Genomic DNA, 115,343 nt, shown 5'->3' with positions numbered 1-115,343 from the left:
ACATAGAACTTCACCACGGGCCCGACGTGCCCGGGCTCCGCGTATTGGCCGAAGCGTTCAATGTCGGCCAGTGCGTCCTCGACCTCGAAGTGGACGCGGTAGGCCGGAGGGAAGGCCTCTGCCCACCTGTTGGACAGTGCAGTGCCTTCCTCGGCTCCGTACTGCTCGTTGGCCGCGACGCTGACGCCTTCGGACCAGGAACGAACGGCCGCGACCAGCTTGGTCTCCAGTGCGGCGCGATCCACCACGGGGGTAAGCCCGTGGCGCTGCAACCGGATCCGGTAGAACAGGCGCACCAGCGCGGACTCGCTCATGCGTACGTCGAAGTCCATCGACTCGGCGTTGAACGCCTTGGTGAGTTCCTTCTCGATACGCAGGCGCACCCCGGTGGTGTACCGATCACGCGGCAGGTAGACCAAGGCGGACATGAATCGACCGTAGACATCGGGGCGAAGGAAGAGCGAGGTGCGGCGGCGTTCCTGAAGCCGCAGAATGCCCAGCACCGTGTCGGTGAGCTGCTCGACGGAGATCTGGAAGAGCTCGTCGCGCGGGTAGGTCTCCAGGATCGTGACGATGTCCTTGCCGGAGTGGGAGGCGGGAGCGAATCCTGCGCGCTTGAGCACCGCTTCGACCTTCTCGCGCACCACCGGGACGCTGCGCACCGATGAGGTGTAGACACTCGAGGCGAACAGGCCGATGAAACGACGTTCGCCGTTCACGTTGCCCTCTGCGTCGAAGCGCTTGACGCCCACGTAGTCGAGGTAGATTCCGCGGTGCACGGTGGAGCGGGAGTTGGCCTTGGTTATTACCAGGGCGCGCTTGTCCCGGGCCATTGCCCGTCCTCGCTTGGTGAGGTGCTGGGTGTCGCGTGCCGGGACGGCATTACGCATCATTCCCAGGCCGGAGTCGATCTGCAGGCGCAGCACGTCTTCGTTGTTTTCGGTGATCAGGTCGTATTCGCGGTAGCCCAAGAAGGTGAAATTACCGGCATCGAGCCAGTGCAGAAGGTCAATGGCGGCGTCAAGGTCAGGGATTTCCTCGGCCCCGACGACGGTGGAGAGCGAATCGGCGATCTCGTGGGCCTTGTTGCGCATCGGGGCCCAGTCCTCCACCGCGGCGCGCACGTCCTTCAGGATACGTTCGAGACCGGAGATCAGATCGGCCACCGCTTCATCCGAGGGATCCCCGCCGAGTTCCACGGAGATCCAGGATTCGACCGCGGCGTTGCGGTTCTCGGCGATCAACGCGGAGATCTGGGGCAGTGCGACGGTGTCGCCGCTGGCCACGTGGTCGTTGGCAGACACCGAGTCCAGCGAGGTGAGGTGTCCGTCTGCGCCATCTCGTCCGACCAGGAAGGTGGGGTGGACCACGACGTTGATGGCAACTTTCTGCCTCACGATTTCCGCGGTGACCGAGTCAACAAGAAACGGCATGTCATCGGTGACCACGTAGACCATGGTCGTTCCGGCATGCCGGGTGACTGCCACGCGGGCCGTCTTGGGCTCTCTTTCCCAACCTACGGTCAGGTGGGCCGCCACACGAGCTTCGAGTTGCTGGGGCGAGTAGGCCACTGCATCTTCTGGTGCCAACTGGCCGTAGTAGTTTGCTACCAAATCGGCAGTTAGCGTCTCAGCGATGAAAGTTTCGGACATGCTGGACTCCGACGAGTTCAAAAAGAACGCCTCCGTGGATCGATGTGCGTTTCGCACCATTGCGCAACGCTTGTGTTACAACACTATCCCGACGGGTTACGGACGTCACCTCGAAGGAGCCAAACGCCGCAAAAGCGTCTGTTTGGCCCGAACCTGATGCCCGGCCAGGGCGGCAATGGCCACCCGGAGGCCGCAATGCGGTGCAATCTCTGCTAGCGCGCTTCCGGCCAGCAGCGCCGCTTCCACCGCTGCGGGATCGTTGGGAAGGTAGCAGGAAACCGGCAGCTCGGGCCCGAAGCGTTCCCAGGTCTCTGCAAGCGCGTGGCGCGGGGAGGCTCCGGCGTTGGCCACGGAAACCTTGTTGAACAGCACCTTCACCGGAAGTTCGCCAAGTACCTCGTGCATTTCCTCAAGTGCCCGGATCAATCGCGGGACCCCGATGCTGTCGGCGGCCCCGAGCGCAAAGACCTCATCGGCAATACGCAGCATGGCTGCCGTGACGCCGTTGCGCTGCGGGGCGGCGGTGTCGAAAGTCAGGTCCTCGTCGAGCTCCAGGGGCGCTGCGACATCGATGACAATGACATCGCAGCTTTCCTGCAGCGCCAACACGGCGCGGCGCAATGCCGTGGGGCGCAGTTCGGGCCACCGGCTGGCCCGCGGCAGGCCGGTGGCCACGCGCATGCGTGCCCCTGCGATCACCACCGGCGCACATATCCGCTCGAGCGTGGCTGCATCGAACCTGCCGGTATCCACGGTGCGGCAGAGCTGTGCGATGCCTGCGGCCTCGTCGAGCAGCCCTAGCTGGACAGCTTGGGACGCCCCGTAGGTGTCGGCGTCCAGCAATACCACTTCGGCATTGGCCAGCGCGCATTCCACCGCGTAGTTCAGCGCAACCAACGAGCGGCCCGGGGATCCGACGGGGCCCCAAAAGACCACCACGCGCGCCTTTTTCCCAGGTTCCGCAGTTGCTTGGTCCCCCGCACTGTCGGGATCGGTGCCGTGTTCCCGGTGTCCCAGTTCGGTCCGCGCACGGGTGAGAAGGATACCCAGTTCCACGGCCGTGGTGCCGGTGCCGGCCACGTAGGCACCTGCTGCAGCCAGGCGCCGGCCTTGGGAGGCATCGTCGCAGAGCACCACCACCGGCACCCCGCGTTCGATCATCGCATCGATGTCTTGAGTTTCGGCTTCCTCCGCGGCTCCGGCCAGGATCACGGCGTCTGCCAGCCCGGTTTCGCACAGCGCGATCACCTCGACGATTTCCGTGCAACTGCGCGCCACCGTGAGCACCCCGCGGTGGCTTTCGAGTCGGTCCACTACGCTCCCGTCATCCCCATGCAACACCACAGAGATATTCATGAGGCACTGGCCGCTGGATTGAACACCACGGTGATGCGCGCGTCGTTGGCCATGGCCTCGAGCAGGTCGGCCAGGGCGGTATCGACCACCAAGACCTCGACCAGGGTGCCGGCGGTTCCCCCGAAGCCCGTGGCACGCTCGGAGCGTGCGGTGACCTCTGCCGAAGGCAGCAACAGACTCGGAGGCGCGTAGGCATTCGCGTTGCGGTCCTTCAGCGAGACCCAGACATCGACGTGGGAGCCCGAGGAGATGGCGGCAGGTAGCGCGTCGGGCAACTCGATTGACACCGGACGGCGGTTGGTTCCGTCGACCAGGCCCAAGGCGCTGCGTGGCAGCAACTGTCCCGCCCGGATCAGGGAGTTGGCTCTGGTTCCATCGAGCAATCCCGGGTCGGCGGGAACATAGCCTTCCTCGAGTATGTCGAGTTTCACATTCACGACGTTGAGCTTGTCGGCGCTGATTTCCTCCCCCAAGGAGATATCCGATTTTGCCGAATACATCGGGGTGGTCCGGTCCACTGAGCTGGTCAGGGAGATAACCCCGACGCAGGAAGCCAACACGATCAGGATGCCCAACAGCAACCTAGGGTCCTTCCAGCTCGGCCGTGCCAACCGGCCGGCCGGCGGACCGGCTTCGTGAGCCTTGTCCATCTCGCACTCCCCACTTCGCCATGAGCACTTGCGTGCGCCATCTCCGCCCGGCTCCAACGGTGCGAGCCATCGCGCGATGTTCCATGCACGGGCGCAACTGCCCCCGGCTACGTTCTGGTGGACACCATACGCCGCCCCGTGGCCGGCCGATAGGGCAGGCGACATGATTGTGGATGGCCTCGGAGCGCGACTACTCCTCTCGGCGCACTCTGGCGATGGCGGAAAAGGGGATGAGCGAACGGCCCAGGACGGCAGGACCGCGGCGAAATTCGTCTTGCTCGTGCAGTGCCACTTCCACGAAATCCTGACCCACTTGGTCCAAGGTCCCGGTGGCTAAAAGCTGCCCGTCGATCCCCCCGATTCCCACCCTGGCACGATCGCGCACCAGCATTCGCAGGGCCTGGGAGAAACCCACGCGCCGCTGTCTCGTTTCCGGGCCCCGCCCGGCTTCCAGTCCCCTCCACCAGGCCAAGGCCCGAAAAGGAATCAGTTCCTCCCTACCGGCATGGGCCAGCATCAACCAGTCCCTCCCGATGGCGGAAAGTTCTCCTGAGGGGCGCTCGGCACCCAGCAGCTGTAGATCAACGCGTGTGCCCAGATGCCGTTCCAGGCGTTGGAGCATTGTTTGCCGTGCACGTTCGATTCGCACGATTTCCTGGACTTCGCTTATCCGGTTCCGGGCAGAATCGGCCTCGAATTGAGCTTCCAAGTCAGCAAAGAGCGATTCCCATCTCATGGTGCCAACCCTAGATCCCGGAAACTCTTCCGCCTACCCCTAGCTTCTACGCGCATCAGGTGTCATTATAATTGAACAAATGGTATCAAGTGATCACAAATCACATGAAACGAGATCCAAATGTGTTCGACAACATTTTGTGACAAGTTGGCGCTTGGAGCGGTCACGACACTTTCCCTGGCCATGCTCGGCTCTAGCTACGTCGTGTGGCGCAGGCTCCAGGAGCGCGCCGTCACCGGTGCCCCGCTGGATGCCTGGTCACTGGAACGGCTGACAGGACTTACCCTCGGCCTCTTGGGTGCGGCGATCATCGCCTGGTTGTTGCTTTGCGTGGCGATTGCCGCACTCGCCCACCTGCTCATTTCGGCTGGAGACCGCTTAGGCGCCGCGGCAGCTTCCTTGGTACCGGGGTTCATCGGCCGCTTGGTCATTGCCGGTCTCGGTGGTTCCCTCGCGCTTGCCGGTTGTGCCTTGGGTGCGGCCCCGGCCGGCGCCGCCGTTTCGGCTGCTGCCCCGTTGTCACCGCCGAAGTCCGCACCGAGGCCTATGGCCGAACTGAAAGGACCAGGGGTCATCCCCAACCCGGCCCGTGCCGGGGAACCAAACCACCCGAATCCCGAACTGCTCAGTCCGGGATTCATCCCGCATCGCGTGCCGTTGCCCCTGCCCAGGCTTGTCGGCGCAACCACCCGATCATCGAGCGAGGTCGTGGTGCAACGAGGCGACAGCCTCTGGGCGATTGCCGCCCGGCACCTTCCCGGTGACGCCGGCATCGAGGAAATCGCGTCTGCGTGGCCGCACTGGTACCACGCCAACTGGAAACTCATCGGCCCGGACCCCGATCTCCTGGAGGTGGGAATGGTTTTGCAGAAACCTGAACCGTCAACACCGAAACCCTGAGGGCTGATACCGGATAGCCCAATCCCGCCCCATCAACCCAATCCCAGCTGCAGGGACAATCACCAGCCCGCCAGGAGTCCACCATGTCCATCACCGCCATCGACCCGGCACCGGCAAGAAACATGCCGTTGCACACCCTTGAAAACGTCTATGCCTCACCCGATGCGCAGGGCGTGTTCCCCATCGAGGTACGCCGTTTCCCGGTCACGCTTCGCCGCGGATCGGCAACGCGCAGGCGCCGCTGCCTGCAGCCGGTGCCTGACGGTGAAGCCCCAAAGCCCCGGAGCCCGTCACCGCAGGAATCCAAGGCCGCCACCCGGGCTGAACCCGGCCGCCGGCCGGGCAATGTTTCCCTTCAGAGGAGCCCGAGTCCGGCGGCGCAAGCCGTGGCCGAACGACTCTTCCCCTCCAACGACGACCTCCTGTTTCCTGCCGCCTCTGTCGCAGCGATCGTCCATGCCGCTGCCCCGGCAATGCTGGAGGTGCTTGCCGGAGCACGGTCAGCGCACCAACTGGTTCGCGCGCTGAGCCCCGACTGCATGCTCAAGCTCGAATACCATGTGCGGCTCGGCGCGGCACAGAGGCCGGACCCCGACTCCTGTTGCTATTCCAACCCGAGGGTCATGGCGATGCGCGTCACCCAGATCATGCCCCTGGTCTTTGAGGCCGCGGTGGTCCTGCGCGACATGCAAAAAGTCCGTGCCACTGCCCTACGAATAGAGCGGTGGCACGGACGATGGCAGGTGACTGCCTTGGAAATCGGTTAGCGGCGCTTGCCCTTTTTCTTTTTGTTGCCGCCCTGCTTCGGTGCCGCGGCACCGGCAGTGCGCTCGATGTGGGTCGAGGCCTCGCCGCTTTCCTCCGGCGCCGTATATCGCAAGGTCGACGGGCGCTGCGGTGCATCGAGCCCTGGTGTGTTCAATGTCGGTTCGGTGGTCACCGAGCGCGCATCGGTGACACCTGGGAGCGAGATCTCCGGAGCCGCCTGGGTTTCGACTTCGATGTTGAAGAGCATCCCGATGCTCTCCTCGCGAATGGATTCCATCATCGTCTGGAACATCAGGAAGCCTTCGCGCTGGTACTCTACCAGCGGGTCGCGCTGGGCCATGGCACGTAGCCCGATGCCTTCCTTGAGGTAGTCCATCTCGTAAAGGTGTTCCTGCCATTTGCGGCCGATCACCGAGAGTACGACCCGGCGTTCGAGCTCGCGCATGTTCTCTTCCCCGACCGCTTCCTCGCGTGCAACGTACTGCAGGCGTGCGTCCGAAAGGATCTCGCGCTCGAGCAGGTCCGGGGTGATCTCGTCACGGTGGCCGGCTTGCTCTGATACTTCCTCAAGGGTGATCGAGATCGGGTAGAGCTGCTTGAGGTTGTTCCAGAGTCGCTTTAGGTCCCAGTCCTCGGAGTGGCCCTCCCCGGTTGTCTCGTTGACCATGGCCTTGACAACGTCTTCGAGGAAGTGTCCAACCTTCTCTTCCAGGTCTCCGCCTTCGAGGATGCGCCGGCGGTCTCCGTAAATGGCTTCACGCTGGCGGTTCATCACATCGTCGTACTTCAAAACGTTCTTGCGCTGCTCGGCGTTGGTGCCTTCCACTTGCGCCTGCGCGGTCTCGATTGCCTTGGAAACGATCTTTGACTCCAGGGCCACGTCGTCGGGCATCGAGGGGTTGTTCATGATCCGCTGGGCGGCACCGGCATTGAAGCGACGCATCAGCTCGTCGGTCATCGAGAGGTAGAAGCGCGATTCGCCCGGGTCGCCCTGACGACCGGAACGACCACGGAGCTGGTTGTCGATACGGCGCGATTCGTGGCGCTCGGTGCCCAGAACATAGAGTCCGCCGGCGTCGGAGACTTCCTGCGCCTCGTTCTGCACCTGCTTCTTGGCGTTCTCGAAGACCGAGTCCCAGACACGCTCGTATTCCTCGGAGTTCGTTTCCGGGTCAAGCCCGCGGTGCTCCATTTCGGCCACCGCGAGGAACTCGGCGTTGCCGCCGAGCATGATGTCGGTACCACGGCCTGCCATGTTGGTGGCCACCGTGACGGAGCCCTTCTTGCCGGCCTGGGCGACGATCGAGGCCTCGCGGGCGTGCTGCTTGGCGTTGAGGACCTCGTGTCTGATGCCCTGCTTGGCCAGCAGGCGTGCCAGGTACTCGCTCTTTTCCACGCTAGTGGTTCCCACGAGTACCGGCTGGCCGGTGGCGTGGCGTTCGGCGATGTCCTGGACCACGGCGTCGAACTTGGCGATCTCGTTTTTGTAGATCAAGTCCGCCTGGTCCTTGCGCACCAAGGGCTTGTTGGTGGGGATTTCCACCACGCCGAGCTTGTAGGTGCCCATGAATTCGCCCGCTTCGGTCTGCGCGGTACCAGTCATGCCAGCGAGCTTCTTGTAGAGGCGGAAGTAGTTCTGCAGGGTCACGGTAGCCATTGTCTGGTTCTCGGCCTTGATCTCCACCCCTTCCTTTGCCTCGATGGCCTGGTGCATGCCTTCGGAGTAGCGGCGTCCGGCAAGGGAACGGCCCGTGTGTTCGTCAACGATCATGACCTCGTCGTTGATCACGACGTAGTCCTTGTCGTTCTTGAATAGTTCCTTGGCCTTGATGGCGTTGTTCAAAAACCCGATCAGCGGGGTGTTGGAGGCTTCGTAGAGGTTGTGGATTCCCAGGTAGTCCTCGACCTTTTCGATGCCTGGTTCCAGCACACCGATGGTTCGCTTCTTCTCGTCGACTTCATAGTCGGTGTCCAAGGATAGCCGGGTGACCAGCTTGGCGAACTCGGTGTACCAGCGGTTCACGTCCCCCGAGGCCTGTCCGGAAATAATCAGCGGGGTACGGGCCTCGTCGATGAGGATCGAGTCGACCTCATCGACGATGGCAAAGTTGTGTGCGCGTTGGACAAGCTCATCCGAGCTCCAGGCCATGTTGTCGCGAAGGTAGTCGAACCCAAACTCGTTGTTCGTCCCGTAGGTGATGTCGGCTTCGTATTGCTTGCGGCGCTCGGCGGGATCCTGGTTGGAAATGATGCAACCGTTGGTCAAGCCCAGGAAGCGGTAGACACGGCCCATAAGGTCGGACTGGTACTCGGCGAGGAAGTCGTTTACGGTCACCACGTGGACGCCCTTGCCGCTGAGGGCATTGAGATAGGCCGGCGCGGTGGCCACCAGGGTCTTGCCTTCACCGGTCTTCATTTCCGCGATGTTGCCCAGGTGAAGGGCTGCACCGCCCATGAGCTGGACGTCGAAGTGGCGCATGCCCAAGGTGCGGTCCGAAGCCTCGCGCACCGCGGCGAAAGCCTCGGGCAACAGGTGTTCCAGCGACTCGCCGTCGGCGATACGGGCCCGGAACTTGTCGGTTTCACCACGCAGCTCCGCATCGCTGAGAGCACGGAATTCGGCATCAAGCACGTTGATGGCGTCGGCGTATCCGCTCAACTTCTTCAGCGTCTTTTTGTCGCCGGTACGCAGGATACGTTCAAGCAGTGATGCCACGAGGCAGCTCCCAAATCTCTAGCACAGGATTTCTGGCCTGTTCAGTCTACGGGAGACTTTCCTGTCACCCGTGGCTTTTAGCAAATTTCGGGCGAGCTTAGTGAAAACTCCAAGGCTTCTGCCAGATTCCCGTTGGCCGAAACACTCACTTCGAACAGTCCCAGCCAACGGGCCATGGCCCACAATTCGTCTGCCAACTCCACTGCTGTCTCCTCCGGTGCTCCCGGCTCCACGAAGGCGCCTCGTACCAGCAGCCGCCCGCTGGACCTCTCCGCCTTCAGGTCCACCCTGGCCACCAGGTCCTCGCCCAGCAGGAAGGGCAGCACGTAGTACCCATGGACGCGCTTGGCCGCGGGCGTGTAGATCTCCAGTCGATAGGTGAAACCGAAGAGCTTCTCGATTCGCCTTCGGTTGAAAACCATGGAATCGAACGGTCCCAACAGGGCCCGGGCATGGGATCGGCGAGGCACGACGGTGCCGGGCAGCGAGTAGAAGGGGTCGCTCAGCCCTGCCACCTGGACCTTTTCCAAGGCCCCGTGCTCGCACAGTTCCACGAGTGCTGCCGAGGATTGGCGTAGCGGGAGCCGAAAATAGTCCGCCAGGCAGTGCGCTGTCCCGATCCCGTGCGCTTTGGCAGCGGCAAGGAGCAACCGGTCCATCCCCTGGCGACGCTCATGTGCATTTGCCGGGGCGGCCGGCTTCGGAAGGACGCTCCGCAGGGAGGTGTACCGACGTTCGAATGCGCTGTTCCGCCCTTCGCTACTAATCATGCCCTCGGCAAACAGTGCCTCGAGGGATCGTTTGGCAGCCGACCAGTTCCAACCCCATCCGTCGTTCGACTTGGGCTCATCGTGGCCCAGCTCGGCAGCAATCTCGCGCGAGGTACGTGGTTTGTCGTCCAGGAGCAGCCCAAGGATCCGCTGTGCCAGGTCACGTTCGTATTCATCGATGGTCTCCATGCTGCCGGGCCAGGAACGCCGCTGCCAGGGAACCAAGTCGTTGAAGTGCTCGCTTCGCACCAACGAGGCTTCGTGCGCCCAATATTCCACGACGCGACGCGGTTTCCTTACCGCCAAGGCGTCAAGCAGACCGGGGTCGTAGGGACCAAGGCGAGAGAAGATCGGCAGGTATTGTGCCCTGGCCAAGACATTGACCGAATCAATCTGGATCAGTTCGAGCCGGGCAAAGGTACGGCCCACCGCCCCCATCGTGATGGGGGCGGTGGGCCGTACTTGGTTCAAGCCTTGTGCTGCGATGGCCACGCGGCGAGCCTGTGCTGCTGAGAGTGTCTTCCTCATTGGCCCGTCGTCTGCGCCGGCGCCTTAGGCGTTGGCTGGCTGTGAATCATGGTCGCGGTATCGGCGGGTCTCCAGGGTCGACTCGTCGGTGGCTTCCGGGTCCAGGGTGATCGTCCCGTAGGAGTACTGCTGGTCTCCCTTGCCGTTGCGGGTGTAGACCACCGAGTGGGCTCCTGTTTCCGCATCCACAAAGAGGTAGAAGGGGTGGCCGATCATTTCCATGCGGTCCACGGCGTCATCGACGCTCATCGACTCAGCAGGGAAGACCTTGCGGCGGATTTCGATCGGAGGGGCCCCGTTCTCTGAGGCTTCGGCGGCCAACCGGGCTTCCTCGTCCAGCTGCGCCTGGCGAGTTGCATCGGCCAACGGAATCGAGCTGTCCGCCGGCTCCAGTCCGCTGGTTGCCTGGTGGACTGCCTTTGGTGTCTGGCGCCCGTGGTGGATCTTGCGACGGTCCCGGGCCTTGCGCAGACGCTCAAGAAGCTTGGCGAATGCAGTGTCGAAGGCCGCGAACTTGTCGGCGGCCTTGGCCTCGGCGCGGATCGCTGGTCCCCGTCCCAGAACCGTCAATTCGACGGTCAGAGCAGTTTCGGCGTTGCGCGCGTGCTGCTCCTTGGTGACCTTGATGTCCAAGCGCTGGATCTTGGTTGCAAGCTGGTCGACCTTGTCGACCTTCTCATCCACGTACTCGCGGAACCGATCCGTAACACTGACATTGCGTCCGTTGATCGTCATCTCCATGGTGTCCTCCATCATTACTCAGGTGACACATCAGCGACCGAAGAATTCACTCCTCCCGGCCGCTGAAGATGGGCTACTTTCCCCTCAAGGGGTGCCCATACTTCAGCCTATGACAGATGCAGTGAAAGGCAAGGATGTTGGCACCATTACTTCGATCGCGCTGAGCGAACACCCTGTTTCGGGTCCGGTGCGGGCGTAGCAGCCAACACCACGGCCCCGCACACCAGCAACCCGGAATCCGCCAGCGCACGCTGGGCTTCCGCCAGCGTGGCACCGGTGGTCAACACGTCATCGATGAACAGCACCTGGGCCTCCAACGAGAGCATCCGGGCCAATCCGCGCGTGTCGGGCGCGTCCAGGGTGCCCCGCACCACGGACCGCGCCCGCTTGCCCCTGCCCTTTTGTGCCGAGGCGAACTGGCCAGAGGCCCTGTATCGCACGAGGTGCTCCACCAACACCCTCTCGGGCAGCACCCGTGAACGGTTCATCCGCGCCAGCAGCACGCCCAACGGGAAATACCCACGTTTGGCCTTGGCACGCAATCGCGTGGGCACCGGCACCAGCACCACCGGGCGGCCGGGATCGGCAAGTTCCGCCACCGCGGTGAACACGGCTCGCGCCAGCGCCGGCACCAACACCTTGCCCAGGGCAGGCATCTGGTGGTTCTTGAACGCCAGGATCACCGCCGCCAATTCATGGTCGTAGATGCCAGCGGCAATCACCGGCAACGCTTCGCCGAGCTGGTTCACCGGAAGGGCATCGGCCCGGTGCTCCACGCGTTGCGGGTGCAGGCACGCAGTGCGCATGGCCTTGGAACACGTTGGACACAGCGTGGAATCGGGGCGTTGGCAGCAGACACAGTCAACCGGCAGCAACAGCGCCGCGGTGCTTGCCAGCGCGGCCCGCACCGCGCGTGCGCCGCGCTGGCACCAGAGCGCATCAAGGCACCGGGGCAAGCGGGGCCCGCTGGTGGTTCCAGCCGGAGGCTTCCTCCGGTAGATGGCATCCGGATCCTTGCGCTTCCAAGGTTTCATGCAGACCAGTGTGCATCGGCCACGCGCGATACGGACCAGAAGGCCTCCGGGCTGTGGAGGCGACCTGCTGGCCCAACACCGAGTGGAGATCACCCGGGGTAGGCGAGATCCCTGACCTTGGACTTCATCGGGTGCCAGGAGCTACCTACCCTGGTGTACGTCTTGTCCTTGATTTCTGCATATACGGCACGGCGATCCCCTGCCCCGGCCGACAAATTGAGCATGCCCAGCAACGGCAGGTACTTCACCCGTGCCCCGGCAAGGCTGATTTCCTCTGCCTCGACCTTTTCGGTGGCACTGGTGGTGGAAACGATGATCGAGACATCGGAGTTCCACAGCGCCTGCGTCGCCGGAACCTCAGGGTAGATCCGCTTGGGCGGGGCAAAGCCTCGCGGGGACCCGTCTGCATCGCGCAGGATACCGCTGAGCGACACGCTAGTTTCCCCGTCCTTTGAGGAAACGATCACCACACGGGCCCCGTCGCGCGAGACGCGCAAGGAGGAAACATCAGCATCTGCGAGCCAGACGGCCGTGATCGGCCTGACTTTCCCGCTCAAGGCGATGTCGGCTGGTACCGCCAGCACACTGGTGGTCTTGGAATTGTCCACTGTCCAGGTCCACCCGTGGGCGTCCATGCTGGGGCGGACCAGATCCGTGCCGGTGGCGACGACCGAGCTTCGGCCCTCTTCGTCCACGGCGACCAACTCGGTGCGCTTTCCGTTCAAGAATGCATAGCGGTTCCCCAAGGGGCTCATCGCCGGCAGCCGAGGGTTGTACCTGGAAATGTTCCCGATGCCGCCAACCAGCCGTGAGGACTTGCCCTTGAGGTAGTACAAGGACTTGTCTAGCACACCGATCTGGGTGTCGGGCACCGACGGATCCACCTCGGCGACCAAGAATTCGGGCGCCTTTGGACCGATGTTGATCTCCGATTGCTCATCGCTCATCACCACCGAGCGCACGCTGGCCAGGCCGCCAAGCGTCAGCTCAAGCTGCTGCTGCATCTGCTGGCGGGAAAGTTCGGTCGAGTCAAGGAAGGTCCCGGAATTCAAGTCAACGGTTGCCCGACGTGATTCGATGGGCACGGAAGAACGCACCAGCGAGCTGCCAGTGGGGAAGGCGGAAACCACCGCGTTTTCCAGGTAGGGCGCAGGACCGGCCAGCAGCGCCTCGACGATGGATGCCGCCACGCCGGTGCGCGTCGGGAACCAGCGCACATCCGGAACCGCATAGGCGTAGCTGACGTCGTAAAAGTAGAGGGTCTGCGGGGCGAAGACGTGGGTGAACCTCTCCTGGTCGAGCATGATCCCGTCGGGTAGCGAGGAGATGCGCCACTGTCCTTCAATTTTCTCCAAGCCCACGTCCACCGCACGGGTGGTGTGCGGGGCCACATCTGTCCTTGTGCCCAGGTCATCGATTTCCGCCACGATCTCCAACTGGACGGTGAAGGTGTCGGTCTTGGCCCCGGGCAGCACCGAGGGCTGCCCGCCGTAAATCAGGGTCCGCACCGACCCCTTCCAGATCCCTGCCTGCTTGGGATCCAGGAATTCGCGGGCAACCTTGTAGTCGTCTTGGGAGGCGATGCCCGCCTCAATGAAACCGTCGACGATATCCATTTGGCTGGAATCCGCCTTGGGCCCCTGCGGGGTGAACTGCACAGTTCCGTCGGGATTGCTATTGCCACCGTCGAGGTCGATGGACTGGACCGGGGAATTGCTCGGGATCGCCGAGCACCCGGTGAGCACCAGCATCACGCCCAGGAGCGCGGCCAGCAGCGTGGAAAGCTTCGGGCGGTTCCTAATCATGCGGGTCCTTCCTTCCAGGGGTGTGCTCTCCGGCGCCGCGTGCCGGGGTTCCGTGGGCGCGCGGCTCATCGCTCAGAAGCGGCGCTGCGGGCTTGAACCCGATCGCGGGGATTTCCCCGGTGAGCGGGAAGGAAACGATCATCCCGCGGTCCAATACGGCGTCGGCCAGCACGATCGGTTCAAGGGGCAGCGGCGAGGCGATGATCGCCTCACCCAGGATCCTGGGCAGCGTCAGGCGGAAGCAGGAACCCACGCCGCGTTCGCCCCAGGCTTCCAGACGGCCACTATGCAGCCTGGTGTCCTCCATCGCAATGGAAAGCCCCAGGCCCGAGCCTCCGGTGGTCCGCGCACGGGCGGGGTCACCTCGCCAAAAACGGTCAAAGACCCGGGTGCTGGCTTCGTGGCTCATACCGATGCCGCGGTCGCGCACCGTGATCGCCACGGCATTCTCGTTTCCGGCCACGGTGATGTCGATCGGATTTCCCTCGCTGTGTTCCACGGCGTTCATGACCAGATTGCGCACCACGCGTTCGATGCGCCGCGGATCCATTTCGGCAACGCAACCACCGGCCGGGGTGCTCAAGCGCAGGACCGAACCCAGTGCCTCGGCGTGCGGGGTGGCGGCATCTATGACGCGGCGGGCAATCGAGACAAGGTCCGTGGGCTCTGGGTCAAGCACCGCGACACCTGCATCGAACCGGGAGACCTCCAGGAGGTCGTTGAGCAGTATCTGGAAGCGTTCGACCTGGGCGTAGAGCAACTCCGAGGAACGCTTATTGATCGGGTCAAAGTCTTCACGGGCATCATGCAGCACCTCGGCCGCCATCCGCACCGTGGTCAGCGGGGTGCGCAACTCGTGGGACACATCCGAGACGAAGCGCTGCTGCATCTGGGAAAGCTTCGCCAGCTGGTTGATCTGGTCTTGCAGGGATTTGGCCATGTGGTTGAACGAGTTGCCCAGCCGGGCGATCTCGTCCTCCCCGGAGACCGTCATGCGTTCTTCCAGCTCGCCTGCGGCAAGCTTCTCCGAGACCTGCGCGGCGGCGGCGACCGGACGGACCACGGCGCGGGTGACGTACCAGGTGATGCCGCCTACGACCAACAGCAGCAGTCCGCCGACAAGTCCCATCGCCCTGTTGATGAACTCGAGGGTATTTTGCACCGAGCTGAGGTCATAGACCAAGTAGAGCCCGTATTCGCGTCCCGGCGGCAGCGTCACCTTGGTGCCGAAGATGAGCCCGGGTCCGGACTTGGCCCCGGGATTGACCTCTATGGACTGCCAGAAGGTGCCGTTGGATTCCCGGACCTGGGTCGCCAGTGCCTCGGGCACGATACGCGAGGTCAAGTTTCCGCTGGCGGTGGGTCCCACGTAAATATTGTCGTCCCCGGGCAACGGGACCAGCACGAAGTCGCGCGGCACCAGGGCGGTGTCGCCCTCGAGGATCTTCAAGGTGCTGGTCACCAGCGTGTGGGTGCTTGAGCGGTCTGTGGTGGCCGCCGAATCAAAGATCGACTTCACCTGGCCCAGCCCCCGAACCGATTCGGATTCGACCTGGTTGAAGCGTTCCTGGAATAGACCGGTGGCGATCTGGTTGGACAGGAAGGCACCGGCCCCCATCAGGGCCACGGAGGTGAGCAGCACCGCCGAGGTCACTGTGCGGAAAAGCAGTGAACGGGTCCACCGCGAGCGGACGGCTCGGCGCGCACGGCGCAGCCCGTTCAGTGCCCGGCGGGGCCAGCCGGGTTTACCTCCGGCCCCCGCCTCGGGGGCTTCTTCCGCCTTTGCCGGCTCGACGGCGTTCATGCTTCCCGTCTTCTCCAGGCTCAGGCCTGGCCCGCCTTGTAGCCGACGCCACGCACGGTGAGCACGACCTCGGGGTTTTCCGGATCCTTCTCGACCTTCGAACGCAGGCGCTGGACGTGAACGTTGACCAAGCGGGTGTCCGCCGCATGGCGGTAGCCCCACACCTGTTCAAGCAGTTGCTCACGGGTGAAGACCTGCCATGGTTTGCGGGCCAGGGCCACCAGCAAATCGAACTCCAACGGGGTCAGTCCTATGGCTTCGGCCTCGCGGGTCACCCGGTGGCCGGCGACGTCGATGCTCAGGTCCCCGATCTTCAGGGTCTCGGGGGCATGGAGTTCACCGGGGCGCAGGCGGGCACGCACGCGTGCAACGAGCTCCGCGGGCTTGAACGGCTTGGGGACATAATCGTCGGCACCGGATTCCAGACCGCGAACCACGTCGGCGGTGTCCGCCTTGGCGGTCAGCATGACGATCGGGACATCGTCCTCGGCGCGGATGAGTTTGCAGACCTCGATCCCGTCGAGACCCGGAAGCATCAGGTCAAGAAGCACAAGATCGGGCTTGACCTCACGGAAAACACCCAAGGCACTGGCACCGTCGTAGCAGAAGACCGCTTCGAAGCCGTCGTTCTGCAACACGATGCCGATCATTTCGGCCAGCGCCTCGTCGTCGTCGACAACCAGGATGCGTGCCTTCATAATCTGCCCTTCCGTAGCCTGACGCTGGGCTCAGCAATAAGCAGACACCCGGATACCTCAAGGATACATGAGCGAACCGGCGAAATTGCCGCGGAAACGGCAATCCACCTCACTGATTAGCCGTTTGCGCACCGGGGATAAACTGGGGCAAACCCGTGGACAGGCTGCTTCGTACTCCATACTGCTGCCCCCGCCGAGTCCGCGCCCATGAGAGGTAACACCCCGCCATGTCGCCGCAGCCCGACCCACCACCAAACCCACCCACGGATCCCGCCCGGGATCCGGGTGCTTCCCCTCACGGTGTCCCGGAGGCCGATCCCGGAGCGGCCAGCAGTGGCTGGGGTCCTCCCCCTCCGGGATGGGACCAGAGGCCGCCACCCTCCGGAGGCTCTGCCCATGCCGGGGCACCTTCCCGGACAGGTTCGCAGCCAGGTGCGCCCTTCGCCCCGGCGGCCAAGCCCGGGGTGCTGGAACTCAGGCCGCTGGGCTTCGCGGATTTGTTGGATGCGACATTTGCCGTGGTGCGCCGCGCCCCGTTGCCAACCGTTGCAAATGCGATTCTGATCCAGCTGGTTCCGGCGCTGCTCTGCCTGTTCCTGGTCCAACGACTTGATGGTTCGGTGCTAGGCATCGAACGCCTGCTGGGCGATGCCGCGGCGATTCCAAGCTCCGCGGCTTGGGAACCGGGCACGTGGGCCGGGATCTTCGAGGAGTCCTGGCAGTTCTACGCCGGTGCCGGCGCCGTGTTGCTGGCGGTGCAGCTGCTGGCCAACGTACTGGTCGTGGGTCCCACGACGGTGGCTGGAATGCGCGCGGTGCTCGGGCTGGGCACCGGCTGGGGCCAGGGCCTTGCCCTCTGCGGTGCCGCGATGCTCCGCATTGCCGGCTGGAACCTGTTGCTCGGCTTGGGCGCGGTGTTGCTCCTTGGGCTGCTGGGCGCCGGCGCGTTCCTGCTGGCCGGAGCCGTGGGGTTCCCCGCAGCAATCCTTGCATTGCTTGCCGTGGTCCTGGTGCTGATGGTTGGGGGACTGTGGATCGGGATCAGGCTCTCGCTGGTCCCCACGTTGCTGGTCGCACGGGGAACGGGAACCCTGCGCGCCATCAAGTCCTCATGGTCCTTGGCCCGTGGCTCCTGGTGGCGCATCCTGGGGATCCTGCTGGTGGTTGTGGTGGTGCTGGGGATCCTGGAGGGGTTGCTCTCGCAGCTGGTCTCGGCGGTCGGCGCTGAGTTGGTCGGGGCCAACGGGACCTTGGCCACCTGGATCACCCTAGGCGTGGTGGCCAATGCCCTGGTGGGCGCGCTTGGCCTGGTGTTGGGCCAGTTGATGCTGGTGATGCTGCAGGTGGACCTGCGTATCCGCAACGAACGCCTGGACCTGGCGCTGGGCGCCGAAGCATTGGACCCGGCATCCCATCCGATACCGGGCCGCTTCGCCCCGATGCGCTAGGCGTCCACGCGGACCTGGTTCAGCGCCTCGGCGTAGCCGGCAAGGCGCCCCAGCACGGTGGTGGCCATCGACGGGGAGACCATGGCCAGTCCGCCGGCCGGAGTCAGCACTAGTGCCCCGAGGCCTGCATCGCCGAGGCCAAGTTGGCGCCATGGCCGCCGGATGGCGGCAACGCCGTCAACGATCCCGGGCATTGTGCCCACCGGGTCGAGGCATCCGAGCCACAGCCTCTTCCCCGACTCCACGGCGGAGGCCACAAGCTCCCATCCGGGGACACCCAAGGAGGAGGCAGCAGCGCCGACGCCGTCTGCTCCGGCTTCCAGTGCGGTTGAAGCCAGTTTCGTCCAACTTCCGGGGTCACAGTCCGCACCGATGACGACCTCGGCGGCGCCTGCGCCATGAAGCGCCTCGATGAGCACGCTCCACCAGCCTCGGAGCTCGGCGGCCGGTACCGAGCGCAGCGTGCGGTAGCCGCTGGCGGTGGGCAGGGAACCGGCCAATACCGCTGCGGCGTCGGGCTCCTCGATATACACGGTGATCTTTTGGCCCCCGGTTGCCCGGTTGAGGGTTTCCAGGTGCCGCACGGCGCCCAGCGCCAGTGATTGGGCTAGGTCGCGGCGCGCCCCATGGTCCCCGACCGCGCGCTCACCGTGGTGCAGGTACAGGTTGGCGGCCAGCGTTGCGGGGCCGGGGAACTGGATCTTCAGCTCCGTACCGCCGGATTCCTCCGCGCCAAGGGCGTCGCTGAGCACATTCATATCTGTGCGCAGGGCCGATGCCGCGCGCTTGGCGTCGATGCCGGGGGCAGCGGACAGTCTCCAGCCGTGCGGTTGCAGGTCAACGGGAAGTGCCTCGAGCAGCTGGGCCCCGCGGCCAATGGGACCGGAGCCGATCCCCCGCTCCGGAAGCTGGTGCAGGTGCGGCAGGTTCGGTGCCCCCAGCTCGCCACGGATCACCAGCACTGATTCCATTGGATCGGTGCCCGGCATCGATCCCAGGGCGCTGGCTCGTACCCGGTGCTCGGTTGCTGCCTCTTTTCGGGGCTCCATCTAGTTTCCCGTTTCCGCGTGCGTCGCCGAGATCGTCTGGTGGTGCCGGATGACCTCGGAAATGATGAAGTTCATGAACTTCTCAGCGAATTCCGGGTCGAGGTGCGCCTCGTGGGCCAACCGGCGCAGGCGTTCGATCTGCGCTTTTTCCCGTCCCGGGTCACTCGGCGGCAAAGAATGGACCGCCTTGAGGTGCCCCACCCGCTGGGTGGCCTTGAAACGTTCGGCCAACAGGTAGACAAGCGTCGCGTCAAAGTTGTCGATGCTGCTGCGGATGGCCAGCAGCTCGTCCATGACGGAATCCTCAACGGAGCCGGACATGGAGCTGGCGGTGGGGTCGTAGTCGCCACTCTCAGCGTTGTCGGTTCCCGGCGCGTTTCTCTGTTGGCTCATGTCTCCAAGTCTAGGGTTGCGCGCTTGTTTGCGCCCAACCATGACACGCAACCCAAGCCGTCCGGCACGGGGCCGCAGGTGCCAAACGCCGGTGGGGCGCCCCACCGGCGTTTGCGGGTGACCGGGTTCCGGTTCCCCGGGCTTAGAGCGCCTTGAGGAATGCCTCCCGGCGAACAGCCTGTTCCACAGGGTCGGGCACCGGAAGCGAGGCGATGAGCCGCTTGGTGTACGGGTGCGCCGGGCTGCCCATGATCTGGTTGCCGATGCCTTCCTCGACAAGTTTGCCGCGGTAGAGCACACCCACCCAGGTCGAGAGCATGTCCACTACTGCCAGGTCGTGGGAGATGAACAGCGTGGCGAAGCCCAACTCGGTCTGCAGTTCCTTAAACAGCTCGAGCACCTTGGCCTGCACCGAGACATCCAGCGCACTGGTGGGCTCGTCGGCGACGAGCAGCTTCGGGTCAAGGGCCAGCGCCCGCGCCAGCGAGGCCCGCTGTCGCTGCCCGCCGGAGAGCTCGTGCGGGAAACGCTGGGCAAAGGCCTTGGGCAGCTGCACCGCCTCGAGCAGCTCGTCGACCCTGATGCGCGCGGCGCGGGCATCGAGTGCCTTGTGCACCAGCAGCGGCTCGGCAACGCACTCCGCGATGCTCAACTGCGGGTTGAAGCTTGCCGCCGGGTCCTGGAAGACGAACCCGATGTCCTTGCGCACCTTCTTGAAGCTGCGCTCCTTGAACCCGAGCATCTCGTGGCCCAGGACCTTCAGCGATCCGGAACTGATCCGGTTCAGCCCGGCGATGGCCCGGCCGATGGTGGTCTTGCCGGAACCGGATTCACCCACCAGCCCATATACCTCGCCGGCGCAGATCTGCAGGGATACCCCGTCCACCGCGGTGAACGATGGTGCGCCCATGCGCCCGGGATAGGTGATGTTCAGGTCGGTGGCTTCGACCAGCACCTCCTTGTCCTGGCCGGAGCGAACACCCATACCCTCCGAGGCCGAGTTGCGGCCCAGGTGTGGCACCGCTGCCAGCAGCGCCTTGGTGTATTCCTCGCGCGGGTTGGTGAACAGCACGTTGCTCGGCGCGGTTTCCACCACTTCGCCCTGGTACATCACCACTACCCGGTCCGCGAGGTCCGCCACCACACCCATGTTGTGGGTGATCAGTACGATCCCGGTGTTGAAGTCGTTGCGCACCTCGCGCAGCAGCTCCAGGATCTCGGCTTGCACCGTGACATCCAGTGCCGTGGTGGGCTCGTCGGCGACGATCAACGACGGGTTCAGCGCCAGCGCCGCGGCAATGATGACGCGTTGTTTTTGCCCGCCGGAGAATTGGTGCGGGTAGTAGTTGACCCGCTTTTCCGGTTCGGGGATGCCGACCTTGGCCAGGACCTCGATGGCCTTGGCCTTGGCTTCCTTCTTGGAGACCTTGCCGTGGGCACGGATGCCCTCGGCGATCTGCCAGCCCACCGTGTAGACGGGGTTCAGCGCGGTGGAAGGTTCCTGGAAGACCATCGAGACGTCTTCGCCGCGTACCGCACGCAGCTCGCGCGGGCTCAGCGTGAGCATGTTGTTGCCCTTGAGCACCACGGCCCCGCGGGCCGTTGCCGTCTCGGCCAGCAGCCCCAGGATGGTGCGGGCCGTTACGGACTTGCCCGAGCCGGACTCCCCAACGACGGCCACGACCTCCCCGGCCGCGACCTCGAAGCTGACCCCACGCACCGCGGGGATCTCCCCGGCATCGGTGGTGAAGGTTACTTCGAGGTCCTTGATGTCCAAAACGGTGGCGCCGGCGGCGCCGATTTCCTTGGTTCCTTGGTGGCTCATGCTGTGGCCTTTCCGCTGCGGCGCTTTGCTTTTCGGCGCAACCGCAACCGCGGATCTGCCAGGTCGTTCATGGATTCGCCCACCAGGGTCAGGCCCAGGACGGTGAGCACGATGGCAGCGCCCGGGAAGACACCGGTCCACCAGATGCCGCTGGTCGCATCGCTGAGGGCACGGTTGAGGTCAAAGCCCCACTCGGCGGCGGCCGTCGGCTCGATGCCGAAGCCAAGGAAGCCCAACCCGGCAAGGGTCAGCAGCGCCTCGGAGGCGTTGAGCGTGAAGATCAACGGCAAGGTGCGCGTCGCGTTGCGAAAGACGTGCTTGTACATGATGCGCGGGCTCGAGGCTCCGACGACCTTGGCCGACTCGACGAAGGGTTCGGCCTTCAGGCGCACCGTTTCGGCGCGGATGACGCGGAAGTACTGCGGGATGAAGACCACGGTGATGGAGATCGCCGCGGCCATCACCCCTCCCCAGAGACTTGATTGGCCGTGGGAAATCACGATGGACATCACGATGGCCAGCAGCAGCGAGGGGAAGGCGTAGATGGCATCGGCCAGTACCACCAGCACCCTGTCGAGCCAACCACCGATGTATCCGGAGACCAGGCCCAGGATGACACCGAGGAAGATGGAGAAGACAACGGCGACCACGATCACTGCGAACGCGGTCTGCGCGCCCCACAGGGTACGGGACAAGACATCGAATCCACCCACGGTGGTGCCCCAGAGGAACTTGCCCCCGGGCGCCGCCTGGGTGGGGAAGTTGCCATCGGCATCGGAGATCTGCGAGAACCCAAAAGGTGCAAGGAGCGGGGCCAGTGCGGCAGCGAGCACGAAGATGGCGCTCAGGACCAGTCCGGCGACCAGCATCCCGCGTTGCAGCCCGGCACTCATCCGGTAGTGGCGGATGATCGGAAGCCTCGTCCACAATGCGCCTTTGGCGTCCTTGGCGGGTTTCAGTGTTGTAGCCATGGTCTAGAACCTCACTCGGGGGTCGATGAGTGCGGCAACGATATCCACAAGGAAGTTGGTCAGTGCGACGATGACGGCCAGCAGCACCACGATGCCCTGCACGGCCACGAAGTCGCGTGCGGTGAGGTACTGGGCGAGCTGGAAACCCAGGCCCTTCCATTCGAAGGTGGTCTCGGTGAGCACCGCACCGCCGAGCAACAGCGCGATCTGAAGGCCCATCACCGTGATGATGGGGATCAGCGCCGGCCGGTAGGCGTGCTTGGTGAGCAGGCGGTACTCGGAGACCCCGCGCGAGCGGCCTGCCTCCACGTATTCGCGGCCAAGGGTGCCGATGACGTTGGTGCGCACCAAGCGCATGAACACCCCGGCGGTGAGCAGGCCCAGGGCGACGGCGGGCAGGATCGCATGTTGGATGACATCGCCGGCCGCGGAGAGGTTCCCCGAACGCAGGGCGTCGAGCAAGTAGATCCCGCTGGGGTTTTCCAGGCGCGTCAGTGCCAGCTCGGTCTTGATGTTGGCGCGCCCGGCAATGGGCAGCCAGTCGAGCCAGACCCCGAAGATGAGCTTGAGCAGCAGTCCGGCGAAAAACACCGGGGTGGCGTAGGCCAGGATCGCGAAGACGCGCAGGATCGCGTCGGGCCAGCGGTCGCGCAGCTTGGCCGAAATCAGTCCGAAGGGGATGCCGATGACCAACGCGATGAGCAGGGAGTTGAAGGCCAGTTCCGCGGTGGCGGCGCCGTAGGTCAGCAGGACCTCGGTGACAGCGCGGTTATCGGAAAGGGTTCGCCCGAAGTCACCGGTGAAGATCTGCCCGAGGTACTCGAAGTACTGGACCATCACCGGACGGTCGTATCCGGCTTCGGCGATGCGCTCGGCCAGCTGGCCTGGTGTCAGGCGGCCGCCGAGGGCGGCGGTGATCGGGTCGCCGGTGACGCGCATCAAGAAGAAGACGAGCGTGACCAGGATGAAGATGGTGGGGAAAATCAGCAGGAAACGCGTGACGAGGTAGCGTGCAAAACTGCCTCCTGCCTTGCCCGGCGCTGCTTTCGGCGCCGTGGGTGCCGGTGGGTCACCGGCGATTTCGGTAGTGATTGCCATGGGGTGGTGGAGTCCTAGCTCAAGAGTTTAATGGGTGCGTGCCCAACGGGCAGCGCCGCGGCCGTGCCCACCGTCCCTGTTGGCGGTGGACACGGCCGCGGCGGCCCAAGCGGGCAGATGCAGCGCAGGTTGCCCGGTAAGGGGAACCTACTTGGCCAAGACGCCCAAGCGGAACTTGAACGAGGCGTCAAGGGTCTTCTCGACCCCGGTCACGTCGGCTCCGGCCACGGCGACCTGTGCACCCTGCAGGATCGGCAGGGTCGAAAGATCCCCGGCGACCTTGGTCTGGATGTCCTCGATCATTGTCGTGCGCTTGTCACGGTCGGTTTCCACGCGCTGCTCATTGATCATCTTGTCGACGTCGGCGTTGTTGTATCCGTTGCCCAGGAAGTTGTCCTTGGCAAAGAACGGCGTGAGGAAGTTATCGGCATCGGAGTAGTCCGGGAACCAGCCGAGCTGGTACGCAGGATAGTCGGTGACGCGCGACTTCTGGTAGGTGACCCACTCGGTGGACTGCAGGTCGACCTTGAACAGTCCGCCCTTCTCCAGCTGGTTCTTCACCATGGCGTACTCGTCACCCGAGCTCGGGCCGTAGTGGTCCGGGTTGTACTGCAGCTTCAGGTCCACGGGGGTCTTGACCCCTGCATCCGCGAGCGCCTTCTTGGCCTTGTCCGCCGACGGTCCGCCGTTCTCGCCGTACATTTCCTTCAGCGGCTCGATGGCGCCGGTGAATCCCTGAGGAACGTAGGAGTACGCCGGGATGTAGGTGTCCTTGTAGACCTGCTTGGCGATGGCTTCGCGGTCAAGGAGGTTGGCGGCAGCCTGGCGCACGGCCAACGACTTGGCATCGTCCGCGTCCTTGGTCTTGGCACCGTAAGGCATGATGTCGAAGTTGAACACGATGTAGCGCAGCTCGCCGCCGGCACCCTTGTGCACCTTCACCTTGGAGTCCTTGGAGAGGTCCTCGACATCCGTGGGCGAGAGCGAGCGCCAGGCGACATCGATGTTGCCCTGCTGCACGTCAAGCTTGAGGTTGTTGGCGTCCGCGTAGTACTTGATGTTGGCATCGGTGTTCGCGGGCTTGCCAAGGAGTCCCTGGTAGCCGTCGAAGGCCTTGAAGGAGATCAGCGAGTTCTTGGCGTAGGACTCAATGGTGTACTGGCCGGCGAATGCCTTGCCGGAGATGATTTCCTCATCATCGAGGACCTTGTCCGCAGGGAAGACCTCGTCATCGATGATCGGACCGACGGGGCTGGTGAGCACCTGCGGGAAGGTCTGGTCGTTGCCGCTCTTGAGCTTGAAGACCACGGTGGTGGCATCCGGGGCTTCGACGGAGGCGAGGTTGCCCAACAGGGAAGCCGGACCGTTCGGGTCGTTGATCTTCACCTGGCGGTCGAAGGAGTGCTTGACGTCCTTGGAATCAAGGTCATTGCCGTTGGCCCACTTCAGTCCGGCCTTCAGCTTCACCGTGTAGTCGGTGGGAGTGGTGAACTCGGCGGATTCGGCGATGTCATTCTTCGGCTCCGCTCCTCCGGGCTCGGAGTTCAGCAGGAACGGGTAGATCTGGTTCATGACCATGAACGAGCCATTGTCATAGGAGCCGGCGGGGTCAAGGGAGGTGACCTTGTCCGTGGTTCCCAGGGTGATCGGGGCGCTTGTGGCGCCGCCGTCTCCCCCATCGCTGCCATCGGTGTTCGAGGCCGGGCCTGTGCAACCGGTCAGGGTTAGGGCGGAAATGCCAATAACGGCTGCGGCTAGGCGCATCCCGTTCTTCTTGCGGGCCATGAGCAATCCTTTTCTGTCTGCGAGCAGGTGCGTTGCGAGTAAACGCACGTGCCATCCACCCTAGGTGATTACCGTCACTAAAGGCCACTACCGGCGGTCGTGCACGGCCAATGAAATCGAAACGTGATCTTTGCACGGGCCGGCACCCTTCCGGCAGCAGCAAGGGGCCGGCGCCACGGCGGGTCCACGGGCGCGGCCGATGTGGCCTAGGGTTAAGCACGATGATGACACGTAGAGACGCAGCGATTGCGTTGGATATCCCCACGGAAATGGCCAAGCGCCACGGCATTCCGCCGCGCCTGAGCGAAGCGGCGTTTGCCGAGTTGAACTCCAATCCCCCGGCCTGGCTCATCCAGTCGCGCGCCAACCGGACCTCCAAGCGCCCCGTGTGGGTCCAGCTGACGTGTGCCGTGTGCGGCTTGGCGGATGCCGAGCGGCCCAAGAAGTGGTGGCCGGAATTCGACTTCGTCCACTGCTCCGAGCATGGCCCCGCCCAGCTGCCACGCCTCGAAGAGGGCAAGGCACGGCTGGAATACCCTGATATCTCCACCCGCATGTACGGCATCGTGGACGAAGACAAGGCCTAGCCACACCCCTGTGCCAGGCAAGGATCCCGCCCCTTCCGCTTTTCGCGGTTGGCAGGCGGGATCTTTGCGTTTGCGGTGCCCCCGCAAGGCCACCCTTGGGCAACCGGCCGCTTCTCAGTGACCCGAAGCACCCTGGTAAACGAGGGAACCACGCTTGTAGGTACGCACGATGCCGATGTCCTTGATCGCGTCGGTGGATACCTGAAGCGGGTTGGCATCAAGGACAGCAAGGTCGGCGAGCTTTCCGACCTCGATCGAGCCGCGGTCCCCGGCGCACCGGTGCTCGTGTGCAGCGTTGATCGTCAAGGCCCGCAGGCCCTCCAGCGGGCTCACGCGCTCGTGCTCCCCCATGACCACTCCGCCGATCGAGGTACGCGAGACCGATGACCACAGCAGCAGCAGCGGGTTGATCGGTGTGATCGGATAGTCCGAGTGGTTCGAGGGACGCAAGCCCCGGTCCAGCGCCGATCGCATGGGCGAGATCCCGAAGGCTCGCTCCTGGCCGAAGTTCTTCAGGTGCGTATCCCCGAACAGGTAGGTGTGCACGGTGAACATCGATGGCTCCATCCCCGCGGCAACATAGTCATCGAGTTGCTCCAGTCGCATCACCTGGGAATGTATCGGAACCGTCGGGGCCGTCGGGGACGCTCCGGCGCCGAGTGCCGCCCGGTGCGAGGCAACCAGCCGGTCGATCGCAGCATCCCCGTTGACGTGTGCGAAAACCTGGAATCCGTGCCGGTACGCCTTTTCAACGACTTCATCGGTGAGTTCCTGGTCCATGTTGGCTAGGCCGTGCCAGTGCTCCTGCTCCCCCGGGCCGCCTTGGCGGTACTCGGTTGTCATGAACGCGGTACGTCCCTGCGGGGAGCCGTCCACAATGAGCTTGACACCTTGCAGCGTGTGCCCGCCCACCGTGCTGTCCACCATCCCGGAGTCGATGGCCGGATCCAGGTCCGTGTAGGTGACCAAGGACCGCACATCGATGGGCAACGTGGCTTCCTGTGCGAATCCGCGGATCTTGCCGATTTGCTCCATGGAGGCGGCCCCGTCCTGGACGGTTGTCATCCCCCACGAGGCATAGGTCGCCAACATCGCCTCGAATTCGGCCCGCCCGTAGTCCGGAAGGTTGGCCAGCAGCGGCATCCACGCCTGTTCCCACAACACGCCGTTTGGCTTCCCGGTTCCCGGGTACCTGCCGATGCTCCCGCCCTCGGGGTCCGCGACGCCGTCCGCGTACCCGGCGTCGTTGAGTACCATGGAGTTCACGATGCCGCCGTGGCCCGATACATTCACGATCATGACCCGGTGCTCGGGAAACTCCTCGTCCAGCATCCCGGCGGTGATGGAGCCGCCGTCACTCATCGATTCGGGATAGTACCCCCAGGCGAAAACGTAGTCTCCGGGGGCGGTGCCGTTGGCTTGCACCACATCGTGCAGCTTCGCCATGACGTCCTTCACGGTCAGCGTGTTTCCAACCGGCGGGGTCTGCAGATCCGCCTTGCCGATGTAGGAGGCCCCGATGGAGATGTGGCTATGCGCATCGATGAAGCCGGGCACCACCGTCCGGCCTCCGAGATCCACCACCTCGGTTCCCGGCCCGGCCAGCGCCTCGATCTCGCTGGCGTTGCCGACGGCGCTGATTAGTCCGGCAGTGACCGCCACTGCCTGCACGATCGTGTCCGAATCATCGACGGTGATGAAGTTTGCATTGCTCAGGATGAGGTCCGGGGTTTCCACAAAACGCCTTTCGTCAGTTGGGTGGTACCCTTCCTTGCCTGGTCGCTCGCGGGCTTGCGGGGCGGTTTTCAGCGTCCGCGCCGCGGTTCTTCACGCGATGGCCGGCATGGCACCGAACTCAGGGAAACAGGGTTCCCAGTGGTGGGCCCTGCCTTACAGCTTCAGTCCCCGGTGGGTCCACCGGGTTCCGTGGTGGGGCCGTGGCGCCTGGTCTGCTCATAGACCTCCGGCTGGTGGACCACGACCTGCGGCCGGCTTCTGCTGAGGTAGTCGCGGAACCAAGAGACGACGGCACCGATTTTCTGCTGCCAGCCAGAGAGCAGCATGACGTGGACGCCAAGCCATGCCAGGAACGCCAGCGGTCCTTGGAGCTGGTACCGGCGGGGAGTCAGCTCGGCCACGGATTTTCCGCGGCCGATCATGGCCATGTATCCCATGTCCAGGAACTCAAAGTCGCTGCGCGGCTTTCCGCAAAGTTCGGCCTGGATGTTCTTCGCCGCCCAGTTCCCTGATTGCTTGGCCACCGATCCCAGTTGGGGCAGGCCGCGTCCCTTGGCGTCCGTGATGTTGGCGGTGTCCCCCAGGACATATACCCCGGGAAAGCCCTGCACCGTCAAATCCGGATTCACGTCGACCCGCCCGCCACGACCGGTGGTGAACCCGGCGGGCCCCAGCAGGTGCGAGGCCTTTAGCCCGCCGGCCCAAATGACGATACCGGCCGTGATGGTGGTTCCGTCGGCGAGCGTTATCTCCGTTGCGGAAACCGAGGACACTGCGCTTCCCAGGTGCAGATGCACACCAAGGTTCTCCAGCTGTGTGCGGGTATATTTCTGCGACGCCTTGGAAAACGGTGGCAGCACGGTGTCCACCATGTCCACCAGATGCACTTCGCAGGACTCGGCGGCGAACCGCTCAGAGTGGTATTTGGCGACCACGTACCTGATGTTCTCCGCGATGGCCCCGGCGGTCTCGACGCCATTGGGACCGGCACCAACCACGGCAACGGCCAACTTGGCTTGTTCGTTTGACGCATCGCGTGTGGCCGAAGCCCGCTCCAATGCTCCGAGCAGTGCGGAGGACAGCCTGGTTGCATCATCAATCGAATACAACGGGTAGGCGTGTTCCTCGGCACCGGGAGTGTTGAAGAAGTTGGGTTCGGCCCCTGAAGCGACCACCAGGAACCGGCCCCGGTAGGTGAGCCCGTCAACGGTCGTGACGGTCTTGTTGGCCGCGTCGATGGCATCGACGCGCGCCGCCCTGATGCTCACGTGTTCCCGCTCGCGGCGGAGGATCGATCGCAAGGGACGGGCCACGGTGGAGACGGCGATCTGGGATGTGGCCACCTGATACAAGAGCGGCTGGAACTGGTGGTAACTGTTCTGGTCGAGCAGGAGCACATCCACGCCTGCCCGTCCGAGGCGCTTGGCTACTGCCACGCCGGCAAACCCGCCCCCGACTATCACCACCGCATGGTCCTTGGTCACGTGCAAATCGCTTGTTTCCTTTTCGACATCAGGGATTTTTCCCATGGGTCTCGTCCTTCTTCACTGGCAAGTCCGTGCCCAAGCGGGCCACGGGCTCCATCCTAGGTGTGTAGTTTGCGAGAGCATAGGGGGCTGGCACCAAGGCCAGGTAGGTGGTCTTACCCGTGCCCGTCCTGGCCACCGGGCCCATGAAGCCGGAGGGGTTGATTGGTCAACGCCGTCATGGCGATGCCGTGCCCGGGGCTTGGGGGAACTGTTTTCAGCACCAACCCATGGCCCGGTTCCGGGTCATCGACGCTCCTGCGCCAGGGGAGTCTCCTGGTGACGGGCTGGCCGTTGGAGCGCCGCTCCACGCTCGACGCGTCGGCACGATTGTGCGCCAGCACCCCCGTCGGGGAACCGGCCAGGCAGCTAATCGAGGTCGAGAAAACCAACCAACCACCTCGGAGAACCAGCCCTTGCTGCCAGGGCCACTGGTCACTGAATCAACTGGTCGCATGTTCCACTCTTGAGACACCGGAATTTCGCGGGCGCCGGAACAACAAACCGACCCGGCAACCCAGTTCAGGACACCAGGCTCGGATCCCAGGCGGTGGAACGGGCTGAGTCGATGGTGGCTTGGCCCAGCACGCGGGTGCCCTGGTAGATGACCATGGTCTGGCCCGGTGCCACGCCGCGCATCGGCTCGATGAGGGTGGCCACCAAGACGTTGCTGCCGTCCACCTGCGCCTCGACACGGGCCCTGGCATCGACCGGGTCCCCATGGGCGCGGACCTGGGCCATGCAATCGAACTCGGTGCCGGCTTCTGCCTCGGCAATCGGCAGTCCGGCCCAGGAGATCCTGATGCCGCGCAGCTCATCGACCGCGAGCAGTGCCTCGGGACCGACGATCACCTTGTTTTCCTTCGGACGGATTTCCAGCACGAAGCGCGGCTTGCCGTCCGAAGCTGGGGTGCCGAGCTTCAGACCCTTGCGCTGGCCGACGGTGAAGGCGTGGGCGCCCTCGTGCTTGCCCAGCGATTTGCCCTCGGCGTCAACGATTTCCCCGGGGGTCATGTCGATGCGCTCGGCCAGCCAGCCACGGGTGTCCCCGTCGGGGATGAAACAGATGTCGTGGCTGTCAGGCTTCTTGGCCACCGAGAGCCCGCGGGCTTCGGCCTCGGCCCTGACCTCGGCCTTTGAGGGGGTGTCGGCCAGCGGGAAGATGCAGTGTTCAAGCTGCTGGTGGGTCAGCACGCCCAGCACGTAGGACTGGTCCTTGGCCCAGTCCGCGGCGCGGTGCAGCTCGGGGTTGCCGGCTTCATCGCGGATGACCTTGGCATAGTGCCCGGTGCATACCGCGTCGAAGCCCAGGGCGATGGCCTTTTCCAGCAGTGCGGCGAACTTGATGCGTTCGTTGCAGCGCATACAGGGGTTGGGGGTGCGTCCGGCCTCGTATTCGGCGATGAAGTCATCGACGACATCTTCCTTGAAGCGTTCGGAGAAGTCCCAGACATAGTAGGGGATGCCGAGCTTGTCACACGCGCGCCAGGCGTCGTTGGAGTCCTCGACGGTGCAGCAGCCCCTCGAGCCGGTGCGCAGGGTGCCGGGCATCCTCGAAAGCGCCAGGTGCACGCCCACGACGTCGTGCCCGGCATCAACCGCGCGTGCCGCTGCCACCGCGGAGTCCACTCCGCCGCTCATCGCTGCCAAAACCTTCATCGTGTAAACCCTGTTCCTGCTGTTTGGATGCTGCTGATGTCGCCGGCCATGCCGGCCTTTCTGGCCCGTTGGTATGCCTCGGGCAGTGCCGCCACGAGTTTCTCGACGTCGGCGGTACTGGATGTGTGCCCCAGGGTGAATCGCTGGGCTCCCCGGGCCGTTTGTTCGTCGCGGCCCATGGCCAACAATACGTGGGAAGGGCGCGGGACCCCAGCGGTGCAGGCCGACCCTGTGGAGGAATGCACCCCGAGCATGTCCAGCACGAAGAGCAGCGAATCGCCCTCGCAGCCGGGGAAGGTGAAGTGTGCGTTTCCCGGCAGCCTGGTGCCGATGTGATTCGGGTCGGCGGTGCCGTTGGACACCGCCTCGGGAACCTGGGCGCGGACCCCGGCGATAAGCGCATCGCGCAGGGTGGCCAGGCGTTCGTTCTTGAGGGCGAGGTCCTTGACCGCTTCCTCCGCCGCTGCGGCAAAACCGGCGGCCGCTGCCGCGTTCAGCGTTCCGGAGCGCAGGGCACGTTCATGTCCGCCTCCGTGCTGCACCGGGGTGAGCACCACGTCGCGGCGCACCAGCAGTGCTCCGATGCCCACCGGGCCTCCGACCTTGTGTCCCGAGATGGCCATGGTGGCCAGTCCGGACTCGGCGAAGGATAACGGGAGCGCGGTGAAGGCCTGGACGGCGTCGGCGTGTACGGGGATGCCGCGGGCATCGGCGAGCGCCACCACCTCGGCGACCGGTTGGACGCTGCCGACCTCGTTGTTAGCCCACATGGCGGTGATGAGCGCGATTGATTCCGGGTCACGGGCGATTTCGGTTGCCAGCACCTGAAGATCGATGACCCCGTCGGTGTCCACCGGAAGCCAAGTGATGCGTGCGCCTTCATGTGTTTCAAGCCATTCGGCGGTGTCGAGCACCGCATGGTGTTCGATGACCGGAACCAGGATGCGGGTTCGGCGGGGATCTGCGGCGTTGCGGTTCCAGTACAGGCCCTTGAGTGCGAGATTGTCCGATTCGGTGCCGCCGGAGGTGAAGATGACTTCCGAGGCGTGCGCCCCTGCCGCTGCGGCGATGCGCTCACGGGATTCTTCCATGACCCGGTGGGCGCGGCGGCCTGCCCCGTGCAGCGACGAGGGATTGCCGGTCTGCGCCAGCTCATGGGTCATTGCGGCCAGGGCAGCGCCGGACATGGGTGTCGTGGCTGCGTGGTCTAGGTAAACGGGGCTGAAGGACACCGAACAATTCTAGCCGTTGTGCGGGTTTTCGGGGCAGAGTGATTCCTCACAACCTTCTTGGCACCGCTACGGCCACCGCACGCATCCCGTTCACCGGTGGGAGAAACGAGCACTAGTTTCCATCCCCGGCGAAGTACTCCCCCGCCAGCTCCTCCGGGTCGAAGGGCACGGTGTCGGCCTCGGGCAGCTCGTTGCGGGTGTCCCCGGCGGCATCGAGCCGGGAATCCGCGGTGACCTCGTAGGCTTCCAGCCCCGTGCAGCCCAGCAGCGCATCGATAAGGCCGCGGCTTCCGCCAACGATCGTGGAGTCCTCATAGAGCTCCGTGCTCATCAGCCAGCTGCGGTCCTTAGGCCAGGCCATGTTGGGCGCCTGGCGCTGCTCGCCCAGTGAGGTTCGTGCCCACAGCGGGCTCGCGAGGTCCCCTCCGTCCCCGCAAAAGAGGTAGAAGGAACGGTATCCCGAGTCCAGCTGCAGCATCGGCCCGTTGCGCACTTCATCGCAGAACGCGGGATCCTTGGCCTTGCCGGCCAGCTCGATGGCACGCCGGGAGTTCTCATCGGAGCCCAGCGAGGGATCATCGGCGATCACCACCTCGACCTGGTCCCCGCCGTGGATGAAGGCCAGCCCGTTCCACAGCGCCAGGTAGATCTCATCGGGCGTTGCCGTATGTGCGGCCAGCAGCGGTGCCAGGGCCACAAGCTCGCTGCCACCGAGCCCGTCCCGTCCCGGGGCGTCGCCCTCCCATGAGTCCTCGGCCAGCGGCACCCCGTCCTCGCCGATGCCCGAGAGCGGCGCGAATTGCGCCAGCGCGTGCATGACGGTTCCGCGCCGTGCCGCGATCCGTGACCAGGGCACCGATTGCCCGTTGGGGCCCATCGCCGGATGGAAGATCCTCGCGTAGGCGTCGTAGCCACGCGGCACCTGTCCGGCCACCAGGTTTGCGGTGTCGGAATCGGTCCCCTGGGCCTGGAGTTCCTGCACAATCCATGCCCCGGCCTCCGGGGCCGTGAAGTTCAAAGTCATTCATTCAGGGTATCGGCCCGCGGGCGCCGGCGCCCACCCGATCCCCCGGCTCCGCTTCCGCGGGGAAGACCCGGAAGGCGTCGGGACCACCCCGGAGCTTCTAAAACTGGTAAGAATGATCTAACAGATCTTCGCTAGGAGGGTCCATGAGCATGTTTCTCCCCGCCCTCCGTCAACCGGTGCATCGCTTTGCGCACCAGAGCATCGATTTCAGTACCCGCGTCGCGTTGATGGCCATCATCAACCGCACTCCGGACAGTTTTTACGACGGCGGTGCCACCTTTTCGCTCTCCTCCGCTGTTGCCTCCGCCCTTGATGCGGTGGAATCCGGCGCCGACTGGGTCGATGTCGGCGGCGTCCCCTTTTCCCCGGGGCCGGCTCTGTCCTGGCAGGAGGAAGCACAGCGGATTGTTCCGGTTATCGAGGCGGTGCGCGCCAACTCCAATGCGATCATCTCCGCGGACACCTTCCGTCCCCAGGTGGCCGCCGCCGCCATCGCCGCCGGCGCCGATGTCATCAACGACACCACCGGGCTCAGCGACCCGGAGCTCGGGTCCGTGGTGGCCGAAGCAGGCACGCATTTGGTGATCACCCATTCGCTGGCCTCCCCGAGGACCAGCTATCCCCGCCCGCAATACACCGACGTCGTTGCCGAGGTCACCGAGTACCTGCGCGGGAAGGTCGAGTTCGCCAAGTCGCTGGGGATCGCCGATGACAAGCTCATCGTGGACCCGGGCCATGACCTGAACAAGAACACCCGCCACACCTTGGCACTCACCGCCGGGTTCGGCGCCATAGCCGCCCTGGGCTATCCCAGCCTCGCGGCGGTGTCCAACAAGGACTTCATCGGCGAGACCCTGGGACTGCCCAAGGCGGGGCGCACCGCCGGCTCCATGGCGGCGGCGGCCATGTGCATCATGAACGGCGCCAGGATCATCCGCATGCACAACATCCCCGAATCCGTTTCCACCATCAGGATGCTGGAGGCCGCCCAGGGATGGCGGGAACCGACCTACCTGTTGCACAACATGGGCGATGCCAACGCCCCCGCACAACCCGAACCCTTCAAGGCCCGGCCATCGGCCTGGGAGCACGCCTGATGCGCCGCCTGGTCCCGGGCCCCTGCCAGGACATCGACGACGCGGGCCTGCTTGAGGCATACGCCCCCAGGAGGACCGGAGCCTTCGTCCGCTTCAACTTCGTGAGCTCGATCGACGGGGCTGCCACCGTGGGAGGGCTCTCCGGCGCCCTGGGCACCGCAGCAGACAAGCGCCTGTTCATGCTCTTGCGCCGCCAGGCTGATGTTATCCTCGTCGGTGCCGGGACGGTGCGGGCCGAAGGCTACGAGGGCGAACTGCTCGACGAGGCCTCGCGCGCCTGGCGCTTGGAGCGCGGGATGCCCGAACGCCCGGTGTTGGCCGTGGTATCCGGACGGCTGAACCTTCAGGCGGACAGCGAGCTGTTCGTTCAAAGCCACGACCGGATCCTGCTGCTGGCCTCCGGGTCTGCCTCTCCTTCGAGGATCGCGGAACTGGGCGCCGTTGCCGATGTCATCGCGGCACCGGATCCGGGACCCGGGATCGACCCGCACTGGATCATCGACACGCTGGGCGCCCGCGGCCTGGCCATGGTGCATTCCGAGGGCGGGCCCACGCTTTTCGGCGACTTCGCCCATGCCGATGCCGTGGACAGCTTGTGCGTGACCTTTTCACCGATCCTGGTCGGCGGGGATTCCCCGCGGATCGCCCATGGCCGCCACGGCGCCGAACAGCACGCGATGGCACTGCGGGTGCTGATCGAAGAGGACGGCGCCCTACTGGCTGAATACCGCAGGCCCTAGGAACCGGTGGCGCCCGGTCCCCCGGGGGGCACGGGGGCACAGCGATTTTTCCGCTCAGCGAACCCGCATCCCGAACCGGTAGGATCGCTAGAGTGACATGGGGGCATCGAGCGTTGAACTCCCTGCGGTTCGCCCCGGCGCCCTGCCCCAGAATCCCTAACCGAAAGGCGGCCACGTGGCCCAGCGGCAAACCCACTATGATCTCCTAGGCATCGGCCCCACGGCGACCGCCACGGAAATCAAGTCCGCCTACCGCAAGGCCGCCCGCCTCACTCACCCCGACCACGGCGGAAGCGCCGAGGACTTCGCCGAAGTCACCCTGGCCTACGAAACGCTCATCGATGCGGATTCGCGCGCCCGCTACGACCGCAGCTACGGCACCGAATCCAGCTACCTGCGCGGCAAGGCCCCGGCCGGTGCGGGACACGGATCCAACCCGGCACCCGCAGCAGGGGACTCCGTGCGCTTTGGCACCAACGGTTCCAGGCCCACGACCTCCGACGCAACCATCTACCTGCCCGGTCTCGACGAGCCCGGCGCCATCGACCGGGCCACATCCGTCAGCCAGGTCCACGGCGCCCCGCGCAAGCGCGGCATCTTCGGAGCCCAGGCCCGCCTGGCGCGGGAGAACCGTACCGTCCAGCTGATCTCGCGCCAGCTGCTGCCCTTACTGCCCGCGGCCAGGCTGATCAACGGCCTCCATGCACCTGGTGGCGGTTACATCGACCACGCCCTGCTCGGAGGCTACCGGCTGGCGCTGGTGCACTCGATGATGCTGCCCAAGGGCGTCTACCGCTGGGACGGGACATCGCTGCTGCGCGACGGCAAGCACATCGACCCGCCGAAGATCGCCCCCCTGGTCCACGACATGCAGGCGCTCTTCCCCGAAATGAACGTAACAGGGTGGACGGTCATCCTCTCTCCCGACGGAAACCTGCACGAGCCTGTCATCGACTACGCACGTGGCGGGGAACCCGGGCCCATGAACGCGGTCAACGTGGTCAACGCCGTGAAGCTGGTGCGGGAGATGAAGATGTTCCTGGGCACCGGCCCCGCCCCACATGTGGTGGATCGCACCATCCTGGGCCGGCTGCTCGGCGGAATGCACTGATCCCCCGGCCTCGGCGCACGCCGGGCGGCCCCGTTGGCCGCGCCGCGGGCAGCCCTGCTGCAAGCCCGGGACCCGCTGGAGCGTAAACTTGTCTTCCGTGTTCCGAATCCTTTTTTACACCCCCGAAATTCCCGGCAATACCGGCAACGCCATCCGCCTTGCCGCGGTGACCGGCTCCGAGCTGCACCTCGTCGAGCCCTTGGGCTTCGACTTCGAGGACTCAAAGCTGCGTCGTGCTGGCCTTGACTACCACGATCTGGCGGTGGTTACCGTGCACAAGGACATCGAAGCGGCGTGGGCGGCACTGGCCCCGGCCCGCGTCTTCGCCTTCACCTCCGAGGGCGAAACGCGGTACACCGACATCGCCTACGAACCCGGCGATGTCCTGCTCTTCGGCCCGGAGTCCGTTGGGTTGCCCGCCGGGCTCAAGACCGATGCGCACGTCACCGCCACCGTGCGGCTGCCGATGCTCGAGGCCCGCCGCTCGCTGAACCTGGCAAACTCTGCCTCCATCGCCGTCTACGAGGCGTGGCGTCAACACTCCTTCGCCAACGCCCCCTCCACCTAGGAACCGCCGCGCGCGCAAGAGTGGAACCCGCGGCGTCACACACCAAACACCTAGCCTTTTGGCCTAGGCTTACACGTGGCTTTCACCGGCCACCGAGACTCTTTGAAAAGGATGGCAACTGATGAGCGGCACCGATCCAGCACACCGCGGCGACGAGAACGAGGACGATCTCGGCATGGATCTTGTCGACCAGGTCTCCTTCGACTCCGAGCGCCCTGCGCGGCGCCCGATAAAGAAGTGGATGTTCGTGGTGGCGGGCCTTGCAGTGGTCCTCATCGGCTTGGTCGCCGCGCTGGTTACCATGATTCCGTCCAACGACGTCGCCAAGGTCGAGCGTGCCTCCGACCAGGTCGTCGCCCAGGGCGAGATGGAAGGCGGCGGACATGCGGTGCTGACCACCTCGGCCAGGGCCGATGCGGGGATGATCGAGCTGACCGACTTGCCGGCCCTTGACTCTGCGGAGAACTACTCGGTGTGGCTCATCGAGGATTCCACCGATCGCTCCACCTTCCTGGCAGGGGCAACCCCCAACGGCAAGCCGGTCAAGGAGGGGTTCAACGGCATCGAGAAGCTTGGCTCGGTCATGGTTTCCATCGAACCTTCCGATGGAAGCAGCACCGCCCCGAGCACCGAGCCGCTCATCGTGCTGGACCTGCCCGCAGATAAATAATCCTGAGCCACGCATGGCACGACCGTGGGCCGCCCCCTTTTTTCGAAAAGCGGTGCGGCCCACGGTTTTTTGTTGCCTAGAACCCGGCGATGGTGTCCTGTGCGTTGACGGCCACCACATGGAACGCCTCGGCCAGCGCTCCGTCCCCGAATCCGGCGATGGCACCCTGCTCCTGGCATTGGCGGCGCACGAAGGCCTCCATGGCCGGCACGTCGGGATGCTGGCTCAGGTGCTGGCGCAGCGCGGCGAGCTTATCCCCGAAGACCGAGGTGATGTCCACTCGGTGGTTCTCGCGCGCAGCGGGCGCACCGTAGAGCCACAGCCAGGGCAGCTTGTACGCCTCAAGCCCGGCCTCGGCGAGCTCCGGGTAGGAAAACGGGTTCTCCACCGCCGGATAGATCGCGCGGGTGACCGCTTCCCCGCAGGCCATGTGGTCTGGGTGCGAGCGCTGGATGCGCTCCCAGTTCCGTTCCGGGTGCATCGCCAGCACCACGTCGGGGCGCATGGCGCGGATCAGCGCAACCACCTGCTTCATCACCTTGTGGTTGGCCTCAAGGAACCCGTCGGACTCGCCCATGAAGTGCACGGTCCCAACGCCGACCAGGGCCGCTGCGGCACGTTGCTCGGCGTGCCTGGTGGTGATGATTTCCGCCTCCGTACGCGCATCGAACCCCCCGGCGTCCCCGTCGGTCATGATGCAGTACTCGACCTGCACACCGGCTGCGGTCCATGCCGCCACGGTGCCCGAGGCCCCGAAGTCCAGGTCGTCGGGGTGCGCACCGAAGCACAGCACCCGCTTGACCCGCGCAAGTTCCGGGCTGAAGGCGGGGCGTTGTCCCGCCGGTTGATGGCTCATGCCCACTAGCCCTTTCGCCGGCGGATCTCGGCGGCTGCCTGGGGCAGCACGGTGGCCAGGTCCCCGATGATCCCCAGGTCGGCGATCTCGAACACCGGCGCGTCCGGGTCCTTGTTGATGGCCACGATGCACTTGGCGCCCTGCATGCCGGCCTTCTGCTGGATCGCCCCGGAGATCCCCGCGGAAATGTAGAGCTGCGGCGAGATCGTCACCCCGGTTTGCCCGACCTGGGCCGAATGCTCAATCCATCCGGCATCGGTGGCTACCCGTGAGGCGCCGACCGCGGCACCCAGCGCGTCGGCCAGATCCTCCACGGGGGCGAAATTCCCCTCGACGCCACGTCCTCCGGCGACAACGAACCGCGCCCCGGAAAGCTCCGGACGCCCGGTTGCGGTACGTGGTGCGGTGGAGGTGATGCGCGCGGCCGGGGCGGTTGCCTCGATCGACAACTCGTGCAGCGATGCGGCAGCCCTGGCCCCGGCGTCGGTCTCGGGCGCCTCGATGCTGTTGGGCTTGAGCGTGATGAACACCGGTCCCCGGGTTCCCTGGGCCTTCACTGTGTGACTGCCTGCCAGCACCGGCTTGGTGACCGTGAGATCCGTGTCGACGTCGATGGCGTCGGTAATGACCGCTGCGTCAAGGCGTACGGCGGTGCGGGCGGCGATCTCGCGGCCCTCGATGCCGTTGGGCAGCAGCACCGCGTCTGCTTCGAAGTCGCGCACCGCCGCCTCCAGCAACGAGACGGCCGGGGTGAGCAGCAACGATGCGTCGATTCCGCCGGCCGCTACGTAGAATCCCGTGGAACCCGCGGCGCTCAGCGAAGCCAGTGCGGCCTCATCCGCCTCGGCGCCCAGCACCGCACGTGTCTCGCCGAGGCTTCCGGCCAGTGCGAGCAGCTCGCGCTGGCCCTTGGTCGGGGTGCCTGCGGGGGCGTGGATGTATACCAATATCTTCAACATGTCTATCCCCTTGGGTTGTGCTAGATCAGCTTGGCGTCGGCGAGGAAGTCAGCCAGCGCGATGCCGCCCAGGCCGTTGTCGGTGATGACTTCCCCTGCGGTGCGCGCCGGGCGCTCTGGGGATGCGAGCACCCGGGTCGCGGACCCTGCGGCGCCCACCTGCGATTCGGCCAGGCCCAGCTGGTGAAGGGTGAGGGTGGTGATCTTCTTCTTTTTCGCGCCGAGGATCCCGCGGAAGTTCGGGTAACGCGGCTCGTTGGCCTGGTCGGTGACCGCGATCAGCACCGGAAGCGCGGCTTCGAGGCAATGTGTGCCCTCTTCATCCTCGCGCACCGCGGTGACGGTGCGCGAGTCCGCTGCGAGTTCGACCCTGGAGAGGTTGGACAGCTGGGCAATGCCGAGGCGCTCGGCCAGCTGTGCGGGGACCAATGAGGTCTCCGCGTCGGTAGAGGCCATGCCGGTGACAACAATGTCGAAGTCCAGCGTCTTGATGGCGGTGGCCAGCACCAGCGAGGTTGCCCCGGCGTCGGATCCGGCCAGCACAGGGTCGCAGATGTGCACACCGGAGGTGGCACCCATCTGCAGTGATTTCTTCACCGCGTTGGCCGCGGCCTCCGGACCCATCGTCAGCGCGGTGACGGTGTTCCCGGCTTTTTCCCCGCCCCGGGACTCCGAGAGCGCCAAGGCCGCCTCGATGGCGTACTCGTCGAGCTCCGAGAGGACCGAGTCGGCACGGTCAAGCCGGTGCTCCGGGCCTGCAAGGCGCCGCTCGAACTGGACATCCGGCACGTGTTTAACCAACACAAGGATGTTCAAGGGGGTGCCGTTGTTCTGGCTCATTGCTGCCTTTCTGAAAAGCTGGACAGATCTGCTCAGTGAAACCGCTGCCGTTGCGCGCCCACGGCCGCAAGGCGGCATGGGGGGAACCAGCATCTCTTGTGCCATTCATGTTATCCGGCGGGGCACGTCGCGGTCGCATCGGCACCGGCACTTTTCACCAGCGGCTGACCCGGCGCCTCCGTCGCTCAGACACCAACGCGCCTTGGCTGCGGGGCCGCACATGCAGGTGGGCCCGAAGGAGTGTTCTTCCTTCGGGCCCACGGCCATCGTGAAGCAGAACTACTGCGTGGGGGTTTCCCCGACGGTCACCGTGGTCGATTCGGTCTTGTCCCCACGGGTGTAGTGGATCTCGGTCTTGGACCCGGCCGGGATCTCCCTGACCGCGGCGGTTAGCGAGGTGCTGTCGGAGATATTGCGTGTATCCACCCCGGTGATCAGGTCGCCCACCTCGAAGCCTGCCTTGGCGGCCGGGCTGTCCGGGACCACCGACTTGACCTCGGCGCCGACGCTGAAGGACGAGGACGCCCCGTTGCCCACCGCTGCCGGCTTGGCCTGCACCGTCACCCCGAGCATCCCGTGGGTGGCCGAGCCGTTGTCGATGATATCGGTGGCGATGCGTTTGGCGTAGTCGATCGGGATCGAGAAGCCCACACCGATCGATCCGCTGTCTGCCCCGGCACCGGAGGAACCGGAGCCGGAGGAGGCAATGGCGACGTTGACCCCGATGATGTTTCCGTTCACGTCCACCAGCGCGCCTCCGGAGTTGCCGTGGTTGATGGCGGCGTCGGTTTGGATCACGTTGATGAAGATCGAGCCGGCGGAGTTTTGCTTTTGCTGCTGCTCGGGGGCCCCGGGGAACTGGAAGTTGAACTGGTTGCCCCCGCCATCACCCTCCGAATTGTTGTCGGTGCCCTCGGATTGCTTGGGCACCGCCGAGGAGGCAACGGAAATGGTGCGGTTCAGGGTGGAGATGATGCCATCGGTGACGGTCCCGCTCAGCCCCAGCGGGGCGCCAATCGCGATGGCCGAATCCCCCACGTTCAGTTTGCCCGAGTCGCCCAGCGACGCCGGAACCAGGTTGGGTGCATCGATCTTGATCACCGCGAGGTCCGAAAGCGGGTCGGTGCCCACCACCGTGGCCTCGTGGACCTTCCCGTCGTTGGTGCGCACGGAGATCTTCGCATCGCTGGTGCTTCCGCCCAGGGTCACCACATGCGTGTTGGTCAGGATGTGGCCTTCCGTGTCCAGGATGATGCCCGAGCCAGACCCGGCCTCGGAGGAACCGGCGACGTCGATCGTCACTACGCTGGGGCTGGCCTTGGCGGCCGCTGCGGTCACCGCAGTGACGTTCTCAGGGTTGTTGATCACCACGTCGCCTTGCGGGGTGTGGCTGGAGGATGCCGCGGCGACGGGGCCGGAGTTCATCACGTAGTTGGCCCCCACCGCACTGCCGGCGCCCACGAGGGCTGCAGCCACCATGCCCACGATCAATGCCCCGGAGGTGAATTTCTTGGAGGCACGGCCTTGGGGCGGCGGCACGGGGAAACCGAAGGCGGGGGCATGTTCGTCGTCGTTCGGGGTCCCGTAGGGCGAAGCTGCATGATGCGCGGTGTTCCACACCGGTCCCCTTTTCGGCTGCTGGGGTGGTGCTGCGTGCTCCGCTGCCGGGGCATGGCGCGGGATCGCCTCGGTTGCATCCGCGGCGCCATCGATCTTGGAAACGGGCTCGGGGTTCGCTGACGGGGGCCCCGCGTGCGATCCGCCGTCTTCAGTGCTCGGCGGGGTCGAGGGACGCTGCGGCACGGCACCGGAATCCGGGTCCTGCGCGCCTTCATCCGGCGTACCTTGCTTCTCAAACTCGTTCTCGCTCATGACAGTCCTTCCAATCCCCGAAAGTAGGTTCCTCGACGTTTCTTGGTTATAACTATGCCCCCGCGGGCTGTGGCAGCGAAAAGGAAAACCTGAGTGTCTGCTGTGAGTTGGCGGGAATGCAAAACGACTGCGCCCACGCATCGGCGATTCTGTGGACTCGCACCACCGACCCACCTAGAATCGACACCGACAGCAGAAACCGGAACGATGCGTCCAGATACGCATTGTCCCAGAATCGTTCTGCAGCCGACCACGCACGGGTGAAGGAATACTATGAAGTCGCTCCGCCGGCGGATGGCAGTTGTTGCCGCCGCAGGACTCTTGTCCCTATTCATGTTCGCGCCTCCAGCGGTTGCCGATTCCCCCGTGCAGATCCCTCCGGGTGAATTCGTCGTGGACCAGGCCGGCGTGCTGGGCTCGGACACCTCCAAGGTCACTGACGCGGTGAACCAGCTGATGACCGAGACCGGCCAGAGCCTGTATGTCATCTACGTCGATTCCTTCACCAACCCCAGCGACCCCAACAAATGGGTCCAGGCCGTTGCCACGAACAAGAAGCTGAACACCAGCGACTGGGTCCTGGCCGTTGCCGTGTCCGATCGCCAAGCCATCTTCACCTCCAACGACAAGAGCGAGTTCTACGGCTCCAGCCAGGACATCTTCAACAAGATGGTCAAGGCGCAACTCTCGAAGAAGGACTGGACCGCCGCGGCGCTTGGCGCGGCCACCGGCATCGAGAACGTTTACAACGGCGTGTCCCCCACCGGCGGTGAAGCGACCAACCCCGGGTCCGGCTCCTCTGGCTCGGGAGCTTCCTCGGATTCCGGCGGCGGCGCGGGCTGGTTGCTGGTCGGCGGTGTCGTGATCGTCGGTGGCGCCACTGCATGGGCGTTAACGCGCCGCAAGAAGCTGCCGGACTATGTCCCCCCGGTGGCCACGGGTCCCGATGGCAAGCCGCTGGACCCGTTGGCTTCCATGAGCATCGACGAGTTGCGCGGCAAGGCAGGCGGCCTGCTGATTGCCGCCGATGACGCCATCCGGTCCTCGGAGCAGGAAGTCGGATTCGCCCAGGCCCAATTCGGCGACGAAGCCATCAAGCCCTTCGCCGAGGACATCGTGACGGCCAAGACCCACATGTCCGAGTCCTTCAAGCTGCAGCAGCAGCTCGATGACGAGATCCCCGATTCCGAGGCCGACCAGCGTTCCTGGCTCGGGGAGATCATCCGCCGCTGCGAGGCGGTCAACGAGACACTTGAGACGCACACCGAGGAATTCGCTTCGCTGCGTGAACTGGAAAAGAACGCCCCCCAGGCCACCGCTTCCCTGAAGGCCCAGATCCAGCCGCTGAGCGAACGCGTCAGCGGCGTCCAGTCCCTGCTCACCGAGCTATCCACCCGCTACACCGAAACCGCGTTGAAGCAGGTCCAAACGAACATCACCGAGGCCTTCGAACGCCTTGAGTTCGCCAACACCGCGGTGCTCACCGCCGAAGCCAAGATCACCGAGGATGCCACTGCGGAGGCGGCGGTGGCGGTGCGCGCCGGGGAGGACTCGGTGTACCAAGCCAAGGTGCTGCTCGACGCCGTCAGCCGTGCCGAACAGGACTTGGACAAGTCACGCAGCGACCTCGATTCGCTGGTCTCCTCCGCGGCGCAGGACCTAGCGCAGGGCCGCGCCCTGGTAGCCAACGGATCCAACCCGGATCTGGCGGGCCCCATCGCCGCACTGGAACCGGCGCTGGCCTCGGTCAAGGAACAGATTGCCAGCGGGCGGTTGGACCCGGTCGCACTGCTGGGCGAAGTCGATGTCGCCCTGCGTCCGCTCAACGATCGGCTTAACGAGATCCGCGACCACCAAGAACGCTCCAGCCGTGCGAGCGACCAGCTGCAGGCGGCCATCCGCACGGCACAGATGAAGATCAGCGGAACAGACGACTTCATCCGTGCCCGGCGCGGCGGCGTCGGCTCCGGTGCCCGCACCCGGTTGGCCGACGCACAGCGCAACCTCGAGGAAGCGATACGATTGGCACCCACCGACCCGGTCAACGCTTTGTCCTACGCCGAGCACGCCGCTGCGCGAGCCGACCAGGCGGCACGTGCGGCCGAGAGCGACGTCGACGGGTTCGGTGGCGGATTCGGTGGTGGCCGCGGCGGCGGAGGCGGACTCGGGGGCGCACTGCTGGGCGGCATCCTGATCGACTCCATCCTGCGAGGCGGTTCCCATGGCGGTGGTTCCTCAGGCGGCATGTTTGGCGGCGGAGGCTTCGGCGGCTTCGGCGGAGGAGGCGGCGGAGGATTCGGTGGCGGAGGCGGCGGGGGCTTCGGCGGAGGCGCCGGGGGTAACTTCTAGCGTTTCCGGACCCCCTCGTCCCGCTGAGTGAAGTACCGTGGGTCCTTCACTACGGAACCACCCATGAAAATGTTCATCAAGTCAGTCAACGAAAGGTCTCACCGTGGCAAAGCAGTCTATTTTTGGTCGTGTCGCCCAGCTGGCCAAGGCCAACGTCAACGCCATGCTCGATTCAGCGGAAGATCCCCAGAAGATGCTCGACCAGATGGTCCGTGACTACACCGACAACATCGCCGAAGCGGAAACCGCTGTCGCGCAGACCATCGGCAACCTGCGGATGATCGAAGAAGACTACACCGAGGACGTACAGGCATCCTCCGACTGGGGCAGCAAGGCTCTGGCCGCCTCGAGCAAGGCCGATGAATTCCGCACAGCGGGTGAAGCTGCCAGCGCCGACAAGTTCGATTCGCTGGCCAAGGTAGCCATCCAGCGCCAGATGCAGGCCGAGTCGGAAGCAAAGACCGCCGAACCAACCATCAGCTCCCAGCGCGAGATCGTGGAGAAGCTTAAGACCGGCCTGGACGCGATGAAGTCCAAGCGCCACGAACTGGTGTCCAAGCGCGATGAATTGATCGCACGCGCCAAGTCGGCACAGGCCCAGAACCAGGTGCAGGAGGCCGTGAAGAGCATCGACATTATGGATCCCTCCAGCGAGGTCGGCCGCTTCGAGGAAAAGATCCGTCGCGAAGAAGCCCGCGTACGAGGTGCGGCCGAGCTTGCATCGTCCTCGCTCGACACACAGTTCAACTCACTCGAGGACCTGGGCGAACAGACCGAGATCGAGGCGCGTCTTGCCGCGTTGAAGGCGCCGAATTCCGCTCCTTCACTCACCACCGGTTCGGAACAGTAACCCAGCGTTTCATGCGCCGCTGCCACCCATGAGGTGGCTTGCACTGGGGCGGACAAGTTCGTTGGGCAATGGAATGCGTTCACTGCCCAACGAACTTGTCCGCCCCTTGCTTTTTCCCGGTCTATAACGAACTGTGCCGAGCACCTGCCACTTGCACGCACCGCAACGTTCCGGCTCGTCCCCAGTTTTCCGTTCCTTCGACTTCCCCCTCCGCTCCTGCTGCGATGCTCAGTGGCATGAACAGCAAGCAATCCACCAAGACCGCATACGCTGGCCGTAGATATGCCGGCCACATTTCGGCAGCTGGCAAGCCAGAAGCCGGTACGGAAAGATTGCGCGCTTTGCTCGCTGCAGAGGAGTTCTTCATCGCCACCGCCACCGAGATGGCAGCGCAGACGACTTCAGCGGTTGAGGCAGCCACGCTCGCCCTGGTTGTGGAACGTACGCATCGGCACACGGCTTACACGCAGATCCTTGCCGCACAAGCCGCGCAACGCACTCTGGCCCATGAGCTGCCCCTGGTGACCATGGAGCAGCTCTGCGAGATCGTGGCTGCACCCGCCGTGTTCCTGGCCTCTGATGCCGCTCTGCCACCAGACCCGCTCACGCCCCCGACGGGACGGATGCCCCACAAGGACACCACTGACTTCCTCCACCATCTTTTGGGCACCGGCTACTTCGAGGTGCGCGACCGTGTCAATGCGGCCAATGCGTTGCTCCCCCACGTGGATACCAACGGAATCAAGCAGCCAGCGCGCTACCCACTGCTATCCGCGGACGCCCAAGCTGGGACAGTCGATCCCAAACACGTGATCCAGGCGGCGAAGCAGCTCGACAAGGCTGCTCCCGCTATCAAAAGCCAGCCCGAATCCGAGCATCTCTCCAACACCATGGAGACCCAAATCCTCGAGTCCCTGCGCACCCAAGGCCCACAAGCAGCCCACAAACTCATCACCGCTTGGCAGCGTTCACTTGAAGACCGCGCGGGGTCCGAACCCAGTGACGAGGAAATTGGTTTCAAAACGGGGTTCTTCCTCACCCGCAAAACCGAGCACTTCTCGTATTTCAGTCTGTGCATGCTCAACGTAGAGGCGGAGATCTTCCTAGCACATTTCGCCAATGCGGATAATCCACGCACCGAGGCAGGAAACCGTCAGGCTCTCTGCTCCGATGCCGCCGCCGGCCCCCAGCACCCAACGCCCAGGGAAACCAGCGAGAACATTGACCCCGATGAGGCGCCACGGCTCCCGGCCTGGGCTGCAGATCCCCAAACGCCTTTCGAGCTCCTGCCCCGCGCGACATACATGGACCTTGGCCGTGCAGCCGGCAAGCTCTCGCCTATGGATACAGAGCCCAAGGTTTCCACGACAGAGCCGCAATCGCGCCCTAACCCGGCATTTTCATGGGGCGGAAAGTCATTAAGCGTCTTTAAGGACGAAAAGATGAGCTGATCTGGAAAAATAGAGGTAACGACACCATGTTATCCACCAGATCAGGACTCACCCTTTCGATGCACAATGATACCCAAGTTTTTCCGTCCGTTCCGGCAGCTTTGACCAGCCAGTCGCTGATCTCCCACGCCGGCTTGAACGTCCTCACCTCGTTCTTGGACGCCGTCGGCTTCGCCAACCTGAGCGAGGACCGCCTGTCCCAGTTCGTTCCGGCCCAAGCTATCCATCGGCCAGGCGGAATCCTCGGATCACTCGCCGTGATGCTCGCTGGCGGCGGGGAACACGTCTCGGATCTCGATGTCCTGCGCAACAGCCCCGGACTCTTCGGCCCGGTCCCTTCCAACGCCACCGTTTCCAGGTTCGTGGAGCGAGCCACCGTGCAACCCGAAGCATTCGCCTACGGCAGTGCGACGCTCATGCGGTCCTTGCGCTCGAGGATCTGGAAGGCTGCCGGAAAACGGAATCCGGCGATATTGGCCACCAAGTTGGATCCCCTGATTTTGGATATTGATGCCACACTGACTACTTCGCACAGCGAGAAGGAGCTGGCCACCGGGAACTACAAGGGTGGGTTTGGGCATGCACCGATGGTCGTCAGCCTCGACTATGGCAAGGACAACGGCACCGGTGAAGTCCTGGTCGCGGAACTGCGGGCAGGGAGCAAGACCGCGAACAACGCCAAGGACCACATCCGGGTACTGGACAAGGCCCTGGCCCAGCTACCTGAGGAAATGAGTAACAAGGACGGGAACCTGGACACCGAAAGGATCTTGGTGCGTACCGACAGCGCCGGGGCCTCGCGTGAGTTCCTGAACCACCTGCACTCCTTGGGACTGCAGTTCTCCACGTCCTTTGCCTTGCCGGTGCCCAACGAGCGGTTCATTCACTGGATCAACGACAAAAAACACTGGGAAGCTGCCTTGGATCAGCACGGAAACCAGCGCCATGATGCGTGGGTTATCGACGCTACCCAAGTCATCAAGCTCAAGGACTACCCCGACGGGACCCGGCTCTATTTACGGGCCGAACCCTTGCACCCGGGAGCCAACGCGACATTGTTCGACGTTGACGGGCACCGCGTCACCGCGTTCCTCACCAACGCGCCGAGATACAACGTGGCGTTCCTTGATGCCAGGCACCGAGCCCGTGCTCGGTGCGAGAACCGCATCAAAACCCTGAAGAACAGCGGAATGGGGAAACTGCCTTTTCATGCGATTGCTGCGAACCAACTTTGGACAGACCTTGCCATGCTCGCGATGAATCTGGTGGCGTGGCTTCAGTTGGTCATCCTTCCCACTGGCCACACCGCCGGGGTTTGGGATATGAAACGTTGGCGCTACCGACTTTTCTCGATCGCCGGGAAACTCATCAGTAGCGCCCGTAAGCGGAGACTGCTGATCCCGGCATCCGCACCGGAATCGCACGTCTTCATCGCGCTCATTGAAGGAACCACACTGTTGCGGCAGCGATGGCGAAACGGGCATCTCGCGGCATAAAACCCCGGCAACCGCACCAATCCCTTTCGAGCAGAAAAGCACGCCCACCGGCTGATGGAAACCGGCGCCCAAACCAGCGACGTGGGAATCCTGTCATGCCCGGAAACCAAACTGGCTGCTGAACCCGCTGAAATCACCGGTTCGCCAGCCTGACGGTACTCGATGAAAAATCTGGGCTAAAGAATACAACCTTCCAGGTCTCGATGGGATCTCACCGGCCCGGCGTCGTTTACGTTCGATCCTCAATGCCCTTCAACACGTCGACTCCAACGCAAGGAAACGCGTCAGGGGTCTTGCCGGGGCCAAACTGGTGGTCCATTGCCAGCTTGAAACCCTGCTGGGGTTGGCAGACAGGGCAGGAATCACCACTCATGGGTTGGAAATCAGCCCCGGCCAACTCCGGAGGTTGTTGTGCGACGCAGCGGTCCTCCCCATTGTTTTCAACGGCAAGAGCCAAATCCTCGATGTCGGGCGCCAAGCACGCTTCGTCCCCGAGTACATGAGGGAGGCAGTTCTTGCCCGGGACGGTGGATGCCTTGTTCCGAGCTGCACCGTGCCTCCTGAACATTGCGAAATGTGCCACATAGACGCGTGGCAGGACGGCGGATCCACCAGTGTGGAGAACTCGGGACCCGGTTGCAGCGCGCATCACCATGATTTTCACTCCGGTAAGCTCAAGTTGGTCCGCGACCAAGACGGATTGCCGGCAGTGTTGCTGCCCAAGTATTCGGATCCGGAACAGATTCCGCGCCGCAACGAATATTGGCAACACCAACGGCAGACCAACCCCAAGTTGTTCTAGCGGAATCTGTTGGCGATTAGTTCCCGCATCCTCCCGGAAAACGCAAGAAAGGCCCCGCGGATCCAGAGATCCGCAGGGCCTTTATTGTGGAGATGGGGAGAATTGAACTCCCGTCCGATGTGGTGTTGCCAGGTCTTCTCCGGGCGCAGTTTGCGTTGGATTTTCTCTGCCCCAGCCGTCATGCAAACAAGCGGCTGATCCGAGCACAGTTACCTAAATTATGCAGGTCGTTCCGGTAACGCTAACTTCCCGCAGTGGCTATCTAAATGACGTTAGGATCAGGGGCGATAGCATCCCCTGTCTAACGGACTAGTCTGGCTGCTTAGGCAGCGAGAGCGAAGTCAGTGCGCTTTGAGTCGGCACTTATTGTTTTGCAAAGAGCGTTTACGAGATAACTTTGCATCCTCGGCCCGCTTCACATGTCGCGACTCACACCGTCGAAACCGATCATCCCCGTATTTTGTTGTCAACGAGTAGCTCTCGCCACTCCAACCACACGGAATCAACCGCGTCTAATTAGTCTAACGCACAATCGTGTCAAGTCCATTCCCGGACTTCTCGGAGCCCAGCTTTAGCCGGTGATCCGAACTTACTGGGCTACTCCCGAACACCACGGTTGCGCTCGCGCATGCTGCGCAGCGCTTCGCGGTTGTCTTGTTTCTCCCGCAGCGACTGGCGCTTGTCGTATTCCTTCTTGCCGCGGGCTACCCCGATTTCAATCTTCGCGCGCCCATTTTTGAAGTACAGGCTAAGGGGCACGATGGTCAGGCCAGACTCGTTGATCTTGCGTTCGATCTTCAGGAGTTCTTGGCGGTGCAACAGCAGCTTGCGCCGACGCCGAGCAGCGTGGTTAGTCCACGATCCGTTGAGGTACTCCGGAATGTAGACGTTCTCCATGTACAACTCATTGCGGTAAAACTGGCCAAAGCCATCAACAAGCGCTGCCTTACCCTCACGCAACGATTTTACTTCGGTCCCGCTAAGCACCAGGCCGGCCTCGTAGGTATCGAGAATTTCATAGTCGTGCCTAGCCTTGCGATTGCTCGCAATGATCCGGCCTTCCGGGTCCTTCTTAGCCACGTTGACAATTCCTCTCCGCAAGTGGTTTATTCACTTGGCGAGCTTATAGCCTACCGCTAGAGAAGTCCCAATGGGTTTACCGCGGAGCCGTTGACTATCGTCTCAAAGTGCATGTGGCAGCCGGTGGAATTACCTGTGGTACCAACGTAGCCGATCGTCTGCCCTTGCTTGACGTTCTGGCCGGCACTGACCACTACACGCTGCATGTGGTGGTAGTTCGTGGCGAGGGCCTTGCCCTTGACTACGCCGTGGCTGATGGTGACCTTGTTCCCTGATGTTCCACCCCAGCCAGCCATCCATACTTCGCCATCCGCTGCGGCATGCACCGGAGTTCCGCATTGTCCTCCAAAGCCCCAGTCAACTCCGGCATGGACATATCCGCCGCGTCCACCATAGTCGATCGTGCCGGACGGTGTGGGACGAAAGCCGAAGCTTGAAGTCTGCCTCCCGCCGTTGACCGGACGAATAAGACCCCATGAGCTGCGTTCCTGTGGAACAGTTTGCGGAGCTGTCTGCGGCTTGGGTGCCACATAGGGAGGCTTGACGTAGGTGCTCTTCTTCTTCTGGCGAGCGGCTTCCTCCCTTGCCTTTTTGGCGCGATCAGCTTCTTCACGCTCCCATTTGGCTTGTTGCTCTGCAGCCTTTTGGGCAGCACGCTTTCGCTCGGCCTCAGCAGCCTCCGCAGCCTTGCGTTTGCGTTCTGCTTCTTCGCGGATGAGCCGCTCTTGGCGCTCCTTGATCTCACCGTTGACCTGGACTTGCTCGGCTTCCACGGTTCTCAGCTTTTCCTGGATCCGCGGTCGCTGAGCCAATAGCTCGGCACTGAGCGCATCGGTCTGGGAGATGATTCCGTCGAGAGACTGCTTCTTGGTCTCAGCATCGTCACGGGCCACTTGCTCGCGAACCAAAGCTGCGTCAGCGGCAGACTTGAGATCCGTAATTTCCGCCTCAACCGCAGCCAGGCGCAATTTGACGTTCTCGTCAGTGGCTGACTGTTCGGAAAGGGCATCGAGTGCAGCGTTTTGTGACCGCATGGCCTGATCAGCCAAATCCATCCCCGCTGCCAGGTTTCCATCGGAGCTGGCATTCAACAACAAGGAAAGATCGGAGGAAACGCCGCCGCGCTTGTAGGCTCCCGTCGCTATCTGCCCGATGACTTGCTTGGAGTCTTCAAGCTTCGCTTTGCTTTCGGCCATCTTCACGTTCAGCTGATCCCGTGTTTCCCCTGCCGACTGAACCCTTCGAGCCAGGTCAGCCGCCTCATCTGCGGCTCGACCTACTCGACCTTGGGCATCGGCCAAGGCTTGTTCGGCTGCAGGAAGTTGCGCTTGCAAGCCACGAAGCTTGGAATCGGTGACCTTGATGTCGTCATCAAGGACCTCAAGGTCCTCTGAGATGTGGTCAATGTTCTGTTCTACCTGGACCTTGCGGTCATCTAGCTCATCGGCATGGGCACCTACACCCCCGGAAACCAACAGTGCGATTGACAACGCGCCCACGGCTCCTGAACGTGCTACGCGGCACCATACTGCTTTGGCTAACATAAATGTCCTCTGAGTCCTTTGTGATTCGAATTTTTTCTGGATCGTAGACGCACTAAACCTTCAAGTAGCGCCGCAAGGTTATCAATGACGATACACCAGCCAAAACCACACCTAGCAAGATCAGCCAAGGCGCTACCAGGAAGACTTCACCAGTTGAGATGAAGGCCGTGTCCTTGTACTCCAGGGCTAATTTGTCATCAATAAAGAACCTCACCGCAGCCCACAGGGCTCCAGAGGCCAACAGTGCTCCAATCAACGCCGCGATGACCCCCTCCAACACAAAGGGCAGTTGAAGCGATGACTTCGAGGCTCCGACCAAGCGCATAATGCCTGTTTCCCTTCGGCGCAGATAGGCAGAGAGCCTAATCGTTGTTCCCACCAACAACACTGCACATAGGATCATGACCCCGGCAATCCCGATGGCGACGATTGAAGCAATATTGATGATGGAGAAGATTTTTTCCAGCAGTTCACGCTGGTCAACAACGACGTCCACGCCATCCATTGAAGAGAAAAGTTCCTTGATGATCTGGTACTTCTCCGGATCAACGAGCGAGACGCGGAACGATTCAGGCAACTGGTCCGCTGTCACTGTTTCGCTCATCGACGAGTTCTCGAACTGTTCCTGAAAGTGGGTGAGTGCCTGCTCCTTGGATTCGTACTCGAAGTTCTCGACGTAGGGCTTGACTGCCGCAGAACCCAACATCGATTCGATATCGCCGCGTTGGGCCTCGGTCGCCGCACCCTCAGCGCAGCTGGACCCTTCGTTGTGCTCGCCACAGAGGTAGATGGCCACTTGGACCTTGTCGTACCAGTAGCCCTTCATCTGGGTGATCTGCATCTGCATCAGAGCGGCCGTACCGACGAAGGTCAAAGAAATGAAAGTGACCAGAACCACTGAAATCACCATGGACAAGTTTCGGCGGAGGCCTGAGCCTACTTCGCCAAGAATGAATCCTAGTTTCATGGCATATCGTCCTCAGTATCAAACGGCGCAAACGCCTGGTTGTCTGCTGGCGGCTTGTGCCATGCGCCCGGGTTGGCTTGGCGCAATTCACGCGTACCATCTTGATTGATCACCGGGATCATCGACGTGTATTCCCCCGCGCTCTCGTCACGCATGATCTTGCCATGCGAAAGTTCAATGACTCGTCTGCGCATGGAGTTGACGATTCCGTCGTCGTGCGTAGCCATGAGGACGGTGGTGCCGTTTTGGTTGATCCTGTCCAACACATTCATGATCCCGACGCTTGTAGCGGGGTCCAGGTTTCCTGTTGGTTCGTCCGCTAGGAGGATCTGCGGTTTGTTCGCAATGGCGCGGGCGATGGCCACGCGCTGTTGCTCACCTCCGGAGAGCTCGTCGGGTTGGCGCTTTTCCTTGCCCTCGAGCCCGACAAGCTTGAGCACCTCCGGAACATGGTCACGGATGCTGCTGCGGCTTTCTCCCACGACTTGCATGGCGAATGCAACGTTCTCGAAAACGTTCTTTTGCGGCAACAGCCGAAAATCTTGAAACACGACGCCGATGCCGCGGCGTAACTTGGGCACACGCCATGAGGGAATACGGGCTACATTTTGTCCTGCGACATGAACCGAACCGCCCGTGGCGACGATTTCGCGCAAGATAAGCCGAAGGAAAGTTGACTTGCCGGAGCCAGAGGCTCCGACAAGAAACGCGAAGTCGCCACGGTCAATTTCAATGGTTACGTCGTCGAGGCCGGGGCGCGCATTTTCCGAGCCCAGCCGTGACTTTTGGTCATAGACCATCGTGACGTTTTCGAATCTAATCATCGCAGCTCTGCCCGCGGGATCGCCGGCGCATGATCCAGGCACGGGACTTTGTTGTGGGAAGTTGCAAAGCCAGCCCTTGAACTCTATCCGCCCCGGGGAGACTCTCCCCGCACAAAAACCGGGTGTGTCACGAAACTGTGAGGCAGGTGGATGCAGGCTGCGTGCCATTTTCGTTCGCACTCGCAATGAGGCAACCTTTGCGAGCTCGCGGGTACGCCAGCCCAACGAGAGTAACTCGCATGCATGTGACTTGGTCTTTGCTACTCCGGCTGGCCTCTGGTCCGAAACGCTACCGTAACAACAACGAGGTTGACGACACTTTTTGAGTTCGTAGCTGCTTGTCATCCCGACCGCTCATTCGGTCTCCCGAAAGACCGTATTTGTGATGTCGCTGACGTTGAGGCTACCGACTACGTCTGATCGCGGCGTTTGTGGAAAATTCCGCGCAACGATACCTGGTAGTGGGCCGGCACCTGGGGTGTGTACCAGAGTAATCCCATGACGGCCAACGAACCTCGAAACGCTTGGTTACGGATGACCGATTCAATGGCCTTGGCTGAGCCTGAAAAAGTTCCCAATGGCCAGGGCGACGCCTTCTTGAGTTTTGGATGGGCTTTTGGCTGTTGTTTGCTGTTGTGTGGTCAACGAAGACCATTCGAGAATGGTCACATGGAACCCCCGACTACGTAACCGTGACTCTCGATCTCTTCCTGACTGATACGTCACTTGGAATGGCTATCGCCTACCGGGCTCTGCGGCGACAGGCCATGAAGCAATCCTAGAGTCCGGACAGCTCATCTAAACCCGCACGATGGTGCGGTGCCAGAGCATACGCCGATTCGAGGTTGATCGGAGCTACCCTGTCCCTTTTTCGTTGACCTCCCCGAGCGGCCCATAAATCTGGGCGGCGACGAATGAAACCGGGCTGACGCGGCATACTCTCAGATTCCGACTGGTTCATCCAGCGACACGGCAAGGACACTTCTGCCGTGGACGCAGGAAAGCTACCGCCAGTCAATGAGCAAACTACATTTGACAGGGAAGCACATAGCCGACGGTACCGAATCTTGATTTCCCCAACTTGCTATTCCGCGGACAATCCGGTGTTTAGGCTTGGGGACGACGTTGTGCCGCACGCCAGCGGATACCAGCATCAATGAAATCATCTATCTCGCCGTCGAATATGGCGGAGGTGTTTCCGACTTCGTGTTCGGTCCGCAGATCTTTGACCATCTGGTAAGGATTCAACACGTATGAACGCATCTGGTCGCCCCAGGAAGCCTTCACATCTCCGGCTAGCTGCTTCTTTTGGGCGTCCTGCTCCGCCTTCTTCTGCAGCAGCAGCCTCGACTGCAAAACACGCAAGGCCGCTGCGCGATTCTGGATCTGTGATTTTTCGTTCTGCATCGAAACGACGATGCCCGTAGGAATGTGTGTCATACGAACCGCTGAGTCCGTGGTGTTCACAGACTGCCCGCCTGGTCCGGACGAACGATAGACATCGACACGGATTTCGTTTTCGGGGATCTCTATTGAGTCGTGTTGTTCAATCAAAGGGATTACTTCGACGGCTGCAAAGGAAGTCTGGCGGCGTCCTTGGTTGTCGAATGGTGAAATACGTACGAGGCGGTGGGTACCTGCCTCCACTGACAACGTGCCAAAAGCGTAGGGCGCGTTGACTTCGAAGGTCGCAGACTTCAAGCCGGCTTCCTCGGCGTAGGAGGTATCCATGACCCGGGTTGGATGCCCGTGCTTTTCAGCCCACCGAAGGTACATGCGCATAAGCATTTCAGCAAAGTCTGCTGCATCAACGCCACCTGCACCGGCACGAATGGTGACTACCGCTTCGCGGGCATCGAATTCCCCGGAAAGTAGAGTAACCACTTCAAGGTCGGCCAACGCCTTGCGCACTGACTTGAGCTCGGTTTGAGCTTCTTGGAAAGATTCGGCATCTCCCTCCATCTCTGCCAGCTCAACCAATACTTCCAGATCATCGATGCGATGCTGGATAACGGTCAAGCGCTCAAGCTCTGATTGGCGATGCGAGAGCTTGGAGGTGACGATCTGAGCAGCAGCAGGATTGTCCCACAGGTTCGGCACTCCCGCTTCCTCAGAGAGCATAGCGATATCCGCACGGATGCGCGGCACATCGGACACCTCTTCAATGGAGGCAAAGGTGGAGCGCAATGATTTGATTTCTACAGAATAGTCAATTGAAGCCATGGTGCTTCCACCCTACGACATATGCTGGTCGACATCTTGCGCAGGCTGGCGATTATGCTCAATGCGACGCCGAGAACAGCCAGGGGTTCAAAGATCCGACTCCTGTCGGAGAAAGCCGGCGAGCGCGCATCGCAGCTGTCGGTCAGACAATAGACATATCGTCCTGAACCAGATGACCGCGCCGGATGCAGAACCGCTCTTCATCGTGATAACAGCGTCCGGGCGTAGGCATCCACGTGAATGGAGATTCCGCTCGGAACTACCCAACCTATGATCGGTGGGTGCACGACGGCACCTAGCCGCACATGCGCAGTGACCGAATCGGATTCGACTCCGGCACCAATAATTTGAAGGTTGGCAAATCCCGAGTCTGCGTTGATGTCTGCTAGGTACTTTTCCGTCGCATGTCGGACTTCGGTCGGTTGCAGATGGAGAGTAGGTACGTCCTTCCCACTGGCATCGAGCTCAAAATTGTATGCAGCCGCTGCGACTGCTCCATCGGCAACGGATAGGAGCTTGCGTGCCTGGATGTTGACGGCCGTAGCCGCGAACACGACGCTGATGGCGAGCAAGGCAATAGCAATCATGCCAATGATCAGGACCATCGACTGCCCGGCTTCTTTTCCGTTCACTGGTGCAATCGCTATCTCAGGCGTGGATACGGCAGGCATTTCCCCCGAAAGTGACGAGGATGTGTACTGGCTACCTGGTCCCATGATTTGGGCTTCGCTCCTACCCATACCGATCGACCCGCTGGGTTGCCGTTGAACCAACATTTCCAGTACGCCAGCTCCAACCTTCCGGAAGCAGCGGGAGCACCGTGTCGATGGATACCTTCACTGTCACTGTGCTTCCTGGCGAAAGACAGGATCCGCGGCAGCTGTAGCTGAAATGTGTACGATCCGACCGGATTTCCATGTTGGCGGAGGCCCTTCGGACGGCATCGGCGGCCCGTGTTTGGCCCTGCCCTTCGGTCTCCGCGGTGACGAATACCTTGGCGGCGTGGTCCGCTGCCCCAACAGCAGCGTAGCTTGCAGCTTGGACTTGGGACGCTCCCACCACTAAATAGACAAGCGGTACCAGAAGCAGCACCACGAGGAAAATGAACTCGATGATCGATGAGCCCGCTTGGGACCTGGCAGCATCAACTCGGCAGTTAAGACTCCCCATCCGGTTCTTCCGAACGGCACGCCATAGCGACTGCCCTCGCAGCGCACCGGTGCCGCCAATCTTGGGAACTGGTCCTCGCTGTGTCCTAGCCATAGCGCACCGATTCCCCATGGACTACGAACTCCCCCACAAACGGAATCAATCCAAAAACAGGAACGCCGGTCCGCACGGTGATCCTTACTCCCGGGGTGCCCCCGAGGCTGATGGACCTAGCCTGCACGTTCGATGCAAAACTGCCGTTGAGGGCGCCACGAATGAGCTCTTGGGTGCGGCGCACACCGTCATCGGGACCTCTGTCTGCCAACGTCCCGTATCTGGCGCCGGCCGCTGCCGCATCCATAAGGGTATTACGAACATGTAGCGCAAAAGTAAGTTGCAAAACGCCTAGGAACACTGCGATGAGCAGGGCGGAAACCATCACGAACTCGGCCACAGCCGAACCCCGCTGCGACGCGCACCTCCTTTGCTCCAACGGGATCATATGTCGTGGCATGCCCGCCTTACCCCATCCCTGAGACCCGGTTAATCGCCTGGTTGAACAGCTCCTCCAAACGCGGGCCTGCGATGGCCAAGAGCGCCGCCACCAGCAGTGCACTCATCAATGTAATCATCACCCAACCTGGAACATCCCCGCGTTCGTTGCGTTTGATGCGCCCTGCCAGCTCCATGGTGCAGGCGCCAATCCACACGCCCATACCGATGATCAACGTTTCAAGTTTTCCTGTGATCGTCATGGTCCTTCTCCTTGTTGGTGTGCTCCCCCGCCGTTCACCGGCTAAAGAGCGTGATTCCCATAGTGTGATGTGACTGTCCGCATGGTGCCTCCCCACCACGCGCATTTCTCCCCTGCTACCTCCTTTGCTGTTAGTTCCCCGTGTCTCCTCCGTTCGGAATGCTTGGGCTTGCCAAGAACTATCGATTTCCGATAGATCTGTCAGATGTTGTCTCCTTTCAATAGTTCATGTCGATCAGCGCGAGGCCCGGAAACACCGCGAAAACAATGGTCAGTGGCAGGATGCCAAAAACGATGGGAACCATCATTCCGATTTCCTTTTTGCCTGCGGTTTCCATCAGCTCCCGCTTTGCCGCATCGCGTACATCTTGTGCCTGGGCACGCATCACTGCAGCGATCGGCGTTCCTCGGTCGGTGGCCACCGTAATCGCGTCAACGAAACGGGTCATTGCCGTCAATTGGATTCGATCGGCCATCTCGGTCAAGGCCTCGGCCAGTGTCGAACCGGAGCGGACATAAGCCAGAGTCAATCCAAACTCCTCGCTGAGGGCTCCTTTTGATGTCCTGGCCACCCTCTCAATGGCACCCACGGTGCTTTCGCCGGCGGACACCGCCAACGCCATGAGTTCGGCAATCGTGGGAAATTGATTCAGTATCCGCTTGCTGCGCCGTGAGGTCTGTTCTCCCAGGTACCAGTCACGCATGAGATAGCCGCCTACCGAGCAAAAGACCAAGACAAGAAACGCGAACATAGGGTTGAATCGCCCAGCCACCAGGTTCGCCCCTAGCACGGCAGCACCGGCCAAGGTAAGGCCCGCAGACCATAGGAGCTGTTGTGCTCGGAAATCAAGTACGCTGATCCGAAGCCCGGCACGATCCAATCTCCGGATCATGGCCTCGTTACTCGGATTAAGTCGTTGGGACATCCTTGCCACGTCGGCCAGAAGCGGACCCACGATTCGTCCCAGCGGACCAAACGGCGTCTGTCCCGCCAGTGGATCAGCCAGCATCCGGGATCCACCGCGGCCGGCACGTAGATGAGGGGCCACTCGTTGGGAGAAAGTCACCGGGCGCATCGCCGGGATCCGTACCAGCACCAGCCATAGTCCGCAGCCCATGGTCATACCCAAAGCCAAGGACAAAATCATCGTGCTACTCATCGAAAAACCCGTTCTTCCTCGGGCAACCGACCGATGTGCATCATCGCCCGGTAGCACACGAATGAAACAAACAGCCCGCTTGCGAGCACCAGCATTCCCTGGACGCTTGAATAGGCGATCACTGCGGCAGGTTGGCCAGCCAGAAGCAACAGGATGACCCACGGCGCAGCAATCGCCAACCGGGCAGCTGAGACCGTCCAGGACTGCCGTGCTTCGAGTTCGCCGCGGGTGCGCGCCGAATCGCGCAGGAAGGCGCTGAGTGTGCCGAGCATTTCACCCAAGTCGGTGCCCCCGACTTCGCGGGTGATGCGCAGTGCCTCGACGATCTTGTCGGACACCGGGTCCGCCAATCGCGTGGCGAGACGTTCAAGGGAGTCGTTGAAACGCGCAGTCGCTCGATAATCAAGACCAAAGTCTGTGAAGGCCGGACGCAGGGCCTCCGGTCCTTGCTGTCCTAACTGTGTCAGGGACTCGGGCAAGGACATCCCCGCACGGATCGCCGAGCGCAAGTGGTCCACTACGTCTGGCCACTGCTCTCGCAGGCTCGCAGCACGCTTCGCAGCTTGATGACATACCAGAGCCCATGGGGCGGCAGCCCCGAATCCGGAAAATGTCAGAGCGATCAATGGGGCACCAGTGAGGATGAGGACGACGAGTCCAACGATGACTGCCGAGGTAACTGAGGCAGAGACGAAGCCCCCGCGGGTGACCTTGTCCAATCCTGCATGCAGCAACAAGATTTCGAGGCGCCCGGGCGAGGTTTTGGTTCCCGTCCTCGCCACCGAGGTGAAGGAACGAAAGACCAGCAGCAGACCGAATCCCAGCATAAGACCCAACAAGACGCTCATGCCACGACCCGCCCAAGTTCAACGACGTCGACCCCGGCATCAAGCAACTTCTGATGCGCCAGGTCCGCCGCCGGCTGCAGCACCAGTTCCCCGTCGACGTAATCGAAAAGCGTGGTGGTTTCTATGGTGCCGTTTTCCACGCGGCGACCCAACGCCATTATTTCTCCCACGAAGCGTTTGCCTGCCGGATCGCGTCGACAATGGACTACTAGATCGATACAAGCCGCGACAGTCGGAACCACGAAACCGGCCGAAATATTCTCGCCGGCCAGTAGCGGCAACGTACATATCTTGGTCACCGCATCGTGGGCTGAGTTCGCGTGAATGGTAGATAGGCCGGGCAGCCCAGAATTTAGGGCAATCAGCATGTCCAGGGCTTCGGCTTCACGGACTTCCCCTATGACCAATCTGTCCGGCCTCATCCGCAGGGCTTCCTTCACGAGCCTGCGCATGTTGATCTCCCCATGACCCTCAAGATTTTGCTGGCGGGTTTGGAGGCCGACCACATCGCGAAGGTTGATTTTCAGTTCAAAGATCTCCTCGATGGTGACAACCCGCTCGCGGCTACCAATGGAAGAGGCCAGGCAGTTGAGCATCGTGGTCTTGCCTGCTTGTGTGGCCCCCGAAACCAGAACGTTCAGCCCAGCACCTACTGCTACATCCAAGTAGTGGGATGCCTGGCGACTCAGCGATCCAAGTTCAACAAGGTGCTCAAGCCGGCTTGCCCTCGCGATGAACTTGCGGATGTTCACTGCCCAATGTTTGCGGGTGATGTCCGGAATGACGACGTGCAAGCGCGACCCGTCGATCAGTTGGCAGTCGACGAAGGGCTGCGAGAGGTCAAGCCTTCGACCGGAGGATTTGAGCATGCGCTCCACCAGTGACCTAATTTCCGCCTCAGGAAGCTTGATCGAAGTGAGTTCGGAGGTTCCTCGGCGTGCCGCATAGACCTCGTTAGGTCCGTTGATCCAGATTTCCTCGACCTCGGGGTCATCGATCAGGGGTTGGAGCGTACCAAGTCCAGCAACCGCATCCATGATCCGTCTTCTGGCCAGCCCCAGCTCCCCCAGCGCCGGCAACACCCCGAGAAGTGACCGCTCGTCGTAGTCACGGACCACGTCGTCCACCAACCTGCGGACCTCACCCACCTGCGTGGAGGGGTCAAGCCCGTGCCTGCGGATGAGTTCGCGTACCTCATCTTCGACTATCGCCAGTCCGTCCACCATCGTGCTTCCCTGCCCGTGAACCGCAGACGGCATAGGCCGGGAGCGGGGCCGTTCGCTGAGGCATGCGGGTTGGTGGTTCTTGGGGATCGCTATGTTAAGACACCCGTATTGCTTCTGAGCGGCAATATCCAGTTTGTTTGATGACGCAATACCGCGACCATACCCGCGCGCCACGGTAGCTTCAAGGCTTCCTTTGAATCTGTGGAGAACGATGGAAAGAGGTGCTTCTGCATCCACATTTCCGCATCGACTCCGTTGCAGGCGCCCGCCGAAACCCTACGTTTGGCATGAAGATGGATATCGATTGAGGCCACCCTTGCATTCGCGGTCAAGACCCGCCGCCTCACATTGCGCCGCTGTTGCTGCTCAAGACGTATGCAAGACGATAAATCGGTCACATAACTGGCGACAAGAGGCAGGTGGGAAAGTCGCGTACGAGCGAACGAAGCGGCAACTCCCTGTTGACCCTTCGTCGCCTGCGGCGGGAATCATGGGAAGAAAATTGTTCATCAGGTTGGTTTCCACGAGGATTGGGCACCCGGTGCTATTGGAGCTCGATGCCGCCGAACCGATCAGCGGCCCCCGATTGGCTGGAGACTTGGCCCGCCACTGGCCAAGAGTGGATTGGTTTCTCGGTCCCCTCGCTTTGAATGACGTCGTTTTGCTTCCGGGCCAGGACCGGTTACTCCTGTGCGACATTCCTGCCGCTGTGGTGAGTCACGATCAACCACAGGAGGGCCCGGTCCACGAACCGGCGGTTCTCGTGGTGTTGCGCGGACCCGATCCTGGAGGAAGGCTGGCGCTGCGCCGGGGAACCTGGGTATTGGGACGGGGAGAGGCCGACTTGTCAGTTGGGGATCTACGGCTTTCACGCCGCCACGCATTGGTGCGGGTAACCGAAACTTCCATCACACTCAGTGACGAAAGGTCGGCAAACGGGGTGTGGTTCGCCAAGACACCAATATTGGAGAGGCGGCTGCTCTTCGGAGATACCTTCAGGGCCGGGGACAGTACCTTCGGAGTCCTTCCGCCGAGCGGCATGGCAACGAGATCCACCGCTTGGCCGCTGGAAAAAATCCCGATCGACGGGCAGGAACCAGGCAGCAGGATAGCAATGATGCTCATCGGCGCGCTGGCGCCGTTGGGACTGGGCGTGGGCTTGTTCCTCATGACGCACAGCGTCTTCTTCTTGGCGTTCTCCGCGATATCACTGCTGACCGGCGGGCTGCCAGCGCTGATGAGCATCCGGGCAAAAACGGTTTTCCGACATGCTTGGACGGAGGCGACCGCGTCCGACGCCCGACGTCGCGACGATCTGGCCCCTCCACTTGGAGCGGTGGCCGCAGGTCTTGGCCAAGGCACATCCGTGGATCGAAACGGTTTCCCGGCAATGGTCATCGGTCACGGACGGCTCGTTGCCTGGCTATCCACTTCTTCGGGTGCAGATCCTCCGTCCGTACGTCTCCGGCGACGGCCCGCCGGACGCTTGCCGACGCGTGCAGCTCGGGAGCTGCGCCGTTTCGGTTCACCCGGGACCCAACCCCTTGCAGGTACCGACGCATCGACACGGATCACGGAACCGGGCCTCCTTCCGGACTCTCCCATCCCGATGCTGCTGTCAGCCGGTTCCAGCGTGTGGTTCCAAGGCGCGGAGACCGCATGGGGCCCGGCGCTGCGTGCAGTGTTGGTGAGGTGGTTGCCGTTGCTGGCTGCCGGCACGCTCAGGGTGGTTGTGCAGGGGCCGGCCAGTTTCCTGCCCAGCGAGTTTGCGATGCTGCCAGGTGTCCAGATGCTTCCGGTCGGTGCCACCATTCCGATCGATAGCCGACCAACCGTCGTGGTTCTCATCTGTTCAAGAGGGCAGCGGGGAAAGCCCGGCATGCAGGACAGCGCTTCTGGGGTTGCCGCTGCTTGGCTGTATTGCGGGGGCCCTTCGCCTTCCGGCGGGGCGGACGTGTTGATCGATTGCGCCTTCCAGCGCATCCTGTTGCATCCAGCAGGCCTCGGGTGCAACCCTTGGCTTCGCCCCGCACCGACTGCGGGTGCCGAGGCAAAGACTTCAAAACTGCGCTCTAAAGCACGCTCTGCCGGAAACTCCACCGATTCGGCCCCAGCGCGAGGCGGACCGGGAGGCCTGAATATGGATCCCACGGGGTCGTCCCCCAATGCCCAAGAGCGATCCCTGCACGTTGCCATCGAAGGGATCGGACTGTCTGCGCTGGCATGCGCCGTGGGCCGGATGCTGCCGTTGACCGACACAGGGCACTCCGATGCACTGGATGCGGGACCTCGATCGGAACCCTGCACGGCCATCATCGTCGGGGACACGGAAGAGGGCCCGTTGCGTCTGGATCTTGACGCGGACGGACCACACATATTGGTCGCGGGGACGACCGGATCGGGAAAATCGGAATTGCTGCGTACCCTGGTTCTCGGTCTGGCCGCGGGTTCGGGACCCGGGGATCTGGCTTTTCTCCTGGTGGATTTCAAGGGCGGAGCGACGCTGGCACCGCTGCGTAGCTTGCCGCATGTCCAGCTCTTCATCTCGGACTTGGATGCCGCCGCCGGCGAGCGGCTCCTGGAACTGTTGGGCAACGAGCTGCAACGTCGCGAGGCGTTCCTGGCACGATGCGCGGCGACCGACCACAGGGACTACATCCGTTTACGCAAGCCCGGTGACCCGCCTCTGCCCAAGCTGGTGGTCCTCATCGACGAGTTCCGGGTCTTTGCCACGGAGCTGCCCGATGCGTTGGAACGGGTCGTTCACATCGCAACCGTCGGCCGTTCACTGGGCATTCATCTGGTGCTCAGCACCCAACGACCCGCCGGGACCGTCAGCGCTCCCCTGCGTGCGAATATCGGCAGCGTCATCGCGTTGCGCACCATTGGAGAGGCGGAGTCCATCGACCTGGTCGGCCGGGCCGACGCTTCACGGCTGGACGCGGCGACGCCGGGCATGGCGTTTATCAGGCGTGGTGGCGGCCCGCTCGTCAAGTTCCGGGCACGGGTCAACTCCCGACCTTCCGTCCCCGCGGTCCTTCGGGCATACGGAGAAAACCTCGGTGAGATGCTGTTCTGCGAGGCGCTTGGAGTTGCCGGGCTGGAATCTAGGATCGAAGACCCGGAACCGTCCACGGCACCGCTGCCGGTGGACCCCAAGGAGGAACTTGCCGGCATAGTCGAGCGCATCATCAACAGGCATGCCGGGGCCGAACCCGCGCAGAATCCATTTTCGGCAGCGTTGCCCGAACACCTGACGGCCGTTGGCCGCGCGGTGCTGCGACAAGTACCCCCACATCAAGGTGTCATCGGATTGCTCGACCGACCGCGCTTGCCGCAAGCCTCGGCATTGGTCCTCGATCCGCGCACCACCAGCCGTCTGTTGGTCTGCGGGCTGCCGGCCTCGGGTATTGAACGGGTGCCGGAGCTGCTTATCCATGCCATGAGCTACGGGGCTTTCACCCTGCCCACGTTGCTGCTCGACGGCAACGGGACGTTAGCCAAGTTGCATGGGCATCCTGCGGTGGCGGGCTACTTCGGCCCGGGAGACATCTGGGGTATCAATGAGTTGCTGCTGCAATTAAGCGGACGCGAACGCATCGGGCCCGTGCTGTTGCTGGTGTGCGGGCTCGGCGGTTGGGCCCAAGTGCTGGAAGCCAGCGTCTTCATGCATCTCGAGGCGCTGTTGACGGCTTTTGCACGCACTGCACCGGATCTCGGGAGTGCCCTGGTGATCTGCGGGGACCGGGAACTGGGAAGTTCACGAGCTGCATCGTTGTGCGAAACACGATGGTATTTTCCCCGCGGCGCCGGGCCCGAGACTCTCATGGGCTGGCCACGGATGCGAAAGATCCCGGCTCTTGTGGGCCGTGGCCTGCAGCTGGGACCGGACGAGCCCGAGCTGGGCACCGAATTCCAGCTGCTGGACAGTCCGGCGTCGTTGCCGCTGCCCAAGGAAGAGGTTCCAAAGACGTGGATGCGTTCGCTGCCGCTGCCACGGGACCTCTCCCCCGACCAACTGCCTCCGGTTCTTTCGGTCCCTCCGGCAAAGGGGAATCTGGAGGTTGCCACCGATACCGACGGGGCGCCGGCGTTGGCCATCGGACTTTGCGGACCGGATAACCGCACGTTCGTTTGGTCCCCCGGGTCTTGCGGGCTTGTCCTGGGGCATGCGCGCTCGGGCAAGGGGACATTGCTTGAGCATCTGGCTGTTTTGGGCGCACCCGAGGCCGGTCACACCGTGTTTCTGGCCCCGAACGACGAGCTGCCAACGCGAATCGAGGAATTCCTCCAACGCCACCCACATGCCACACGAGTGTTGATTGGTCGGGCCGATGCGCGTTTGGCGCAGGCTTCGCGGAGTATCGAGGTGCTGCTGGGATCCGGGATGCAGGTGGTTCTCAGTGCCGAACCGGGACCGAGGCTACTCTTTGAACTGGGACTCACTTCCGCGGTACGCGACCAGCGGTCGTTCCTCGTGTTGGATCCGCGGTATGGCGCGGACGCCGATCCCAGCGGTTTCAGGCTCCCTCCTGCCGCCGCAAGCATCAGGGGCAGGGCCATGGTCTTCGACAGAGGAACCCTGCGCCAGGTCCAATGCGTGAATCGCTTACCGTGAAGCCATACCGCTCAAAGAACCCAGGTTTTGCTTCGCCTGTAGCGACAACGAAGTCCGATCATTCGGCGGAAGTTGATTCCGTCGTCGGACGGTCGCCCAGGAAGGCCGTGGTGCGCGGGTCGAAAAGCAGCACGATGATCAGTGCTGCCGGGACCAGCCAAAGCCAAGCCATCAGTACATCACCGGTTTGGAAGTAGGGAATAGCCAGAATGATCTGGAAGACCTGCCACATCAGCGCCGCGGCACGTGTCCAAGCACGTCCGGCGAAGAAGCTGTAAGCGACGAAAAGCTGCCAGGCGCCGGCAGCGATGATCAACACCAGCATGAAGATCCGTGCCCCCATGCCCAGGACACCGGCCTCGCCCAATTGAAGGGCGTACGCCAAGGCGTAGGTGAGCACAGCGAGCCCCTCAATGGCCAGGACCGCCGAAATGACCAGCACCGAAAGGGGGCGGCGTTCGGTGGCCGGACGGCTGGGTTCTGGGACTGGCTGGTTCATCACCCCTCAAATCTAGTACGGGCACCGCACGGTAGGCCAAAGCCGGGCTCACCAGAATGTGTGACAAAGACCCGGCAACCGATCAACAAAGGCCCTTGTCACAAGGGGCGGAACCTGTTACTTGGCGGAATAAAACGAGCGCTTGTGACCAAGCACTCAAGGAAGCAGGAGTATTGGCAACACAGGAGCCTTGTTTACGTGAACGTAACATGAAAACCTTGTTAGGCAGTCGTTCGGGTATGGCATCCATTCCGTTCTCCTGCTTTTGCCCCGGTTCATATCCGTGGGCGAACCCCTCACTTTTCCTAAACCCAAGGAGCATCAACAAGCATGGATTGGCGTAGCCGCGCGGCTTGTCTGGACAAGGACCCGGAACTTTTCTTCCCGGTAGGAAACACCGGACCGGCCCTTCTCCAGATCGAAGAAGCCAAGAGTGTGTGCCGACGGTGTCCCGTCGTGGACACCTGCTTGGCATGGGCCATCGAGTCCGGCCAGGACGCCGGGGTCTGGGGCGGCATGAGCGAAGATGAGCGTCGGGCGCTCAAGCGCCGGGCGGCTCGGGCACGCCGGGCTTCCTAGTTCCAAAGGTGTTCCACAGCACGTAGGGCTGAGGGGTCGGTTCCACGGGAACCGACCCCTCAGCTGCATCTGGGCGCCACCGCCTTCCCATTCGGCAGTGCATGAAGGCCCCGGACTCCGTGTTGCATGCTCCCCCACCCACTACCACTGGTTACGATCGTTAAGTGACAGCGCCACACATAGACCCCCGCATAGGCACGACGCTTGATGATCGCTATCGGCTCGATGCCCGCATCGCCGACGGCGGAATGGCAACCGTCTACCGTGGAATCGACGTGCGCCTGCACCGCACGGTCGCCGTGAAGGTCCTGCACTCACATCTGTCCTCCGACCCCGGAGTCCTTGAACGTTTCGCCTCCGAAGCGATCATTGCCTCCGGGCTCACCCACGACAACATCGTGGGCATCCTGGACCACCATGCCTCGGGCTCCACCGCCTACATGGTGATGGAATACGTGCGCGGGCTGAACCTGCGCGAATCCTTGGCTGCACGCGGTCGCTACACCCCCCGACAGGCCCTGGTGGTGCTCCAGGCTATCTGTACCGGGTTGTCCATCGCGCACGATGAAGGCATCGTGCACCGCGATATGAAGCCCGCCAACGTGCTGATCTCCGACGAGGGCAGCATCAAGGTCGCCGACTTCGGCTTGGCGCGGGCCTCCACCGCCCACACCAACGCCACCAACTTCTTCGGCACCGCCGCATACATTTCCCCCGAGCTGGCCAAGGGCGAGCCATCCGATGAGCGCAGCGACATCTACGCGGTGGGCATCATCGCCTACGAGTTGCTCACCGGGCACCAGCCCTTCAGCTCCGAAAGTGTCTACGGGCTCGCGTTCAAGCACATCAACGACGAGGTACCCGCTCCATCGGAGCTGGTCCCCGGGCTCTCAAGCGAACTCGATGAACTGGTTGCTTACTGCACCAACAAGGATCCCGAGGACCGGCCGCAGAACGCTGCATTCCTGCTCAGCGACCTGAAACAGATCCATGCCTCGCTCACCGCCGAACAGCTGGACCTGGACTCGGAGACCCTGGGCGGGGTCAAGGACTTGATACCCACGGCCGTTTCCCCGCACACCACGGTGCATGACCGCTTGGCGCTGGCACAGGAATACCGCGACTCCATGGCCGCCGGACGGGACGACGGCGGCGAAGCAACGATGGCTCTGCCCGGTTATGAGGCTCCGGATTCCGACTCCCAGGGATCCAACGAGGATGCCACCACGGCTTTGGGAGTCCCGGGGCAGCACACCACCCTCTTCGCCGGGCCCGAACACACCCAGGTGTTCGACGGCGCCCGGATGCCAGGACCACAGACCGATCCCGGCGTGGCAGCTGAGATGCAGCGGCCCATTTCCGCCCGTCAAGCGAAGAGGAGCGCCAAGGCGGCAGAGGTTGCCTGGCGCAAGGACGCACAGATCCCGACGCATCAGTTGACTCCGCGGATCCCGACACAGCGCAAATGGCTTATCGGGATCGTGCTGGTAGTCGTGGCCGGGGTTGTTGCCGCAGTCAGCCTTTTCTTCGGCATGGGTCCTGGGGCGCCCTTCGACATCCCGACCTTGACCAAGGTCAGCGCCAGCGAAGCGGTCCAGCAACTCGATGAAGCCGGGGTGCACGCCGCCACCCAAGACGTGTATGACGAAAAGATCGAGCGCGGCCTCGTGGTTGGAAGTGAACCCGTCGCTGGGGAAACGATCCGTCGATTTCAAGGACTCGAGCTCTTTGTCTCCATGGGACCCGAACTCTTCACCGTCCCGAACCTAAGCGGCCGCAAGCAATCAGATGCCGAGGCGGACCTGAAGTCCGCACAGCTGGCAGTCGGCAATATCAAGCAGAAGTATTCCGAGGAAGTCGCCAGGGGAACCGTCCTGACTCAGGATCCTGTTGCCGGAGAGGAACTGCGCCGGGGCGCAAAGATCGCACTAACCATCTCCAGGGGTCCCGCACCGGTTGACGTCCCGGAGGTGTTGGGAAAGACCCCGAAGGAAGCGGAAGCCATCTTGAAGGCGGCCGGGCTGAACGGAAAGTCCGCCGGTGAGGAATACAGCACCTCGGTGGCTTCGGGGAAGGTGATGTCACAGAAGCCCTCAAGCGGGCAGCTCGAACGTGGCAGCACCGTTGAATATGTGGTCTCCCGCGGGCCAAAGATGATAGAGGTACCCGACTTGCAGGGCAAACAGATCAGCGAAGCCAAGGCCACGCTTGAGGGACTCGGGTTCGATGTCAAGGTCGAGGAGTTCCTCGGAGGGTTCTTCGGAACCGTCCGCTCCCAGAGCCCCTCGGGCGGAACCGCCCCGGAGGGCTCCGTGATCCGGTTGGTCGTGGTCTAGCAGCACTCAGGGAGCCACAGTGTGCCACCCGCACACACCGATGGCCGGGTGCCTTCCCAGTGGGAAGGCACCCGGCCATCGGTGTAATTAGCTAGTCGCGGGGGCCGCGCTTGGCCAGTGCCCCGGAGACCAGGAAGGCCATTTCCAGGGACTGCTTGTGGTTCAGGCGCGGGTCGCAGACCGACTCGTACAGGTCGTCGAACTGTTCCTGGCGGATCGGGTCGGCACCGCCGAGGCACTCGGCCACGTCGTCGCCGGTCATTTCCACGTGCAGGCCGCCCGGGAAGGTGCCCAGCGAGTCGTGGACCTCGAAGAAGCCGCGGACTTCGTCCATCACGTCGTCGAAGTTGCGGGTCTTGTAGCCGTTTTCGCTCGTCACGGTGTTCCCGTGCATCGGGTCGGTGACCCAGAGGACCTGGGCCCCTGAGGCTGTGACCTTCTCGACCAGGTTCGGCAGCTTCTCGCGGATGTTCTTTGCACCCATGCGGGTGATGAAGGTCAGGCGGCCCGGCTCACGGTTCGGGTCCAGCTTGTCGATCAGCGCCAGGGCGTCGTCCGGGGTGGTCGTCGGTCCGAGCTTGACGCCGATCGGGTTGCGAACCCGGGAGAGGAAATCAACGTGCGCGCCGTCGAGCTGGCGGGTGCGTTCCCCGATCCACAGGAAGTGCCCCGAGGTGTCGTAAGGCTGGTCGGTGCGTGAATCGGTGCGTGTCAGTGCGCGCTCGTAGTCAAGCAGCAGGGCCTCGTGGGAAGCGAAGAACTCTGTGCGCTTCAACGCCTCGAACTCGGCGCCACAGGCGTCCATGAACTTCACAGCGCGGTCGATCTCGCCGGCGAGCTGCTCGTAGGCGGCGTGCGCCGGGTTGGCCATGAAGCCTCGGTTCCACGAGTGCACCGAGCGAAGATCCGCGAAGCCGCCCTGGGTGAAGGCGCGGATCAGGTTCAGCGTCGATGAGGAGGTGTTGTAGGCATCGACCATGCGCTTCGGATTGTGCTCGCGGGATTCAGGGGTGAAGTCGAAGCCGTTGACGATCTCACCGCGGAAGGCCGGCAGCGTTACCCCGTCGCGAGTCTCGTCGTTGGAGGAACGCGGCTTGGCGAACTGCCCGGCCATGCGTCCCATCTTGATCACCGGCATCGAGGCGCCGTAGGTCAGCACCACGGCCATCTGCAAGATGGTTTTCACGCGAGCGGAGATCTTGTCGGCGGTAGCCCCGGCGAAGGTCTCGGCACAGTCCCCTCCCTGCAACAGGAAGGCGCGGCCCGATGCGGCGGCGGCCAGGCGCTCACGCAGCACGTCGACTTCGCCAGCAAAGACCAGCGGCGGCCGGGAACCGAGTTCACGGATGGACTCGGCATAGTGCGGGTGCTCGCTCCATGTCGGCTGCTGGGCAATGGGCAACGTGCGCCAGATGTCCAGGGCGGGGTCGGCTGCGGGGCCGGCCGGTGGTTGTCCGGGCGATGAGGAAGTCGAAGATAGCTGAGTCACCCTTCAAGGGTAAACCGGTTGGGTGCGGCGACGGGCATTCGCTGCGTAACCCGCGGAGCCCGGCGGTCACAGTTCCGCCGGTTCCCTGGCGGCGCGCTACTTCTTCTTGCCGGCCTCGCGGCGTTCGGCATCGAGCTGTGCCTTGACCGTCGCGGCGTAGGTGTCCACGTATTCCTGGCCGGAGAGGCGCATGATGGCATACATGATCTCGTCGGTCACCGAGCGCTGTACGAAGCGGTCCTCGCTCATTCCGGCGTACCGGGAGAAGTCCAGTGGTTCACCCACGATCATTCCGACGCGGCGGATGTTGGGCATCCGCTTGCCGATGGGCTGGACCTTGTCGGTGCCGATCATGGCGATCGGAATCACCGGGACCTGTGCCTGAAGCGCCAGCTTCGCGACCCCGAGCTTGCCACGGTAGAGCCTGGAATCGGGGCTGCGGGTCCCTTCTGGGTAGATGCCCAGCAGGCTGCCATCGACAAGCGCCTGGGCGCCGGCACCCAACGAGTTGGCGCTGGCCGCACCGCCGGATCGGTCCATCGGGATCTGGTTGATCATCCGGAAGAACCAGCCGGTGACCCTGCCCTTGAGTCCGCGGCCGTTGAAGTAGTCGCTCTTGGCAAGGAAGATCACCGGACGGCTCACCGCCACGGGCAGGAAGATCGAGTCGGAGACCGAAAGGTGGTTGCTGGCCAGGATTGCACCGCCGGTATCGGGGATGTTCTCCAGCCCCTTGACCCACGGCCGGAAGAACACGTTTACCAGCGGTCCGACGATGAACCGCTTCATGAATTGGTAGAACATGCGTTTGGATGCCTTCCGGGCTGAGGTAGATGGTCAAAAAACGGCGGCCCCCAGGATCCGGACGGCGTGTGCCCGGGACCTGGTGGTGATCACCGGGTTCTCAGTTAGGCTCTAACTGTAGGCAAAACAACGCCAACGGTCACACTCGGCACGACTCAGGTGCCCGTGCAATACGTTGGCGCTTCCCCTTGATCCGCCTAGGAGCACGCTAGAGATGCCAAAGACACCGACGGCCGCTTCCGGCCCCAACGTACCGTTCCACCACGACGGCACCAACGGCCAGGCGGTGCTGGTGATCCACGGATTCACCGCTGGCCCGGCGGGCATGTTGCCGTGGGCCAACGCCTTTGCCGAAGCCGGATACACCGTCGACGTACCGCTTTTGCCCGGCCACGGCACCACCTGGCAGGACCTGGCCACCAAGAAATACACCGAGATCCTCGATGCTGTGCACCAGCGGTTCGCGGCACTGGCCGCCACCCACGAACGCGTTTTCGTCGCGGGGCTCTCGATGGGCGGGGCCCTGGCGCTGAACCTGGCCTCGACCCATGCGGTGGCGGGGGTGGCGCTGGTGAACCCCGGGTTGACCATCGAGTCCCCGCTGGCACCGTTTACCGGGTTCTTGCGCTTCCTGTCCCCCAGCGTGCCGGGCATCGCCAATGACATCGCCAAGCCCGGCGGCGACGAGCATGCCTATGGCCGCACTCCGGTGGCAGGGGTCCACGAGCTGCGCAAGCTCTTCAAGGAGACCATCTCAAAGCTGCCGCGGATCACCGCACCGGTGATCGTTTTTCGCTCGGATCTGGACCATGTGGTTCCCGAATCCAGTTTCGACACCCTGGTGGCCGGGCTCGATGCCCGTGTCCACCTTGAGGTGAAACGGTTGACGCGCAGCTACCATGTAGCCACGCTTGACTATGAGGCGGAAGAAATTTTCGCCCGTTCCATCGAGTTCTTCCAGGAAGTGGACACGCACAGGCCATGACCAACCCGTTTCACGAGCCGGCCGAGTCCGGCGATTCCGACGATGCCGTGTGGGACGACCTGGCCCGCAGGCTGGAATCGGATCCCGCAGCAGATCCAGGGCCAACGGATCGCACCACCGGCGAAGCGCCTCACGGCGTCGACCCGCAGCTCTTCAGGATGCACCCGGCGCTGACCGGCCCCCGGGACTACGAGGGGTCCGGGGATCCCGACGACGGCGAGTTCATCCCCGATGACCCTCCGGCGCTGGGATCAGGAAACCCGTTGACGACCCTGGCATGGGTGTGTGCCGCTGGGGCACCGATCACCTTGCTGCTGCTGGCGATCTTCTGGCGGCGAGCGCCCACGCCGCTGTGGATCGGGCTGGTGGTGCTGGCTGTTGCCGCCACGGTGTTCCTCTTTGCCAAGTTGCCGCGCCACCGCAACGAAGGAGACGACGGAGCCCGGGTCTAGCTTCGGTGCCTTCCTCGCGCCGATGCGTACCGCCGGCCCGCATCGGCGAGGTTTGTTGCGCGCCCGGACAAATCACCGTAAGTTACTAGTGAGTAAACAATGTGACTCGAACCACTATGATAGGTGGCAAGGGGAATTAGGGGGTTGGCAGGCCTCGATAGCCCCACCCCGGAACCTAAGGAGCTCCAAATGCAGGAAATGATAGTCCCCCCGATGGTGATAAACCCGCCACAAACCAACATCACCGACCTGCTTTTGCGCCATGCCCGGTCCGCGGCCAACCCGGTGCTCCTCTCGAAGCCAGGCCCCGCCGGAACCTGGATCGACATCCCGGCTTCTGAATTCGCTGCCGATGCCGCCGCCCTGGCGAAGGGGTTCATCGCCTCGGGAATCGAGCCCGGGGGCCGCATTGGTTTGATGGCCCGCACCCGCTACGAGTGGACGCTGATCGACTTCGCGATCTGGTTCGCCGGCTGCATCACGGTTCCGGTCTACGAAACCTCCTCCCCCAGCCAGATCGCCTGGACCCTGGGTGATTCCCACGCCACCGCGGTCGTGGTCGAGGCACCGCGCCACGAGAAGGTTGTGAGCCAAGCCGCCCATCAGGAGGGCCTGGACGACCTCAAGCACATCTGGCAAATCGACGGAAACGGGCTCGATGCACTGCGCGAGGCCGGCAACGACGTCGACGACGCGCTCTTGGAAGAGCGCCGTGCCGCCGCGGGCCTCGACTCGATTGCCACCATCATCTACACCTCGGGCACCACCGGACGCCCCAAGGGCTGCGAGTTGACGCACTCGAACTTCGTCGAACTAAGCGACAACGCCGCGGCGACCCTTCCCGAGTGCGTCTACCCCGGCGCCGCGACCATCATGTTCCTGCCCTTGGCACACGTCTTCGCCCGGTACATTTCGGTGCTCTGCGTGGCCGCCGGGGTCCGGGTGGGCCACACCCCTGATGTGAAGAACCTGATGGGTGATCTGCAATCATTCCAGCCGAACTTCATCCTCGCGGTGCCGCGCGTCTTTGAGAAAGTGTACAACTCCTCGATGCTCAAGGCCGAGGACGGCGGCAAGGGCAAGATCTTCCACGCCGGTGCGGCCACCGCCATCGCTCACTCCCGTGCCGAGCAGGACGGCAAGGTCCCCCTGGGCCTCAAGCTCAAGCACAAGGTCTTTGACGTGCTGCTGTATTCCAAGATCCGTGCCGCGATGGGCGGGAAGGTCGTTCACGCGGTTTCCGGCGGAGCCCCTCTGGGCGAACGACTGGGCCACTTCTTCCACGGCATCGGACTCACCGTCCTGGAGGGCTACGGACTGACCGAGACCACGGCGCCGATCACCGTCAACACCGTCAAACACCTAAAAATCGGGACCGTGGGACGGCCCCTGCCTGGCAACGGCGTGAAAATCGCCGAAGACGGGGAGATCCTGGCCAAGGGCGTCTGCGTGATGCGCGGCTATTACAACCGTCCTGACCTCACCGAGGAAAGCTTCACCGACGGCTGGTTCCGCACCGGGGACATCGGAGAGCTCGATGACGAGGGCTTCCTGCGCATCACCGGACGCAAGAAGGAAATCATCGTCACCGCCAGCGGCAAGAACGTGATTCCGGCAATGCTCGAGGACCAGATTCGGGCCAACCCCCTGGTCTCCCAGTGCGTGGTGCTCGGCGATGCACGCCCGTTCATCTCCGCTCTGGTCACCCTGGACGAGGAAGCGCTCCCAGGATGGCTGGAACGCCACCAGCTGTCGGCGAGCACCACCATGGCCCAGGCCACCGAACTGCCCCAGGTCCTGGAGGCGATTACTGCGTTGGTCAAGAAGGCCAACACCAGCGTCTCGAACGCCGAGGCCATCAAGGAGTTCCGGATCGTGCCCACCGACTTCACCGAGGACTCGGGCCACCTGACCCCGTCGCTGAAGATCAAGCGCGGACAGGTGCTCAAGGACTACGACTCGGTGGTCGAGGAGATCTACTCAGGCGCCAAACCGCGCGCGTAGCCACCTTTTTGGCCTGAACGGCAAAGTGCCTGTGTGGACACCAAAACGGTGTCCACACAGGCACTTTTTTGCCCGCCGGCTGCGGTGCGCCGCTCCCCGGTCTAGAGCGGGTCGTCCCCGCGGGCAGGAACCCCGAGGCCCAGCAACGCGTTTTCCACCACTTCGCTCAGCGCCGGGTGGATCCAGAACTGCTCCCGCGCCATGGTGCTCACGTCCAACCCCGTCACCATCGCCTGGATGAGCGGCTGGATGAGCAATGCAGCTTCATGGCCCATGATGTGCGCTCCCAGCAGCAGTCCGCTTTCCTTGTGCGCCACCAGCTTCACGATGCCTTCGCCGTCCTCCATCGCCCACCCGTAGGCGGTGGACCCGAAGTCCTGGATGACGCTGAGTACAGCGTCCTCTCCGTGTTCGGCCCGCGCTTGTTCCTCGCTCAATCCAACGCATGCGATCTGCGGGATGCTGAACACCGCCGCCGGAACTGCCCGGCGATCCATGGGCCGCATCGCCAGCGGGTTTTCAAGGTTGTGCGATACCACGCGTGCCTCACGGTTGGCCACGTGCTTGAGCTGCTCGGTGTTTGCCGCATCCCCCATGCCAAAGAGTCCCGGAACCGGTGTTCCCGAGGCGAGTATGCGTTGGTACTCATCGACGATCAACGAGCCGTCCTCGCGCATGTCGAAGCCGAGCCCGGAAACGCCCAGTGCGTCGGTGTTCGGCCGCCGCCCGGTGGCCACCAGCACGGTGTCCGCCTCCAGCACCAGGGATTCGCTCCCGCGGGCGAATTCCAAGTGAAGGCCATCCCCCTGCTTGGTGATGCCGCGCAGGTTAGCGTTGAGCTCAACGCCCCAGCGCTTGGCCGCTGCCTGGGTGAATGCCGCGGTGATGTCGGCATCCTGCTTGCGCATCAATGCACCGGAACGGTTGACCTGGATCACCTCGGATCCCAGTGCGGAGAACACTGCAGCGAATTCACTGGCGATATAACCGCCTCCGAGGATCACCAGGGACTTGGGCAGCGCATCAAGGCGCATGATGCTGTCCGAGGTGTGCACCCCGGGGAGGTCGATGCCGGGGGCATCGGGCAGGGTGGCGCGGGATCCGGTGGCAACGACAATCCTCTCAGCGGTGATGCTCTGTCCGCTGGCGGTGCGCAACTCGTTGGGCGACACGAACGAGACATGCTCGGTGTAGAGGGTCACGTTCTCCAGCTCGTGGGCACGGTAGTTCTTGCCGGCTTCAGAGATCGCGTCGATGCGCCCGAAGATACGGTCGCGGATCTCGGGCCAGTTGGCCCCGCTGAAGTCCAGGTCCACGCCGAGGCGTTTGGCTTCTGCGGCGCTTTGGGCCAGTTGTGCGGGATAGACGAACATCTTTGTGGGGATGCAGCCGACGTTCAGGCAGGTTCCGCCGAAGACGCCAGAGTCGATGATCGCCACTTTCTTGTCGTCCCAGAACTCGGTGATCAGCGAATTCCCGGATCCAGATCCGATGATTGCCAGGTCGTAATGTGCCATGGGTTCCTAGTGCTCCTGAAAGATGGTGGAAAGTTCTTCGATGAGTTGGTCCAGTGCCCGGCGTGCTGCCCGGCGCGGGGCCCTCGCCGGTGTCCCGGAGGAGAGCGCCGGGTCATAGGGCAGCAGCACCAACGGGCGCTCCAGATCGGCCGGCAGCTGGAGGCCCGACGTGTCGCCCGACTCCTGGTGCGAGGCACCCAAGTTGATCACGAACACGGTTTTCCCGGCCATCGCGGGACGGTTGTTGGCCTCGAACCAGTCCAGCTTTTCACGCAGTACCGAGGTGGCTTCCGGTTCGGGCGGTGCTACAAGCACCACGGCGTCAGTGCCGTTGAGCATCCCGGAGAATGCCGCACGGGTAAGGCCGGGACCGCTGGTGCGCAGCGTCCACCCCTTGCCGCGGGCTCTGCCGGCCATAGCTGCTGCCACGGTCCTGGTGCCGGCATGTTCCCCCAGCGCGACCAACGTGACGACCTTTTGGCTGCGGGTTCCCGGTTCGGCTCCGGTGACCGGAACCGGTGCCGTTGCCGGCGCTCCTTCGCCGGGTAGAGCGCGCATCTCGGAGCTCTCGGAGCCCGGCTCACCGGGCTGGCCATCGGCCGGGGCACCGCCCTCAGCATCGGCTGCATCGGCATTTGCCTCGTTCGTTGTTTCCGGTGACGTGGCATTCGTTGTTTCCGGTGACGTGGCATTCGTTGTTTCCGGTGACGTGGCATTCGTTTCTTCCAGCGCCGTGGCGATCTCGGGTCCCGGCGGTTCCTCGAATTCGTTTGGCGCTGTCGTTGCGGGATCCGCTGGAATCTCGGCGGTCTGATTCGGGGACGAATCAGTTTCCTTGGCCGGTCCGGTATCCGCGGCCGGTTTCCCGGCCCGCTTCGAGAGCCACCGGGCAATATACCCGCTCCATTTGCCAGCCATGGGCCCCCCTTGTTTCCTGCGACGATGGACCATTCCCGGCCCACCGCCCTCCGATACGTTCCGCTGGTGGTTCCAGCAGCATTTCGCACCCTAGCATGCAGATGAGGATGGCCCCGGCCCGCCCCGGATCGGGGCGGGTGGGGCCATCCTCATGCTAGTTGCCGCTTGTGCGGCTTCCGCGCCGGTTCGGGCCGGACGATCCCGCCGCTAAGCCGGATCGACGACGATCAGCAGATCGCCTCCTTGGACCTGCGAGGTGCCGGTGATGGCCAGGCGGGAGACGGTACCAGCCACCGTGGAGGTGATCCCGGCTTCCATCTTCATCGCCTCGATGGTGCCCACGGTGCCGCCCACCTCAATGCGATCACCCACGGCGACCTGGGGGGTGACGGCGCCGGCGAACGGCGCGGCGAGGTGGTTCGGGTTTGATGCGTCGGCCTTCTCCGCCACGACAACGGTGGATTCCACCTGGTTGTCGCGGACCATGATCTGCCGCGGCTGGCCGTTGAGCAGGACGGTGACGGTACGCATGCCCTTGTCGTCGGCTTCGGAGATCGACTGCAGGATTACCAGCAGGCGCACCCCCTTGCCCAGTGAGACAACGTGTTCGCGACCCTTGACCAGCCCGTAGAGGTAGTCACGGGTATGCAGCGTTGACACGTCGCCGTAGGCCTCAACGGTTGCCTCGAAGTCACGCGTCGGGCCGGCAAACAGCAGGCGGTTCAGCGTTCGCTGGCGGGTTTCCGATTCTCCGTTCAGCGCCGCCGAGTCCTCGGGCGAAAGTTCTTCGACACGCGGACGCACGACGCGGCCCTCCAGGGCCTTGGAACGGAACGGCTCGGGCCAGCCCCCCGGAGGATCGCCCAGTTCCCCGGAGAGGAACTGGATGACGGAGTCCGGGATGTCAAAGGAGGCCGGATCCTTCTCGAATTCTGCCGGGTCCACGCCCATGCCCACCAGCTGCAGGGCCAAATCGCCGACGACCTTGGAAGACGGAGTGACCTTGACCAACCGGCCCAGGATCGCGTTGGCCGCGGTGTACATGTCTTCGATGGCTTCGAAGCGCTCCCCCAGGCCCAGCGCGATCGCCTGCTGGCGCAGGTTCGAGAGCTGTCCGCCGGGGATCTCGTGGCGGTAGACGCGGCCGGTCGGGGCGGCAAGCCCCGACTCGAACGGTGCATACATGGCACGAACGGACTCCCAGTAGGGCTCCAACGATGCCGCAGCCTCCAAAGAGATCCCGGTATCGCGTTCGGTGTTCTCCAGTGCCGCGATCAGCGCGGAGGCCGAGGGCTGGGATGTGGTCCCCGCCATCGATGCCGCCGCGACGTCCACCGCGTCCACCCCGGCGTCGATGGCTGCCATCAGCGTTGCGCTCTGGCCGCCCGCGGTGTCGTGGGTGTGCAAGTGCACCGGAAGGTCGAAGCGCTCGCGCAGAGCGGTGACCAGCTTGGCTGCCGCGGCAGGGCGCAAGAGCCCGGCCATGTCCTTGATCGCCAGGATGTGTGCCCCGGCGTCAACGATCTGCTGGGCCAGCTCCAGGTAGTACTCAAGGGTGTACAGGTCTTCTGCGGGATCCAGCAGGTTCCCGGTATAGCACAGGGCCACCTCGGCAACCGCGGTCCCGGTCGCACGGACCGCCTTGATGGCCGGTGCCATCTGCGAGACGTCGTTGAGCGCATCGAAGATGCGGAAGATATCGATGCCGGTGGCAGCGGCTTCCTTCACGAACGCATCGGTGACCTCCGTCGGGTACGGGGTGTAGCCCACCGTGTTGCGTCCACGCAGCAGCATCTGCAGCGGGATGTTGGGCAGCTCGGCGCGCAGCAGCGCCAGGCGGCGCCACGGGTCCTCACCCAGGAAGCGCAGGGACACGTCGTAGGTCGCTCCGCCCCAGACCTCCATGGAGAACAGCTGCGGCAGCACGTGGGCGTAAGCAGGTGCAGCGGCGAGCAGGTCCCGGGTACGCACGCGGGTGGCCAGCAGCGACTGGTGTGCATCACGGAAGGTCGTGTCTGTGAGGGCTACGGCCGTTTCGGCACGCAGTGCCTTGGCAAACCCTTCCGGACCCAGTTCCAGCAAGCGCTGGCGCCAGCCGGCTGCCGGTGTTTGCTCCGAGGGTCCGTCAAACGGGCTTCGGTCTGGCTCCGAGGTCTTGTCCCCCGGGAAGGAAGGCAGCTTCTTTCGCGGATCGATGCCCTCTACACGCTCGCCGTGGGGCTGGTTGACGCTCACATCCGCAAGGAAAGAGAGCGCCTTGGTGCCACGGTCCTGGGACTTGCGCCCCGCCAGCAACTCCGGGTGCTTGTCGATGAAGTCGGTGGCGACTTCCCCGGCCAGGAACGCCGGATCGTCAAGCACGTTTTGCAGGAATGGGATGTTCGTGGTGACGCCGCGGATGCGGAATTCTGCTAGCGCACGACGCAGACGGGTCGCGGCGGTTGAAAAGTCGCGGCCGCGGCAGGTGAGCTTGACCAGCATCGAGTCAAAGTGCGGGGAGACCTCGGCACCGGTGTAGATGGTTCCGCCGTCAAGGCGCACCCCGGAGCCGCCTGCCGAACGGTAGACCGTGATGGTCCCGACGTCCGGGCGGAAGCCGTTGGCCGGGTCCTCGGTGGTGATACGTGCCTGCATGGCTACGCCGCGGATCTTCAGCTCGTCTTGGCGGATCTCGAGCTCTTCAAGAGTGGCGCCTGCGGCAATGCGTATCTGAGCCTGCACCAAGTCGACGTCGGTGATTTCCTCGGTGACGGTGTGTTCTACCTGGATGCGAGGGTTCATCTCGATGAACACGTGCTCTCCGGCGCGTTCGCCCTCGGTGTCGACGAGGAACTCGACGGTGCCGGCGTTCTGGTAGTTCAGCGCCTTGGCGAACTTCACCGCATCCTTGTAGAGCGCTTGGCGGATGCCCTCCTCCAGGTTCGGCGCCGGAGCGATCTCGATGACCTTCTGGTGGCGGCGCTGAAGCGAACAGTCGCGTTCGAAAAGGTGCACGACGTTGCCGTGCTCGTCGGCCAGGACCTGGACCTCGATGTGGCGTGGGCGCAACACGGCCTGTTCGACGAACATCGTGTCATCGCCAAAGGCGCTTGCAGCTTCGCGCATGGCTGCAGAGAGCGATTCGGCCAGCTGCTCTCGGGTGTCAACGCGGCGCATGCCACGCCCTCCGCCGCCGGCCACGGCCTTGACGAAGACCGGGAAACCGATCTTGTCGGCTTCGGCGGTGAGGTACTCGACGTCCGAGCTGGGTTCGGAGGAGTTCAGTACCGGGATGCCCGCCTTGCGGGCCGCCCGCAAGGCCTCCACCTTGTTGCCCGCCAGTTCAAGGATCTCGGCAGCAGGGCCGATGAACTTGATGCCTGCTTGGGCAGCAGCGCGTGATAGGTCGGGATTTTCGGCGAGGAACCCGTATCCCGGGTAGATGGCATCGGCGCCGGCTTCCTTCGCAACGCGGATGACCTCCTCGACGTCGAGATATGCCCTGACCGGGTGTCCTTCTTCACCGATCTGGTAGGCCTCGTCGGACTTCTGGCGATGGATCGAATTGCGATCCTCATACGGGTACACGGCGACGGTCTTCGCGCCCAGCTCATAGCCGGCACGGAAGGCGCGAATTGCGATCTCGCCTCGGTTGGCTACCAAGATCTTCTTAAACATGGCGCTCCTGCGAATGATAAAAGGATGAAAAAGCACACGTGCCTAGGGTGCGGCCCGCGCCTAATAACTGGTCGACGCCTATGTTCCGGCGTCCCAAATCCACACCCTACCGTGATCGGCTGCACACGCGGCAAAAGATTGCGTCAAGCACGAAACAGTGGTGTCAACCGGTCGTTCGGGAGGGTGGCCGCAAAGGAAGCGGAAGCCGATTATGATGTTATGGGAACCATTCATCAACTCGCGAGAAACTAACAGTAGAAAAGGACGTGGTCCGTTCCGTGCAGGTAGTGAGCATTAGCAGCCTTAAAGGTGGCGTAGGCAAGACCTCCGTTACGTTGGGGCTCGCGTCGGCCGCTCTCGCAGCTGGTATCCCCACGCTCGTCATCGATCTGGACCCCCATGCGGATGCCAGCACCGGCCTGGGCGTACGCGTCGACTCCAAGTTGACCATCGGCCGGATGCTGAAGGCTTCGCGCAAGACGAACCTGGCCGACAACATCGTTTCCAGCTCGTGGCAGGCCAAGGCCGTGTCCAAGCGGTCCTTGACCAGGGTCCCGGTGCACGACGTGGCGGTCGGCGACGCCTACGCAGGGATCTACGACCGACCCGACCTGCGTGCACGCGACCTGCGCCGGCTCACGCAGCTTCTTGCCAAGACCTCGGGTTACGCTCTGGTGCTCATTGACTGCCCGCCTTCGCTGAACGGGCTGACGCGCATGGCCTGGAGCGCCAGTGAGCGCATCCTTCTGGTTGCCGAACCCTCGTTGTTCTCCGTGGCGGGAACCGAACGCACCCAGCGTGCCTTGGAGATGTTCCGCAAGGAGTATGCACCGGAGCTGGGCCGGATCGATGTCATCGCCAACCGGGTGCGCCCGGACTCCGATGAGCACCGCTTCCGTCTGGCGGAGATGCGTTCGATGTTCGGTTCCTCGATGTTGAGCCCGGAGCTGCCGGAGTTCGCCGACTGGCAGCAGATCCAGGGTGCTGCGTACTCCGTTCACCAGTGGCCGGGCAAGCCTGCAAAGAAGACCGCAGCACTCTTCGACCAGCTGTTGCGCAACATCACCGACACCGCGCGGAAGCCGCCGCGCACCTAGCGCTCTCGGGCTTGCGCTCTCGGCGTACCCTTCCCAAACGCAGGAAACCGCTTCGTGGGAACGAAGCGGTTTCCTTGTTGGGTGGCGGCCTGTCCACTACGAACATGCCCACCGGTGAAAAAGTAAATGGTACCCGTCAACTTCGTGTGCGCTTGAGCGCTCCGCACCAACAGGTACCGTCCCTGCAAGACTTTTTGGCTTGCCCCGGGGTTCTAGCTGACCGAACGCTTTGCTGCCCGGCGCACGGCCAGCTCGTCGCCAGGGAAGTCTGTGGCACGTTCGCTGGGCAGCTGCGACAGAGATCCCTCAACCTCACGCCACACGCGCCCCACGGCGATACCGAAGACGCCTTGCCCGCCCTGCACCAGGTCGATGACCTCATCAGCGGAGGTGCATTCATATACCGAGGCACCGTCGCTCATCAAGGTGATCTGGGCGAGGTCCTCGACTCCGCGTTCGCGAAGGTGTTCGACCGCCGAACGGATCTGCTGCAGCGATACACCGGTGTCCAGGAGCCGTTTCACGACCTTGAGCACCAGGATGTCGCGGAACCCGTAGAGACGTTGGGAGCCGGATCCGCTGGCTCCTCGCACTGCCGGTTCCACCAAGCCCGTGCGTGCCCAGTAGTCCAGTTGGCGGTAGGTGATCCCTGCTGCCTTGCAGACGATGGGGCCGCGGTATCCGGCATCCTCATCGAGCACCGGCAGATCCTCGGTGAAGAGAAGCCCTTGGGTATTGCGCTGGGAAGCCGAAGGCATCATTGAGTTCGCATAATCGTCGTCCGTGGGATTCATTGGAATCTCCTTGCTCAAGCATCCCCGTGAGGGAAAGAGGACTGCCTGGCTGAGGAACGACTCCGTTGCGAGTGAAACCGAACACCGTTGCGTGGCAAACCTTGGGAAACTTATGCTTCGACGGTACGACTACATTGGGGCCGCGTCAAAGACCTTCAAGCTTTACTTGAGGCGTGTCGCGGACGGCCGTCTATTTATCGAAGTCTTCCGGTTCGACCTCGTCGAGGAATTCGCGGAATTCACGCATTTGATCCTCCTGGCCTTCGACAACTTCGGAGTCATCAGAAACCATTACCGAGGCTTCATCCAGCACCTGCTCGTCGCACAGGATCGGACAAGGTGTGCGCAGCGCCAGGGCGATCGCGTCCGAGGACCGGGCGTCGACGCGCACGTTATCGGCGAAGACCAATTCGGCGCTGAAGACAGCGTTGAGCACCGAGACGATCTCCACGCGTAGCAGCGGCGCGTGCAGCGACTCCAGGGTCGAAATCATGAGGTCGTGGGTCAGCGGCCGTGGTGGCACGATCCCCTGCTGGAACATGGCAATGGCCGATGCCTCCGGAGCGCCAATCCAAATCGGAAGGTGCCGCTGGGTATCGGATTCTTTGAGCAGGACAAGTGGCTGGTTGGAGGGAAGTTCAATGCGAACTCCCACGACTTCAAGTTCAAGCATGGTTCGCTCCTTATCCAAGCGGCCGCAACTTGCAGCCGCCTTTGGCCGACCTAATGATCCAGTTTGGCAATCGCACCGTTGACCAGTGCACCATGCAACGCCATGCATGCATCGCTGATTTCCCGAGCGGTTTCTGCCGCCCGGGCCCGGGATGCCACGTCGCCTCGACTCATCTGGGGTGCCACGACCCGTTCGACAAGCCCGACCTCACGGTCCGCGGCAGCGCGGAAGGCACGCAGGTGGCGCGGTTCGATGCCGTGTGCCGCCAGTGCCGCGGCAGCCGCGGCAATCTTTTGGGCATGTTCATCGAAGCGGTCGTTCTCGGGCACAATCATGCCAAAGGCCAACAGGTCCTCAACGAGTTCGGCGCCGGCTCCGCTCAGGCCCTGCAGCTCGGCTTTGGTGACCGGGCGGGTGCGGGCGACCAGGTCCTGGGTCATCTGCTCGCTGATGCTCCGCGGCGCCAATGTGTGGCCCCCGGGAAGCTGATCGGGGCGCTCTCCCCGATCGACTTCGTCCAGGTAGTCCTTGATGACCTTCAGCGGCAGGTATTGGTCCCGCTGCAAGCCCAGGATGAAACGCAGTCGACCCACATCGTCAGGCAGGTACTTGCGGTAGCCGGCCGAGGTACGTTGCGGAGTCAGCAGGCCCTTCTCCTCGAGAAAGCGGATCTTCGAGGCAGTCACCTGCGGGAATTCTCCATGAAGTTCCGAGAGCACCTCACCGATATTGAGCGCAACGGCGCGCTGGGTATCGCCGGACACCACGGCCAGTCGGGGATTTCGGGCTGCCTGATTCACGAAGTTGTCCTGCTTACTCGCGGGTGTTGGCCGGGTTGTTTGGCAACGAGCTGTAGAAGGTCAGGCGGTACTTGCCGATCCGTACTTCAGATCCGTTGGCCAATCGCACCGAGTCCACGCGGTCGTTGTTGACGTAGGTTCCGTTCAATGAACCACTGTCAACGAGCCGGAAGCCTTCGGCGTCGCGAATGAACAGCGCGTGCTTGCGCGAAACCGTGACGTCGTCAAGGAAAACAGCCGCGTCCGGGTGGCGCCCGGCCTGGGTGCTGTCTTGATCCAGCAAGAAGCGTGCGCCCTGGTTCGGTCCGGAGTGCGCAATCAAAAGCGCGGAACCTTGTGGCAAGGCGGAAACTGCGGCGCGTTCTTCAGGACTCAGGCCAAAGAAAACAACTGGTTCACGCGTCACCGGTGGCAATGCAATTCCCGTTGTTTCGGATGATGTCTCGTGCTGCTGGTTAGGCACCTGAGCTTCAGCCATTTCCGGTCCTCCCAAAAATCTCTCTCATAATTCCCTTCGGACGTTGTCCCACCCCAAATCGGGCAATCGTCACACCTCCAGATTAGCTTACTAGTCGCCGTCTTGTTTTCGGGAATACGGACGTGGTGGATCTGAAGGGTTTCGCGGTCGGCATGGGATGATGCAGTCATACCAGATTCCGAGGACCGAGTCCCCCGCCAGAGAACCGCCTCCGGGGAATCCGGGCGCAAGCCGCACTGGGGCTTGCGCCTTGGATTGGGAGCCGCTGCGCTTGCCTTGTTGGTGCTCCTGTACTTCGTTGTGCGCCTGTTCATGCCCGTTTGGTGGGCCACCCGGATCTCGGACCAGACCCAGGGATCGCTGACCAGTGGAATCGTCCTTGGCCTGGTCTATGGATTCGTCTTTACCTTTGTTCCGTTGCTGATTGCCTGGCAGGCGCGTTACAAGAAGGTGTCATGGCTCTGGAAGGCGGTCATCGTACTTGCTGCGGTTCTGGTAGCGATTCCCAACCTGTTGACCTTGAGCATCTATGCCAATCCCTCAGCCGCTGCCGCCAAGGCCAGGAACATGATCGACATCAGCGCGACGTGGTTCCCTTCGTGGAGCATCGGCGGAGCCATCACCGGCCTGGTGTTGTTCATCAGCATTGCCGCGTTCTGGCACCTGTGGCATTCACGGGGACAGAAGATGAAGCCCATGAAATCCGAAATGAAGGCGCGAAACCCGGGACCGGGGAACCACCGACCGCCACGTCGCCCCACTTCCGCCAACGATGCAGGAACGGGCGACACCCCCCGGAGGCCACCCAAGACAGGCGATGAATTCGATGGGGGCAGCCCCACCGTCTAGGCGCTGAGCCTTCCTGGGCGTGCCCCAGGCGCTCCACCAGGACCCGCCGACCCTAGCGGTGGCGATTTGGGTGGTGCTCCTTTGCGTTTGCTCCGCGGCTTTCCCTGAAAAAGGCATATGCCTGCCGGTGACGCTCGGGCATGCGTGGAGCGATTGTCCCTGGACGTGGAAAAACCCCGGCAACCCAACGCTACTTCGTCGGTTTGCCGGGGTTTTGACCGGTCGGGCTAGCGGGATTCGAACCCACGGCCTCCTGACCCCCAGTCAGGCGCGCTACCAAGCTGCGCCATAGCCCGGTTGCTTCCGCAGCCGTTCTCCCTCATTTTAGTGAAGGTGCCGTCTGCGAAAAGCTCCGTGATTACCCTACCCTACTTTTTTGGCTACTTCGAACGCTGGCGCTTTTCACGAACGCGCATCGCAACCTCGATCGGTGTTCCCTCGAAACCGAAGGTCTCCCGAAGCCTGCGGGTAATGAACCGCCGGTACCCGGGATCCAGGAAACCGGTGGTGAAAAGGACAAAACGCGGTGGCCGCGAGGACGCCTGGGTGCCGAAGAGGATGCGTGGCTGCTTGCCGCCGCGCAACGGGTGCGGGTGGGCCGCCACGAGCTCGCCCAGGAAGGTGTTGAGCTTGCCGGTGGAGATGCGCTTGTCCCATGATTCCAGGGCGGTGTGCAGGGCAGGGACCAGCTTGTCCTTGTGCCATCCGGTCATCGCCGAGATGTTCACCCGCGGTGCCCACTCAACGTGCGCAAGGTCGGTTTCAACCTCGCGCTCGAGGTAGCGGCGGCGGTCATCGTCCATCAGGTCCCACTTGTTGAACGCGAGAACCAGCGCACGGCCCGAGTCGATGGCCATCTGCAAGATGCGCACATCCTGCTCGGAGAGGACCTCGTCGACGGCCATCAGCACGACGGCCACCTCGGCCTTTTCCAGGGCGGCCTGGGTGCGCAGCGAGGCGTAGTAGTCCGAGCCCTGCGCCATGTGCTGGCGGCGGCGGATACCTGCGGTGTCGACGAATCGCCAGACCTCCCCGCCAAGTTCGACGAGCTCGTCGACCGGGTCGCGGGTGGTGCCGGCAACGTTGTCAACGACAACTCGCTCGGATCCGGCCATCTTGTTCAGCAGCGAGGACTTGCCCACGTTCGGGCGGCCAATCAACGCAATGCGGCGCGGGCCGCCGCGCGGGATGACCCCGCCGAAGGCGGAGTGCTCGGGAAGCTTGGCAACCACTGCGTCCAACAGGTCCGCGGCACCGCGGCCGTGCAGGGCCGAGACCGGCCAAGGCTGGCCGAAGCCAAGGCCCCAGAGGAATGCCGTGTCGGCTTCCTGGTTCGCGTCATCGACCTTGTTGGCCACCAGCAGCACCGGCTTCTTCTTCCGGCGCAGCATCTTCACCACTGCCTCGTCGGTGGCCGTAGCCCCGACGCGGGAGTCAACGACGAAGAGGATCACGTCGGCAACGTCCGCTGCGATCTCGGCCTGCTCGGCAACGCGGGCGTGGATGCCCTTGGCGTCGTGCTCCCAGCCACCGGTGTCAACGATGGTGAAGTCCTTACCGAGCCATTCGGCCCGGTAGGTGACGCGGTCGCGGGTCACGCCCGGGACATCCTCCACCACTGCCTCGCGGCGGCCCAGGATGCGGTTGACCAGCGTGGACTTGCCCACGTTGGGACGGCCGATGATGGCCACGACCGGCGGGATGACCGCGTCGGCGTCGTCATCGAAGTCATCGTCCAGGTGCGCCAGCAGTTCGGCGTCCTCGGGATCCAGCTCGTAGTCCCCAAGTCCGGCCAGCAGGGATGCGGCGCGTGCCTCGGCGTCCTCCTCGCTGATCTCGGCCATGCGGTCGGCTATTTGGTCGTCGTTGACGGGCTGGTATTCGTCCCCGTCACCCGGAAGCAGGCTCTCACTCATGTGTGGTTCCTTTGCGTTGCGTGCCTCCACCAAACGCGGAAGCCGGTATCAATTCAAGCATGTCTGCCCCACCGGTTCTCACAGCGCTTTCGCACCGCCATCCCGGCGGGGATATGGGGGGGGTCCGTTTCCTGGCGGATCGCCCCCGTCGGTGGCCTCTAGGAGGCCTGGGCCTTGATGGCCTCGAGCACCGTCACCACGGTTTGCTCGAAATCCAACTCCGAGGAGTCCACGGTCGCCACACCGTCGGAGGCCACCTGGAAGTTCACCACCGTGGAGTCCTTGGCATCGCGGGCAAGCACTTGGGCCTGCAGCTCGGCGGCGGACTGGGTCCCGCCAAGCTGCAGTCCGCGGCGGCGCAGCCGTGCTTCCTCCGATGCGGTGAGCAGGATCCGGGCCGAGGCGTCCGGGGCCACCACTGTGGTGATGTCCCGGCCCTCGGCCACGATACGCGGGTGCGCGGCGATGATGGTGCGCTGCCGGGCCACCAGCTCCTTGCGTGCGGCCAGGTTTGTTGCCACCGCGGAGACGGCCTCAGAAACGAAGGGCTCGCGGATCGCCTGCGTGACGTCGGTGCCGTGGATCGTCACCTTTTCCACATCCGGGTCGGTGGAGATGAACAGGTCCGCCGCAACGACCGCTGCGGCCACGGCGTCGGCGTCGGTCAAATCCGTGCCCGCGTCAAGGGCGTGCCAGGTCACCGCGCGGTACATCGCACCGGTGTCCAGGTACGCGGCGTCCAGGCGTCGTGCGGCCTCTTTGGAGACCGATGACTTGCCGCTTCCGGAGGGGCCGTCGATGGCCACCGTGAGTTTGTGCATTACTGTGCAACCTTCCAGCCAAGTGCGCTGAGCACCGTGATCAATTCTTCGCGTCGTCCCGGGATGACCGAGACATCGACAAGGCCGACCTGGTGGCCGGCAGAGTGTTCCACCCGTAGGTCCTCGACGTTGATTCCCGCATCGCCAATCTCCATCAGGAGCTTGGCGACCTGCCCGGGCTTGTCCTTCACCACAACGGTGACCAGAGCAAAGGCCTGCGGCGGAGCACCGTGCTTGCCCGGGATACGTGCCTGCCCGGCGTTGCCCTCCCCCATCAATTCGGCGAGGTCAAGCAGGGCCCCGGAAGCACCGGGATCGCTCAGCGTGCAGATGAGCCGTTCGAGGTCCACGTGCATGCCACGCAGGATCGGCACCAGGGAGCCGGCGTTGTGGCTGAGGATCTGGATCCACAGCTTCGGGTCGCTGGCCGCGATCCGGGTGGTGTCGCGCAAACCGTTGCCCGCCAGGGCCAGCGAGTGGCCCGTGGCGTTGAGCAGCCTCGTGGCGATCAACGAGGAGGCAACCTGGGGGAAGTGCGAGATCAAGGCAACTGAGTCGTCATGGTCGGCCGCGTTCATCCTTGAGACGGTGGCACCCAGGTCGATGGCGAGGGCCTCGGCGGTCTTCACCGAGTCCCCGCGCGATCCCGAGTGGGCGCACACGACCCAAGGCATCGAGGTGAACAGCTCGCCGCGGGCCGAGGCCGGGCCGGAGCGCTCGCGCCCGGCCATCGGATGGGTGCCCACGTAGCGGGCCAGGTGCTCATCGGTGATCCGCCCGTCGGCCCGCACGGCCTCGAGGATCGAGCCCTTGACGCTGGCGATGTCGATGACGGTGGACATCGGGAAGTCCAGCAGCGCCTGGGCGACGACGGCCGCGGTGACATCCGGCGGCGCCGCAACCACCACGAGCTCCGGGGCCAGCGGACGCCCGGGAACGAGGATGGTGCCGGCGCCGATGTCCTGCGCGATGGTTTGCGCGCTGGGTGAGGGATCGCAGAGCCAGACGCTGAGTCCGCGCGTGCTCAGCCCCAGCCCGACGCTGGTGCCCAGCAGCCCGGTGCCGATGACCAGTACAGGTCCGGCAAGGTGCGTGGTGGGCATGGGGTTACATCCCCACCATTGCCAGCAGGTGTCCGACTTCCTGGTTGCCCAGCGGGCGGATGGTGCCCTGCTTCTGGTCGCCCAGGCGGATCGGGCCGACCTGTACACGGACCAGGCGGGTCACCGGGTGGCCGACCTCCTCAAAGAGGCGGCGGACGATGCGGTTGCGCCCGGAGTGCAGAATAACTTCCACGAGCACGTACCCGGGGGTCGAGTCGATCAGGCGGAAGGAGTCGACCGAGGCCCACCCGTCTTCGAGCTTGATGCCCTTCTTCATCTGCGCGCCGATACCGGTGGCCATCGGGCCGCGGACCTGGACTAGGTAGGTCTTGGGGACCTCGAATGAGGGGTGGGCGAGCCGGTTGGCTGCTTCGCCGTCATTGGTCAGGATCAGCAGGCCCTCGGTCTGGTAGTCCAATCGTCCGACGTGGAAGAGGCGTTCCTGGCTCTTCTTGCGCATGAAGTCGGTGATGCACTTACGGCCCTCGGGGTCCTCCATCGTGGAGACGACGTTGCGCGGCTTGTTGAAGACAAAGTAGCGCTTCTCCGCATCAAGCTGCAGGCGCATACCATCGACGTGCACCGCGTCGCGCTCCGGATCCACGCGCACACCGAGCTCGGTGATTAGGGAGCCGTTGACTTCGACGCGGCCGGCGGCGATCATTTCCTCGCAGACGCGGCGCGATGCCACCCCCGCATTAGCCATGACCTTTTGCAGGCGCACGCCCTCGAGGTCAGACTGGGCCGCTGCTGCACGGGCACGCTGGGTGGGCTTGGTGCGCTCGGAATTGACCGGGCCCAGGTTCTGGCCGAAGCGTTCCTTGCCGAAGGCCTTGGGGCCGGAGTACTTCTTGGCCGGCGCCCCGGACTTCTTGGACTGCTTCGGTCCGCCGTGGGACTTGGACCAGGAACCGGCCGAGGACTCGGTTCCGCGCTCGGAGCCCGGACGCGAGTCGGAGGAACGTGGGTTTTGCTTTGAACGGCCAGCACCGCTTGCTCCACGGCCGCTGCCGGAGCCTTGCGGGCGCTGGTTGCCGCGGTTTGGGCGGGATCCCTGGGTCATCATCTGTCCTTATGTCGTTTCGTGGTTCGCCGATTGCCAGGGCGAATCAACGTCGTAGTCGTCGATGTCACCCACACCGGGAAGATGCGGGGAGAGTCGGGGCAGCTCGGAGATACTGCCCAGTCCCAATCTTTCCAGAAAGTAAGAGGTGGTCTGATACAACGTGGCCCCACTTTCACCATCGTCGGGGGCTTCGTGGATCAGCCCGCGCGTGAGAAGCGTACGCACCACGGAATCGACGTTGACCCCGCGAATCGCCGCGATCCTGCCGCGGGAGACCGGTTGCCGGTAGGCGATCACCGCCAGTGTTTCCAGCGCTGCCTGGGTAAGTCTTGCCGTTTGGCCGTCGATGACGAAGCGTGAAACGAAGGGAGCAAAGTCACGTCGGGAGAAGATGCGCCAGCCGCCGGCCAATTCACGCAGCTCAAAACCGCGTGGTGTATCCCCACCATCATACGCATCCCGCAGGCTTTGCAAGGCCGCTGTGACGCGTTCCTCACCGACCCGAAGCACCGTCGCGAGGCGTGCGGCGGTGATGGGTTCATCGATCACCATCAGCACGGCCTCGATACCCGCTGCCAGTCCCCCGGGCAGTGAATCGACCTCGGCGCCGGCGGCGCCGGCATCCTGCGGTGTGAGCGGAGCGCGCGTTGCTGCTGGCTGGTTCATAGGTTTTCCCCCGGTGCGGGTGGGTTTTCTGTGGCGGAAATCTCATTTTCCCGGGTTGCAACCGGACCGTATTCCTCGCTCAGCGCGCCCGGTTCCCACTTCACTTGGGGATGGATCCAGCGGACGAGCAGCTCATCAAGCGGGGCGTCCTGCGAAAAGGCGATGACCGCCTCGCGGTACATCTCCAGCAGCGCCAAGAACCGGGCAACGACGATGAGCTGGCTGGTGGCATCGGCGATCAGTTCGCCAAACGCCATCGAGCCGGCATCCTTGAGCATCGCGGCCATCAGCCCTGCCTGTTCGCGCACCGATACGGTGCCTCCGTGCAGGTGCGCGATGCCTATCTCGGTTGACGCCGGTTTCTTGGGTGCCAGCGCCGCGAGGGCCAGTGCCGCCAGCGCGTCCGGGGTGGTCTTGAACACCAGATCGGGCAGCAGCGCAGCGAAGTGCGCCTCGAGCCCGGCCTGGCGCGGGAAGCTGGTTGCCTCGTCGTGCAGTTTCCCGCTGATCCATCCTGCGGCGTGCTTGAAGGCCTTGTATTGAAGCAACCTGGCAAAGAGAAGGTCGCGTGCCTCGAGCACCGCCATGTCTTCCTCGGACTCGGCCAGGGTGTTGGGCAGCAGCCGGGCGGCTTTCATATCCAGCAGCGTGGAGGCGATGACAAGGAACTCGGTGGTCTCATCCAGCGACGTCACCCCGGAGCGTGCCTGGAGTTCCTTGATATAGGCGATGAACTCGTCGGTGACCTCGGACATCGCGATCTGCGTGATGTCCAGCTCGCGTTTGGCGATCAGCGAGAGCAATAGGTCGAAGGGCCCGGAAAAGTTCTCCAGCGAAACCCGAAAGCCACCGGCGGAATCCTCTGCTGGATTCTGCTCGGTGGCCAGGGGTTCGGCGGCGGGTGCCGTCATTACGGGGCGCCGCCACGGAAGATCAGTTCCTTGGCCAGCAGGCGGTAAGCTTCGGCCCCGGGGTGGTTGGTCGCGTAGGAGGTGATCGGCTCGGCGGCGACGTTGGCATCGGCGAACTTGATGGTCCGGCGGATCACCGTCTCAAATACCGTGTCGCCAAACGCCTCAACCAGCCGGCCCACCACTTCGCGCCCGTGCAGGGTGCGTGGGTCGTACATGGTTGCCAGCACTCCGTCGATGCTCAGTGCCGGGTTCAACCGGTCCTGGACCTTTTCGATGGTTTCCACCAGCAGCGCCACGGCGCGCAGCGCGAAGAACTCCGCGGTCAGCGGGATGATGACTCCGTGGGCCGCGGTCAACGCGTTGACCGTCAGCAGGCCCAACGACGGCTGGCAGTCGATGAGCACGACGTCATAGTCGTCCGTCACCGAACGCAGCGCGCGCTCCAGCACCTGTTCGCGGGCGACCTCGTTGACCAGCTGGACCTCGGCGGCCGAAAGGTCGATGTTGGCCGGAAGCAGGTCAACGTTCTCCACGTCGGTTTCCAGGATCGCATCGCGGATCCCGACCTTGCGGTCCATCAGCACGTTGTAGACGGTGACGTCGAGTTCGTGGGGGTTGGTCCCGAAGCCTGCGGAGAGGGCACCTTGGGGGTCGAAGTCCACGAGCAGCACCTTGCGGCCGAATTCGGCCAGGGCCGCGGCCAAGTTGATGGTGGACGTGGTCTTTCCGACCCCGCCCTTCTGGTTGACCATGGCGATCACGCGGGCCGGGCCGTGGGATTCCAGTGGCGCCGGTTCGGGGAAAATCGTCATCGGGCGACCGGTAGGACCCAAAGGGGTTGGCTCCTTGAGCAAACCCGCACCTCGCGCCTTGCTGCCCTGTTCCTCGCTCACGGTATGAACCACGCTTCCGTTCGTTGTGCGATCTGGTTGGCTTCTTGTGTTCTAGGGTATATGTTTCGCGGGGTCGATTGCCGAAACAAGGTTTCGGCGAGCCTTTACCTTGAAGTTGAGGTCCAATGTTGCTACCCGGCTTCCGGCATGCCATGGGGAAGGCCCGTCGCCTGTGCCCGCAGCAACGGGCACGGCGGACGGGCCTCGCATTCCGGCTCCCCCGCTGTAGTCGCCATCGGCCGGGTGCGGGCAGGGATTTCCTAGTGTTCGTTGGCGGTCAGCGATAGCTCGTCGAAGGGGCGGTCCCCGGCCAGCACAGCACGGGCCTGCTCCATGTCGATTTCCTTGGTCCACTTGCCGATCAGCAACGTCGCAACGGCGTTGCCGGTGAAGTTGGTCAGCGCTCGCGCCTCGGACATGAACTTGTCGATGCCCACGATCACGCCCATGCCATCGAGAAGTTCTGGGCGGTGTGACTGCAGGCCCGCGGCGAGGGTAGCAAGACCGGCACCGGTGACACCGGCGGCGCCCTTGGAGGCGATGATCATGAAGACCAGCAGCGAGATCTGCTCACCGATGTTCATCGGCATGCCCATGGCGGTGGAGACAAACAGCGCGCTCATCGTGAGGTAGATGGCGGTGCCGTCAAGGTTGAAGGAGTATCCGGTGGGAACCGTGATCCCGACGACCGGCTTGGAAACCCCCGCGTGCTCCATCTTCGCGATCAAGCGCGGCAACGCGGATTCGGACGACGAGGTGGAGAAGATGAGCAGGTATTCGCGTGCCAGGTACTTCAGCAGCGAGAAGATGTTCAACCCGGTCACGGCGCGCAGCAGCGAACCCAGGATCACGATGATGAACAGCGCGCAGGTCGCGTAGAAGGCACCCATGAGGATGGCCATGGAACCGATGGCTGCCCAGCCGGTCGCCCCAACGACGGCGGCGATGGCACCGAAAGCGCCGATGGGCGCTGCCCACATGATCATCATCATGATGCGGAAGACCACGCCCTGGATGTTCTTGATGGCGCCCATCACCGGCTCGCCTGACTTTCCCATCGACTGCAGGGCGAAGCCCACGAAGAGCGCCAGCACCAAGGTGGGCAGCACGGGGATGTCCTTGGGGATCATTTCGAGCAGGAAATCGACCGTCGCGTTGCCGCCGGCGGCTGCACCCTCGTACTTTTCCAGTTTGAGGCCCGCACCGGGGTGAATCAGGTTGCCCACCAAAAGGCCGATGGCCAGGGCGAAGGTGGACATGGTGATGAAGTAGCCAAGCGCCAGCCCGCCGACCTTGCCGACCGTCGCGGCCTTGGCGATCGATCCGATGCCCAGCACGATCGTGCAGAAGATCACCGGGGCGATGATCATCTTGATCAACGCGACGAATCCGGTGCCCAGCGGCTTGAGCGCCTTGCCCACCTCCGGGGCCAGCAGCCCGATGGCCGCGCCCGCGACCACGGCGACGATCACCATGATGTACAGCCAGTGGGTGCGATCCTTCTTGGCCGGTGGTTCCTGGTTCCCGGCCGGATCCCGGTCCAAGACCCCGGTCGATGTAGACGTCGTTGCCATGCGTTGGCTCCTTCTGGTCAATGTTCGATGCCGGGGCCGGTGGCCCCAGGTGTGACGTGCACTTCATCCATGGTGGTTGCAGGAGCGTGCGTTGGGCTTCTTGTGTTCATAATGGTCATGGCACGCCGCCGGGCGAGCCATGACCACAGCGCTCCGAGCGGCCTGTTCCCACCCGACGCAAATGGAGGCGAGACCAATGCCACAGCCATCGCCGCACCCCCGGGCCGGGCTCCGTGGCCCGCGGACCCGGCGCTCCCCGTATTCGTTGGCAACCCGGATTTTTATCGCCCAGCTGTCCCTGGTGTCCTTGGTCGTGCTGCTGGTCAGCACCGCCAGCTACCTCAATGCCCGGTCCAACACCCACGATTCCGCCCAGGCGCGGGTGCTCTCCGTCGCGGAGACCCTCTCCCTGGATCCCTACGTGATCCAGGCCGTTGACGCCGCGGACCCCTCGGACCGGCTCCAGCCCTACACCGAAGAACTGCTGGCCCACGCCTCGGTGGACTTTGTGACTGTCATGGACTTAGACGGCACCCGCTACACCCACCCGCGGGCCGGGGAGATCGGGCGAAAGTACGTCGGAAGCATCTCCCAGGCACTGGCCGGGCAAAGCCACGTGGAGGACTACGCCGGCACGCTGGGCCCCTCGGTCCGGGCGATCGCACCGATCCGCGACGCCGCCGGAAACGTCACCGCCATGGTGTCCGTCGGGGTGACGCTGCAATCCCTGGGAGTCACCCAGGCGGCCCTGGTTCCGGCAACATTGTTGGTGGGGTTGTTGGCCGTGGGCCTGGGCGGGGTGTTCACCTACGCGCTGAGCAGATACCTGCGCCGGGCCACTCTGGGATACGGGCCCGAGGAACTGCGCCGGCTCTACGCCTACTACTTTTCCGCCCTGCATTCGTTGCGTGAAGGACTGGTGCTCGTGGATGCCGACAAGCGCCTGGTCCTGTACAACGACCAGGCGGCCGGCCTGCTGGGCCTGCCGCCCGCCGGTTCCCTGCGCCCCCTGCCGGTGACCAAGCTCGGGTTGCCCGAGACCGTGGAGGGGCTCTTCGCCTCGGGACGGCGCGCCACCGATGAAATCCATTTGACCAACGACCGGGTCCTGGTCATTTCACAGCAGAATGCCGAGCAACCGGACTCGGATCCCGGGGCGCGGGTTCCGTGGCCGATGCGGCGGCGCCATGTCGAAAGCTCGCTGGGCACCGTGGCCACCCTGCGTGACCACACCGAGGTGCAGGCGCTGACCGGGCAGCTCGAATCAATGCGCACGCTCACCGAGGCGCTGCGTGCCCAGACCCACGAACACGCCAACCGGCTGCACACCGTGGCGAGCCTGATCGAACTCGGCAAGTCGCACGAGGCCCTGGAGTTTGCGGTGGCGGACCGGCAGGAATCCCAGCGGCTCACCGACGAGTTCGTGCTGGCCGTCGATGAGCCGTACCTGACCTCGTTGCTGGTGGGCAAGGCCGCACAGGCGCACGAGCGGGGAATCACCCTGAGCATGAGCGCCTCGGGCAGGCCGCCCACCGGCGCCCTGGATGCCCGCGACCTGGTGACCATCACCGGAAACCTGCTCGATAACGCCTTCGATGCCGCTGTCGGATCGGAGCTGCGCCGCGTGTGGGCGTAATTCGCCGCGGATGAGGACTCCGTGGTCATTTCCATCGCCGATTCGGGGCCCGGGGTGGACCCGGACCTGATCGAGGAGTTCTTCCGGATGGGGGTCTCCTCAAAGCCGGTTTCCGCCGAGGGAGGTTCGCGCGGCCTCGGCCTGGCGCTGGTCCGCCAGGCGGTGGCACGGCTCGGCGGAAGCCTGGAAGTGGATAATGATGCAGGGGCCATCTTCACGGTGACCCTCCCGCTGGCCATTCGCGGTGCCGTCGCTCCTCCTGCCTAGGCCCGCACCCGCACCGCCGAACGTTACCGCCCGCACCGTGGCACCAAGCAGAAGGAGTTCCCCGGACCCCATGGATACCCCCAGGTTGCTTCGCGTGCTGGTGGTGGATGACGAGCCGATGACCGCAGCAGCACACGCCAAATTCGTCACCCGGGTCGAGGGCTTCAGCGTGCATTCGATCGCCCACAGCGGCACCGAGGCCTTTGCCGCACTCGACCGGGCGCAGCGCGAAGGTTCCCCGATCGATTTGGTGCTGTTGGACATGAACCTGCCGGATTTGCACGGGCTGGATGTCGCCCGTCGGGTGCGCGGGCGGGGGAACACCGTGGACATCATCGCGATCACCGCAATCCGCGACCTGAATGTGGTGCGCACCGCGATTTCCGCCGGCGTGACCCAGTATCTGATCAAGCCATTCGGCTTCGCGGCGTTCAGCGAAAAGCTGGGGAACTACCGGCAGTTCCGGTTCAATCTCGGAACCGGCGGGCAGCCTGCCTCGCAGGCCTCGATCGACAATGCCTTTGCCGCGCTTCGTTCCGTCGGTCCCGCCCCGTTGCCCAAGGGCCTGATCACCGAGACCCTGGGCGCCATAGCGGCCACCTTGCGTTCGGCGAGCGCCGCGCTCTCGGCCACCGAGGTCTCCGAATCCCTCGCGCTCTCCCGGGTGACGGCCCGGCGTTATCTGGAGCACCTGGCCGAGACCGGGCAGGCCGTCAAGTCCCCGCGCCATGGCACCCGCGGCCGGCCCGAGTACGAGTACCGCTGGCAATAGCAGGATCGGTGTCCGGCGCGGATTGCTGGATGGCCCCCTGCCCCCGACGATTCATAGTCCGGCGAGCAGTTCCTTCCAGAAGGCTTTCCACTCGGCCGCGGCCTCGGGAGAAAGCAGCCGGGCATGTTGCACCGCGACCCGTGATTTGCCGGGGGCCGACTCGTTGACCGTGACGTTGACGCGGGAGTCGTCTTCCAGCCCGCAGCGCCAGTAGCGCCATTTTTCGGTGGCGGAGGTGGTCGGTTCCTCACTCACCTCCAGATTGTTGAACGAGCTGCACGCGTCCACCAGCTCGATCCAGGCGGCGAGCGCCTCATCCATCGAGCCGGACACCGTCTTGCTGGCGCTGGAGGCGAAGGTTCCATCGCCCTGCTGGCCCGGGATGCGGCGACCAATGTGTTGTTCGTAGGCGATGGTGATGCCTTGCGCCCACCAGCCGTGGTTCTTCATTTCCAGGTGCGCGATTTCCCCCTGGACCAGCGGGACGATTTCGGGGTGGGCAAGCTCCCGGCCGCCCATCGAATCGATCAGTGCGACCCACTCCGGCCAGGGGCGTTGGGTGATTTTTTCGTACGGGCCGACACCCTGTGGTTTCGTCATGGACCAAACCTAACCGACACCCCCGCCCCTTTCACAGGCTGGTGCCCACGGGCTGGGGCTGCACGCCGCTGCATCCGTTGCGCCGGGCGATGCTTCCGGTGCTTCGCCCCGCTCAGTGAACCAGCCACGAAGGGAACCCGGCGCCCACCGGTTATTTCGGGGGCGCGAGGAACGGGATCAGTTCGTCAATGACCTGCGGGTCCTCGATGGTGGAAGGAACCACGTAGGCCTTCCCGTCGGCGATCTGCCGCATGGTCTTGCGCAGGATCTTGCCCGAGCGCGTCTTGGGCAGCGCCTGCACGACGCGCACCTCGCGGAAATCGGCAACCGGGCCGATATGCGCGCGCACCAGTGCCACCAGTTCCCTGCCGAGCTCCTCCTCTGTGATCCGCGCCCCGGTCTTGAGCACGACGTACCCGCTGGGCCGCTGTCCCTTGAGTGCGTCGGCCACCCCGATGACCGCGCATTCGGCCACTGCTTGGTGCGATCCCAGGACTTGTTCCATGGCGCCGGTGGACAGGCGGTGGCCCGAGACGTTAATGACGTCGTCGGTGCGGCCCATCACGAACAGGTAGCCGTCCTCATCCATGAATCCGGAGTCCCCAGTGGTGTAGTAGCCCGGGAACTGGTCAAGGTAGGTCTCGATGAAACGTTGGTCGTTGCCCCACAACGTGGCCAGCGTTCCGGGAGGCAGCGGCAGCTTGATGGCGATGTTCCCTTCCTCGTTGGCGGCGACCTCGTCGCCGAACCCGTCCAGGATCCTTACGTCGTAGCCGGGCACCGGGACGGTGGGAGATCCCGCCTTGAGCTCCAGGATCTGCAGTCCCATGCAGTTCGAGGCTATCGGCCAGCCGGTTTCGGTCTGCCACCAGTTATCCACCACCGGGACCCCGAGCTTCTCCCCGGCCCACGTGTAGGTATCCGGGTCCAGGCGCTCCCCCGCCACGAAGAAGTTCTTCAGGCTGGAGATGTCGCGCCCGGCCAGCAGCTCGGCGTCCGGGTCCGCCTTTCGGATGGCTCGCAGGGCGGTGGGGGCGGTGAAGAAGGTGTCGACCTTGTGCTCTTCGATAAGCCTCCAGAAGGCACTGGCGTCGGGGGTGCCCACAGGCTTGCCCTCGTAGAGCACGGTGGTGGCCCCAGCGATCAACGGCCCGTAGACGATGTAGGAATGGCCAACGACCCAACCGACGTCGGAGGCGGTGAGCATGGTGGAACCGGGCCCCACGTCGTAGACCTTGCGCATCGAGTAGTCCATGGCCACCGCGTATCCCCCGGAGTCACGAACCACTCCCTTGGGGGAGCCAGTGGTGCCGGAGGTGTAAAGGATATAGAGCGGGTGTGTGGAAGGCACCGGGACCGCTTGGGCCGGCGCGGCATGGAGGGCCAGGTCGTCCCAGTCGTACCAAGTGGTGTCCCCTCCCCCGTATTCGGAGCGCTGGTGGTTGAATCCATCGCGGTGGGTGACGATGACCGTGGGGACTTGGTGCCCGGCCATCTCGATCGCCTCATTGACCGCTGGCAGGTATTCAACGCGGCGCGAGGGCTCGATGCCACCGGAAGCCGTGATGATCGCCGACGGTGTGGCATCGTCGATGCGCGCTGCCAGTTCCTTCGCCGCGAAGCCGCCAAAGACCACCGAGTGCACCGCTCCGATGCGGGCACAGGCAAGCATTGCGATGTGCGCCTGCGGGATCATCGGCAGGTAGATCAGCACCCTGTCGCCCAGGCCGATCCCCCGTTCCAGCAGGACTCCGGCGAAGCGTGCGACCTTCTCCAGGAGTTCGGCATAGCTGTAGGTTTCCTGGATACCGAGCACGGCCGAGTCGTAGATCAGCGCGGTGCTTGCCCCGCGGCCGGCGGTCACGTGGCGGTCCAGTGCGTTGTGGCATACGTTCAGGACCCCGTCCGGGTACCAGGCGTAGATCGGTGCCCGGCTTTCGTCCAGGCCGATGACCGGCTCCGTGTCCCAATCAATCGATGCGGCGGCGTCCAGCCAGAAGGCCGCCGGGTCGCTTGTGGCGTCGGCAAAGGTCTGCGCGTAAGTCGGTGCCATGCGAACCATCCATCCATTCAGTGTGGGGTGTCGTGCGGGGTGAGTCCGAGCCTATGACCTACGACACGTATTTTCAAGATCAATGTATACAGATTCACGAAGAACTTCCAGCAACTTTCGGTAAACAAGCATTTTTCTCTAACTCGTGTATACAATTGGGAACATGAGAGCGAGCGATAGAGCCTATGAGGTCCTGCGGACGGAGATCGTCGAATGGCGGTTGCGTCCCGGCGCCGTCCTAGGCGAGGTCGAACAGGCCGAACGCCTTGGGGTCTCACGCACACCGCTGCGCGAGGCATTGGCACGCCTGGTCGCCGATGGCTTGGCCGTCCAGCATCGTGGACGAGGCGCGGTTGTCTCGGATGTCTCCCTCGAACACATCGATGACCTTTTCGCCCTGCGCCGTGCGCTGGAAATCGAATCGGCGCGCATTGCCGCGAGGCGTTCGAACCCCGAAGATTTTGTCCGGCTTCGCTCACGCTTCCTGGAGGCGGGCCGCAGGACGGATCCGGGATCCCGCGAGGCGTTCTACGATCTTGCCGCTGAGCTGGACAGCTGCATCGATGCCGCGGTGTCCAACCCGTATATCAGCCAGGCCCTGCGTTCCCTGCGTGTGCACCTGGCCCGGGTCCGGCGCCTGGCCCAGGATGACCCCGAGCGGCTCGCAGTCTCCGCGCTCGAGCATGCGGCAATTGCCGAGGGGATAGCCGCACGAAACCCCGAGGTCGCCGCGGCCGCCACCCAGTTGCACCTCCACCACAGTCTTGAACACATCAAAACCCATGCCGGTTCCAGAGAGGACACCTAAATGATCAATCACCCAGTACGTGTTTACCGCAGTGAAGAAACCCTGGCCCACCAGGACCAGCTCGCGCACAAGATCGCCACGGTCGCAGCAGATCCCGTCGAGGTCCAGGCGGACGTCACCGAGATGATCATCAACCGTGTCATCGACAACGCCTCGGTGGCCATCGCCTCGTTGAACCGCGGCCCCATCGTTTCCGCGCGTGCCCAGGCACTGAGCCACGCACCGTCAACCGGTGGCGCCGGCGCCTCGGTCTTTGGGATCCCCGAGAAGGTCTCCCCCGAGTGGGCTGCTTGGGCCAACGGGGTTGCCGTGCGTGAACTCGACTACCACGACACATTCCTTTCGGCCGAGTACTCGCACCCGGGCGACAACATCCCGCCGATCCTTGCCGTCGCTCAGCACACGGGCGCCAACGGCAAGGACCTGATCCGCGCACTCGCCACCGGATACGAGATCCAGGTCGACCTGGTCAAGTCCATCTGCCTGCACGAGCACAAGATCGACCACGTCGCCCACCTAGGTCCGTCCGCGGCTGCCGGCATCGGCACCCTGCTGGGCCTTGAGGTGGAAACCATCTTCCAGGCCGTCGGCCAGGGACTGCACACCACCACCGCCACCCGCCAGTCGCGCAAGGGCGAGATCTCCACTTGGAAGGCCCACGCACCGGCATTCGCCGGCAAGATGGCCGTAGAGGCCGCTGACCGCGCCATGCGGGGCCAGACTTCCCCGGTGCCGATCTATGAGGGAGAAGACGGCGTCATCGCCTGGATGCTCGATGGCCCCGACGCCGCCTACACGGTCCCGCTTCCGGGCCCCGGCGAAGCCAAGCGCGCCATCCTTGACACCTACACCAAGGAGCACTCCGCGGAGTACCAGGCCCAGGCACTGATCGACCTGGCCCGCAAGATCAACCGCGAGCACCCCGAGGCAACCGACCCGAAGAACGTCGCCTCGATCCTGATCAAGACCTCCCACCACACCCACAACGTGATCGGCTCGGGCGCCAACGATCCGCAGAAGTACGATCCGACCGCGTCGCGTGAAACCCTTGACCACTCGATCCCCTACATCTTCGCGGTGGCCCTGCAGGACGGTTCCTGGCACCACGTGGACTCCTACGCCCCCGAGCGTGCTGGCCGCGCTGACACCGTTGAGCTGTGGAACAAGGTCACCACCGAGGAAGACACCGAGTGGACGCGTCGCTACCACTCGCTGGACATCTCCGAGAAAGCCTTCGGCGGCACCGTGGTCATCACCCTGGCCGACGGCACCGTGATCACCGACGAGATCGCCGTAGCGGACGCGCATCCGCTCGGCGCACGGCCCTTCGCCCGTGAGCAGTACATCAACAAGTTCCGCACCCTGGCCGCGGACGTGGTCGAGGAAACCGAAATCGAACGTTTCCTCGCGGCGGCGGAGAACCTAGGCAACCTGGGCGCCGGAGAGCTTGACCAGCTGAACATCCTCGCGGCCCCCGGTGTCATTGACATCGCCGCAGCACCCAAGGGACTGTTCTAGCATGTTGTATTCACACACCACCCCCGAGCAGAAGCGCGTGGCCATGCGCGAGATGCTCATTCCGGGTGCGGCACGCCAGTTCCCCGGAGCCTTCAACCCGCTATCGGCCAAGCTGATCAGCGAAAAGGGCTTCGACGGTGTCTACATCTCCGGTGCGGTGCTGGCCAACGACCTTGGGCTGCCCGACGTCGGGCTGACCACGTTGACCGAGGTCGCCACCCGGGCCGGCCAGATCGCCCGGATGAGCGACCTGCCTTCCTTGGTGGATGCCGACACCGGCTTCGGAGAGCCGATGAACGTGGCCCGCACCATCCAGGAACTCGAGCACGCCGGATTGGCCGGCTGCCACATCGAGGACCAGTTTAATCCCAAGCGCTGCGGCCACCTGGACGGCAAGAACGTCGTTGACCTGGAAACCATGGTCAAGCGTATTGCCGCAGCGGCGGATGCCCGCCGGGATCCGAACTTCCTGATCATGGCGCGCACCGACGTGCGTGCCGTGGAAGGGCTGGATGCGGCGATCAACAGGGCCAAGGCGCTGGTCGATGCCGGAGCAGATGCCATCTTCCCCGAGGCGATGAAGGACCTTTCGGAGTTCGAAGCGGTCTGCAGCGCCGTGGATGTCCCGGTGCTGGCGAACATGACGGAGTTCGGCAAGTCCGCCCTGTTCACCCGCCAGGAGCTGGCGGACACCGGTGTTGCCATGGTCATCTACCCGGTGACGTTGCTGCGCAGCGCCATGGGCGAAGCCGAGCGCGTGCTTGATGCGATCAGTGCCGACGGAACCCAAGAGTCTCGGGTAGATTCTATGTTGACCCGTGCTCGTCTCTACGAGCTCGTTGACTATGAGGCCTATAACCGCTTCGATACCGGGATATTCAATTTCCAGGTGCCCGAACTGGATATCGACTCGAACAACGCGAATCTGTAGGAAACAGGAGCGAAGTGATGACTGAAACAGAGATCAAGAAGGGCCTTGCCGGCGTCGTGGTGGATTACACCGCTATCTCCAAGGTCAACCCCGACACCAACTCCCTGCTCTACCGCGGCTACCCGGTCCAGGACCTGGCCGCGTCCAAGAGCTTCGAGGAAGTGGCACTGCTGCTGTGGACCGGCGAGCTTCCCAGCGAAATCGAGCTCACGGACTTCATTGCCGCAGAGCGTGCAGGGCGTGCACTGTCGTCCAACGTCAAGGCAGCGATCGATCTGCTGCCGTTGGATTGCCACCCGATGGATGTGGGCCGCACCGCGGTCTCCGTCATCGGGGCATGCCACGCACTGGCAGAGGACTCCTCCCCGGAGGCCGAGCTGATCAAGGCCAAAGAACTCTTTGCGGCTTTCCCGGCGGTCGTCGCCTACGACCAGCGCCGCCGCCGCGGACTGGGCGTCGTCGAAGCGCGCGAGGACCTGGATTATTCGCAGAACTTCCTGTGGATGACCTTCGGCGAGGAGGCAGCCCCCGAGGTCGCGGATGCATTCCGCGTCTCCATGGTCCTGTATGCGGAGCACTCCTTCAACGCCTCCACGTTCACCGCCCGGGTGATCACCTCGACGCTTTCGGATATGCACTCGGCGGTCACCGGTGCCATCGGTGCACTCAAGGGCTCGCTGCACGGCGGCGCCAACGAGGCGGTCATGCACACCTTCCAGGAAATCGGCATCGACAAGGACGAAACCCGCGAGCATGCCGCTGCCCGGGCCAAGGCCTGGATGGAAGATGCACTGGCTGCGAAGAAGAAGGTCATGGGCTTTGGGCATCGCGTCTACAAGAGCGGCGACTCACGGGTCCCGACCATGAAGGCCGCACTGGACAAGATGATCGAGCACTTCGGCCGCGGTGAGATGCTGGGCCTCTACGACGGACTTGAAGCCGCAATGGACGAGGCGAAGGACATCAAGCCGAATCTTGATTACCCGGCGGGCCCGACGTACCACCTGATGGGCTTCGACACCGAGATGTTCACCCCGCTGTTCATTGCCTCGCGCATTGTCGGCTGGACCGCGCACATTGCCGAGCAGCGTGCCAACAACTCGCTGATCCGCCCACTTTCGGCCTACAACGGCCCGGAGCAGCGCGCTCTGTAATCAAGAGAAGCAGACAAACAAAGTAGCGAGGGACGGATTCCAATGAATCCGTCCCTCGCGATTTTGGCGTCGCGCTCTGGTTAGTACATTTCAGCTTCAGTGACGCTGCAGCTTCAACGGACCGCTGGTACTCGCTGGATTCAAGGTACGCGGTTCGTTCGGCCGCATCGTTGAACCCCAAATAGCCAGTCCATGCATCCGACTGCACCACTTTGTCCTGGTGGTCCAAGGACGTGGCCAAATTGCATAGTTTGCTTTCGGTGGAGCGCGCAATGCCGAGATGGTCCGTTTCGGTCACCAATGCCAGGGCGAGTGCGCTTTCATCCACAACCACGGTGGTGGAGCTGACACCATCCAGCGTGTAGGTCGCCGCCGGATTTCCGCAAGAACCGGAGTCCCATGCCTTCCAAGCAGTCAACGCAGTCCGTGGGCCTGCTTACGTCGCGGTCGGAAAGTCCGCTTCGCTCAGAGGCGTCAGTGGGATTTTATTCTCAGGCCAGGGGATCGTGGCAAACCGTGCAACCGATTCGTTGTCCTGTGCCATGAGGACCAGCACGTCGAACCGTTCACCCAGAAGCATCCGGCCCAGCCACAACGAAGAGTCTTCCCACATCTTGGCCAGAGGCAATTGTCCCACCGGATACCATGCCGGGGCGAGTTCATCCGAATGTTCCGCCATGCCGGAGAAGTCCGAGGCCATAAAAACGGTACAGTCCATGTCCGCGGCGGGGTTGGCAGGGAACCGGAAGTTGACCCGGGCCGTGGGTTCCAACGAAGCGGATTCGGCAACCAGTGAGGTTTCCTCCTGTAGTTCCCGCGCCGCTGCCTGGGCCGGCTTCTCCCCCGGCTCGATCTTCCCACCCGGTGCCACGATGTGGCCGGCACCGAACCCACGCAGCTTCATCCCGAGCAGCACCCGGTTGCCGGTGAGTCCGCGCAGGATCGGCAGGCACAACACGACCTGGACGGGGTGGGTTGCTGGGGCTTGTACCATGGCTTGGGCGGTCCTTTCCTAGAGGTTCGCGCGGGGGTGGGCCGCCGCGTAGATCTCACGCAACGTGTCGGCGGTGACCAGTGTGTATACCTGTGTGGTGGTCACCGAGGCGTGGCCCAGCAATTCTTGAACAACGCGGACATCCGCGCCGCCTTCGAGCAGGTGGGTGGCGAAGGAATGGCGCAGTGTGTGCGGGGAAACGTCCTGTTCGATACCAGCTCGTTGGGCCGCCTTGGTGAGCACCGACCACGCGGATTGGCGTGAAAGCCTGCTTCCTCGCTGGTTCAGGAAGAGGGCGGCCGTGCCCTTGCCCTTGGCAACCAATTCCGGGCGGCCGCGTACCAGATACGCGTTCAACGCTTCGATGGCGTAGGAACCCAAAGGAACGATCCGCTCCTTGGAGCCCTTGCCAAAGAGCCTCACCACGGCAGGTCCATCGCCCTGGCGCTCAAGATGCAGGTCATCGACGTCCAGGCCCACTGCCTCGGAGATGCGTGCCCCGGTGGAGTAGAGAAATTCGAGGATCGCTTTGTCGCGCAGTCCTGCCGATGTATCGATCGAGACCGAATCGAGAATCGCGCCTACATCGGCGACGCTGATGGCCTTGGGCAGTCGGCGCCCGGGCTGGGGCGGGTGCAGGTCGACGGCGGGATTGGTTGGGGCCAGGCCCTCGAGTTCCCAGAACTTGTGTACCCCGCGCACCGCGACGATGGTCCGTGCTGCCGAGCGCGCGCTCAAGGGTGCGGCGCCGTCGGTACCTTCACGCACCGCCTGGGCAAAGGAGGTCATGTGGCCCAGGGCAACTTGGTCGGGGGCGTGCACGTCCAGGGAGTGGAGGAATGCTGCGTAGCGGTACAGGTCCCGACGGTAGGCGCTCACCGTGTTCTTGGCCATCCCGCGCTCGACCGCCAGGTGTTGCAGGTAGGTCTCCAAGTATCTGCCGATGGGCAGCGTCGCCGGATCCGGGCCGGGGGCAGGAACGGGATCCGGGATCGTTTCCAGTTCCATGGTCGCCTCCTGCCGGGTGATTTGCAGGGTTTCATCAGTCCCCGATCCTGGCTGCCGACCCGGATCGGGGATCGTTTCCAGCCGCGTGGTTGCGCCGTCGGCACCGGAGCCGGTCATCATGGCCGCGTCGCGCCTAGTCCTGTTGCCCGGCTGAGCGCAGGCGGGGGTGGACGTCAAACGGGGTTTCGACCGGGCGCAGGGAAGCATAGTCCCCCGTGCGTGCAGCTGCTGCTGCCAACAGGCCGGCAACGGCCGAGGGATTGTGGATCAGCCCTTCCAGGACGCCGGCAATGGCATCATCGAGCGGAACCCAGGCCGTGGCCATGTCCGACTCCTCGTCGGTGCGTTCGTGGCGCTGGTCAGCGGGCACCGGGGAGGTGTTGCGGGCCAGATAGATCCGGATCGCCTCGGAGGATGAGCCCGGGGACAGGAACAGGTCAACCAGCACGGCCCAGTCCTTGGCCACCAGATCCGCTTCTTCAGCCAGTTCCCGTGCCGCTGCCAGATGCGGGGCCTCGCCTTTGATGTCCATGAGCCCTGCCGGGATTTCCCACAAGTTCATGCGCACCGGATGGCGGTATTGGTTGATCATCAGCACTTCCCCGGCATCGTTGAGCACAAGCACCGCGACCGCTCCGGGGTGGTCGATGTAGTCACGGACCAGCGGCTTCATGCCGGGAGCGAATTCGAAAGTGTCCTGCAAGACATCCCAGATTCGTCCGTCGTAGACGGTCTCGGATGAAAGCAGGCGACGAGGGCTGAACGAATCGCCCAGCGCCTCGCCGTCGGTCAGTGCCATGGTGTTACTTACCGGCCTTCTGGTGTTCCAGTCCTGCCTTGACCAGCCCTGCGAAGAGCGGGTGCGGACGCGTGGGGCGGCTGGCGTATTCGGGATGGGCCTGGGTGGAGACGTAGTACGGGTGAACGTCCTTGGGCAGTTCCACGAACTCGACGAGCTTCCCGTCCGGGGAGGTACCGGAGAAAACCAGTCCCGCCTCGGCTAGCTGCTCGCGGTATGCGTTGTTGACCTCGTAACGGTGGCGGTGGCGCTCGGCCACGGTCGTCTTGCCGTAGGTCGTGGCCACCACCGAGCCCTCGGTGAGGGTCGCTTCGTAGAGGCCCAGGCGCATGGTGCCGCCCAGGTCGCCCTTGCCGTCGACGATGTCCAGCTGCTCTTCCATGGTTGCGATGACCGGGTGCTTGGTATCCGGCTCGAACTCGGTGGACGAGGCATCGACCAGACCGACTACGTTGCGTGCGTATTCCATGACCATCGACTGCAGGCCCAGGCACAGGCCCAGGGTCGGCAGGCCGGTTTCGCGAGCGTACTTCAGTGCGCCGAGCTTTCCGTCCAGGCCGCGGATGCCGAAGCCTCCGGGCACGCAGATGGCGTCAACGCCGGCCAGGGCCTGTTTGGCGCCTTCGGGGCTCGAGCAATCGTCCGAGGCCACCCACCGTATCTGGACCTTGGTCTTGTTGGCGAAGCCGCCGGCGCGCAGGGCCTCAGTAACCGAGAGGTAGGCGTCGGGCAACTCGATGTATTTGCCGACCAAAGCGATTTCCAGGTGATGCTTGGGGTTGTGGACCGCGTCAAGCAGCTTGTTCCACTTGGACCAGTTCACGTCCTTGAACTTCATCCCCAGCTGCTGGACGATGTATGCGTCCAGGCCCTGGGAGTGGATCACCACGGGGATGTCGTAGATGCTTGCCGCGTCGGCGGCATTGATCACTGCTTCGGGATCGACGTCGCAGGTGCGGCCGAGCTTCACGCGCATCTCGGCGGGGATCTCGCGGTCGGAGCGGATGACCAGTGCATCGGGCTGGATGCCGATGGAGCGCAGTGCAGCAACGGAGTGCTGCGTGGGCTTGGTCTTCAGCTCCTGGCTGGGACCGATGTACGGAACCAACGAAACGTGGACGAAGAAGACGTTGCCCCGACCGATGTCCTGGCGCACTTGGCGTGCGGACTCGAGGAAGGGCTGGGATTCTATGTCCCCGACGGTTCCACCGATTTCGGTGATGATCACGTCCGGGGCCTTGTGGCCCTTGCCCGGCTCGGTGGCCGGCAGGCGCATGCGCCGCTTGATTTCGTCGGTGATATGTGGGATGACCTGCACGGTGTCGCCGAGGTAGTCGCCGCGGCGTTCCTTCTCGATGACCTCGGAGTAGACCTGGCCTGTTGTCACATTGGCTGTGCCGGTGAGGTTTTCGTCCAAGAAGCGCTCATAGTGGCCGATGTCGAGATCGGTCTCCGCGCCGTCATCGGTGACAAAGACTTCACCGTGCTGGAAGGGGTTCATTGTTCCCGGATCCACGTTCAGATACGGGTCTAGTTTCTGCATCGTGACGGATAGTCCACGCGCACGCAGAAGGTGACCGAGGCTGGAAGCCGTCAGTCCCTTTCCGAGGGACGAGGCCACACCGCCGGTGACGAAGATATGCTTTGTCGTTTCAGACGACCGGGAATCACGAGGAAGATTACGTTGCACCACGGGGTTCGACCCTATCACCTTTTCGTAGTTGAACAGTTTGGAACGACTCTACAGCCTTGAAGGTTTCCCCAAGGCGAAGCACCGGATCACGGGAGCGAATTCACCAGGGACTGGGCGTCGCCCAAGAGTTCCTCGGCGTGCGCCTGGGCGGTGGAGGAGTCCTCCTGGCCCGCAAGCATCCGAGCCAATTCACGCACCCTCTCCCCGGCGTCCAGCAATACGACATCGCTGGCGGTAAAGCCGGCTCCGTCGGCGCCGGCCACATTGGAGGACTTGATCACGCGCACATGGCGATCGGCGTAGGCGGCGACTTGAGGCAGGTGGGTGACCACAATCACCTGCACGTGCTTGGCAAGCATGGCCAGGCGTTTGCCGATCTCCACGGCCGCCTTGCCGCCGACCCCGGCGTCCACTTCATCGAAGACGAATGTCGGGACGGGGTCCACCGCGGCCAACACCACCTCGATGGCAAGCATCACCCTCGAAAGCTCGCCGCCTGAGGCTCCCTTGCCCAAGGGCCTCGGCGTTGTTCCGGCATGGGGCTGGAGAAGCATGGTGATCGCATCGATCCCGTGGCGGGTCGGCTCGGGCAGTTTTTCGAGTTCGACAACGAATTTTGCATCGGGCATGGCCAACGCCGCGAGCTCGGCTGTCACCCGCGTTGCAAGGTCCTTGGCCGCCTTGGAACGCAGCTTGGAGAGCTTCGCCCCCAGCTCCGCGACGTCCACGGCCAAGGCCTCCGTCTCGGTTCGCAACGCCTCGATGCGCCCGTCATCGCCTTGGAGCTCAGTCAGCCTGGTACGGGCCGTCTGGGCCCAGGCGATGACCTCGTCAATGTCCGGCGCGTATTTGCGGATCAGCCGGTTCAGGTCTGACCGGCGTCCCTCGAGGGCAGCCAGTCGATCGGGTCCCTCGGTATCCAGGTCGGTGAGATAGGTGGCAATGTCTGTGGAGACCTCCGCAGCGAGGATGCCGATTTCGTTCAGTCGCTCTGCCAACGACTTAATGGCCGCATCCTCGGCAGCAACCAGCTCCAGGGCGTTCTTTGCCGTTTCTACCAAAGAGATGACGCTGGTTGCTTCGTAGTCCTCGTTGTTGAGCGATTCGTGGGCGAGGTCGGCATTGCTGCGCAATGCCTCGACGTTGGAGAGCCTCATCGACTGGTTCTTCAGTTCGATGTCTTCGGCCGGTTGCGGGTCAACGGCGTCGATCTCCTCGAGAGCAACCTGCAAGGACTCGGCTTCGCGGATGCGTTCGCGGGAGTCCGATACCAGCCGCTCGAGTTCGGTGGAGGCGGTGCCCCACCTCTCGAAGGAATCTTGGTACGCGACCAGCGTTTTCGCCAACGGGGCTCCCGCGAACCTGTCCAGCGACGCGCGCTGGGCACTTGCTCCCTTGAGTCGCAGCTGGTCTGTTTGCCCGTGTATGGCTACCAGATCCTCGCCCAGCTCGACCAGAACGCCCACGGGTGCAGCACGTCCGCCCACGGAGGCACGGCTGCGCCCTTCGGCGGAGAGCGTGCGAGAGATGATCAGTTCGGCTTCGCCCTCGAAGCGTTCGACCATGGCACCGGTCTCTTCTGCGCGCTCCAGCACCTTGCTGGTCGCCGGCAGCACCAGCGTGGCGTCTGCGACTGCCTGCTTGGCACCATGGCGTACCGCACCGGCGTCGGCGCGGCGCCCAAGCAACAGTCCGAGGGCGGTGATGACCATGGTCTTGCCCGCACCGGTTTCACCGGTGACCACGGAAAAGCCCGGGCCCAGCGGAAGTGTCGCCTGAGAAATGACGCCCAGGTCGTTGATGCGAATTTCCTGAATCACAGCTTCCTCCGATTATCCTTGCTGTCAAGGGTTTCCGGCTCCGGTTTCGGTGAGTGGTGGCGCGGTTCGATGACCTCGATTGCCGGAGTAATGATGGGCAACGCGGTCGTCGCTGCTTCCCTGTCCCCGGAGTGCGCCGGTCCGCGCCAGCCCTGGATGGGCAATTCGAACTTGTGTACGAGGCGTTCGGAGAACGGTGTCTGGTTAACCCGGGCCAGACGCACGGACTTGGTGGAGCGCGTAACCTCGATGCGGGCACCCGGAGGCAGTTCGATCGTGCGACGTCCATCGCACCACAGTACCGCCGAGGCATCGGTGCGAGTCAGGATCTCGATGGCCAGCACCGAGGTCGGGGCCACCACCAATGGCTTGGCGAAGAGTGCATGCGCACTGATGGGCACCATCACCAACGCTTCGACCTCGGGCCAAACCACGGGCCCCCCGGCGGAAAACGCGTATGCGGTGGACCCTGTGGGGGTGGCCATCACCACGCCGTCGCAGCCAAAGGTGCTCAGCGGGCGGCCGTCAACCTCCATGACGACCTCGATCATGCGTTCCCGGTTGGCCTTTTCCACGGCCGCTTCGTTCAGCGCCCAGGTGTGGGCGATGCGGCGGTTGTCCAAGAAGACCTGCACGTCGATGGTCATGCGTTCCTCGACGGTGTAGCGACGTTCAACGATCCATTGCACCGTTTCCTGCAGGGCAGCGCGTTCGCTTTCGGCCAGGAATCCCACATGTCCCAGGTTCACGCCCAGCAACGGCACGCCTGCGTTGCGGACTAGTTCCGCGGCGCGCAGCACGCTGCCATCCCCACCAAGCACCACTCCCAGATCCACGGCATCGAGGCTGGTGTCCTCGTCGAGCACCTCCACGTCGAGGTCCTCCCCGTCAGGGGCGTTGCGGACGGCCTGCATCTCGAGCCGACGCATCACCGGGATGAGCCCAGCCTCGCGCAGGCGGGAGCACGTGTCGATGGCTGCAGTGAGTGCATCGCTGCGGCCGGTGTGGGTGAGGACCAAGATCCTGCGCATGTGTTCCTTCCTCGGCGGACCGAAGGTTAGGACATCTGTTCTGATGCCGCCAGTCTAAGAATAGTCAACACCGGGCCACGAGTCGGTCCCGACGCGTGATTGTGGAGAAGGGTTCGGGTTTCCTGCAGGTTCCTTGCCCAGCCACAGGAAGAATTCAACGTTTCCGTCCTGGCCGGGCAATGGACTGCGGGCAAGGCCTTTCACGGCCAACCCGCACTCGAAGGCCGAGGCCATCACGGCGTCCACGGCCTTGCGACGCTGGCTGGGACTGCTGACGACCCCGGTGCGCGCAAGCTGGTCGCGACCGATCTCGAATTGGGGCTTAACCATCAGGACCAGCTCACCCTCGGGCGCGGTCGCCCCGGCCAACGCGTTCATCACCATGGTCAACGAGATAAAGGAAAGATCGGCAACCACGAGCGCGACCGCTCCCCCAATGTCGGCGGGATCCAGGTAGCGCACGTTCATGCCCTCATGGACGTGGACCCTGGCATCGTTGCGAAGTTCCGGGACAAGCTGGCCGTGACCCACGTCGACGGCCTCCACGTGGTCTGCCCCGCGGCGCAAAAGCACATCGGTGAATCCACCAGTGGATGCTCCCGCATCCAGGCATCGCTTGCCCGCAACCTCGATCGGCGAGAATGCCTCAAGCGCTCCGGCTAGCTTGTGCCCCGCTCGACTGACAAATTCTTCCCCCTCGACCGCCCGGACCGTGATCTGCGAGTTATCCGTGACGTTCTTGGCCGCCTTGGAAACAAGCACGCCATCTACGTGCACGCGCTGATCGGAGATAAGCCGGGCCGCGTCAGTGCGTGAACGGGCCATCGAGCGGGAAACAAGTTCCTGGTCAAGGCGGCTCATGGCTGCTCCTGAGAGGTGGCATCCAGGTCTGCGGCCAGGGCGGCCTGCAACTGGTCGAAAATAGCCAGGTGCTCGGCGACGGGTCTCTGTGCCAAGCTCTCGAGGATCTCCAGGTCCGTGGTCTGCGCAGCGCCTTGGGGCTTGGACCCTGCCCCTGGTTTAGGGCCGGGCACGCCCGGGACGCGGACTTCAGGTGGTTGCTGGTTATTGCTGCTCATCACCATCAAGCCTAGGGCTTGGTGGCGACGTTTGCCGAAAATTCGAGATCCGGTTCGTCAACGTGCTCCTGCTTCGGATGCGCCAGCCACCATGCTTGGCTCGCTGCACGCCAGGAATCAAGATCCGACTCGTCGCCGTCGATGGTGATCGTATGCCCGTTGACCGAGGCCGTCGCCCCACCGCATCGGACGCCGAAACCGGTGACCTCGATGACGGGATAGTCCTCGTAGAGACCGGCGAGGTCCGTGATGATGTAGTTGGGCCGCTCAGCCGATCGGGCAGTGAGCGCGGCACGAGCGGTATCAACCCCCGTGAGCACGAGCACTGTTTTGTATCCGGCGTTGTTACCGCCGAGGATATCGGTGTCGAGCCTGTCCCCCACCACCAGCGGTCGGACTGCTTCAAAGGTTTCCGCGGCACGTCGAAACAGCCAGGGGCCAGGCTTGCCAGCCACCAGCGGTTCCACGGTGGTGGCCGATCGAACCGCCTTGACGAGGGATCCGTTGCCCGGAGCTATTCCCTCGGCACGCGGGATGGTCCGGTCGGTGTTGGTCGCGACCCAGATGGCTCCGCCGTTGATGGCAAATGCCGCTTCCGCCAGGTCTTTCCACCCGATGGAGGGATCAAACCCCTGGATAACCCCGTGAGGTTCATCCAGGTGGCTTGGGACGATCTCCATGCCAAAGGAACTTACGCAATCACGGAGGTAAGCACTGCCAATGACCAAGACCTTGGAACCTTGCGGAACTTTTTGGGCCAAGAGTTCGGCCCCGACGTCTGCAGAACCAAAGACTTGTTCTGCAGACGCGGGGGCACCAAGCCGCCTCAGGTGTTCAGCGACGGCACCCGGTGACCGAGAGGCGTTGTTAGTGATATACGCCAAGGCCACCGAGTTCTCTTCCAATCGGTTCAAGGCCTCGATGGCCTTAGGGATTGCTTCGTTGCCGGCATACACGACGCCATCGAGGTCGGAGAGCAGCGCGTCAAAACCTGAAATCAGCATGGGTGGATCGAATTCCTACTTTTCGTCGTTTTCGTCCTGGTCGATAACCGGCGACGCCCCCTCCGGGGCGGAAACAGGAGCCTCCTCGATGTCCAGATCCGGATTGGATTCCTCGACCGGATCCGTCAGCGAATCGGCCTCGACAACCTCAACGGCGTCTTCATCGGACAAGGCGTCCTGCGTTTCATCGGCTGCGGCCTCGTCGTCATCTTCCGACGTGGAACCTTCCGGCTCAACAATGTCGCGTGCACGCGGGCGGCGGGCATCGGACTCATCGTCTTCACCAAGGTCGATGATCTCCGGTTCTTCGAACTCCCCGGTGCCCAGGGCTTCTTCTGCAACCGAGATCTGTTTGCGCCATGTCGTTGCTTCCTCGTTACGACCCAGGTTTTCCAGTGCGTCGGCGTACGCGGAGAACAGACGCGGGCTGTAGCTGAAGGCACGGTTCAGTTCCAGCTGCGGGATCTCAAGTTCGGCCAGCGCGGCCTCCAGGTTGCCAAGATCGTTCTGGGCACCGGAAGCAACCATGGCCATTTCGACCTTGCCATTGGCATCCAGGGTCTCGACGACCTCGCTGTGCGCGATTTCCAGGGTCTTCCCGGGGCGTCCAATGCCGCGTTCTGCATCGGCAATCAACGGAAGGTGCAGGTTGGAACCGCTGATCCTGCGGTGCGTGCGGAATTCGCGCAGTGCTTCGGCGTATTCGCCGGCGGCGTATGCGGCCAGGCCCACGGCCTCGCGTACGACGGCCACGCGGCCACCGCGACGGCTCGCGGCAATCGTATGCTCATAGGCAAGCATCGGGTCGATGTCGATCAAACGACCGGCCATGACCAAGTGCTTGGAAACCCACTCGTTGTTGGTTTCGTCGAGGTAACGTAGTTCCGCACGGGTAATGCGGTCCAGTTCCTTGCCTGTTACATCATCGTCGATCTCCGGAGAGCGCCCGCGGTCCGGACCGTTGGAGCTGCGCAGATCGGCCGGGTTGTGCGGGCGACGAGCAGTCTCGTCGTCACGCAGTGCTTCGAGATCAGCGGTGCTGGTCTCTGGACGCGATGCAGATCCTTCGTTGCGGCGGAATCCACCTTCGCGGCGGTCTCCACCCTGGTATCCACCACGGTCTTCACGGGGCTTGAAACCTCCTTCGCGACGGTCTCCACCCTGGTATCCACCACGGTCTTCACGGGGCTTGAAACCTCCTTCGCGACGGTCTCCACCCTGGTATCCACCACGGTCTTCACGGGGCTTGAAACCACCTTCGCGACGGTCTCCACCACGGTCTTCACGGGGCTTGAAGCCGCTTTCGCGGCGGTCTCCACCACGGTCTTCACGGGGCTTGAAGCCGCCTTCGCGGCGGTCTCCACCCTGGTATCCACTACGGTCTTCACGGGGCTTGAAGCCGCTTTCGCGGCGGTCTCCACCCTGGTATCCACCACGGTCTTCACGGGGCTTGAAGCCGCCTTCGCGGCGGTCTCCACCCTGGTATCCACCACGGTCTTCACGGGGCTTGAAACCACCTTCGCGGCGGTCTCCACCCTGGTATCCACCACGGTCTTCACGGGGCTTGAAGCCGCCTTCGCGGCGGTCTCCACCCTGGTATCCACCACGGTCTTCACGGGGCTTGAAGCCGCCTTCGCGGCGGTCTCCACCCTGGTATCCACCACGGTCTTCACGGGGCTTGAAGCCGCTTTCGCGGCGGTCTCCACCACGGTCTTCACGGGGCTTGAAGCCGCCTTCGCGGCGGTCTCCACCCTGGTATCCACCACGGTCTTCACGGGGCTTGAAGCCGCTTTCGCGGCGGTCTCCACCCTGGTATCCACCACGGTCTTCACGGGGCTTGAAACCACCTTCGCGACGATCATCGCGGCTATTGTCACCACCACGGCGGAATCCGCCGCTGTTAGCCGACTTAGAATCGTTGCGGTCGCGGTTGTCCTTCGACCCGAAGCCCTTGTTTTCGTTTGACACTTTATGTGTTCCTCTCAAAAGGGTCTTCAGTTTTGGACCCCACGCATGAACCAGCTGGCTTCCGCATCTCACGGGAGCCCGCTCTATAATCTTGTTGCCCCTCAGTAGGGCATTCAACGCCTGCATCCATCTTAGTCGAGGGCAGGCGGTTGCCTCCGCGAATCACAACAATAGTGCGCAACGCAACTGACCCATACTACGGCAACTACTTGCTAACTTCAGATAGGTGATTGCTGCAGATGAAATACTCGGAATCAATCCCTTAACAGCGCCTCACTGCAAACCACTTCAGAACCTACCAACAAATACAAGGCCGGAATAATTGGACGAAGAGACAGAACCCACCGACGAATCTCTCTGCTGCCGGCTGCACGTTCGAGGGATCTGCAAAGACACAATCAAGGAGTATGCCGGTATAGCCACTGATCATTCGGTCTACGTTGGTTCAGGCACTCATGCAATGAACTTCGGCTGCTAGTCATCCCGAGCAACGCGGTGTTCGTGGGTGTGTGGGCGCAGGCAACCAAAACACCACAAGACCAATAGGCTGGCCCGCACACCCCTCCCCCTTGTTAACGAGGTGTGGCCCCCACACCGGTGGAGGCCACACACCCGAACCCCAGCAGAAGGAATATCCGGGGTTTTGGGCGTTAAACATCGGAACCCCCAAACACACAGTGTTCAGGGGTTCCGGGACAAATTGTCCGGCGGTGACCTACTCTCCCACACCCTCCCGAGTGCAGTACCATCGGCGCAGTGGGTCTTAGCTTCCGGGT

General features: G+C 63.5%; 97 protein-coding genes, 1 tRNA gene, 1 rRNA gene, 1 other RNA gene and 1 pseudogene (1 of these 101 running past the window's edge). 30 read left to right on the top strand and 71 right to left on the bottom strand.

Annotated features, from left to right (window positions below):
* The 5 genes and pseudogenes from ABEA12_RS09545 to ABEA12_RS09530 form a co-directional block, all read right to left on the bottom strand.
* Window positions 1-644: the 5' portion of an NAD-glutamate dehydrogenase gene (locus ABEA12_RS09545; RefSeq protein WP_425571769.1), read on the bottom strand. It extends 3,160 nt beyond the left edge of the window; the window shows 644 of its 3,804 coding nt (coding positions 1-644); it begins with the start codon at window positions 642-644; its stop codon lies beyond the left edge, outside the window.
* 528 nt (window positions 645-1,172) lie between these two features.
* A pseudogene (locus ABEA12_RS18690) lies at window positions 1,173-1,652 on the bottom strand (hypothetical protein); the annotation flags it as partial.
* Window positions 1,653-1,757: 105 nt separating this feature from the next.
* Complete coding sequence (locus ABEA12_RS09540; RefSeq protein ID WP_210101199.1) at window positions 1,758-2,966, bottom strand: CpaE/TadZ family protein; 1,209 nt, start codon at window positions 2,964-2,966, stop codon at window positions 1,758-1,760.
* 38 nt (window positions 2,967-3,004) lie between these two features.
* A complete protein-coding gene (locus tag ABEA12_RS09535; RefSeq protein ID WP_210101200.1) occupies window positions 3,005-3,658 on the bottom strand; it encodes an SAF domain-containing protein in 654 nt (217 codons plus the stop codon).
* 190 nt (window positions 3,659-3,848) lie between these two features.
* Window positions 3,849-4,394, bottom strand: a complete 546-nt coding sequence (locus tag ABEA12_RS09530) for a hypothetical protein (protein WP_210101201.1) — start codon at window positions 4,392-4,394, stop codon at window positions 3,849-3,851.
* 120 nt (window positions 4,395-4,514) lie between these two features.
* On the opposite strand from ABEA12_RS09530, the gene ABEA12_RS09525 reads away from it, so the two are divergent.
* Together ABEA12_RS09525 and ABEA12_RS09520 are read left to right on the top strand one after the other, a co-directional pair.
* Window positions 4,515-5,294 carry a LysM peptidoglycan-binding domain-containing protein gene (locus ABEA12_RS09525; protein ID WP_210101202.1) on the top strand — a complete coding sequence of 260 codons (780 nt, stop codon included), beginning with the start codon at window positions 4,515-4,517 and terminating at the stop codon, window positions 5,292-5,294.
* Between the two features lie 83 nt (window positions 5,295-5,377).
* The gene (locus tag ABEA12_RS09520; RefSeq protein WP_210101203.1) at window positions 5,378-6,061 is read left to right on the top strand and encodes an Rv3235 family protein; all 684 of its coding nucleotides are present in this window, start codon (window positions 5,378-5,380) and stop codon (window positions 6,059-6,061) included.
* Here the strand turns inward: ABEA12_RS09520 and secA are convergent.
* The 7 genes from secA to mtrA all read right to left on the bottom strand — a co-directional run bounded on the left by secA (window position 6,058) and on the right by mtrA (window position 16,158).
* Complete coding sequence (secA, locus tag ABEA12_RS09515) at window positions 6,058-8,778, bottom strand: preprotein translocase subunit SecA (protein WP_210101204.1); 2,721 nt, start codon at window positions 8,776-8,778, stop codon at window positions 6,058-6,060. The genes ABEA12_RS09520 and secA overlap by 4 nt on opposite strands.
* A gap of 77 nt (window positions 8,779-8,855) precedes the next feature.
* Window positions 8,856-10,040 (bottom strand): winged helix-turn-helix domain-containing protein, encoded by a 1,185-nt coding sequence (locus tag ABEA12_RS09510; protein WP_345467841.1) that lies wholly within the window; start codon window positions 10,038-10,040, stop codon window positions 8,856-8,858.
* A gap of 60 nt (window positions 10,041-10,100) precedes the next feature.
* Window positions 10,101-10,817 (bottom strand): ribosome hibernation-promoting factor, HPF/YfiA family, encoded by a 717-nt coding sequence (gene hpf, locus ABEA12_RS09505; RefSeq protein ID WP_210101206.1) that lies wholly within the window; start codon window positions 10,815-10,817, stop codon window positions 10,101-10,103.
* 146 nt (window positions 10,818-10,963) lie between these two features.
* Complete coding sequence (locus tag ABEA12_RS09500) at window positions 10,964-11,851, bottom strand: ComF family protein (protein ID WP_210101207.1); 888 nt, start codon at window positions 11,849-11,851, stop codon at window positions 10,964-10,966.
* An 89-nt stretch (window positions 11,852-11,940) separates the two neighbouring features.
* On the bottom strand, window positions 11,941-13,656 hold the full coding sequence (locus tag ABEA12_RS09495) for an LpqB family beta-propeller domain-containing protein (RefSeq protein WP_210101208.1): 1,716 nt from the start codon (window positions 13,654-13,656) through the stop codon (window positions 11,941-11,943).
* Complete coding sequence (gene mtrB / locus ABEA12_RS09490; protein ID WP_210101209.1) at window positions 13,649-15,460, bottom strand: MtrAB system histidine kinase MtrB; 1,812 nt, start codon at window positions 15,458-15,460, stop codon at window positions 13,649-13,651. Before mtrB ends, ABEA12_RS09495 begins: the two co-directional genes overlap by 8 nt.
* A 20-nt stretch (window positions 15,461-15,480) precedes the next feature.
* Window positions 15,481-16,158: an MtrAB system response regulator MtrA gene (gene mtrA, locus ABEA12_RS09485; protein ID WP_210101210.1), complete on the bottom strand. Its 678-nt coding sequence runs from the start codon at window positions 16,156-16,158 to the stop codon at window positions 15,481-15,483.
* A gap of 227 nt (window positions 16,159-16,385) precedes the next feature.
* Here mtrA and ABEA12_RS09480 point away from each other — a divergent pair, with 227 nt between their 5' ends.
* Window positions 16,386-17,606, top strand: a complete 1,221-nt coding sequence (locus ABEA12_RS09480) for a proline-rich domain-containing protein (protein WP_210101211.1) — start codon at window positions 16,386-16,388, stop codon at window positions 17,604-17,606.
* On the opposite strand, the gene ABEA12_RS09475 is transcribed toward ABEA12_RS09480, so the two are convergent.
* From ABEA12_RS09475 to ABEA12_RS09450, 6 genes are all read right to left on the bottom strand, one after another.
* The gene (locus ABEA12_RS09475) at window positions 17,603-18,655 is read right to left on the bottom strand and encodes a uroporphyrinogen decarboxylase/cobalamine-independent methonine synthase family protein (RefSeq protein WP_210101212.1); all 1,053 of its coding nucleotides are present in this window, start codon (window positions 18,653-18,655) and stop codon (window positions 17,603-17,605) included. The genes ABEA12_RS09480 and ABEA12_RS09475 overlap by 4 nt on opposite strands.
* Window positions 18,656-19,048 (bottom strand): chorismate mutase, encoded by a 393-nt coding sequence (locus tag ABEA12_RS09470; protein ID WP_210101213.1) that lies wholly within the window; start codon window positions 19,046-19,048, stop codon window positions 18,656-18,658.
* Window positions 19,049-19,190: 142 nt separating this feature from the next.
* The gene (locus tag ABEA12_RS09465; RefSeq protein ID WP_210101214.1) at window positions 19,191-20,873 is read right to left on the bottom strand and encodes a dipeptide ABC transporter ATP-binding protein; all 1,683 of its coding nucleotides are present in this window, start codon (window positions 20,871-20,873) and stop codon (window positions 19,191-19,193) included.
* Window positions 20,870-21,844 carry an ABC transporter permease gene (locus ABEA12_RS09460; RefSeq protein WP_210101215.1) on the bottom strand — a complete coding sequence of 325 codons (975 nt, stop codon included), beginning with the start codon at window positions 21,842-21,844 and terminating at the stop codon, window positions 20,870-20,872. The genes ABEA12_RS09465 and ABEA12_RS09460 overlap by 4 nt, the downstream gene beginning before the upstream one ends.
* Window positions 21,845-21,847: 3 nt before the next feature.
* On the bottom strand, window positions 21,848-22,942 hold the full coding sequence (locus tag ABEA12_RS09455; RefSeq protein ID WP_345467831.1) for an ABC transporter permease: 1,095 nt from the start codon (window positions 22,940-22,942) through the stop codon (window positions 21,848-21,850).
* Between the two features lie 147 nt (window positions 22,943-23,089).
* Window positions 23,090-24,727: an ABC transporter substrate-binding protein gene (locus ABEA12_RS09450; protein ID WP_210101216.1), complete on the bottom strand. Its 1,638-nt coding sequence runs from the start codon at window positions 24,725-24,727 to the stop codon at window positions 23,090-23,092.
* 221 nt (window positions 24,728-24,948) lie between these two features.
* Here ABEA12_RS09450 and ABEA12_RS09445 point away from each other — a divergent pair, with 221 nt between their 5' ends.
* Complete coding sequence (locus ABEA12_RS09445; RefSeq protein ID WP_210101217.1) at window positions 24,949-25,314, top strand: hypothetical protein; 366 nt, start codon at window positions 24,949-24,951, stop codon at window positions 25,312-25,314.
* 114 nt (window positions 25,315-25,428) lie between these two features.
* On the opposite strand, the gene ABEA12_RS09440 is transcribed toward ABEA12_RS09445, so the two are convergent.
* The 5 genes from ABEA12_RS09440 to ABEA12_RS09420 form a co-directional block, all read right to left on the bottom strand.
* Complete coding sequence (locus ABEA12_RS09440) at window positions 25,429-27,051, bottom strand: amidohydrolase (protein WP_210101218.1); 1,623 nt, start codon at window positions 27,049-27,051, stop codon at window positions 25,429-25,431.
* 161 nt (window positions 27,052-27,212) lie between these two features.
* Window positions 27,213-28,535: an NAD(P)/FAD-dependent oxidoreductase gene (locus ABEA12_RS09435; protein WP_210102592.1), complete on the bottom strand. Its 1,323-nt coding sequence runs from the start codon at window positions 28,533-28,535 to the stop codon at window positions 27,213-27,215.
* A gap of 564 nt (window positions 28,536-29,099) precedes the next feature.
* Complete coding sequence (gene mnmA, locus ABEA12_RS09430) at window positions 29,100-30,236, bottom strand: tRNA 2-thiouridine(34) synthase MnmA (protein ID WP_210101219.1); 1,137 nt, start codon at window positions 30,234-30,236, stop codon at window positions 29,100-29,102.
* Complete coding sequence (locus ABEA12_RS09425; protein ID WP_345467817.1) at window positions 30,233-31,468, bottom strand: cysteine desulfurase family protein; 1,236 nt, start codon at window positions 31,466-31,468, stop codon at window positions 30,233-30,235. The genes mnmA and ABEA12_RS09425 overlap by 4 nt, the downstream gene beginning before the upstream one ends.
* A 112-nt stretch (window positions 31,469-31,580) precedes the next feature.
* A complete protein-coding gene (locus ABEA12_RS09420) occupies window positions 31,581-32,492 on the bottom strand; it encodes a hypothetical protein (RefSeq protein ID WP_210101220.1) in 912 nt (303 codons plus the stop codon).
* A 146-nt stretch (window positions 32,493-32,638) separates the two neighbouring features.
* On the opposite strand from ABEA12_RS09420, the gene folP reads away from it, so the two are divergent.
* From folP to ABEA12_RS09395, 5 genes are all read left to right on the top strand, one after another.
* Window positions 32,639-33,592, top strand: a complete 954-nt coding sequence (folP, locus tag ABEA12_RS09415) for a dihydropteroate synthase (RefSeq protein ID WP_210101221.1) — start codon at window positions 32,639-32,641, stop codon at window positions 33,590-33,592.
* The gene (locus tag ABEA12_RS09410) at window positions 33,592-34,332 is read left to right on the top strand and encodes a dihydrofolate reductase family protein (RefSeq protein WP_210101222.1); all 741 of its coding nucleotides are present in this window, start codon (window positions 33,592-33,594) and stop codon (window positions 34,330-34,332) included. The genes folP and ABEA12_RS09410 overlap by 1 nt, the downstream gene beginning before the upstream one ends.
* A 175-nt stretch (window positions 34,333-34,507) precedes the next feature.
* A complete protein-coding gene (locus ABEA12_RS09405) occupies window positions 34,508-35,443 on the top strand; it encodes a J domain-containing protein (protein ID WP_210101223.1) in 936 nt (311 codons plus the stop codon).
* Window positions 35,444-35,540: 97 nt separating this feature from the next.
* Complete coding sequence (locus ABEA12_RS09400) at window positions 35,541-36,011, top strand: tRNA (cytidine(34)-2'-O)-methyltransferase (RefSeq protein WP_210102594.1); 471 nt, start codon at window positions 35,541-35,543, stop codon at window positions 36,009-36,011.
* Between the two features lie 121 nt (window positions 36,012-36,132).
* Entirely contained in the window at window positions 36,133-36,681 is a 549-nt protein-coding gene (locus ABEA12_RS09395) for an anti-sigma factor (RefSeq protein WP_210101224.1), read from the top strand.
* A gap of 76 nt (window positions 36,682-36,757) precedes the next feature.
* On the opposite strand, the gene ABEA12_RS09390 is transcribed toward ABEA12_RS09395, so the two are convergent.
* The 4 genes from ABEA12_RS09390 to ABEA12_RS09375 all read right to left on the bottom strand — a co-directional run bounded on the left by ABEA12_RS09390 (window position 36,758) and on the right by ABEA12_RS09375 (window position 41,207).
* On the bottom strand, window positions 36,758-37,537 hold the full coding sequence (locus ABEA12_RS09390) for a PIG-L deacetylase family protein (protein WP_210101225.1): 780 nt from the start codon (window positions 37,535-37,537) through the stop codon (window positions 36,758-36,760).
* A gap of 5 nt (window positions 37,538-37,542) precedes the next feature.
* Window positions 37,543-38,496, bottom strand: coding sequence for an electron transfer flavoprotein subunit alpha/FixB family protein (locus ABEA12_RS09385; protein WP_210101226.1), 954 nt, complete (start codon window positions 38,494-38,496; stop codon window positions 37,543-37,545).
* A gap of 20 nt (window positions 38,497-38,516) precedes the next feature.
* Entirely contained in the window at window positions 38,517-39,335 is an 819-nt protein-coding gene (locus ABEA12_RS09380; protein ID WP_210101227.1) for an electron transfer flavoprotein subunit beta/FixA family protein, read from the bottom strand.
* 279 nt (window positions 39,336-39,614) lie between these two features.
* Window positions 39,615-41,207 (bottom strand): S1C family serine protease, encoded by a 1,593-nt coding sequence (locus ABEA12_RS09375; RefSeq protein WP_210101228.1) that lies wholly within the window; start codon window positions 41,205-41,207, stop codon window positions 39,615-39,617.
* A 273-nt stretch (window positions 41,208-41,480) separates the two neighbouring features.
* Between ABEA12_RS09375 and ABEA12_RS09370 the strand changes: the two genes are divergently transcribed.
* The 5 genes from ABEA12_RS09370 (at window position 41,481) to ABEA12_RS18685 (ending at window position 48,155) form a co-directional block, all read left to right on the top strand.
* Window positions 41,481-43,556 (top strand): TPM domain-containing protein, encoded by a 2,076-nt coding sequence (locus ABEA12_RS09370; protein ID WP_210101229.1) that lies wholly within the window; start codon window positions 41,481-41,483, stop codon window positions 43,554-43,556.
* A 103-nt stretch (window positions 43,557-43,659) separates the two neighbouring features.
* Window positions 43,660-44,406, top strand: a complete 747-nt coding sequence (locus tag ABEA12_RS09365) for a PspA/IM30 family protein (RefSeq protein ID WP_210101230.1) — start codon at window positions 43,660-43,662, stop codon at window positions 44,404-44,406.
* Window positions 44,407-44,642: 236 nt separating this feature from the next.
* On the top strand, window positions 44,643-45,857 hold the full coding sequence (locus tag ABEA12_RS09360; protein WP_210101231.1) for a PIN domain-containing protein: 1,215 nt from the start codon (window positions 44,643-44,645) through the stop codon (window positions 45,855-45,857).
* A 59-nt stretch (window positions 45,858-45,916) separates the two neighbouring features.
* Window positions 45,917-47,353, top strand: a complete 1,437-nt coding sequence (locus ABEA12_RS09355; RefSeq protein WP_210101232.1) for an IS1380 family transposase — start codon at window positions 45,917-45,919, stop codon at window positions 47,351-47,353.
* 169 nt (window positions 47,354-47,522) lie between these two features.
* Complete coding sequence (locus tag ABEA12_RS18685; protein ID WP_210102595.1) at window positions 47,523-48,155, top strand: HNH endonuclease signature motif containing protein; 633 nt, start codon at window positions 47,523-47,525, stop codon at window positions 48,153-48,155.
* 84 nt (window positions 48,156-48,239) lie between these two features.
* Here ABEA12_RS18685 and ssrA read toward each other — a convergent pair.
* From ssrA to ABEA12_RS09295, 12 genes are all read right to left on the bottom strand, one after another.
* Window positions 48,240-48,610: a transfer-messenger RNA gene (gene ssrA, locus ABEA12_RS09350) on the bottom strand.
* 142 nt (window positions 48,611-48,752) lie between these two features.
* Window positions 48,753-49,235: an SsrA-binding protein SmpB gene (smpB, locus tag ABEA12_RS09345; RefSeq protein ID WP_210101233.1), complete on the bottom strand. Its 483-nt coding sequence runs from the start codon at window positions 49,233-49,235 to the stop codon at window positions 48,753-48,755.
* Window positions 49,236-49,291: 56 nt separating this feature from the next.
* Entirely contained in the window at window positions 49,292-50,431 is a 1,140-nt protein-coding gene (locus tag ABEA12_RS09340) for a peptidoglycan DD-metalloendopeptidase family protein (RefSeq protein WP_345467972.1), read from the bottom strand.
* 400 nt (window positions 50,432-50,831) lie between these two features.
* Window positions 50,832-51,746, bottom strand: a complete 915-nt coding sequence (gene ftsX / locus ABEA12_RS09335; protein ID WP_210101235.1) for a permease-like cell division protein FtsX — start codon at window positions 51,744-51,746, stop codon at window positions 50,832-50,834.
* Window positions 51,743-52,570: a cell division ATP-binding protein FtsE gene (gene ftsE, locus ABEA12_RS09330; protein WP_210102596.1), complete on the bottom strand. Its 828-nt coding sequence runs from the start codon at window positions 52,568-52,570 to the stop codon at window positions 51,743-51,745. The genes ftsX and ftsE overlap by 4 nt, the downstream gene beginning before the upstream one ends.
* Window positions 52,571-53,677: 1,107 nt before the next feature.
* On the bottom strand, window positions 53,678-54,793 hold the full coding sequence (prfB, locus tag ABEA12_RS09325) for a peptide chain release factor 2 (protein WP_210101236.1): 1,116 nt from the start codon (window positions 54,791-54,793) through the stop codon (window positions 53,678-53,680).
* Window positions 54,794-54,993: 200 nt separating this feature from the next.
* The gene (locus tag ABEA12_RS09320) at window positions 54,994-55,425 is read right to left on the bottom strand and encodes a hypothetical protein (RefSeq protein WP_210101237.1); all 432 of its coding nucleotides are present in this window, start codon (window positions 55,423-55,425) and stop codon (window positions 54,994-54,996) included.
* Between the two features lie 623 nt (window positions 55,426-56,048).
* Window positions 56,049-56,444 carry a TadE family protein gene (locus ABEA12_RS09315; RefSeq protein WP_345467969.1) on the bottom strand — a complete coding sequence of 132 codons (396 nt, stop codon included), beginning with the start codon at window positions 56,442-56,444 and terminating at the stop codon, window positions 56,049-56,051.
* Window positions 56,445-56,463: 19 nt separating this feature from the next.
* The gene (locus ABEA12_RS09310; RefSeq protein ID WP_345467966.1) at window positions 56,464-56,658 is read right to left on the bottom strand and encodes a hypothetical protein; all 195 of its coding nucleotides are present in this window, start codon (window positions 56,656-56,658) and stop codon (window positions 56,464-56,466) included.
* Between the two features lie 256 nt (window positions 56,659-56,914).
* Window positions 56,915-57,856 carry a type II secretion system F family protein gene (locus tag ABEA12_RS09305; RefSeq protein ID WP_345467801.1) on the bottom strand — a complete coding sequence of 314 codons (942 nt, stop codon included), beginning with the start codon at window positions 57,854-57,856 and terminating at the stop codon, window positions 56,915-56,917.
* On the bottom strand, window positions 57,853-58,704 hold the full coding sequence (locus ABEA12_RS09300) for a type II secretion system F family protein (protein ID WP_210101239.1): 852 nt from the start codon (window positions 58,702-58,704) through the stop codon (window positions 57,853-57,855). Before ABEA12_RS09300 ends, ABEA12_RS09305 begins: the two co-directional genes overlap by 4 nt.
* Window positions 58,701-59,927, bottom strand: coding sequence for a TadA family conjugal transfer-associated ATPase (locus ABEA12_RS09295; RefSeq protein ID WP_210102598.1), 1,227 nt, complete (start codon window positions 59,925-59,927; stop codon window positions 58,701-58,703). Before ABEA12_RS09295 ends, ABEA12_RS09300 begins: the two co-directional genes overlap by 4 nt.
* Before the next feature lie 214 nt (window positions 59,928-60,141).
* Here ABEA12_RS09295 and ABEA12_RS09290 point away from each other — a divergent pair, with 214 nt between their 5' ends.
* Entirely contained in the window at window positions 60,142-64,548 is a 4,407-nt protein-coding gene (locus ABEA12_RS09290) for an FtsK/SpoIIIE domain-containing protein (RefSeq protein WP_345467796.1), read from the top strand.
* A 58-nt stretch (window positions 64,549-64,606) separates the two neighbouring features.
* On the opposite strand, the gene ABEA12_RS09285 is transcribed toward ABEA12_RS09290, so the two are convergent.
* A complete protein-coding gene (locus ABEA12_RS09285) occupies window positions 64,607-65,047 on the bottom strand; it encodes a hypothetical protein (protein ID WP_210101241.1) in 441 nt (146 codons plus the stop codon).
* A gap of 330 nt (window positions 65,048-65,377) precedes the next feature.
* Here ABEA12_RS09285 and ABEA12_RS09280 point away from each other — a divergent pair, with 330 nt between their 5' ends.
* Together ABEA12_RS09280 and ABEA12_RS09275 are read left to right on the top strand one after the other, a co-directional pair.
* Window positions 65,378-65,626 (top strand): WhiB family transcriptional regulator, encoded by a 249-nt coding sequence (locus tag ABEA12_RS09280; protein WP_007271814.1) that lies wholly within the window; start codon window positions 65,378-65,380, stop codon window positions 65,624-65,626.
* Between the two features lie 164 nt (window positions 65,627-65,790).
* Window positions 65,791-67,962: a protein kinase domain-containing protein gene (locus tag ABEA12_RS09275; protein WP_210101242.1), complete on the top strand. Its 2,172-nt coding sequence runs from the start codon at window positions 65,791-65,793 to the stop codon at window positions 67,960-67,962.
* Between the two features lie 91 nt (window positions 67,963-68,053).
* On the opposite strand, the gene ABEA12_RS09270 is transcribed toward ABEA12_RS09275, so the two are convergent.
* Complete coding sequence (locus ABEA12_RS09270; protein WP_210101243.1) at window positions 68,054-69,451, bottom strand: class II 3-deoxy-7-phosphoheptulonate synthase; 1,398 nt, start codon at window positions 69,449-69,451, stop codon at window positions 68,054-68,056.
* A gap of 96 nt (window positions 69,452-69,547) precedes the next feature.
* Window positions 69,548-70,255, bottom strand: a complete 708-nt coding sequence (locus ABEA12_RS09265) for a lysophospholipid acyltransferase family protein (RefSeq protein WP_210101244.1) — start codon at window positions 70,253-70,255, stop codon at window positions 69,548-69,550.
* 214 nt (window positions 70,256-70,469) lie between these two features.
* On the opposite strand from ABEA12_RS09265, the gene ABEA12_RS09260 reads away from it, so the two are divergent.
* From ABEA12_RS09260 to ABEA12_RS09250, 3 genes are all read left to right on the top strand, one after another.
* Entirely contained in the window at window positions 70,470-71,240 is a 771-nt protein-coding gene (locus tag ABEA12_RS09260; RefSeq protein WP_210101245.1) for an alpha/beta hydrolase, read from the top strand.
* The gene (locus tag ABEA12_RS09255; protein WP_210101246.1) at window positions 71,237-71,692 is read left to right on the top strand and encodes a hypothetical protein; all 456 of its coding nucleotides are present in this window, start codon (window positions 71,237-71,239) and stop codon (window positions 71,690-71,692) included. The genes ABEA12_RS09260 and ABEA12_RS09255 overlap by 4 nt, the downstream gene beginning before the upstream one ends.
* Before the next feature lie 189 nt (window positions 71,693-71,881).
* Window positions 71,882-73,696 (top strand): AMP-dependent synthetase/ligase, encoded by a 1,815-nt coding sequence (locus ABEA12_RS09250; protein WP_210101247.1) that lies wholly within the window; start codon window positions 71,882-71,884, stop codon window positions 73,694-73,696.
* Between the two features lie 101 nt (window positions 73,697-73,797).
* Here ABEA12_RS09250 and ABEA12_RS09245 read toward each other — a convergent pair whose 3' ends face one another.
* From ABEA12_RS09245 to ABEA12_RS09235, 3 genes are all read right to left on the bottom strand, one after another.
* Complete coding sequence (locus ABEA12_RS09245) at window positions 73,798-75,213, bottom strand: mycothione reductase (RefSeq protein WP_210101248.1); 1,416 nt, start codon at window positions 75,211-75,213, stop codon at window positions 73,798-73,800.
* A gap of 6 nt (window positions 75,214-75,219) precedes the next feature.
* A complete protein-coding gene (locus tag ABEA12_RS09240) occupies window positions 75,220-76,131 on the bottom strand; it encodes a superantigen-like protein SSL4 (protein WP_210101249.1) in 912 nt (303 codons plus the stop codon).
* A gap of 207 nt (window positions 76,132-76,338) precedes the next feature.
* On the bottom strand, window positions 76,339-79,788 hold the full coding sequence (locus ABEA12_RS09235; protein ID WP_210101250.1) for a pyruvate carboxylase: 3,450 nt from the start codon (window positions 79,786-79,788) through the stop codon (window positions 76,339-76,341).
* A 278-nt stretch (window positions 79,789-80,066) separates the two neighbouring features.
* On the opposite strand from ABEA12_RS09235, the gene ABEA12_RS09230 reads away from it, so the two are divergent.
* The gene (locus ABEA12_RS09230; RefSeq protein WP_210101251.1) at window positions 80,067-80,885 is read left to right on the top strand and encodes a ParA family protein; all 819 of its coding nucleotides are present in this window, start codon (window positions 80,067-80,069) and stop codon (window positions 80,883-80,885) included.
* Between the two features lie 212 nt (window positions 80,886-81,097).
* Here the strand turns inward: ABEA12_RS09230 and ABEA12_RS09225 are convergent, their stop codons facing one another.
* The 4 genes from ABEA12_RS09225 to ABEA12_RS09210 all read right to left on the bottom strand — a co-directional run bounded on the left by ABEA12_RS09225 (window position 81,098) and on the right by ABEA12_RS09210 (window position 83,630).
* The gene (locus ABEA12_RS09225) at window positions 81,098-81,646 is read right to left on the bottom strand and encodes a MerR family transcriptional regulator (protein WP_210102599.1); all 549 of its coding nucleotides are present in this window, start codon (window positions 81,644-81,646) and stop codon (window positions 81,098-81,100) included.
* A gap of 223 nt (window positions 81,647-81,869) precedes the next feature.
* Window positions 81,870-82,352, bottom strand: a complete 483-nt coding sequence (locus tag ABEA12_RS09220) for a bifunctional nuclease family protein (protein WP_210101252.1) — start codon at window positions 82,350-82,352, stop codon at window positions 81,870-81,872.
* Window positions 82,353-82,402: 50 nt separating this feature from the next.
* Window positions 82,403-83,119 (bottom strand): transcriptional regulator FtsR, encoded by a 717-nt coding sequence (gene ftsR / locus ABEA12_RS09215; RefSeq protein WP_210102600.1) that lies wholly within the window; start codon window positions 83,117-83,119, stop codon window positions 82,403-82,405.
* A gap of 46 nt (window positions 83,120-83,165) precedes the next feature.
* Window positions 83,166-83,630: an FHA domain-containing protein gene (locus ABEA12_RS09210; RefSeq protein ID WP_210101253.1), complete on the bottom strand. Its 465-nt coding sequence runs from the start codon at window positions 83,628-83,630 to the stop codon at window positions 83,166-83,168.
* 243 nt (window positions 83,631-83,873) lie between these two features.
* Between ABEA12_RS09210 and ABEA12_RS09205 the strand changes: the two genes are divergently transcribed.
* On the top strand, window positions 83,874-84,479 hold the full coding sequence (locus tag ABEA12_RS09205) for a hypothetical protein (RefSeq protein ID WP_210101254.1): 606 nt from the start codon (window positions 83,874-83,876) through the stop codon (window positions 84,477-84,479).
* Between the two features lie 222 nt (window positions 84,480-84,701).
* Here the strand turns inward: ABEA12_RS09205 and ABEA12_RS09200 are convergent.
* The 9 genes from ABEA12_RS09200 to ABEA12_RS09160 form a co-directional block, all read right to left on the bottom strand.
* Window positions 84,702-84,775: transfer RNA gene (locus tag ABEA12_RS09200), tRNA-Pro, on the bottom strand.
* Window positions 84,776-84,859: 84 nt separating this feature from the next.
* Entirely contained in the window at window positions 84,860-86,395 is a 1,536-nt protein-coding gene (gene der, locus ABEA12_RS09195) for a ribosome biogenesis GTPase Der (RefSeq protein ID WP_210101255.1), read from the bottom strand.
* Between the two features lie 158 nt (window positions 86,396-86,553).
* Window positions 86,554-87,216, bottom strand: coding sequence for a (d)CMP kinase (gene cmk / locus ABEA12_RS09190; protein ID WP_210101256.1), 663 nt, complete (start codon window positions 87,214-87,216; stop codon window positions 86,554-86,556).
* Window positions 87,216-88,319, bottom strand: coding sequence for a prephenate dehydrogenase (locus tag ABEA12_RS09185; RefSeq protein ID WP_210101257.1), 1,104 nt, complete (start codon window positions 88,317-88,319; stop codon window positions 87,216-87,218). Before ABEA12_RS09185 ends, cmk begins: the two co-directional genes overlap by 1 nt.
* Window positions 88,320-88,323: 4 nt before the next feature.
* Window positions 88,324-89,382, bottom strand: coding sequence for a pseudouridine synthase (locus ABEA12_RS09180; protein ID WP_210102601.1), 1,059 nt, complete (start codon window positions 89,380-89,382; stop codon window positions 88,324-88,326).
* Window positions 89,383-89,391: 9 nt separating this feature from the next.
* Window positions 89,392-90,051: an SMC-Scp complex subunit ScpB gene (gene scpB, locus ABEA12_RS09175; protein ID WP_210101258.1), complete on the bottom strand. Its 660-nt coding sequence runs from the start codon at window positions 90,049-90,051 to the stop codon at window positions 89,392-89,394.
* Complete coding sequence (locus tag ABEA12_RS09170) at window positions 90,048-90,962, bottom strand: segregation and condensation protein A (protein ID WP_210101259.1); 915 nt, start codon at window positions 90,960-90,962, stop codon at window positions 90,048-90,050. The genes scpB and ABEA12_RS09170 overlap by 4 nt, the downstream gene beginning before the upstream one ends.
* Entirely contained in the window at window positions 90,962-91,858 is an 897-nt protein-coding gene (locus ABEA12_RS09165; RefSeq protein WP_425571765.1) for a ParA family protein, read from the bottom strand. The genes ABEA12_RS09170 and ABEA12_RS09165 overlap by 1 nt, the downstream gene beginning before the upstream one ends.
* Before the next feature lie 260 nt (window positions 91,859-92,118).
* Window positions 92,119-93,432, bottom strand: a complete 1,314-nt coding sequence (locus ABEA12_RS09160; protein ID WP_345467782.1) for a cation:dicarboxylate symporter family transporter — start codon at window positions 93,430-93,432, stop codon at window positions 92,119-92,121.
* Window positions 93,433-93,628: 196 nt separating this feature from the next.
* Between ABEA12_RS09160 and ABEA12_RS09155 the strand changes: the two genes are divergently transcribed.
* From ABEA12_RS09155 to ABEA12_RS09145, 3 genes are all read left to right on the top strand, one after another.
* A complete protein-coding gene (locus ABEA12_RS09155) occupies window positions 93,629-95,068 on the top strand; it encodes a sensor histidine kinase (protein ID WP_345467779.1) in 1,440 nt (479 codons plus the stop codon).
* 21 nt (window positions 95,069-95,089) lie between these two features.
* Window positions 95,090-95,335 (top strand): ATP-binding protein, encoded by a 246-nt coding sequence (locus ABEA12_RS09150; protein WP_345467776.1) that lies wholly within the window; start codon window positions 95,090-95,092, stop codon window positions 95,333-95,335.
* Between the two features lie 70 nt (window positions 95,336-95,405).
* Window positions 95,406-96,107 (top strand): response regulator, encoded by a 702-nt coding sequence (locus ABEA12_RS09145; protein ID WP_210101260.1) that lies wholly within the window; start codon window positions 95,406-95,408, stop codon window positions 96,105-96,107.
* A 51-nt stretch (window positions 96,108-96,158) separates the two neighbouring features.
* Here the strand turns inward: ABEA12_RS09145 and ABEA12_RS09140 are convergent, their stop codons facing one another.
* Complete coding sequence (locus ABEA12_RS09140) at window positions 96,159-96,707, bottom strand: hypothetical protein (RefSeq protein ID WP_210101261.1); 549 nt, start codon at window positions 96,705-96,707, stop codon at window positions 96,159-96,161.
* A 151-nt stretch (window positions 96,708-96,858) separates the two neighbouring features.
* Entirely contained in the window at window positions 96,859-98,760 is a 1,902-nt protein-coding gene (locus ABEA12_RS09135; RefSeq protein WP_210101262.1) for an AMP-binding protein, read from the bottom strand.
* A gap of 163 nt (window positions 98,761-98,923) precedes the next feature.
* Between ABEA12_RS09135 and ABEA12_RS09130 the strand changes: the two genes are divergently transcribed.
* Genes ABEA12_RS09130 through ABEA12_RS09115 form a run of 4 tightly spaced genes read left to right on the top strand, consistent with a single transcriptional unit; the run spans window position 98,924 to window position 103,171 of the window.
* Complete coding sequence (locus tag ABEA12_RS09130; protein ID WP_210101263.1) at window positions 98,924-99,568, top strand: GntR family transcriptional regulator; 645 nt, start codon at window positions 98,924-98,926, stop codon at window positions 99,566-99,568.
* Window positions 99,569-101,086, top strand: coding sequence for an MmgE/PrpD family protein (locus ABEA12_RS09125; RefSeq protein ID WP_210101264.1), 1,518 nt, complete (start codon window positions 99,569-99,571; stop codon window positions 101,084-101,086).
* Between the two features lies 1 nt (window position 101,087).
* Entirely contained in the window at window positions 101,088-102,017 is a 930-nt protein-coding gene (gene prpB, locus ABEA12_RS09120) for a methylisocitrate lyase (protein WP_210101265.1), read from the top strand.
* Between the two features lie 17 nt (window positions 102,018-102,034).
* On the top strand, window positions 102,035-103,171 hold the full coding sequence (locus ABEA12_RS09115) for a bifunctional 2-methylcitrate synthase/citrate synthase (RefSeq protein ID WP_210101266.1): 1,137 nt from the start codon (window positions 102,035-102,037) through the stop codon (window positions 103,169-103,171).
* Window positions 103,172-103,607: 436 nt separating this feature from the next.
* Here the strand turns inward: ABEA12_RS09115 and ABEA12_RS09110 are convergent, their stop codons facing one another.
* From ABEA12_RS09110 to ABEA12_RS09065, 10 genes are all read right to left on the bottom strand, one after another.
* Window positions 103,608-104,165, bottom strand: a complete 558-nt coding sequence (locus ABEA12_RS09110) for an 8-oxo-dGTP diphosphatase (RefSeq protein WP_210101267.1) — start codon at window positions 104,163-104,165, stop codon at window positions 103,608-103,610.
* Window positions 104,166-104,183: 18 nt separating this feature from the next.
* Window positions 104,184-105,173 carry a site-specific tyrosine recombinase XerD gene (xerD, locus tag ABEA12_RS09105; protein ID WP_210102604.1) on the bottom strand — a complete coding sequence of 330 codons (990 nt, stop codon included), beginning with the start codon at window positions 105,171-105,173 and terminating at the stop codon, window positions 104,184-104,186.
* A 133-nt stretch (window positions 105,174-105,306) separates the two neighbouring features.
* Window positions 105,307-105,972, bottom strand: coding sequence for an NUDIX domain-containing protein (locus ABEA12_RS09100; RefSeq protein ID WP_210101268.1), 666 nt, complete (start codon window positions 105,970-105,972; stop codon window positions 105,307-105,309).
* A 4-nt stretch (window positions 105,973-105,976) separates the two neighbouring features.
* Window positions 105,977-107,683 carry a CTP synthase gene (gene pyrG / locus ABEA12_RS09095; RefSeq protein ID WP_345467763.1) on the bottom strand — a complete coding sequence of 569 codons (1,707 nt, stop codon included), beginning with the start codon at window positions 107,681-107,683 and terminating at the stop codon, window positions 105,977-105,979.
* Window positions 107,684-107,751: 68 nt separating this feature from the next.
* Window positions 107,752-109,485: a DNA repair protein RecN gene (gene recN, locus ABEA12_RS09090; protein WP_210101270.1), complete on the bottom strand. Its 1,734-nt coding sequence runs from the start codon at window positions 109,483-109,485 to the stop codon at window positions 107,752-107,754.
* Complete coding sequence (locus ABEA12_RS09085) at window positions 109,482-110,516, bottom strand: NAD kinase (protein ID WP_210101271.1); 1,035 nt, start codon at window positions 110,514-110,516, stop codon at window positions 109,482-109,484. The genes recN and ABEA12_RS09085 overlap by 4 nt, the downstream gene beginning before the upstream one ends.
* 54 nt (window positions 110,517-110,570) lie before the next feature.
* On the bottom strand, window positions 110,571-111,377 hold the full coding sequence (locus ABEA12_RS09080; protein WP_210101272.1) for a TlyA family RNA methyltransferase: 807 nt from the start codon (window positions 111,375-111,377) through the stop codon (window positions 110,571-110,573).
* Window positions 111,374-111,595 carry a hypothetical protein gene (locus tag ABEA12_RS09075; RefSeq protein WP_210101273.1) on the bottom strand — a complete coding sequence of 74 codons (222 nt, stop codon included), beginning with the start codon at window positions 111,593-111,595 and terminating at the stop codon, window positions 111,374-111,376. The genes ABEA12_RS09080 and ABEA12_RS09075 overlap by 4 nt, the downstream gene beginning before the upstream one ends.
* A gap of 11 nt (window positions 111,596-111,606) precedes the next feature.
* Window positions 111,607-112,599 (bottom strand): HAD-IIA family hydrolase, encoded by a 993-nt coding sequence (locus ABEA12_RS09070; protein WP_210101274.1) that lies wholly within the window; start codon window positions 112,597-112,599, stop codon window positions 111,607-111,609.
* 15 nt (window positions 112,600-112,614) lie between these two features.
* Window positions 112,615-113,430, bottom strand: coding sequence for a hypothetical protein (locus ABEA12_RS09065; RefSeq protein WP_210101275.1), 816 nt, complete (start codon window positions 113,428-113,430; stop codon window positions 112,615-112,617).
* Window positions 113,431-113,586: 156 nt separating this feature from the next.
* Here ABEA12_RS09065 and ABEA12_RS09060 point away from each other — a divergent pair, with 156 nt between their 5' ends.
* Window positions 113,587-114,564, top strand: coding sequence for a hypothetical protein (locus ABEA12_RS09060; RefSeq protein WP_345467753.1), 978 nt, complete (start codon window positions 113,587-113,589; stop codon window positions 114,562-114,564).
* A gap of 705 nt (window positions 114,565-115,269) precedes the next feature.
* Here the strand turns inward: ABEA12_RS09060 and rrf are convergent.
* Window positions 115,270-115,343: ribosomal RNA gene (rrf, locus tag ABEA12_RS18680) — 5S ribosomal RNA — on the bottom strand; the annotation flags it as partial.

It is taken from the genome of Paeniglutamicibacter antarcticus, from assembly GCF_039544305.1.
Taxonomy (GTDB): Bacteria; Actinomycetota; Actinomycetes; order Actinomycetales; family Micrococcaceae; genus Paeniglutamicibacter; species Paeniglutamicibacter antarcticus_C.
This window is presented reverse-complemented; position numbering and strand designations above follow the sequence as displayed.

What these genes read in the sequence shown, in the direction of transcription:
- ABEA12_RS09070 (WP_210101274.1), bottom strand. Translation starts at nt 112,599, where the DNA reads ATGCTGATTTCAGGTTTTGACGCGCTGCTCTCCGACCTCGATGGCGTC.
- ABEA12_RS09220 (WP_210101252.1), bottom strand. Translation starts at nt 82,352, where the DNA reads ATGCTTGAACTTGAAGTCGTGGGAGTTCGCATTGAACTTCCCTCCAAC.
- ABEA12_RS09225 (WP_210102599.1), bottom strand. Translation starts at nt 81,646, where the DNA reads ATGATGCCTTCGGCTTCCCAGCGCAATACCCAAGGGCTTCTCTTCACC.
- scpB (WP_210101258.1), bottom strand. Translation starts at nt 90,051, where the DNA reads ATGAACCAGCCAGCAGCAACGCGCGCTCCGCTCACACCGCAGGATGCC.
- ABEA12_RS09340 (WP_345467972.1), bottom strand. Translation starts at nt 50,431, where the DNA reads ATGGCCGAAAGCAAAGCGAAGCTTGAAGACTCCAAGCAAGTCATCGGG.
- hpf (WP_210101206.1), bottom strand. Translation starts at nt 10,817, where the DNA reads ATGGAGATGACGATCAACGGACGCAATGTCAGTGTTACGGATCGGTTC.
- ABEA12_RS09140 (WP_210101261.1), bottom strand. Translation starts at nt 96,707, where the DNA reads ATGACGAAACCACAGGGTGTCGGCCCGTACGAAAAAATCACCCAACGC.
- ABEA12_RS09530 (WP_210101201.1), bottom strand. Translation starts at nt 4,394, where the DNA reads ATGAGATGGGAATCGCTCTTTGCTGACTTGGAAGCTCAATTCGAGGCC.
- ftsX (WP_210101235.1), bottom strand. Translation starts at nt 51,746, where the DNA reads ATGAAACTAGGATTCATTCTTGGCGAAGTAGGCTCAGGCCTCCGCCGA.
- ABEA12_RS09210 (WP_210101253.1), bottom strand. Translation starts at nt 83,630, where the DNA reads ATGGCTGAAGCTCAGGTGCCTAACCAGCAGCACGAGACATCATCCGAA.
- cmk (WP_210101256.1), bottom strand. Translation starts at nt 87,216, where the DNA reads ATGCACAAACTCACGGTGGCCATCGACGGCCCCTCCGGAAGCGGCAAG.
- ABEA12_RS09370 (WP_210101229.1), top strand. Translation starts at nt 41,481, where the DNA reads ATGAAGTCGCTCCGCCGGCGGATGGCAGTTGTTGCCGCCGCAGGACTC.
- ABEA12_RS09525 (WP_210101202.1), top strand. Translation starts at nt 4,515, where the DNA reads ATGTGTTCGACAACATTTTGTGACAAGTTGGCGCTTGGAGCGGTCACG.
- ABEA12_RS09385 (WP_210101226.1), bottom strand. Translation starts at nt 38,496, where the DNA reads ATGTTGAAGATATTGGTATACATCCACGCCCCCGCAGGCACCCCGACC.
- ABEA12_RS09495 (WP_210101208.1), bottom strand. Translation starts at nt 13,656, where the DNA reads ATGATTAGGAACCGCCCGAAGCTTTCCACGCTGCTGGCCGCGCTCCTG.
- mtrB (WP_210101209.1), bottom strand. Translation starts at nt 15,460, where the DNA reads ATGAACGCCGTCGAGCCGGCAAAGGCGGAAGAAGCCCCCGAGGCGGGG.
- ABEA12_RS09155 (WP_345467779.1), top strand. Translation starts at nt 93,629, where the DNA reads ATGCCACAGCCATCGCCGCACCCCCGGGCCGGGCTCCGTGGCCCGCGG.
- ABEA12_RS09065 (WP_210101275.1), bottom strand. Translation starts at nt 113,430, where the DNA reads ATGGCCGGTCGTTTGATCGACATCGACCCGATGCTTGCCTATGAGCAT.
- ABEA12_RS09455 (WP_345467831.1), bottom strand. Translation starts at nt 22,942, where the DNA reads ATGGCAATCACTACCGAAATCGCCGGTGACCCACCGGCACCCACGGCG.
- prpB (WP_210101265.1), top strand. Translation starts at nt 101,088, where the DNA reads ATGTTGTATTCACACACCACCCCCGAGCAGAAGCGCGTGGCCATGCGC.
- xerD (WP_210102604.1), bottom strand. Translation starts at nt 105,173, where the DNA reads ATGGAACTGGAAACGATCCCGGATCCCGTTCCTGCCCCCGGCCCGGAT.
- ABEA12_RS09500 (WP_210101207.1), bottom strand. Translation starts at nt 11,851, where the DNA reads ATGAAACCTTGGAAGCGCAAGGATCCGGATGCCATCTACCGGAGGAAG.
- ABEA12_RS09450 (WP_210101216.1), bottom strand. Translation starts at nt 24,727, where the DNA reads ATGGCCCGCAAGAAGAACGGGATGCGCCTAGCCGCAGCCGTTATTGGC.
- mnmA (WP_210101219.1), bottom strand. Translation starts at nt 30,236, where the DNA reads ATGAAGGTTTTGGCAGCGATGAGCGGCGGAGTGGACTCCGCGGTGGCA.
- ABEA12_RS09480 (WP_210101211.1), top strand. Translation starts at nt 16,386, where the DNA reads ATGTCGCCGCAGCCCGACCCACCACCAAACCCACCCACGGATCCCGCC.
- ABEA12_RS09160 (WP_345467782.1), bottom strand. Translation starts at nt 93,432, where the DNA reads ATGGCAACGACGTCTACATCGACCGGGGTCTTGGACCGGGATCCGGCC.
- ABEA12_RS09185 (WP_210101257.1), bottom strand. Translation starts at nt 88,319, where the DNA reads ATGCCCACCACGCACCTTGCCGGACCTGTACTGGTCATCGGCACCGGG.
- ABEA12_RS09300 (WP_210101239.1), bottom strand. Translation starts at nt 58,704, where the DNA reads ATGAGCGTCTTGTTGGGTCTTATGCTGGGATTCGGTCTGCTGCTGGTC.
- ABEA12_RS09255 (WP_210101246.1), top strand. Translation starts at nt 71,237, where the DNA reads ATGACCAACCCGTTTCACGAGCCGGCCGAGTCCGGCGATTCCGACGAT.
- ABEA12_RS09235 (WP_210101250.1), bottom strand. Translation starts at nt 79,788, where the DNA reads ATGTTTAAGAAGATCTTGGTAGCCAACCGAGGCGAGATCGCAATTCGC.
- ABEA12_RS09280 (WP_007271814.1), top strand. Translation starts at nt 65,378, where the DNA reads ATGGATTGGCGTAGCCGCGCGGCTTGTCTGGACAAGGACCCGGAACTT.
- ABEA12_RS09110 (WP_210101267.1), bottom strand. Translation starts at nt 104,165, where the DNA reads ATGGTACAAGCCCCAGCAACCCACCCCGTCCAGGTCGTGTTGTGCCTG.
- ftsE (WP_210102596.1), bottom strand. Translation starts at nt 52,570, where the DNA reads ATGATTAGATTCGAAAACGTCACGATGGTCTATGACCAAAAGTCACGG.
- ABEA12_RS09390 (WP_210101225.1), bottom strand. Translation starts at nt 37,537, where the DNA reads ATGAGCCATCAACCGGCGGGACAACGCCCCGCCTTCAGCCCGGAACTT.
- ABEA12_RS09445 (WP_210101217.1), top strand. Translation starts at nt 24,949, where the DNA reads ATGATGACACGTAGAGACGCAGCGATTGCGTTGGATATCCCCACGGAA.
- mtrA (WP_210101210.1), bottom strand. Translation starts at nt 16,158, where the DNA reads ATGAAGGCACGCATCCTGGTTGTCGACGACGACGAGGCGCTGGCCGAA.
- ABEA12_RS09305 (WP_345467801.1), bottom strand. Translation starts at nt 57,856, where the DNA reads ATGAGTAGCACGATGATTTTGTCCTTGGCTTTGGGTATGACCATGGGC.
- ABEA12_RS09310 (WP_345467966.1), bottom strand. Translation starts at nt 56,658, where the DNA reads ATGGGCGTGTGGATTGGCGCCTGCACCATGGAGCTGGCAGGGCGCATC.
- ABEA12_RS09285 (WP_210101241.1), bottom strand. Translation starts at nt 65,047, where the DNA reads ATGAACCAGCCAGTCCCAGAACCCAGCCGTCCGGCCACCGAACGCCGC.
- ABEA12_RS09100 (WP_210101268.1), bottom strand. Translation starts at nt 105,972, where the DNA reads ATGGCACTGACCGACGGCGAGGCGCTGGGCGATTCGTTCAGCCCTCGT.
- ABEA12_RS09395 (WP_210101224.1), top strand. Translation starts at nt 36,133, where the DNA reads ATGAGCGGCACCGATCCAGCACACCGCGGCGACGAGAACGAGGACGAT.
- ABEA12_RS09135 (WP_210101262.1), bottom strand. Translation starts at nt 98,760, where the DNA reads ATGGCACCGACTTACGCGCAGACCTTTGCCGACGCCACAAGCGACCCG.
- ABEA12_RS09145 (WP_210101260.1), top strand. Translation starts at nt 95,406, where the DNA reads ATGGATACCCCCAGGTTGCTTCGCGTGCTGGTGGTGGATGACGAGCCG.
- ABEA12_RS09265 (WP_210101244.1), bottom strand. Translation starts at nt 70,255, where the DNA reads ATGTTCTACCAATTCATGAAGCGGTTCATCGTCGGACCGCTGGTAAAC.
- ABEA12_RS09240 (WP_210101249.1), bottom strand. Translation starts at nt 76,131, where the DNA reads ATGGCTGGCAAATGGAGCGGGTATATTGCCCGGTGGCTCTCGAAGCGG.
- ABEA12_RS09535 (WP_210101200.1), bottom strand. Translation starts at nt 3,658, where the DNA reads ATGGACAAGGCTCACGAAGCCGGTCCGCCGGCCGGCCGGTTGGCACGG.
- ABEA12_RS09080 (WP_210101272.1), bottom strand. Translation starts at nt 111,377, where the DNA reads ATGAGCCGCCTTGACCAGGAACTTGTTTCCCGCTCGATGGCCCGTTCA.
- ABEA12_RS09520 (WP_210101203.1), top strand. Translation starts at nt 5,378, where the DNA reads ATGTCCATCACCGCCATCGACCCGGCACCGGCAAGAAACATGCCGTTG.
- ABEA12_RS09315 (WP_345467969.1), bottom strand. Translation starts at nt 56,444, where the DNA reads ATGATCCCGTTGGAGCAAAGGAGGTGCGCGTCGCAGCGGGGTTCGGCT.
- ABEA12_RS09470 (WP_210101213.1), bottom strand. Translation starts at nt 19,048, where the DNA reads ATGAGCCAACAGAGAAACGCGCCGGGAACCGACAACGCTGAGAGTGGC.
- ABEA12_RS09475 (WP_210101212.1), bottom strand. Translation starts at nt 18,655, where the DNA reads ATGGAGCCCCGAAAAGAGGCAGCAACCGAGCACCGGGTACGAGCCAGC.
- ABEA12_RS09180 (WP_210102601.1), bottom strand. Translation starts at nt 89,382, where the DNA reads ATGACCCAGGGATCCCGCCCAAACCGCGGCAACCAGCGCCCGCAAGGC.
- ABEA12_RS09410 (WP_210101222.1), top strand. Translation starts at nt 33,592, where the DNA reads ATGCGCCGCCTGGTCCCGGGCCCCTGCCAGGACATCGACGACGCGGGC.
- ABEA12_RS09125 (WP_210101264.1), top strand. Translation starts at nt 99,569, where the DNA reads ATGATCAATCACCCAGTACGTGTTTACCGCAGTGAAGAAACCCTGGCC.
- ABEA12_RS09420 (WP_210101220.1), bottom strand. Translation starts at nt 32,492, where the DNA reads ATGACTTTGAACTTCACGGCCCCGGAGGCCGGGGCATGGATTGTGCAG.
- ABEA12_RS09380 (WP_210101227.1), bottom strand. Translation starts at nt 39,335, where the DNA reads ATGAGCCAGAACAACGGCACCCCCTTGAACATCCTTGTGTTGGTTAAA.
- ABEA12_RS09355 (WP_210101232.1), top strand. Translation starts at nt 45,917, where the DNA reads ATGCACAATGATACCCAAGTTTTTCCGTCCGTTCCGGCAGCTTTGACC.
- ABEA12_RS09250 (WP_210101247.1), top strand. Translation starts at nt 71,882, where the DNA reads ATGCAGGAAATGATAGTCCCCCCGATGGTGATAAACCCGCCACAAACC.
- ABEA12_RS09085 (WP_210101271.1), bottom strand. Translation starts at nt 110,516, where the DNA reads ATGCGCAGGATCTTGGTCCTCACCCACACCGGCCGCAGCGATGCACTC.
- ABEA12_RS09075 (WP_210101273.1), bottom strand. Translation starts at nt 111,595, where the DNA reads ATGAGCAGCAATAACCAGCAACCACCTGAAGTCCGCGTCCCGGGCGTG.
- ABEA12_RS09130 (WP_210101263.1), top strand. Translation starts at nt 98,924, where the DNA reads ATGAGAGCGAGCGATAGAGCCTATGAGGTCCTGCGGACGGAGATCGTC.
- folP (WP_210101221.1), top strand. Translation starts at nt 32,639, where the DNA reads ATGAGCATGTTTCTCCCCGCCCTCCGTCAACCGGTGCATCGCTTTGCG.
- ABEA12_RS09360 (WP_210101231.1), top strand. Translation starts at nt 44,643, where the DNA reads ATGAACAGCAAGCAATCCACCAAGACCGCATACGCTGGCCGTAGATAT.
- prfB (WP_210101236.1), bottom strand. Translation starts at nt 54,793, where the DNA reads ATGGCTTCAATTGACTATTCTGTAGAAATCAAATCATTGCGCTCCACC.
- ABEA12_RS09375 (WP_210101228.1), bottom strand. Translation starts at nt 41,207, where the DNA reads ATGAGCGAGAACGAGTTTGAGAAGCAAGGTACGCCGGATGAAGGCGCG.
- ABEA12_RS09260 (WP_210101245.1), top strand. Translation starts at nt 70,470, where the DNA reads ATGCCAAAGACACCGACGGCCGCTTCCGGCCCCAACGTACCGTTCCAC.
- ABEA12_RS09245 (WP_210101248.1), bottom strand. Translation starts at nt 75,213, where the DNA reads ATGGCACATTACGACCTGGCAATCATCGGATCTGGATCCGGGAATTCG.
- ABEA12_RS09170 (WP_210101259.1), bottom strand. Translation starts at nt 90,962, where the DNA reads ATGACGGCACCCGCCGCCGAACCCCTGGCCACCGAGCAGAATCCAGCA.
- ABEA12_RS09460 (WP_210101215.1), bottom strand. Translation starts at nt 21,844, where the DNA reads ATGGCTACAACACTGAAACCCGCCAAGGACGCCAAAGGCGCATTGTGG.
- ABEA12_RS09115 (WP_210101266.1), top strand. Translation starts at nt 102,035, where the DNA reads ATGACTGAAACAGAGATCAAGAAGGGCCTTGCCGGCGTCGTGGTGGAT.
- der (WP_210101255.1), bottom strand. Translation starts at nt 86,395, where the DNA reads ATGAGTGAGAGCCTGCTTCCGGGTGACGGGGACGAATACCAGCCCGTC.
- ABEA12_RS09290 (WP_345467796.1), top strand. Translation starts at nt 60,142, where the DNA reads ATGGAAAGAGGTGCTTCTGCATCCACATTTCCGCATCGACTCCGTTGC.
- ABEA12_RS09465 (WP_210101214.1), bottom strand. Translation starts at nt 20,873, where the DNA reads ATGAGCCACCAAGGAACCAAGGAAATCGGCGCCGCCGGCGCCACCGTT.